115 protein-coding genes (1 of these 115 cut by a window edge) are annotated in these 110,398 nt (G+C 69.3%); 45 read left to right on the forward strand and 70 right to left on the reverse strand.

The window, feature by feature from the left end; genetic code table 11:
* Positions 1-28: 28 nt before the first annotated feature.
* Positions 29-975, forward strand: a protein-coding gene (locus tag BWR60_RS02440) for an IS630 family transposase (protein ID WP_088149418.1) whose coding sequence is annotated in 2 segments (ribosomal slippage) — positions 29-368 and positions 368-975 — 948 coding nt in all. Because the reading frame shifts where the segments join, the coding sequence is not laid out codon by codon here.
* A gap of 23 nt (positions 976-998) precedes the next feature.
* Here BWR60_RS02440 and bmt read toward each other — a convergent pair.
* Positions 999-2,015 (reverse strand): betaine--homocysteine S-methyltransferase, encoded by a 1,017-nt coding sequence (gene bmt / locus BWR60_RS02445; protein WP_088149419.1) that lies wholly within the window; start codon positions 2,013-2,015, stop codon positions 999-1,001.
* Between the two features lie 207 nt (positions 2,016-2,222).
* Here bmt and mbfA point away from each other — a divergent pair, with 207 nt between their 5' ends.
* The gene (gene mbfA / locus BWR60_RS02450; RefSeq protein WP_088149420.1) at positions 2,223-3,179 is read left to right on the forward strand and encodes an iron exporter MbfA; all 957 of its coding nucleotides are present in this window, start codon (positions 2,223-2,225) and stop codon (positions 3,177-3,179) included.
* A gap of 21 nt (positions 3,180-3,200) precedes the next feature.
* Here the strand turns inward: mbfA and BWR60_RS02455 are convergent, their stop codons facing one another.
* A complete protein-coding gene (locus tag BWR60_RS02455) occupies positions 3,201-3,932 on the reverse strand; it encodes a hypothetical protein (protein WP_144445504.1) in 732 nt (243 codons plus the stop codon).
* Between the two features lie 101 nt (positions 3,933-4,033).
* The gene (locus BWR60_RS02460) at positions 4,034-5,563 is read right to left on the reverse strand and encodes a trimethylamine methyltransferase family protein (protein ID WP_088149422.1); all 1,530 of its coding nucleotides are present in this window, start codon (positions 5,561-5,563) and stop codon (positions 4,034-4,036) included.
* Between the two features lie 189 nt (positions 5,564-5,752).
* Between BWR60_RS02460 and BWR60_RS02465 the strand changes: the two genes are divergently transcribed.
* The 3 genes from BWR60_RS02465 (at position 5,753) to BWR60_RS02475 (ending at position 8,984) form a co-directional block, all read left to right on the forward strand.
* The gene (locus tag BWR60_RS02465) at positions 5,753-6,880 is read left to right on the forward strand and encodes a 2OG-Fe(II) oxygenase (RefSeq protein ID WP_088149423.1); all 1,128 of its coding nucleotides are present in this window, start codon (positions 5,753-5,755) and stop codon (positions 6,878-6,880) included.
* 148 nt (positions 6,881-7,028) lie between these two features.
* Entirely contained in the window at positions 7,029-8,312 is a 1,284-nt protein-coding gene (locus tag BWR60_RS02470; protein WP_230982927.1) for an aminotransferase class I/II-fold pyridoxal phosphate-dependent enzyme, read from the forward strand.
* Between the two features lie 87 nt (positions 8,313-8,399).
* Positions 8,400-8,984, forward strand: a complete 585-nt coding sequence (locus BWR60_RS02475) for a hypothetical protein (RefSeq protein WP_088149425.1) — start codon at positions 8,400-8,402, stop codon at positions 8,982-8,984.
* Positions 8,985-8,993: 9 nt separating this feature from the next.
* On the opposite strand, the gene BWR60_RS02480 is transcribed toward BWR60_RS02475, so the two are convergent.
* Positions 8,994-9,875, reverse strand: coding sequence for a LysR family transcriptional regulator (locus BWR60_RS02480; protein ID WP_218823310.1), 882 nt, complete (start codon positions 9,873-9,875; stop codon positions 8,994-8,996).
* Positions 9,876-9,994: 119 nt separating this feature from the next.
* Between BWR60_RS02480 and BWR60_RS02485 the strand changes: the two genes are divergently transcribed.
* On the forward strand, positions 9,995-10,885 hold the full coding sequence (locus tag BWR60_RS02485) for an EamA family transporter (protein WP_429913000.1): 891 nt from the start codon (positions 9,995-9,997) through the stop codon (positions 10,883-10,885).
* A gap of 13 nt (positions 10,886-10,898) precedes the next feature.
* Here the strand turns inward: BWR60_RS02485 and BWR60_RS02490 are convergent, their stop codons facing one another.
* A complete protein-coding gene (locus BWR60_RS02490; RefSeq protein WP_088149428.1) occupies positions 10,899-11,570 on the reverse strand; it encodes a carbonic anhydrase in 672 nt (223 codons plus the stop codon).
* Positions 11,571-11,741: 171 nt separating this feature from the next.
* Here BWR60_RS02490 and BWR60_RS02495 point away from each other — a divergent pair, with 171 nt between their 5' ends.
* From BWR60_RS02495 to BWR60_RS02505, 3 genes are all read left to right on the forward strand, one after another.
* Positions 11,742-12,776 carry an ABC transporter ATP-binding protein gene (locus BWR60_RS02495; RefSeq protein ID WP_088149429.1) on the forward strand — a complete coding sequence of 345 codons (1,035 nt, stop codon included), beginning with the start codon at positions 11,742-11,744 and terminating at the stop codon, positions 12,774-12,776.
* 118 nt (positions 12,777-12,894) lie between these two features.
* Positions 12,895-13,917 (forward strand): extracellular solute-binding protein, encoded by a 1,023-nt coding sequence (locus BWR60_RS02500; protein ID WP_088149430.1) that lies wholly within the window; start codon positions 12,895-12,897, stop codon positions 13,915-13,917.
* Between the two features lie 46 nt (positions 13,918-13,963).
* Complete coding sequence (locus BWR60_RS02505) at positions 13,964-15,640, forward strand: ABC transporter permease (protein ID WP_088149431.1); 1,677 nt, start codon at positions 13,964-13,966, stop codon at positions 15,638-15,640.
* A 21-nt stretch (positions 15,641-15,661) separates the two neighbouring features.
* Here the strand turns inward: BWR60_RS02505 and BWR60_RS02510 are convergent, their stop codons facing one another.
* Genes BWR60_RS02510 through BWR60_RS02525 form a run of 4 tightly spaced genes read right to left on the reverse strand, consistent with a single transcriptional unit; the run spans position 15,662 to position 19,381 of the window.
* The gene (locus tag BWR60_RS02510; protein WP_088149432.1) at positions 15,662-16,060 is read right to left on the reverse strand and encodes a type II toxin-antitoxin system VapC family toxin; all 399 of its coding nucleotides are present in this window, start codon (positions 16,058-16,060) and stop codon (positions 15,662-15,664) included.
* Positions 16,060-16,299 (reverse strand): type II toxin-antitoxin system VapB family antitoxin, encoded by a 240-nt coding sequence (locus tag BWR60_RS02515; RefSeq protein ID WP_088149433.1) that lies wholly within the window; start codon positions 16,297-16,299, stop codon positions 16,060-16,062. The genes BWR60_RS02510 and BWR60_RS02515 overlap by 1 nt, the downstream gene beginning before the upstream one ends.
* Before the next feature lie 52 nt (positions 16,300-16,351).
* Entirely contained in the window at positions 16,352-18,418 is a 2,067-nt protein-coding gene (locus tag BWR60_RS02520) for an ASKHA domain-containing protein (protein WP_218823311.1), read from the reverse strand.
* Between the two features lie 51 nt (positions 18,419-18,469).
* Entirely contained in the window at positions 18,470-19,381 is a 912-nt protein-coding gene (locus BWR60_RS02525) for a methyltetrahydrofolate cobalamin methyltransferase (protein WP_088149434.1), read from the reverse strand.
* Between the two features lie 169 nt (positions 19,382-19,550).
* Between BWR60_RS02525 and BWR60_RS02530 the strand changes: the two genes are divergently transcribed.
* Both BWR60_RS02530 and BWR60_RS02535 read left to right on the forward strand, forming a co-directional pair.
* Positions 19,551-19,799: a type II toxin-antitoxin system ParD family antitoxin gene (locus tag BWR60_RS02530; RefSeq protein WP_088149435.1), complete on the forward strand. Its 249-nt coding sequence runs from the start codon at positions 19,551-19,553 to the stop codon at positions 19,797-19,799.
* Positions 19,796-20,095, forward strand: coding sequence for a type II toxin-antitoxin system RelE/ParE family toxin (locus tag BWR60_RS02535; RefSeq protein ID WP_088149436.1), 300 nt, complete (start codon positions 19,796-19,798; stop codon positions 20,093-20,095). The genes BWR60_RS02530 and BWR60_RS02535 overlap by 4 nt, the downstream gene beginning before the upstream one ends.
* A gap of 22 nt (positions 20,096-20,117) precedes the next feature.
* On the opposite strand, the gene BWR60_RS02540 is transcribed toward BWR60_RS02535, so the two are convergent.
* From BWR60_RS02540 to BWR60_RS02555, 4 genes are all read right to left on the reverse strand, one after another.
* Positions 20,118-21,038, reverse strand: coding sequence for a CobW family GTP-binding protein (locus BWR60_RS02540; RefSeq protein WP_218823312.1), 921 nt, complete (start codon positions 21,036-21,038; stop codon positions 20,118-20,120).
* Positions 21,039-21,075: 37 nt separating this feature from the next.
* A complete protein-coding gene (locus tag BWR60_RS02545; RefSeq protein WP_088149438.1) occupies positions 21,076-21,381 on the reverse strand; it encodes a hypothetical protein in 306 nt (101 codons plus the stop codon).
* Positions 21,382-21,395: 14 nt separating this feature from the next.
* Positions 21,396-22,301 (reverse strand): polysaccharide deacetylase family protein, encoded by a 906-nt coding sequence (locus tag BWR60_RS02550; protein WP_088149439.1) that lies wholly within the window; start codon positions 22,299-22,301, stop codon positions 21,396-21,398.
* 70 nt (positions 22,302-22,371) lie between these two features.
* Positions 22,372-22,674, reverse strand: a complete 303-nt coding sequence (locus BWR60_RS02555; RefSeq protein WP_088149440.1) for a virulence factor — start codon at positions 22,672-22,674, stop codon at positions 22,372-22,374.
* Positions 22,675-22,786: 112 nt separating this feature from the next.
* Between BWR60_RS02555 and BWR60_RS36175 the strand changes: the two genes are divergently transcribed.
* Positions 22,787-23,038 carry a hypothetical protein gene (locus tag BWR60_RS36175; RefSeq protein WP_144445505.1) on the forward strand — a complete coding sequence of 84 codons (252 nt, stop codon included), beginning with the start codon at positions 22,787-22,789 and terminating at the stop codon, positions 23,036-23,038.
* Positions 23,039-23,086: 48 nt separating this feature from the next.
* Positions 23,087-23,620, forward strand: coding sequence for a DUF2199 domain-containing protein (locus BWR60_RS02565; protein ID WP_088149442.1), 534 nt, complete (start codon positions 23,087-23,089; stop codon positions 23,618-23,620).
* A gap of 27 nt (positions 23,621-23,647) precedes the next feature.
* Here BWR60_RS02565 and BWR60_RS02570 read toward each other — a convergent pair whose 3' ends face one another.
* On the reverse strand, positions 23,648-24,184 hold the full coding sequence (locus tag BWR60_RS02570) for a DUF1638 domain-containing protein (RefSeq protein WP_218823313.1): 537 nt from the start codon (positions 24,182-24,184) through the stop codon (positions 23,648-23,650).
* A gap of 92 nt (positions 24,185-24,276) precedes the next feature.
* A complete protein-coding gene (locus BWR60_RS02575) occupies positions 24,277-24,981 on the reverse strand; it encodes a corrinoid protein (protein ID WP_088149443.1) in 705 nt (234 codons plus the stop codon).
* A gap of 196 nt (positions 24,982-25,177) precedes the next feature.
* Between BWR60_RS02575 and BWR60_RS02580 the strand changes: the two genes are divergently transcribed.
* The 3 genes from BWR60_RS02580 to BWR60_RS02590 are packed head-to-tail and all read left to right on the forward strand — an operon-like array spanning position 25,178 to position 26,577.
* Positions 25,178-25,669 carry a hypothetical protein gene (locus tag BWR60_RS02580; protein WP_088149444.1) on the forward strand — a complete coding sequence of 164 codons (492 nt, stop codon included), beginning with the start codon at positions 25,178-25,180 and terminating at the stop codon, positions 25,667-25,669.
* A gap of 8 nt (positions 25,670-25,677) precedes the next feature.
* Positions 25,678-25,920 carry a hypothetical protein gene (locus tag BWR60_RS02585; RefSeq protein ID WP_088149445.1) on the forward strand — a complete coding sequence of 81 codons (243 nt, stop codon included), beginning with the start codon at positions 25,678-25,680 and terminating at the stop codon, positions 25,918-25,920.
* Positions 25,921-26,577 (forward strand): DsbA family oxidoreductase, encoded by a 657-nt coding sequence (locus BWR60_RS02590; RefSeq protein WP_088149446.1) that lies wholly within the window; start codon positions 25,921-25,923, stop codon positions 26,575-26,577.
* A gap of 4 nt (positions 26,578-26,581) precedes the next feature.
* Here BWR60_RS02590 and BWR60_RS02595 read toward each other — a convergent pair whose 3' ends face one another.
* From BWR60_RS02595 to BWR60_RS02610, 4 genes are read right to left on the reverse strand one after another with little or no spacing between them, the layout of a single operon-like run.
* Entirely contained in the window at positions 26,582-26,950 is a 369-nt protein-coding gene (locus BWR60_RS02595) for a type II toxin-antitoxin system RelE/ParE family toxin (RefSeq protein ID WP_088149447.1), read from the reverse strand.
* 6 nt (positions 26,951-26,956) lie between these two features.
* On the reverse strand, positions 26,957-27,247 hold the full coding sequence (locus BWR60_RS02600) for a type II toxin-antitoxin system ParD family antitoxin (RefSeq protein ID WP_088149448.1): 291 nt from the start codon (positions 27,245-27,247) through the stop codon (positions 26,957-26,959).
* 57 nt (positions 27,248-27,304) lie between these two features.
* Entirely contained in the window at positions 27,305-30,793 is a 3,489-nt protein-coding gene (mfd, locus tag BWR60_RS02605; RefSeq protein ID WP_088149449.1) for a transcription-repair coupling factor, read from the reverse strand.
* Positions 30,790-31,077, reverse strand: coding sequence for a succinate dehydrogenase assembly factor 2 (locus BWR60_RS02610; protein WP_088149450.1), 288 nt, complete (start codon positions 31,075-31,077; stop codon positions 30,790-30,792). Before BWR60_RS02610 ends, mfd begins: the two co-directional genes overlap by 4 nt.
* Before the next feature lie 45 nt (positions 31,078-31,122).
* Between BWR60_RS02610 and recG the strand changes: the two genes are divergently transcribed.
* A complete protein-coding gene (gene recG, locus BWR60_RS02615) occupies positions 31,123-33,204 on the forward strand; it encodes an ATP-dependent DNA helicase RecG (RefSeq protein WP_088149451.1) in 2,082 nt (693 codons plus the stop codon).
* Between the two features lie 134 nt (positions 33,205-33,338).
* Entirely contained in the window at positions 33,339-34,751 is a 1,413-nt protein-coding gene (locus BWR60_RS02620; protein ID WP_088149452.1) for an Nramp family divalent metal transporter, read from the forward strand.
* A gap of 38 nt (positions 34,752-34,789) precedes the next feature.
* On the opposite strand, the gene BWR60_RS02625 is transcribed toward BWR60_RS02620, so the two are convergent.
* Positions 34,790-35,938: a porin gene (locus BWR60_RS02625; protein ID WP_179221601.1), complete on the reverse strand. Its 1,149-nt coding sequence runs from the start codon at positions 35,936-35,938 to the stop codon at positions 34,790-34,792.
* A gap of 205 nt (positions 35,939-36,143) precedes the next feature.
* Between BWR60_RS02625 and BWR60_RS02630 the strand changes: the two genes are divergently transcribed.
* Positions 36,144-37,586, forward strand: a complete 1,443-nt coding sequence (locus BWR60_RS02630) for a DEAD/DEAH box helicase family protein (protein WP_088149454.1) — start codon at positions 36,144-36,146, stop codon at positions 37,584-37,586.
* 12 nt (positions 37,587-37,598) lie between these two features.
* Positions 37,599-37,982 (forward strand): ankyrin repeat domain-containing protein, encoded by a 384-nt coding sequence (locus BWR60_RS02635; protein ID WP_088149455.1) that lies wholly within the window; start codon positions 37,599-37,601, stop codon positions 37,980-37,982.
* Positions 37,983-37,986: 4 nt separating this feature from the next.
* On the opposite strand, the gene BWR60_RS02640 is transcribed toward BWR60_RS02635, so the two are convergent.
* The 3 genes from BWR60_RS02640 to BWR60_RS02650 are packed head-to-tail and all read right to left on the reverse strand — an operon-like array spanning position 37,987 to position 41,788.
* A complete protein-coding gene (locus BWR60_RS02640) occupies positions 37,987-39,159 on the reverse strand; it encodes an MFS transporter (protein WP_088149456.1) in 1,173 nt (390 codons plus the stop codon).
* 26 nt (positions 39,160-39,185) lie between these two features.
* Positions 39,186-39,554 carry a GFA family protein gene (locus tag BWR60_RS02645; RefSeq protein WP_088149457.1) on the reverse strand — a complete coding sequence of 123 codons (369 nt, stop codon included), beginning with the start codon at positions 39,552-39,554 and terminating at the stop codon, positions 39,186-39,188.
* A 59-nt stretch (positions 39,555-39,613) separates the two neighbouring features.
* Positions 39,614-41,788 (reverse strand): FUSC family protein, encoded by a 2,175-nt coding sequence (locus tag BWR60_RS02650; protein ID WP_144445506.1) that lies wholly within the window; start codon positions 41,786-41,788, stop codon positions 39,614-39,616.
* A 286-nt stretch (positions 41,789-42,074) separates the two neighbouring features.
* On the opposite strand from BWR60_RS02650, the gene BWR60_RS02655 reads away from it, so the two are divergent.
* The 6 genes from BWR60_RS02655 (at position 42,075) to BWR60_RS02680 (ending at position 47,917) form a co-directional block, all read left to right on the forward strand.
* Entirely contained in the window at positions 42,075-42,902 is an 828-nt protein-coding gene (locus BWR60_RS02655) for a metallophosphoesterase family protein (RefSeq protein ID WP_088149459.1), read from the forward strand.
* Positions 42,899-44,053, forward strand: a complete 1,155-nt coding sequence (locus BWR60_RS02660) for an ABC transporter ATP-binding protein (protein ID WP_088149460.1) — start codon at positions 42,899-42,901, stop codon at positions 44,051-44,053. The genes BWR60_RS02655 and BWR60_RS02660 overlap by 4 nt, the downstream gene beginning before the upstream one ends.
* On the forward strand, positions 44,046-44,972 hold the full coding sequence (locus BWR60_RS02665) for a carbohydrate ABC transporter permease (RefSeq protein WP_088149461.1): 927 nt from the start codon (positions 44,046-44,048) through the stop codon (positions 44,970-44,972). Before BWR60_RS02660 ends, BWR60_RS02665 begins: the two co-directional genes overlap by 8 nt.
* Positions 44,969-45,799: a carbohydrate ABC transporter permease gene (locus BWR60_RS02670; protein ID WP_088149462.1), complete on the forward strand. Its 831-nt coding sequence runs from the start codon at positions 44,969-44,971 to the stop codon at positions 45,797-45,799. Before BWR60_RS02665 ends, BWR60_RS02670 begins: the two co-directional genes overlap by 4 nt.
* 34 nt (positions 45,800-45,833) lie before the next feature.
* Positions 45,834-47,111, forward strand: a complete 1,278-nt coding sequence (locus BWR60_RS02675; RefSeq protein ID WP_088149463.1) for an ABC transporter substrate-binding protein — start codon at positions 45,834-45,836, stop codon at positions 47,109-47,111.
* A gap of 65 nt (positions 47,112-47,176) precedes the next feature.
* Positions 47,177-47,917, forward strand: a complete 741-nt coding sequence (locus BWR60_RS02680; RefSeq protein WP_088149464.1) for a GNAT family N-acetyltransferase — start codon at positions 47,177-47,179, stop codon at positions 47,915-47,917.
* A gap of 122 nt (positions 47,918-48,039) precedes the next feature.
* Here BWR60_RS02680 and BWR60_RS02685 read toward each other — a convergent pair whose 3' ends face one another.
* The gene (locus BWR60_RS02685; RefSeq protein WP_088149465.1) at positions 48,040-48,510 is read right to left on the reverse strand and encodes an SRPBCC family protein; all 471 of its coding nucleotides are present in this window, start codon (positions 48,508-48,510) and stop codon (positions 48,040-48,042) included.
* Positions 48,511-48,595: 85 nt separating this feature from the next.
* Positions 48,596-49,090, reverse strand: a complete 495-nt coding sequence (locus BWR60_RS02690; RefSeq protein ID WP_088149466.1) for a winged helix-turn-helix transcriptional regulator — start codon at positions 49,088-49,090, stop codon at positions 48,596-48,598.
* Between the two features lie 104 nt (positions 49,091-49,194).
* Between BWR60_RS02690 and BWR60_RS02695 the strand changes: the two genes are divergently transcribed.
* The gene (locus BWR60_RS02695) at positions 49,195-49,770 is read left to right on the forward strand and encodes a dihydrofolate reductase family protein (RefSeq protein WP_179221602.1); all 576 of its coding nucleotides are present in this window, start codon (positions 49,195-49,197) and stop codon (positions 49,768-49,770) included.
* A gap of 6 nt (positions 49,771-49,776) precedes the next feature.
* On the opposite strand, the gene BWR60_RS02700 is transcribed toward BWR60_RS02695, so the two are convergent.
* The gene (locus BWR60_RS02700; RefSeq protein ID WP_088149468.1) at positions 49,777-50,718 is read right to left on the reverse strand and encodes a quinone oxidoreductase family protein; all 942 of its coding nucleotides are present in this window, start codon (positions 50,716-50,718) and stop codon (positions 49,777-49,779) included.
* 98 nt (positions 50,719-50,816) lie between these two features.
* On the opposite strand from BWR60_RS02700, the gene BWR60_RS02705 reads away from it, so the two are divergent.
* Positions 50,817-51,212 carry a winged helix-turn-helix transcriptional regulator gene (locus BWR60_RS02705; protein ID WP_088149469.1) on the forward strand — a complete coding sequence of 132 codons (396 nt, stop codon included), beginning with the start codon at positions 50,817-50,819 and terminating at the stop codon, positions 51,210-51,212.
* Here the strand turns inward: BWR60_RS02705 and BWR60_RS02710 are convergent.
* Positions 51,209-51,706 (reverse strand): Lrp/AsnC family transcriptional regulator, encoded by a 498-nt coding sequence (locus tag BWR60_RS02710; RefSeq protein WP_230982928.1) that lies wholly within the window; start codon positions 51,704-51,706, stop codon positions 51,209-51,211. The genes BWR60_RS02705 and BWR60_RS02710 overlap by 4 nt on opposite strands.
* 46 nt (positions 51,707-51,752) lie before the next feature.
* Between BWR60_RS02710 and BWR60_RS02715 the strand changes: the two genes are divergently transcribed.
* The 8 genes from BWR60_RS02715 to BWR60_RS02750 all read left to right on the forward strand — a co-directional run bounded on the left by BWR60_RS02715 (position 51,753) and on the right by BWR60_RS02750 (position 58,474).
* On the forward strand, positions 51,753-52,946 hold the full coding sequence (locus tag BWR60_RS02715; protein ID WP_088149470.1) for an MFS transporter: 1,194 nt from the start codon (positions 51,753-51,755) through the stop codon (positions 52,944-52,946).
* 106 nt (positions 52,947-53,052) lie between these two features.
* Positions 53,053-54,084: a type III polyketide synthase gene (locus BWR60_RS02720; RefSeq protein ID WP_088149471.1), complete on the forward strand. Its 1,032-nt coding sequence runs from the start codon at positions 53,053-53,055 to the stop codon at positions 54,082-54,084.
* Positions 54,084-54,581 (forward strand): isoprenylcysteine carboxyl methyltransferase family protein, encoded by a 498-nt coding sequence (locus BWR60_RS02725; protein WP_088149472.1) that lies wholly within the window; start codon positions 54,084-54,086, stop codon positions 54,579-54,581. Before BWR60_RS02720 ends, BWR60_RS02725 begins: the two co-directional genes overlap by 1 nt.
* Before the next feature lie 95 nt (positions 54,582-54,676).
* On the forward strand, positions 54,677-55,825 hold the full coding sequence (locus tag BWR60_RS02730) for an acyltransferase family protein (RefSeq protein WP_179221603.1): 1,149 nt from the start codon (positions 54,677-54,679) through the stop codon (positions 55,823-55,825).
* A 72-nt stretch (positions 55,826-55,897) separates the two neighbouring features.
* Positions 55,898-56,599 carry a Crp/Fnr family transcriptional regulator gene (locus BWR60_RS02735; protein ID WP_088149474.1) on the forward strand — a complete coding sequence of 234 codons (702 nt, stop codon included), beginning with the start codon at positions 55,898-55,900 and terminating at the stop codon, positions 56,597-56,599.
* Positions 56,586-57,215, forward strand: coding sequence for an NUDIX domain-containing protein (locus tag BWR60_RS02740; protein WP_230982929.1), 630 nt, complete (start codon positions 56,586-56,588; stop codon positions 57,213-57,215). The genes BWR60_RS02735 and BWR60_RS02740 overlap by 14 nt, the downstream gene beginning before the upstream one ends.
* Entirely contained in the window at positions 57,212-57,535 is a 324-nt protein-coding gene (locus BWR60_RS02745; RefSeq protein WP_088149476.1) for a low molecular weight protein tyrosine phosphatase family protein, read from the forward strand. The genes BWR60_RS02740 and BWR60_RS02745 overlap by 4 nt, the downstream gene beginning before the upstream one ends.
* A 99-nt stretch (positions 57,536-57,634) precedes the next feature.
* Complete coding sequence (locus BWR60_RS02750; RefSeq protein WP_088149477.1) at positions 57,635-58,474, forward strand: cycloisomerase; 840 nt, start codon at positions 57,635-57,637, stop codon at positions 58,472-58,474.
* Between the two features lie 12 nt (positions 58,475-58,486).
* Here BWR60_RS02750 and BWR60_RS02755 read toward each other — a convergent pair whose 3' ends face one another.
* The 4 genes from BWR60_RS02755 to BWR60_RS02770 form a co-directional block, all read right to left on the reverse strand.
* A complete protein-coding gene (locus BWR60_RS02755) occupies positions 58,487-59,494 on the reverse strand; it encodes a GlxA family transcriptional regulator (RefSeq protein WP_088149478.1) in 1,008 nt (335 codons plus the stop codon).
* 81 nt (positions 59,495-59,575) lie between these two features.
* Positions 59,576-59,785 (reverse strand): hypothetical protein, encoded by a 210-nt coding sequence (locus BWR60_RS02760; RefSeq protein WP_088149479.1) that lies wholly within the window; start codon positions 59,783-59,785, stop codon positions 59,576-59,578.
* A gap of 117 nt (positions 59,786-59,902) precedes the next feature.
* Positions 59,903-60,598 carry a pirin family protein gene (locus BWR60_RS02765; protein ID WP_088149480.1) on the reverse strand — a complete coding sequence of 232 codons (696 nt, stop codon included), beginning with the start codon at positions 60,596-60,598 and terminating at the stop codon, positions 59,903-59,905.
* A 66-nt stretch (positions 60,599-60,664) separates the two neighbouring features.
* Positions 60,665-61,615, reverse strand: a complete 951-nt coding sequence (locus BWR60_RS02770; protein ID WP_088149481.1) for a LysR family transcriptional regulator — start codon at positions 61,613-61,615, stop codon at positions 60,665-60,667.
* A gap of 121 nt (positions 61,616-61,736) precedes the next feature.
* Between BWR60_RS02770 and BWR60_RS02775 the strand changes: the two genes are divergently transcribed.
* A complete protein-coding gene (locus BWR60_RS02775) occupies positions 61,737-62,594 on the forward strand; it encodes a pirin family protein (protein ID WP_088149592.1) in 858 nt (285 codons plus the stop codon).
* 154 nt (positions 62,595-62,748) lie between these two features.
* A complete protein-coding gene (locus BWR60_RS02780) occupies positions 62,749-63,921 on the forward strand; it encodes an acyltransferase family protein (protein WP_088149482.1) in 1,173 nt (390 codons plus the stop codon).
* Between the two features lie 130 nt (positions 63,922-64,051).
* Here BWR60_RS02780 and BWR60_RS02785 read toward each other — a convergent pair whose 3' ends face one another.
* Together BWR60_RS02785 and BWR60_RS02790 are read right to left on the reverse strand one after the other, a co-directional pair.
* The gene (locus BWR60_RS02785) at positions 64,052-64,312 is read right to left on the reverse strand and encodes a hypothetical protein (RefSeq protein WP_088149483.1); all 261 of its coding nucleotides are present in this window, start codon (positions 64,310-64,312) and stop codon (positions 64,052-64,054) included.
* Complete coding sequence (locus BWR60_RS02790) at positions 64,309-64,986, reverse strand: structural protein P5 (protein WP_088149484.1); 678 nt, start codon at positions 64,984-64,986, stop codon at positions 64,309-64,311. The genes BWR60_RS02785 and BWR60_RS02790 overlap by 4 nt, the downstream gene beginning before the upstream one ends.
* A 97-nt stretch (positions 64,987-65,083) precedes the next feature.
* On the opposite strand from BWR60_RS02790, the gene BWR60_RS02795 reads away from it, so the two are divergent.
* The 4 genes from BWR60_RS02795 to BWR60_RS02810 all read left to right on the forward strand — a co-directional run bounded on the left by BWR60_RS02795 (position 65,084) and on the right by BWR60_RS02810 (position 68,719).
* Positions 65,084-65,305 carry a hypothetical protein gene (locus tag BWR60_RS02795; RefSeq protein ID WP_088149485.1) on the forward strand — a complete coding sequence of 74 codons (222 nt, stop codon included), beginning with the start codon at positions 65,084-65,086 and terminating at the stop codon, positions 65,303-65,305.
* A gap of 140 nt (positions 65,306-65,445) precedes the next feature.
* Positions 65,446-66,264 (forward strand): class I SAM-dependent methyltransferase, encoded by an 819-nt coding sequence (locus BWR60_RS02800; protein ID WP_179221604.1) that lies wholly within the window; start codon positions 65,446-65,448, stop codon positions 66,262-66,264.
* Entirely contained in the window at positions 66,265-67,404 is a 1,140-nt protein-coding gene (locus BWR60_RS02805; RefSeq protein WP_088149487.1) for an acyltransferase family protein, read from the forward strand.
* 13 nt (positions 67,405-67,417) lie between these two features.
* A complete protein-coding gene (locus tag BWR60_RS02810; RefSeq protein ID WP_088149488.1) occupies positions 67,418-68,719 on the forward strand; it encodes a hypothetical protein in 1,302 nt (433 codons plus the stop codon).
* Between the two features lie 16 nt (positions 68,720-68,735).
* On the opposite strand, the gene BWR60_RS38605 is transcribed toward BWR60_RS02810, so the two are convergent.
* From BWR60_RS38605 to BWR60_RS02840, 7 genes are all read right to left on the reverse strand, one after another.
* Entirely contained in the window at positions 68,736-69,110 is a 375-nt protein-coding gene (locus tag BWR60_RS38605; RefSeq protein WP_275542363.1) for an acyltransferase, read from the reverse strand.
* A gap of 277 nt (positions 69,111-69,387) precedes the next feature.
* On the reverse strand, positions 69,388-72,129 hold the full coding sequence (locus BWR60_RS02820) for an SGNH/GDSL hydrolase family protein (RefSeq protein WP_088149489.1): 2,742 nt from the start codon (positions 72,127-72,129) through the stop codon (positions 69,388-69,390).
* A gap of 50 nt (positions 72,130-72,179) precedes the next feature.
* The gene (locus BWR60_RS02825) at positions 72,180-75,434 is read right to left on the reverse strand and encodes a phage tail protein (RefSeq protein ID WP_179221605.1); all 3,255 of its coding nucleotides are present in this window, start codon (positions 75,432-75,434) and stop codon (positions 72,180-72,182) included.
* Positions 75,434-75,850, reverse strand: a complete 417-nt coding sequence (locus BWR60_RS36835; RefSeq protein ID WP_429913001.1) for a DUF6950 family protein — start codon at positions 75,848-75,850, stop codon at positions 75,434-75,436. The genes BWR60_RS02825 and BWR60_RS36835 overlap by 1 nt, the downstream gene beginning before the upstream one ends.
* Complete coding sequence (locus BWR60_RS02830; RefSeq protein ID WP_088149491.1) at positions 75,835-76,440, reverse strand: hypothetical protein; 606 nt, start codon at positions 76,438-76,440, stop codon at positions 75,835-75,837. Before BWR60_RS02830 ends, BWR60_RS36835 begins: the two co-directional genes overlap by 16 nt.
* Positions 76,440-77,120, reverse strand: coding sequence for a hypothetical protein (locus BWR60_RS02835; RefSeq protein WP_088149492.1), 681 nt, complete (start codon positions 77,118-77,120; stop codon positions 76,440-76,442). The genes BWR60_RS02830 and BWR60_RS02835 overlap by 1 nt, the downstream gene beginning before the upstream one ends.
* Positions 77,117-79,084, reverse strand: a complete 1,968-nt coding sequence (locus BWR60_RS02840; protein ID WP_088149493.1) for a hypothetical protein — start codon at positions 79,082-79,084, stop codon at positions 77,117-77,119. Before BWR60_RS02840 ends, BWR60_RS02835 begins: the two co-directional genes overlap by 4 nt.
* A gap of 80 nt (positions 79,085-79,164) precedes the next feature.
* On the opposite strand from BWR60_RS02840, the gene BWR60_RS02845 reads away from it, so the two are divergent.
* The gene (locus tag BWR60_RS02845; protein ID WP_144445507.1) at positions 79,165-79,518 is read left to right on the forward strand and encodes a hypothetical protein; all 354 of its coding nucleotides are present in this window, start codon (positions 79,165-79,167) and stop codon (positions 79,516-79,518) included.
* Positions 79,519-79,611: 93 nt separating this feature from the next.
* Here the strand turns inward: BWR60_RS02845 and BWR60_RS36840 are convergent, their stop codons facing one another.
* The 22 genes from BWR60_RS36840 to BWR60_RS02950 form a co-directional block, all read right to left on the reverse strand.
* Entirely contained in the window at positions 79,612-79,758 is a 147-nt protein-coding gene (locus BWR60_RS36840) for a hypothetical protein (protein ID WP_179221607.1), read from the reverse strand.
* The gene (locus BWR60_RS02850) at positions 79,755-80,225 is read right to left on the reverse strand and encodes a gene transfer agent family protein (protein WP_088149495.1); all 471 of its coding nucleotides are present in this window, start codon (positions 80,223-80,225) and stop codon (positions 79,755-79,757) included. Before BWR60_RS02850 ends, BWR60_RS36840 begins: the two co-directional genes overlap by 4 nt.
* Positions 80,225-80,674 carry a phage tail tube protein gene (locus tag BWR60_RS02855; RefSeq protein ID WP_088149496.1) on the reverse strand — a complete coding sequence of 150 codons (450 nt, stop codon included), beginning with the start codon at positions 80,672-80,674 and terminating at the stop codon, positions 80,225-80,227. The genes BWR60_RS02850 and BWR60_RS02855 overlap by 1 nt, the downstream gene beginning before the upstream one ends.
* An 81-nt stretch (positions 80,675-80,755) precedes the next feature.
* On the reverse strand, positions 80,756-81,169 hold the full coding sequence (locus BWR60_RS02860) for a DUF3168 domain-containing protein (RefSeq protein WP_088149497.1): 414 nt from the start codon (positions 81,167-81,169) through the stop codon (positions 80,756-80,758).
* 193 nt (positions 81,170-81,362) lie between these two features.
* Positions 81,363-81,770 (reverse strand): HK97-gp10 family putative phage morphogenesis protein, encoded by a 408-nt coding sequence (locus BWR60_RS02865; protein ID WP_088149498.1) that lies wholly within the window; start codon positions 81,768-81,770, stop codon positions 81,363-81,365.
* A complete protein-coding gene (locus tag BWR60_RS02870) occupies positions 81,770-82,120 on the reverse strand; it encodes a hypothetical protein (RefSeq protein WP_088149499.1) in 351 nt (116 codons plus the stop codon). The genes BWR60_RS02865 and BWR60_RS02870 overlap by 1 nt, the downstream gene beginning before the upstream one ends.
* A 2-nt stretch (positions 82,121-82,122) precedes the next feature.
* A complete protein-coding gene (locus BWR60_RS02875; protein WP_088149500.1) occupies positions 82,123-82,491 on the reverse strand; it encodes a DUF4054 domain-containing protein in 369 nt (122 codons plus the stop codon).
* Positions 82,491-82,709 (reverse strand): hypothetical protein, encoded by a 219-nt coding sequence (locus BWR60_RS02880; protein ID WP_088149501.1) that lies wholly within the window; start codon positions 82,707-82,709, stop codon positions 82,491-82,493. Before BWR60_RS02880 ends, BWR60_RS02875 begins: the two co-directional genes overlap by 1 nt.
* 16 nt (positions 82,710-82,725) lie before the next feature.
* Positions 82,726-83,679 (reverse strand): DUF2184 domain-containing protein, encoded by a 954-nt coding sequence (locus BWR60_RS02885; protein ID WP_088149502.1) that lies wholly within the window; start codon positions 83,677-83,679, stop codon positions 82,726-82,728.
* A 34-nt stretch (positions 83,680-83,713) separates the two neighbouring features.
* Positions 83,714-84,187 carry a structural cement protein Gp24 gene (locus BWR60_RS02890; protein WP_088149503.1) on the reverse strand — a complete coding sequence of 158 codons (474 nt, stop codon included), beginning with the start codon at positions 84,185-84,187 and terminating at the stop codon, positions 83,714-83,716.
* A gap of 35 nt (positions 84,188-84,222) precedes the next feature.
* Entirely contained in the window at positions 84,223-85,236 is a 1,014-nt protein-coding gene (locus BWR60_RS02895; RefSeq protein ID WP_088149504.1) for a DUF2213 domain-containing protein, read from the reverse strand.
* Positions 85,237-85,435: 199 nt separating this feature from the next.
* Positions 85,436-87,502: a hypothetical protein gene (locus BWR60_RS02900; protein ID WP_088149505.1), complete on the reverse strand. Its 2,067-nt coding sequence runs from the start codon at positions 87,500-87,502 to the stop codon at positions 85,436-85,438.
* Between the two features lie 69 nt (positions 87,503-87,571).
* Positions 87,572-88,822, reverse strand: coding sequence for a DUF1073 domain-containing protein (locus tag BWR60_RS02905; protein WP_088149506.1), 1,251 nt, complete (start codon positions 88,820-88,822; stop codon positions 87,572-87,574).
* A 42-nt stretch (positions 88,823-88,864) separates the two neighbouring features.
* Entirely contained in the window at positions 88,865-90,436 is a 1,572-nt protein-coding gene (locus tag BWR60_RS02910; RefSeq protein WP_088149507.1) for a PBSX family phage terminase large subunit, read from the reverse strand.
* A 214-nt stretch (positions 90,437-90,650) separates the two neighbouring features.
* Positions 90,651-91,760 (reverse strand): DSD1 family PLP-dependent enzyme, encoded by a 1,110-nt coding sequence (locus BWR60_RS02915; protein WP_088149508.1) that lies wholly within the window; start codon positions 91,758-91,760, stop codon positions 90,651-90,653.
* 25 nt (positions 91,761-91,785) lie between these two features.
* The gene (locus tag BWR60_RS02920) at positions 91,786-93,408 is read right to left on the reverse strand and encodes a GMC family oxidoreductase (RefSeq protein ID WP_088149509.1); all 1,623 of its coding nucleotides are present in this window, start codon (positions 93,406-93,408) and stop codon (positions 91,786-91,788) included.
* Positions 93,405-93,932, reverse strand: a complete 528-nt coding sequence (locus BWR60_RS02925) for a hypothetical protein (protein ID WP_088149510.1) — start codon at positions 93,930-93,932, stop codon at positions 93,405-93,407. Before BWR60_RS02925 ends, BWR60_RS02920 begins: the two co-directional genes overlap by 4 nt.
* Positions 93,929-95,383, reverse strand: coding sequence for an aldehyde dehydrogenase family protein (locus BWR60_RS02930; RefSeq protein WP_218823315.1), 1,455 nt, complete (start codon positions 95,381-95,383; stop codon positions 93,929-93,931). The genes BWR60_RS02925 and BWR60_RS02930 overlap by 4 nt, the downstream gene beginning before the upstream one ends.
* Positions 95,383-96,531: an amidohydrolase/deacetylase family metallohydrolase gene (locus BWR60_RS02935; protein ID WP_088149511.1), complete on the reverse strand. Its 1,149-nt coding sequence runs from the start codon at positions 96,529-96,531 to the stop codon at positions 95,383-95,385. Before BWR60_RS02935 ends, BWR60_RS02930 begins: the two co-directional genes overlap by 1 nt.
* A gap of 26 nt (positions 96,532-96,557) precedes the next feature.
* Positions 96,558-97,574 carry an ABC transporter ATP-binding protein gene (locus BWR60_RS02940; protein WP_088149512.1) on the reverse strand — a complete coding sequence of 339 codons (1,017 nt, stop codon included), beginning with the start codon at positions 97,572-97,574 and terminating at the stop codon, positions 96,558-96,560.
* A gap of 14 nt (positions 97,575-97,588) precedes the next feature.
* A complete protein-coding gene (locus BWR60_RS02945) occupies positions 97,589-99,493 on the reverse strand; it encodes an ABC transporter permease subunit (protein ID WP_218823316.1) in 1,905 nt (634 codons plus the stop codon).
* A 79-nt stretch (positions 99,494-99,572) separates the two neighbouring features.
* A complete protein-coding gene (locus BWR60_RS02950) occupies positions 99,573-100,886 on the reverse strand; it encodes an ABC transporter substrate-binding protein (RefSeq protein WP_088149514.1) in 1,314 nt (437 codons plus the stop codon).
* A 314-nt stretch (positions 100,887-101,200) separates the two neighbouring features.
* Between BWR60_RS02950 and BWR60_RS02955 the strand changes: the two genes are divergently transcribed.
* The gene (locus BWR60_RS02955; protein WP_218823317.1) at positions 101,201-102,382 is read left to right on the forward strand and encodes an ROK family transcriptional regulator; all 1,182 of its coding nucleotides are present in this window, start codon (positions 101,201-101,203) and stop codon (positions 102,380-102,382) included.
* A 64-nt stretch (positions 102,383-102,446) separates the two neighbouring features.
* Here the strand turns inward: BWR60_RS02955 and fdxA are convergent, their stop codons facing one another.
* The 7 genes from fdxA to BWR60_RS02990 are packed head-to-tail and all read right to left on the reverse strand — an operon-like array spanning position 102,447 to position 108,915.
* A complete protein-coding gene (gene fdxA / locus BWR60_RS02960) occupies positions 102,447-102,791 on the reverse strand; it encodes a ferredoxin (RefSeq protein WP_088149516.1) in 345 nt (114 codons plus the stop codon).
* A gap of 9 nt (positions 102,792-102,800) precedes the next feature.
* The gene (locus BWR60_RS02965) at positions 102,801-103,577 is read right to left on the reverse strand and encodes an enoyl-CoA hydratase-related protein (protein WP_088149517.1); all 777 of its coding nucleotides are present in this window, start codon (positions 103,575-103,577) and stop codon (positions 102,801-102,803) included.
* A complete protein-coding gene (locus BWR60_RS02970; RefSeq protein WP_088149518.1) occupies positions 103,574-104,761 on the reverse strand; it encodes a CaiB/BaiF CoA transferase family protein in 1,188 nt (395 codons plus the stop codon). Before BWR60_RS02970 ends, BWR60_RS02965 begins: the two co-directional genes overlap by 4 nt.
* 18 nt (positions 104,762-104,779) lie before the next feature.
* Positions 104,780-106,135, reverse strand: coding sequence for an FAD-dependent oxidoreductase (locus BWR60_RS02975; protein ID WP_088149519.1), 1,356 nt, complete (start codon positions 106,133-106,135; stop codon positions 104,780-104,782).
* Between the two features lie 48 nt (positions 106,136-106,183).
* Entirely contained in the window at positions 106,184-107,041 is an 858-nt protein-coding gene (locus tag BWR60_RS02980; protein ID WP_218823318.1) for an ABC transporter permease, read from the reverse strand.
* Positions 107,041-107,865 (reverse strand): ABC transporter ATP-binding protein, encoded by an 825-nt coding sequence (locus BWR60_RS02985; protein WP_088149520.1) that lies wholly within the window; start codon positions 107,863-107,865, stop codon positions 107,041-107,043. The genes BWR60_RS02980 and BWR60_RS02985 overlap by 1 nt, the downstream gene beginning before the upstream one ends.
* 12 nt (positions 107,866-107,877) lie before the next feature.
* A complete protein-coding gene (locus BWR60_RS02990) occupies positions 107,878-108,915 on the reverse strand; it encodes an ABC transporter substrate-binding protein (RefSeq protein ID WP_218823319.1) in 1,038 nt (345 codons plus the stop codon).
* A 217-nt stretch (positions 108,916-109,132) separates the two neighbouring features.
* Between BWR60_RS02990 and BWR60_RS02995 the strand changes: the two genes are divergently transcribed.
* Positions 109,133-110,062, forward strand: a complete 930-nt coding sequence (locus tag BWR60_RS02995; protein ID WP_088149521.1) for a LysR family transcriptional regulator — start codon at positions 109,133-109,135, stop codon at positions 110,060-110,062.
* A gap of 27 nt (positions 110,063-110,089) precedes the next feature.
* On the opposite strand, the gene BWR60_RS03000 is transcribed toward BWR60_RS02995, so the two are convergent.
* Positions 110,090-110,398: the 3' end of an alpha-D-ribose 1-methylphosphonate 5-triphosphate diphosphatase gene (locus tag BWR60_RS03000; RefSeq protein WP_218823320.1), read on the reverse strand. The gene runs 903 nt beyond the window's last position; 309 of the gene's 1,212 nt are visible here — the last part of the coding sequence; its start codon lies beyond the right edge, outside the window; the stop codon is at positions 110,090-110,092.

The raw sequence follows: 110,398 nt of genomic DNA on the forward strand, positions 1-110,398 counted from the left end.
CATGCTGGCTGGGAGGAGGCCAGCCTGGATGGGTAAACCGTGCTCGATGGATCTCCGTGAGCGAGTGGTGCGGGCGGTGGAGCAGGAGGGGATGTCGCGGCGTCAGGCGGCGGCGCGGTTTGGCATCGCTCCCAGCGTGGCCATCAAGTGGCTGGAGCGGTATCGCCGGACCGGCAGTGTGGCGCCGTCCCAGATCGGCGGTTACAAGCCGAAGAGGCTCTCCGGGGCCTGGCGGGACTGGCTGATCGAGCGCTGCCGGGAGAAGGACTTCACCCTGCGCGGGCTGGTGGCGGAGCTGGCCGAGCGGGGACTGAAGGTCGACTATCGCTCGGTGTGGGAGTTCGTGCACGCCGAGAAGCTGAGTTACAAAAAAAGACGCTGATCGCCAGCGAGCAGGACCGCCCCGACGTCGCCCGGCGGCGGGCGCAGTGGCAGGCGCGTCAGACCCGGATCGATCCGTCCCGCTTGGTGTTCATCGACGAGACATGGGCCAAGACCAACATGGCGCCGCTGCGGGGCTGGGCGCCGTGCGGCCAGCGGCTCAAGGCCAAGGTGCCGCACCGCCGCTGGAAGACCATGACCTTCCTGGCGGCGCTGCGGCAGGACCGCGTCGATGCTCCCTGGCTCCTCGATGGGCCGATCAACGGCGAGCGCTTCCGCCTCTATGTCGAGCAGGTGCTCGTGCCCACTCTCCGGCCGGGTGACGTCGTCATCCTGGACAATCTCGGCTCGCACCGCGGCAAGGCCATCCGCCAAGCCATCCGCGACGCCGGCGCCAAGCTCTTCTTCCTGCCGAAATACTCCCCCGACCTCAACCCGATCGAGATGCTCTTCGCCAAGCTCAAGCACCTCCTGCGCAAGGCCGCTCGACGCAACCCCGACGCTATCTGCGACGCCATCGCCTCCATCCTCGACACTGTCACCCCGCCACAGTGCCGCAACTTCTTCGCCCAGGCCGGTTATGACCTCAGATAAATTCATCCCGCTCTAGGCCGGGATCAGGCCCGGCGGCGCCGGCGGCCCTCGCGCTCGCCGCCGCCTTCGGCCGGGCGGCCGGACTGCGCCTTGATCGGGCCCAGGAGCCGCTCCACCGCCTCGACATCCGGCACCGGACCGCGGGCGGTGCCGTTCACCGCCGCGACCATGGCCCGGATATGCTCCGGCGTCGTGCCGCAGCAGCCGCCGATGATGCGGGCGCCGGCATCGCGCGCCAGCACGGCGTAGTCGGCCATGATCTGCGGCGTGCCGTCATAGACGATGGCGCCCTCGCGGTATTGCGGGATGCCGCAATTGCCCTTGGCGACGATGATGTCGCCCGTCTCCGACGCGCGCACCAGGCCGAGGATGCTGTCCAGCAGTTGGGCCGGGCCGATGCCGCAATTGGCGCCGAAGGCACTGGGCCGGCAGGCGCAGTTGCGGCCATGGGTGATCGCCGCCTCCGGCGTCAGCCCCATCATGGTGCGGCCGTTGGTGTCGAAGGTCATGGTCGAGACGATCGGCAGGCCGGTACGGGACGCGCCCTCGATCGCCGCCTGGACCTCCTCCGCCGCCGAGATGGTCTCGATCCACAGCACGTCGACGCCGCCCTCGGCCAGCGCCTCGGCCTGCTCGGCGAAGGCGGCGACGCCCTCCTCGTAGCTCAGCGCGCCGATCGGCTGGAAGATGTCGCCGGTCGGGCCCATCGAGCCGGCGACGATCACCGGCCGGTCGAATTCCTCGGCCACCGCGCGGGCGATGCGGGCACCGGCGACGTTCAGCTCGCGCACCCGGTTCTGGGCGCTGTGCAGCGCCAGCCGCCGCGCATTGCCGCCGAAGGTGTTGGTCAGGATGATGTCGGAGCCGGCCTCGGCGAAGCCGCGATGCACGGCCTGCACCCGCTCCGGCCGGTCGATGTTCCACAGCTCCGGGCTGTCGCCCGTCTCCAGCCCCTGGGCGAACAGGCCGGTGCCCATGCCGCCATCGGCGAACAGGATCGGCTTGGCGGCGAGCAGGTCATGAAAGCGGGTGGTGGACATGGCCGGACCTTCCTGGAAACCGCGCGGGCACAGGCGACGGTACCGCCGGGCCGATGCGAACTCCATCACAATATAAGGACATCGTTATGAATTTATATCCCGCCTGCGACGCGGGTTCGCCCGGCGTCGCCGCGCTGCGAGTCGTTCGTCATTGCCTTCGGCCCGCCGCCGGGCGGAGAAGCGAAGAACGAGCGAGCGGAGACGGCGATGAAGGACTTTTCCGAACTGAGCGAGCGCGAGCTGCTGGCCCTGGCGATCTCGCTGGAGGAGGAGGATGCGCGGATCTATGGCGATTTTGCCGAGGGGCTGGTCGCCGACTTTCCCGCCTCGGCCGCGGTGTTCCGCGGCATGTCGCGGGAGGAGGACGGACACCGCCACCGGCTGCTGGAGCTCTACAAGGAGCGCTTCGGCGACCATGTCCCGCTGATCAACCGCCACGTCGTCCGCGGCTTCATCCGCCGCCGGCCGGTCTGGCTGTCCCGGCCGCTGGCGCTGGAGACCGTGCGCAAGCAGGCCGAGGCGATGGAGGCGGAGACCCGGCGCTTCTACGAGCGCGCCGCCGGCCGCGCCACCGACGCCTCGATCCGCCAGCTGCTGGGCGACCTGGCGGCGGAGGAGCGGCGGCACGAGCATGTGGCGGGCCAGCTCGAGGCGAAGCACGTGCCCGCCAAGGTGCAGGCGCGCGAGGGCGAGGACGAGCGCCGGCTGTTCGTGCTGCAGATCGTGCAGCCGGGCCTGGCCGGGCTGATGGACGGGTCGGTCTCCACCCTCGCCCCGCTCTTCGCCGCGGCCTTCGCCACCCATGACAGCTTCGACACCTTCCTGGTCGGCCTCGCCGCCTCGGTCGGCGCCGGCATCAGCATGGGCTTCGCCGAGGCGCTGTCCGACGACGGCAGCCTGACCGGCCGCGGCCGGCCCTGGCTGCGCGGCCTGGTCTGCGGCGGCATGACCGCGCTGGGCGGCCTCGGCCACACCCTGCCCTACCTGATCCCGGACTTCCGCGTCGCCACCGGCATCGCCATCGCCGTGGTGGCGGTGGAGCTGGCGGTGATCTCCTGGATCCGCCATCGCTTCATGGACACGCCGCTGCTGTCCTCCGCCTTCCAGGTGGTGGTCGGCGGGGTGCTGGTGTTCCTGACCGGGATCCTGATCGGCAGCGCGTAGACCGCCGCCCGCGTGGAGCGATCAGAACCGGGCCAGCTTGCCGTCGTCGTCGAGCCGGGCCCGGCCGGTGTCGTGCGCCGCGATCAGCTGCAGCTGCGCCTCGGCGACCTTGCGCCGGTAGCTGCGCGCCTCCTCGCTTCCCTTGCCCGGGAAAGCCGGGTCGGCCTGCAGGGCGGTGAAGGTGGCCCGGGCCTCGTCGAAGCGGCCCAGCCGGCGCTCCAGCTCCCCCGCCAGCATGCGGGTGCCGATGGCGTCCTCTCCCTGAGCGGCCTTGCTCGCGGCGAGCTGGCGCAGGGCGTCGAGGGCCTCGCCGGCATGGCGCGGATACAGGTCGCCGCCCGCCTCCCACGTCGCCTCCAGCAGCGCGTCGGCGATGCGGTCCGGCGTGTCGCCCATGAACTCACGCTGCTTCGCCAGGCGGTAATAGGCCGAGTCCGCGGCCAGCCAGCCCCGGTACTGGGCCGAGGCCACGAAGGGACGCAGCTTCGCCAGCTCGGACTCGGTGTAGCTGCCGTCGCGATCGATGATGAAGCCGTTGCCGGGACAGGCCACCAGCGGTGCCGGCGATTCGATCGGCCCGACCAGCTGCCCGTCGAAATAGGAGCCGTAGGAGGTGCCCGAGGTCATCACCGAGACGGTGAAGGGCTTGCCGTCGATCGGGCAGGTGAAGGTGGCCGGTGCGACCGTCAGGGCCCCGGCCGATGCCGGCAGCAGCAGCGATCCCAGTGCCAGCGCGGCCAGTCGCATCCTCATCACGATCCTCCGTCTCGCTCGGCGGATATGAGGGCGCCCGACCATGCGCCTGGCATGGCCGACCGATGGCGGTTTCGGGGCGGTCGCGCCGGCGCCGCGCCTCAGTCGCTCGGCACCCCGCCCTCTTCCTTGCGCTTCGCCACGAAGGCGTCGAGCTCCTCGGCGATGGCGGGGTCGAGCGGCGGCGGCTCGAACTCCGCCAGGATGCGCTTGTACAGCTGGTGCGCCCGCTGGGTCGCGTCCGGCGCCCCGGCCTCCTGCCAGGCCTCGAAGTTGCGCCAGTCGGACAGCAGCGGCGCGTAGAAGGCGGTCTCGTAGCGCGCCAGGGTGTGCTGCGCGCCGAAGAAGTGCCCGCCAGGCCCGACCTCGCGGATGGCGTCGAGGCCGAGCGTGTCGTCATCGACCACCAGCGGCCGCAGGAACTCGGTCATCGTCTGCACCAGCTCGGCATCGATGATCATCTTCTCGAAGCTGGCGCGCAGGCCCCCCTCGAGCCAGCCGAGGCTGTGCATCACCATGTTGGCGTGGCCCTGCACCGCCGCCCACAGCGACACCATGCTCTCATAGGTCGCCTGCACGTCGACCGCGTTCGAGGCGTTGGTGTTGGAGGACCGATAGGGGATGCCGTAGCGCCGCGCCAGCTGGCCGCCGGCCAGCGCCGCCTTGGCGTATTCCGGCGTGCCGAAGGCCGGCGCGCCGGACTTCATGTCGACATTCGAGGTGAAGCCGCCATACATCACCGGTGCGCCGGGCCTGACCAGCTGGATCAGCGCGATGGTCGCCAGCGCCTCGGCATTCTGCTGCGCCAGCGCGCCGGCCAGCGTCGCCGGGGCCATGGCGCCGGACAGGGTGAAGGGCGTGACCGTCACGATCTGCCCGGCCTTCGCCATCTCGACCAGCCCCTCGATCATCGGCCCGTCCAGGCGCAGCGGCGAGGAGGTGTTGACCACGGTGAACAGGCTCGGCTCGCGTTCCAGCTGCTCGCGGCCGATGCCGCGGGCAATGCGGGCGATCTCGATGCCGTCGCGCATCCGCACCCGGCCCAGCGCATAGGCGTGGAACGGCTTGTCCGACAGGGTCACGAAGGCGCGCAGGGCGTCGAGATGCCGGGTCGAGGGATGCAGGTCCACCGGCTCGACCGGATAGCCGCCGAAGATGTGCATCGCGTTCAGCGACTGGCCGAGGCGCAGCAGGTTGCAGTAGTCGCGATAGTTGCCGACCCGCCGCCCGCCCTCGATGTCGGACACATTCGGCGCCGAGCCGACCGAGGCGAAGACGATCGACCGGCCGCCCATTTGGACGTCGCGCTCCGGGTTGCGGGCATGGAAGGTGTAGGTGGACGGCGCCTTCGCCACCGCGTCCAGCACCAGGCCGCGATCGAGGCGGACGCGGCGGCTGCCGGGCGTGGTCCGGGCGCCGGCGCGGCGCAGGATCTCGATCGCCTCGTCATGCAGGAAGTCCATCCCGATCTCTTCCAGGATGGTCAGCGAGGCGTCATGGATGCGCTCGACCTGATCGGGCCGCAGCACCTCGACCGGCGGCATCGGGTTCTCCACCAGCTGCCAGGGAAGCTGGTGGAGGCCGCCCGCGCCATCACGGCGGCGGCGGGGTGTGGTGCGGCTGCGGCTCATCCTGACCTCGTCTCGATCTCGGGCGACTCCCGGCGCTCAACCCTGGCACGGCCGGCGCCACGCCGCGCCGCCCGGATTCGCCATGCAGCGACGTCAGCGCGACATGTGACACAAGGCACGACGGCAGCCATAATCCTGCTGTAATATGCGAGCAGCTCTCAATTGGACCGTATTTCCGTGGAGGATTGAATGTCCCGCCTGCTGGAACCCGGCGATCCCGCGCCGCCTTTCGTGGTCCCGACGCCGCAGCGGCCGGATTTCCGCTTCGACACCGTGGCCGGGCGCTATGTCGTCCTGAGCTTTTTCGGCTCGGCCGGGGACGCGCAGTCCAAGCGGCTGCTGTCGGCGATCGCGGCCGAGGTCGGCCCCTTCAACGACGGCCACGCCACCTTCTTCGGCGTCACCCAGGACCGCAACGACGCCCAGCCGGGGCGGCTGCCGACCCGCGTTCCGGGGCTGCGCCACTTCTTCGATTTCGACGGCAAGATCAGCCCGTCCTACGGCACCGAGCAGCGCAAGATCAGCTATGTGCTGTCGCCCAACCTGCGCGTGCTGGCCCGCTTCCCGATCGAGGACGGGGTCGAGCATGCCAGGATCCTGACGGAGTTCGTCAGCAGGCTGCCGCCGCTGACCCGGCTGGGCACGGCCACGCCCGGCGCGCCGGTGCTGGTGGTGCCGTATCTGTTCGAGCCGGAGTTCTGCCGCGCCCTGATCGACTACTACAAGAAGGTCGGGGGCGAGGAGAGCGGCTTCATGCAGACGCTGCCGGACGGCCGCACCGCCGCCGCGGTCGACCACGCGCACAAGAAGCGCAAGGACGCCACGATCGAGGACGAGCCGCTGCGCCTCGCCATGAAGGCCCGGATCGAGCGCCGCCTGGTGCCCGAGATCAAGAAGGCGTTCCAGTTCAACGCCACCCGGATCGAGCGCTACATCGTCGCCTGCTATGATTCCGGCGAGGGCGGCTATTTCCGCGCCCATCGCGACAACACCACCAAGGGCACGGCGCACCGCCGCTTCGCCGTCACCATCAACCTCAACGCCGACGACTTCGAGGGCGGCGAGCTGCGCTTCCCGGAATACGACCGCCACAGCTACAAGGCGCCGACCGGCGGGGCGGTGGTGTTCTCCTGCTCGCTGCTGCACGAGGCGCTGCCGGTGACCAAGGGCACGCGCTACTGCACCCTGCCCTTCCTGTATGACGAGGAGGGCGCCAAGATCCGCGAGCAGAACCTGTCCTATTTCGCGGATGACAATTTGCGCGGCCAGCTCGAGCGCAACCTGATCGGCGGCAACAAGGAGAAGGCCGCCGGCTGACAGCCAGGCGCATTGCGTGCGGCAGGGCAGAGCCGACGTGGCTGCATGGCTCCGCCCTCGCCCGCCGGCGCTCCGCATCGCTAGCCTTGGCGCATCGTTCCGACACGACCGCGCCCCGGAGACGGCCATGCAGAGCCTCGAGACTATGATGACCGACGACCTCCGCGCCTTCCGGCGGCAGGCGGGAGACCGGCATGCCGCCTTCAAGGCTCGCGGCCTGAAGCTGGACAGCACCCGGGGCAAGCCGTCGCCGGAGCAGCTCGACTTGTCGAACGAGCTGCTGTCCCTGCCCGGCCCGGACGGGTTCCGCTCGGCCGATGGCGGCGACTGCCGCAACTATCTCGGCGATGTCCGCGGCCTGCCGGAGGCGCGGGCGCTGTTCGCCTCGGTGCTGGGCGCCCCGGCGGAGCAGGTGCTGGTCGGCGGCAATTCCAGCCTGACGCTGATGCACGACCTGATCGCCTTCGCCCTGCTGCACGGCGTGCCGGGCGGCGACAGGCCCTGGGCGGCGCAGGCCCCGGTCACCTTCCTGTGCCCGGTTCCCGGCTATGACCGCCACTTCTCCATCTGCGAGGGCTTCGGCATCCGCCTGGTGCCGGTGCCGCTGACCGGGCACGGGCCGGACATGGACGTGGTCGAGCGGCTGGTCGCCGCGGATCCGTCGGTCAAAGGCATCTGGTGCGTGCCGAAATACAGCAACCCGACCGCCGAGACCTATTCGCCCGAGACGGTCGAGCGGCTGGCCACGATGCGCACGGCCGCGCCGGATTTCCGGCTGTTCTGGGACAACGCCTATGCGGTGCACCACCTGACCGACCGGCCGCACCGGCTGGCCAACATCCTGGAGGCCTGCGGCCGGCACGGCCATGGCGACCGGCCCCTCATCTTCGGGTCGACCTCGAAGATCACCTTCGCCGGCGCCGGCCTGTCTCTCTTCGCCGGCTCGACCGCCAACATGGACTGGGCCCGGAAGCATCTCAGCCGCCAGTCGATCGGCCCGGACAAGCTGAACCAGCTGCGCCACGTCCGGCTGCTGCGCGACGAGGCAGGCATCGCCGCGCTGATGGAGCGGCACCGCCGGATCATCATGCCGAAGTTCCAGCGCGTGCAGGCGGTGTTCGCCGAGCATCTCGGCGGCGCCGGCATCGCCCGCTGGACCGAGCCGGAGGGCGGCTACTTCATCAGCCTGGATGTCCGGCGCGGCAGTGCCCGCCGCACCGTGGCCCTGGCGCAGGAGGCTGGGGTGGCGATGGTGGCACCGGGCGCGACCTTCCCCTATGGCCGCGACCCGGATGACCGGAACATCCGCATCGCCCCGACCTTTCCGGCGCTGCCCGAGGTCGGGCTGGCGGCCGAGGGCGTGGCCCTGTCGGTGCTGGTCGCGACCAGCGAGGCGATCCTGGCCGAGCGCGAGGCCGGCGGCGGCCACTGAGGCCGGGGCCGATCGACGGAACACGGCCCGTCATCCGTGGGTTCAGGGTACCGGTTGCCCGGTCCCCTCACCCCGAAGGACGACAGCATGCGCCACCCGTCCCTGCTCCGCGCCGCCGCCATCGCCCTGGCCCTGGCGACCGGCACGGTTGCGGCTCAGGCCGACGACGCCCAGCAGCTCGCGGCCAAGGGGGCCGAACTGCTGAAGGCCGGCCAGCCGGAGGAGGCCTACAAGGCCTTGAACGATGCCGCGATCGAGGCCTGGCTGCAGTCGCCGCTGGGCTTCCGCCGCACCCTGCTGGTGTCCGCGCCGGCGCAGAGCTTCGGCACCTACAGCCCGCGCGAGACCAACGTGTTCGACGGCAACACGCCGCTGCGCTTCTACGCCGAGCCCACCGGCTTCGGCTGGGCCACCGATGGCGAGCTGTACCGCATCGACCTGTCGATCGACTTCTCGCTGCGCTCGGCCGACGGCAAGCCGCTGGGCGAGCAGAAGGACTTCCAGGACTTCAAGATCGAGAGCCGCGAGCGGGTGCGGGAGATGTTCTTCAATCTCACCCTGACCCTGAACGGCGCCCCGGACGGCCAGTATGTCGTGACCTTCACGGTGCACGACCACGCCACCGGCAAGGACGGGTCGTTCGACATGCCCTTCGAGATCAAGCACGGCTGACGGCAGGGATCAGGCCTTCGCGAGGACGTCGACGATGAAATCGACGAAGGCCCGGACCTTCGGCACCAGATACCGCCGGGTCGGATAGACGACGTAGATCAGGGTCTCGACCTTCGACCAGTCGTCCAGCGCAGTCGCGAGGGTTCCGCGGGCGATGTCCTCCGCCACATAGCTGCGGGGCGTGAGGCTGAGGCCGAAGCCGGCGCGCAGCGCGTCCCGCACCGCGAGGCCCGACCCCACCTTGTAGCGGCCGTCGACAGGAACCCGGACGACCTCGCTGCCCCGCCGGAACTCCCAGTCGTCGGCATGGTCGGACAGGGTGAACTGGACGCAGTCGTGACCGCGGAGATCCTCCGGCCGCCGCGGCTTTTCGCGCCGACTGAAATAATCCGGCGAGGCGCAGATGACATGGTCGAGCGTCATCAGCCTGCGCGCCACCAGGCTGGATTCCTCCAGCCTGTCGCTGCCCCGGATGGCGACGTCGTAGCCCTCCTTGACGATGTCGACCCGGCGGTCGTCGAGGTTGAGGTCGAGCGACAGCTCCGGATGCCGCGCCAGGAAGGCCGGGATCATCGGCGACAGGGTCAGCAGCGTCAGCGAGACCGGCGCACTCACGCGCAGCAGGCCGCTCGGCGCGGTCTGCAGGGCCCCGAGCGACCGGTCGGCATCCGCGATGTCGTCGAGGATGCGGCGCACCTGCTGGTAGTAGATCGAGCCGGCCTCGGTCAGGCTCATCCGGCGCGTGGTGCGGTTCAGGAGCCGCGCCCGGACATGCCGCTCGAGCTCGCCGATGTTCTTGCTGACCGCGGCCGGGGACAGCTGCAGGACCTTGCCGGCACTGGCGAAGCTGCCCTGCTCGACCACCGTCCGGAACACACGCAATGCGACCATGTGGTCCATTGTTCACCCCCAGTGGCGAGTGTCGTCACCATAGCGACCATTATCCTGCAGGAGTGAAGGTAATACGTTACGGGCGAGAGGCAGGGGCCTCGGATGCGCGTGAGGCGGCCGTGACGATCTCGATTGCCCAGAAGGATGCGGCGGCGCCCGCCGGCCAGACGGCGGCGATCCTGACGACCGCGATCGCCCCGGCCATCTGGGGCACCACCTACTACGTCACCACCGAATTCCTGCCGCAGGGGTATCCGCTGACGGTGGCGATGCTGCGCGCCCTGCCGGCCGGGCTGCTGCTCCTGGCCTTCGTCCGCGCCCTGCCGACCGGCATCTGGTGGGGCCGAGCCTTCATCCTCGGTGCCCTGAACTTCTCGATCTTCTGGGCACTGCTGTTCGTCTCAGCCTATCGCCTGCCGGGCGGGGTCGCGGCGACGCTCGGCGCGGTCCAGCCCCTGATCGTGATCGCGCTGGCCCGCCTGGTGCTGGGCCGGCCGGTGCGGCCGCTCGCCGTCCTGGCCGGCATCGGCGGCATGGCCGGCATCGCGCTGGTCGTGCTGAGGCCCGAGGCGGCGCTCGACCCCGTCGGCATCGCCGCCGGCCTGGCCGGCATCGTCTCGCTGGCCTGCGGCACCGTCCTGTCGCGGCATTGGCAGCCGCCGGTGTCCTCCCTGACCTTCGCCGCCTGGCAGCTCACGGCCGGCGGCCTGCTCCTGCTTCCGGCCGCATTGCTGCTCGAACCGGCCCTGCCGGTCCCGACCGCGACCAACCTGATCGGTTTCGCCTGGATCAGCGTGATCGGCGCCGCCGTCACCTATATCTTCTGGTTCCGGGGATTGGCACGGATCGAGCCGAGCGCCATCGCGTCGCTCGGGCTGCTCAGCCCCCTGGTCGCGACCACGGTGGGCTGGCTGCTCCTGAACCAGAGCCTGACGCCGCTGCAGTTCGGCGGCTTCTTCCTGGCGATCATCAGCCTCTGGCTGAGCCAGCGGGCCGCCATGACCCGCTAGGCCGCCCGCCGGATCAGGGGCAGCGGATCGCGGACAGGCCGCCGTGCCCCTCCTCCGCCACCGGCTCGAACGCCCCGGTCTCCGGGTTGCGCACCAGAAGCCGGCCGGTGGCGACACCGAAATAGGCGCCATGCAGTTGCAGCTTGCCGCGCCCGACCAGGATCGAGACGCAGGGGAAGGTCATCAGATTGCGCAGGCTGAGCTCGACCGAGGCGAATTCGAGCCGGCGCAGGTAGAGGTCGCCGTCCTCCGCCTTGCGGGGGCCGAGGCCCTCCGCCGCCGGGGCGATCTGCGACATCCAGCGGCCGATGAAGTCGCCGGGCGACAGCGGCTCCTGCTCATCGGCGAAGGCACGGATGCCGCCGCAATGGGCATGGCCCAGCACCACGATGTGCTTCACCCGCAGCGCCTGCACCCCAAACTCCAGCGCGGCGCTGGTGCCGTGTTGGGTCTCCCGGTCGGGCTCATAGGGCGGCACCAGGTTGGCGACGTTGCGCACCACCAGCAGCTCGCCCGGCGCGGCGTCGAAGATGACCTCGGGCGACACCCGGGAGTCGACACAGCCGATGACCATGATCTCGGGCTTCTGCCCGGCCTCGGCCAGCATCTCGTAGCGGTTGCGCTCCGCAGCGAACCGGCCGCTGAGAAAGGCGCGATATCCGTCGGTAAGCCGTTCGGGAAACATGGCTGCTCTCACATCCACCTCGCCGCGACAAGGAATGCGGCAGAAGCGTGGCAATAGCAAACGGCGCCGCCCGCGCCAATACGGGCGTGCCGGCGGGATCGCGGTTGGATCGGTGGCGGCTCTGCTCTAAGCAGGCGGAGTCGCTGTCGAAGGCCGGGATCGGGGGACGGAATGCTGACGCTGGAGCGCATCTGCCGGAGCTTCGGCACCGTCCGCGCGCTGGACGACGTGTCGCTGTCGATCGGGCACGGCGAGATCGTGTGCCTGGTCGGCCGGTCCGGCTGCGGCAAGTCCTCGCTGCTGCGGATCATCGCCGGGGTCGACGCGCCGGACAGCGGCCGGATCCTGCTGGACGGCGCGGAGCTGGCCGGGCCGGGCGGCTTCGTCGAGCCGGAGGACCGCAACATCGGCTTCATGTTCCAGGACTACGCGCTGTTCCCGCATCTGACGGTCGAGGAGAACGTGGCCTTCGGCCTGAAGCGGCTGCCACGGGACCAGGCCCGCGCCCGGGCGGCGGAGGTGATCGACCGCATCGGCATCACGACGCTGGCCGGCCGACATCCGCACACCCTGTCGGGCGGCGAGCAGCAGCGCGTGGCGCTCGCGCGCGCCCTGGCGCCGAAGCCGGTGATCCTGCTGATGGACGAGCCGTTCTCCAATCTCGACCGCGGCCTGCGCGAGCAGGTGCGGGAGGAGACCATCGCGACGCTGCGCGGCCTCGGGACCACGGCGATCATGGTCACGCACGACCCGGAGGAGGCCCTGTCGGCCGGCGACCGGGTGGTGCTGATGCAGAAGGGCCGGATCGTCCAGGCCGGGACCGGCTATGAGATCTACGACCACCCCGCCTCGCTCTACGCCGCCGAGTTCCTGTGCCCCCTGAACCGGATCGCCGGCACCGTCCGCGCCGGCCGGGTGGAGACGCCGCTGGGCGCCTTCCCGGCCCCGCCCGGCCTGCCGGAGGGCGTCGCCGCCCTGGCCTGCATCCGGCCGCAGGCCCTGTCGCTGGTCCGGCCGGGCGAAGGCCTGCCGGGCGTCATCATGGCCTGCTCCCTGCTCGGCGAGATCGAGCAGCTGACGATCCGGGCGGAGGGCATCCCCGGCCCGCTGCGCCTGCGCACGACCGGCCGGATCCAGGCGAAGCCGGGCGAAACGGTGGCGGTGGCGACCGATCCGGCCGGCGTCCTGGTGTTCCCCGCGGACTGAGGCGGAATGCCACTGCCGAGCGAAGCGGCTTGACGGCGCGGATTCATCTATGATGGAGCAAATGCGTCTCGATTGCAGCCGATCGGCCGCAACGGGTCACAGAAGGGGGTTTCGCATCATGAAGGACGTCTCCGGGTTCAAGCTGGCGCTTCTGGCCGGCGCCGCCGTGATCGGCACCGCCGGCACCGCCGCGGCCGACATCAACATCTACACGACGCGGGAGCCGGGGCTGATCCAGCCACTGCTCGACGCCTACACCGCCAAGAGCGGCGTCAAGGTCAACACCGTCTTCCTGAAGGACGGGCTGGCCGAGCGCGTCGCCGCCGAGGGGCAGAGCTCGCCCGCCGACCTGCTGATGGCGGTCGACGCCGGCAACCTGGCCGATCTGGTGGACAAGGGCGTGACCCAGGCCATCGAGTCCAGCGTCCTCACCGCCGCGGTGCCGGCGCAGCTGCGCGACCCGAACAACCATTGGGTCTCACTGTCGATGCGGGCCCGGGTGCTGTACGCGCACAAGGACCTGGACCTGACCGCCTTCACCTATGAGGACCTGTCCGACCCGAAATGGAAGGGCAAGGTCTGCATCCGGTCCGGCCAGCACCCGTACAACACGGCGCTGTTCGCGGATTACCTCGCGCATTACGGCGCCGAGAAGACGGAGGCCTGGCTGACCGGCGTGAAGGCCAACCTGGCCCGCAAGGCCGGCGGCGGCGACCGCGACGTGGCCAAGGACATCCTCGGCGGCATCTGCGACATCGGCATCGCCAATTCCTACTATGTCGGGCTGATGCGCTCCGGCAAGGGCGGCGAGGAGCAGGTCGCCTGGGGCAATGCGATCAAGGTGCTGCTGCCGACCTTCGAGAATGGCGGCACCCAGGTGAATGTCAGCGGCGCGGCGCTGGCCAAGCATTCGCCGAACAAGGCCGAGGCGGTGAAGCTGCTGGAATACCTCGTCTCCGACGAGGCCCAGAAGATCTACGCCGAGGCCAATTTCGAGTACCCGGTGAAGGCCGGCGCACAGGCCGACCCGATCATCGCCTCCTTCGGCGCGCTGAAGGTCGATTCCGTGCCGCTGACCGAGATCGTCAAGCACCGCAAGCAGGCCAGCGAGCTGGCCGAGAAGGTCGGTTTCGACGGCTGATGAAGGATCCGGGCGCGGCGAGATCCGCGCCCGGCCTCCGACGAGAATGACGCAAGCCGTCCTGCAGCATGCCCCTGCCCTGACTGTCGCCCGGCGCGCGCCGGGACGGCGCTGGCTGTCCGCCGCCGCGATCATCGGCGGGCTGGTGGCCCTGCCGGTCCTGGCCCTGGCCTGGGAGGCGCTGCAGGGCTCCACGGGTCTGTGGCCGCATCTCCTCGCCTATGTGCTGCCGCCGGCCCTGGGCCAGACGGCGCTGCTGCTGCTCGGCGTCGGCCTCATGGTCACGGCGCTCGGCACCTCCACCGCCTGGCTGGTCACGGCGTACGACTTCCCCGGCCGGCGCCAGCTGGAATGGGCGCTGCTGCTGCCGCTGGCGGTGCCGACCTACATCATCGCCTACGCCTATCTCGACATCCTGCACCCGCTCGGCGTGGTGCAGGGCGCGATCCGGGGCCTGCTGGGCTATTCCGGCCCGCGCGAGTTCCGGCTGCCCGACCTCCGGTCGATGACCGGCTGCATCGTGCTGCTGGGCTTCGTGCTGTACCCCTATGTCTACATCACCACCCGGGCGATGTTCCTGACCCAGGCGGCCAACCTGGTCGAGGTGTCGCGCACGCTCGGCACCCGGCGCGGCCAGGTGTTCCGGCGGGTGGCGCTGCCGCTGGCGCGGCCGGCCATCGCCGTCGGCGTCAGCCTGGCCCTGATGGAGACGCTGAACGACATCGGCGCGTCGGAGTTCCTGGGGGTCCGGTCGCTGACCATCTCGGTCTACACCACCTGGGTGACGCGCTCGGACCTGCCCGGCGCGGCGCAGATCGCGCTGGCCATGCTGGTCCTGGTGGTCGCGCTGGTGGCGATGGAGCGCTGGGCCCGCCGCCGGCAGCGCTACTGGACCGCGGCGCAGCGATCGCGCGCCTTCACGCCGCACCGCCTCGCCCCCCTGCCCGGCCTCGCAGCGCTGGCTCTCGGCCTGGTTCCGGTCCTGATCGGCTTCGCCGCCCCGGCGCTGTACCTCGCGGTCGAGGCCTGGAAACGGTTCCGCTTCAACGGGATCTCCGACCGGCTGCTGTCCGAGGCGGTCAACACGGTGGCCCTGGCGGCGATCGCCACGGCCGCCGTGCTGCTGTGCGGCGTGGTCGTCGCCTACACCGCGCGGTCGCGGCCGGGTCGGGTCGCGGCGGCGCTGCAGCGCCTGTCGACCCTCGGCTACGCCATGCCGGGCACGGTGATCGCCATCGGCATCCTGGTGCCGGTCGCCGCCCTCGACCAGGCGATCGACCGGGCGGCGGGCGCCTGGCTCGGTGTCTCCACCGGGCTGCTGCTGATCGGGTCGGGGGCAGCCCTGGTCTACGCCTATGCCGCCCGATTCCTGGCGATCTCCACCGGCGCGGTCGAGGCCGGCTTCAGCCGCATCCCGCACTCCTTCGACCAGGCGTCGCGCAGCCTGGGGCAGACCGTGACCGGCACCTTCCGGCACGTCCACCTGCCGCTGTCCAAGGCGGCGCTGGCCGCCGCCGGGCTGCTGGTCTTCGTCGACTGCATGAAGGAGCTGCCGGCGACCCTGCTGCTGCGCCCGCTCAATGTCGAGACGCTGGCCACGCATCTCTACGGCGAGGCGGCGCGCGGCACCTATGAGGAGGCGGCGATCGCCGCCCTCGTCATCGTCCTGGTCGGCATCCTGCCGGTGGTGCTGCTGGCCCGGGTCGGACGACCAGATTCGTAGCGCGATGCCGATGCGCCGCCGTCAGGCCGTCTCGATATCGGTCTGCCGGAAGTCATCGCCCTTGCAGAGGACCGGTACATGGCGGGCCTTGGCGCAGGCATAGGCGAAGCAATCGCCCAGGTTCAACTGGGCGGGATGGCCGCGGCCCTTGCCATAGCGATCGAAGGCCTTGAGGGCCAGGCCGGCATCGCCATCGGAAATGGCGACGACGCCGATGCCGGCCATTCCCAGAAATGCCCGAACCTCCTCCTGCACCTCCTCGACCCCGACCTGCCGCTTGCGGCAGATCCCGAGAACGGCTTCGAAGATCGCGATCGGCGATGTGATGGGCTCGGCCCCGGCTTCCAGCCGGTCAGCCAGCCCATCGGCGTCGCTTTCCCGCGTCAGAATGGCGACAATGGCCGAGGCGTCGACGAACATCAGGCGTCACCGCTGAGATCGTCATAGAACGCTTTATCGGCCTCGAACCCGGTGGCCGGCCTGGCGGCAATACGATCCTGGATCGGACGCAGCCTTTCGCGCAGCGGCGTGATCTTCTCGGCGCGGCGAAGCTCATTTTCGACCGCGAGCCGAACGGCTTCGGTCAGCCCGATCTTCTTGCGCGCGGCAAGCTCACGAACGAGCCGGTCGGTGTGTTCGTCCCGTATGCTGAGCGGCATGGCAGCCTCCGTATATACATCAAGATAGTCTGTATTGATGTATATACAAGGATCAACCTCGCCGCCGCCGGCGCCGCCCGCCCTCGCCGTCCCCGCCCTCGCTCGTCTTCGGCGCCGGAAGCTCGACCACCGCCGCCAGGTTCGGGAAGGCGGCGGTCTTGTGCGGCAGGGCCATCGCCTCGACGAAATGCTGCTGAAACATCGGCTCGACCGCCGTCTCGATCTTTTCGACCCGGCGCACCACCTGCTCGATCTCGGCGCGGGCCGAGCGGCTGACCAGCGCGATGCGGGCGCCGGTGCCCGCGGCGTTGCCGCCGGCCACCACCTTGGTCAGGTCGCAATCCGGGATCAGCCCCAGCACCATGGCGTATTTGACGTCGATATGGCTGCCGAAGGCGCCGGCCAGGGTGATGCGGTCGACATGGTCGACGCCCAGCTTGTCCATCAGCAGGCGGACGCCGGCATAAAGCGCGGCCTTGGCCAGCTGGATGGCGCGGACGTCGTTCTGGGTGACGCGCAGCTCGCGCTCGCCGTCGCGGTGCAGGACATAGCTGAAGGTGCGGCCGTCGGCGACGATGCGGTCGCTGCGCGCCGCCATCGACCCGTCGATCACCCCGTCCTGGGTGATGATGCCGGCCAGGAACATCTCGGCCAGCACCTCGATGATGCCGGAGCCGCAGATGCCGGTGACGCCGGTGCGCCGGACCTTCTGGGCGAAGCCCTCCTCATCCGACCACAGCTCGCTGCCGATGATTCGGAAGCGCGGCTCCAGCGTGTCGCGGTCGATCCGCACCCGCTCGATCGCCCCCGGCGCGGCGCGCTGGCCGGAGGAGATCTGCGCCCCCTCGAAGGCCGGGCCGGTGGGGCTGGAGCAGGCGAGCAGCCGGTCCTTGTTGCCGAGCACGATCTCGGCATTGGTGCCGACATCGACGATCAGCCGCAGGTCGTCGGATTTGTGCGGCTCCTCCGACAGGATCACCGCGGCGGTGTCGGCGCCGACATGGCCGGCGATGCAGGGCAGGACATAGACGCGGGCGTTGGGGTGGACCTTGAGGTCGATCTCGGTGGCCCAGATGTTGATCGCCTGGTCGGTGGCCAGGGCGAAGGGCGCGCCGCCCAGCTCGATCGGGTCGATGCCCAGCACCAGGTGATGCATGATCGGGTTGCCGACCAGCGTCACCTCCAGCACGTCCTCGATCTCCAGCCCCGCCTGGGCGGTGACATGGGCGGCCAGGTCGTTCAGCGCGCCCCGCACCGCCTCGGTCAGCGCCTTGTCGCCGCCGGGGTTCATCATGATGTAGCTGACCCGGCTCATCAGATCCTCGCCGAACCGGATCTGCGGGTTCATGGCGCCGCCGGAGGCGACGACCTCGCCGGTCTCGATGTCGCAGAGATGGCAGGCGATGGTGGTGGAGCCGACGTCGTAGGCCAGGCCGTAGATCTTGTCGCGGAAGCCCGGCCAGACGGCCAGGAGGCGCTTCACCCGCTGCTCACGCACCGCCACGGTGCAGGTCCAGCTGCCCTCGCGCAGGGCCTTCTGCAGCCGCTGCACCACCCGCAGGTCGCAATCCAGGCCGGTGATGCCCCATTGCTCGGCCAGCGCCTCCTCCAGCCGGCGCAGATCGCCGGAGGGGTCGTGCATGTCGGGTTCGCGCACCTCGACATAGTAGAGCTTGACCGGCGGATCGACCTCGATCACCCGGTGCTCGGCATCCTTGCGGACGACCTGCTTGTGCACCTGGCTCTCGGGCGGCACGTCGACGACGAGGTCGCCCTGGATCAAGGTCTGGCAGGACAGGCGCCGCCCCGGCTTCAGCCCACGCTTCTCGGCATAGCGCAGCTCCGCCGCCCCGGTCTCCGACGCATGGCCGGCACGGGATTCGATGCCGTGCTTGGCGAACTGGCCGTCACCGATCTCGACCTGGCAGCGGCCGCAGATCGACCGCCCGCCGCAGACGCTGTCGACATCGACACCGAGCGACCGCGCGGCCTGCAGCAGCGACGTGCCCAACGGGAAGCGGCCGCGCCGGCCGGACGGGGTGAAGACGACCAGCGCCGTCTGCGTCGCCTGGCCTGACGCCCCTGGGCCGGGCGGCTGCCCGGGATCGATCATGTTCATCGTCAACCCGTCATCCTCGCAGCGCCCCGGCCGAGGCACCGTATCGTCATGTTACTGCGCTCGGCGCCGGCGCCCTTCGCGACCACCGCGCGCGCCCGCGGCCTCGGCGCCTTCGGCGGCCGGCTCGCGGTACTGCCGGATCCAGCGGGCGCAATGCGGGTCGTGGCCCATCATGGTGTCGGCGCCCAGCACCGCCTGCAGGCTCTCCGCATGCAGCGGGTTGGTGATCGCCGAGGTCATGCCCGCGCCGATCGCCATGGTCAGGAAGGCGGCGTTCAGCCCATGCCGGTTCGGCATGCCGAAGCTGACATTGGAGGCGCCGCAGGTGGTGTTGACCTTCAGCTCCTCGCGCAGCCGGCGGACCAAGGTGAAGACCTGGCGCCCGGCGGTGTTGATGGCGCCGATCGGCATCACCAGCGGGTCGACCACGATGTCGGCATAGGAGATGCCGTGGTCGCGCGCCCGCTCGACGATCTTCTTGGCGACGGCGAAGCGGACGTCGGGGTCCTCGGAGATGCCGGTCTCGTCGTTGGAGATGGCGACGACTGCGGCGCCGTACTTCTTCACCAGCGGCAGCACCGTCTCCAGGCGCTCATCCTCGCCGGTGACCGAATTGACCAGGGCCTTGCCCTTGTAGACCGACAGCCCGGCCTCCAGCGCCGCGACGATCGAGCTGTCGATCGACAGCGGCACGTCGGTGATCGACTGCACCAGCTGGACGCATTCGGCCAGGATGCGCGGCTCGTCCGCCAGCGGGATGCCGGCATTGACATCCAGCATCTGGGCCCCGGCCGCGACCTGGGCCAGCGCGTCGGACTGCACCCGGCTGTAGTCGCCGTTCTTCATCTCCTCGGCCAGGATCTTGCGGCCGGTCGGGTTGATGCGTTCGCCGATGATGACGAAGGGCCGCTCGAACCCGATGGCGATCTCCTTGGTCGCCGAGCTGATCACCGTGTCCGTCATGCCCTGCCTTCGGATGCTGGAGTTTCCTGGGAGAAAGGCTAGGCGCATCGCCCGCGGCCGGATCGTCTTCCAGCGTCATCGCCTGCCGCAAGCGCGTCAGGGCCCCATGCGACAAACTTTGTCAAAGCCTGGTCCACGCGCTATCCTCCCCATGATCGGGAGAGACGGCATGCACATCTCGCTGACACCCAGGCTCGAGGAACTGGTCCGGGAGAAGGTCGAATCCGGCCTCTACAACAATGCCAGCGAAGTGGTCCGCGAGGCGCTTCGCCTGATGCAGGAGCATGACGAGATCCGTCGCCTGAAGCTGGAACGGCTGCGCGAAGAACTGGCGAAGGGCGAGGCGGATTTGGTCGCCGGCCGGGTCACGGTGCTGGACGGCGACGACGCGCTGGACGATTTCTTCGCCCGCCTGTGAGGCGGCTGGTCGTCACTGCGGCCGCCGCAGCCGATCTCCAAGCGATCGGACGTTTCGCGGCCGAAACCTGGGGCCTGGACCAGAAAACCCGGTATCTCGCGCAGATCCGTGAGCGCTTTCGCCAGATCAGGGCCACGCCGGGCCTGGGTCGACCGCGGGACGACATCCACTCCGGCTTTCGCAGCCTTGCCGCCGGACGACATGTCATCTTCTATCGGGAAGCAGTGGATCTGGTCGAAATCGTCCGTATCCTGCACGACCGCATGGACCTTCACGGGCGACTGGCCGATCCGTGATCCCGCGCCGGCGCGCGGCGCCCTACCCCCTTCCGTCCGCAAAACGGTCGAGCGATCGCCGCAGATCCTCGACGCGATAGCCGCGGCCGATGACGACAACGGCGTTGTCCTCACGATCCGGCTGCTCGGGCAGGATCTCGGGCGATTGGACGACCCGACGCACGCTCTGCAGCAGCAGCCGGCCGGCCGGCGTCCGCACCACGCCCTTCACCCGCAGCACGTCGTCGCCCCGCGCATGCAGCAGCGCCGAAAGCCAGACGGTGAAGACGGTCCAGTCGACCGCCCCGGCGATAGCCAGCCGTGTCGGGAAGACGGCCGGCGGCTCCGCCCCGTCCTCGAGCGCGGGAAGGCGTTCCGGCTCGACATCCTCGGCCGCCGGGAGCACGAGGGGCACTCCCTGAACCGCGCCGCTCAGTTCGGCACCGGGATTGAGATGCCGCAGCGTCGCGAGCAGCCGGGCCAGCGCCGCCTCCCCGGCCGCGTCGGCCTTGGTGACGACGAGGCGGTCGGCCGTTTCGATCTGACGACGGCCGAGCCGGTCGGTGCGCAACTGCGCCAGACCGTGCAGCGCATCGACCAGGACGACGATCTCGCTGACGACGATATGATGGACCAGCACCGGATCCGACCGGATGGCCACGACGATCGGGCCGGGATCGGCCAGCCCGCTGGTCTCCAGCACGATGCGCTGCAGACCCGTTTCATAGGACCGGGTCCTGTCGTCACAAATCCGCCGCAGCATCTGCACCATCTCGGCCCGCGCGGTGCAGCAGGCACAGCCGCCGGCCAGCACGGCCAGCGACGAGGCTTGCCCCAGCAGCGCGTCGTCGACTGGCGTCTCGGCCGCCTCGTTGACGATCACGGCGGCATCCCGATAGAGCCCGACATGAAGCTGGTGGCGCAGCCAGGTCGTCTTCCCGGCGCCCAGGAAGCCGCCCAGCACGGTCAGCCGCAGCCGGCCATCCGCCAAGCCGGTTGGTTCAGCGCCCGCCATCCCCGCCGCCGATGAAATGGGGATCGAGCGGATCGACCGGCCGGCCCGCCATGCGCTCGGCCGCGGCCCACAGCTCCTCGAGGTCGCGCACGATCGCCTGGTGGCCGGACAGGGTCGACAGCTGGAGGCCGGGCACCAGCCCGCCATCATGCGCGGTCAGGCCATAGGCCCGCAGCACCGGCTTCAGCACCTCGGCCCGCCGGAAGCGGGCCCGCAGCCGGTCCGGCGCCGTGGCGGCGCCGGCCTCGGTCCAATGGCCGGGCGCCGCCGGGAAGCCGCAGCCGGAGCACATCGGCGCCTCCCCTGTCAGATCACCTCGGGCCGCTTGCCGCCGTCGAAGGGATAGCGCCGGCGGAAATCCTCGGCGATGTCCTCGAAGGTCAGCCAGCGGACGCCGTCATGGCCGTTGATGTGCTCGATCAGCCGCTCCAGCATCAGCAGCACCTGCGGCCGGCCGCTGACGTCGGGATGGATGGTGAAGGCGAAGACGGCATAGTCCATCTCGCGATAGACCCAGTCGAACTGGTCCCGCCACATCTGCTCGATGTCGCGCGGGTTGACGAAGCCGTGGCTGTTCGGCGCCTTCTTCATGAACATCATCGGCGGCAGGTCGTCGACGTACCAGTTGGCGCCGATCTCGACGAGGTCGATCTCCTTGCCATGCGTCATCGGCTTCATCCAGGCCTCCGCCGGCTTGGAGTAGTCGATCAGCGTCCATTCGTCGCCGACCCGGGCGTAGAAGGGCTGGAAGTCGCGATAGCCCTGGCTGTGGTCGTAGCGGAAGCCGTATTTCTGCAGCAGCGCCGCGGTGGCGTTCGACATCTCCCACCAGGGCGCGACATAGCCCCGCGGCGCCTTGCCGGTCAGGGCCTGGATCAGCTCGATGCTCTTGACCAGCACCGCTTCTTCCTGGGCGGGCGTCATCGCGATCGGGTTCTCGTGCAGATAGCCGTGGGCCCCGATCTCATGGCCCTCATCGGCGATCCGCTTCACCTGGTCGGGGAAGGATTCGAGCGAGTGGCCCGGGATGAAGAAGCTGGTCTTCAGGTCGTATTTCCTGAACAGGCGCAGCAGCCGCAGGGTGCCGACCTCGCTGGCGAACACGCCGCGCTGGATGTCCGAGGGCGAGTCGCCGCCGCCATAGGATCCGATCCAGCCCGCCACCGAATCGATATCGGTCCCGAACGCGCAGATAATGTCCTTCTTGGCCATTCTCAGCCTCCAGTGCCGGTTCTCCCCGCCCTCCTGTCCTATCAACCCGTGCGCGGCCCGTCGACCTTCCTCAGCCCGCGATGCCGCCGCTTTCGACCAGCGCCCGCAGCCGGGCGTCGTCGTACTCCGCCTCGATCTTCGCCGCCGCCGCCTCGGCCTCGGCCTGCAGGTCGTCGCCGCACTCGACCGGCTCGGACTTCTTCCATTCCTCGAGATAGCTGTCGGCGTCGCGGGCCTTGCCGCGCATGGCGGCGCGGTCGATCGCGTCCTGGAAGCGCTGAGACAGCAGCACCTTGGCCTGGTCGCGCCGGCCGGCCTTGGCGGTGACCTGGCTGGGGATGTCGCGCCAGGAGACGATGATGAGCTGGGGCATGGAGAGTCCTATGGAACAATCTGGTAGTCTAGGAGACCGGTACCGGAGATCAATTTGACCAGAGTCTCTGGAAACGATCGTCCTGATTCCGACAACCAGGGAACGAGAAGCGATGTGCGGCGACGATCTCGATACGCGGCGGAAACTGGAGCGGCTGAGGGCGGCACTGTCAGTCGGGGAACAGGATCTCGCCGCCGGGCGGATTGTCGTCATCGAGACCGACGAAGAGCTGGCTGCCTTTTTCGATCGTCTGGACCACGGGCAGGCCTTCGATGATCTGGCCGCCCGGCTCCGTGCCCGGACGGCAGGCTGTCGGCACACCCCCGCGGAAGATCTGCTGCACGAGGGCCGGGATGAGCAATGATGGTTGTGGAACGGACGGATTGCGATGCCGAAGCAAGGACGATGAGGAATGACAACCTCGCCTGACTCCTTCATCTGCCCGCATTGCGGTGAAAGTCACGAGGGGCTTCCACGGGATATCAGCTATCAGCTTCCAGACGAGATCTGGGCCATGCCGACCAAGGAACGCGAGGAAAGAGCAAAATTCGATTCCGATCTTTGTAGTTGCGAAGGCCGCTTCTTCATCCGCGGACTTCTGCAGATTCCATTTCGGCATGAGCCGGACTATTTCGGCTGGGGCGCTTGGGTGGAGGTGGAGCGATTGGTCTTCCAACGCTACCTGGAGGTCTATGATAAGGATGCGGCGGACGAACCTGCCCACGCCGGCGCGTTGGCCAACCAGCTTCCTTCATACGGCCGAGTGATCGGAACACCGGTCGAGATCCAGTTCGGCACCAGCCGCCAGCGGCCGACCATCCGATGCCTCTCAACGGCGAATTCCGAGTTGGCGATCGAGCAGCGGCAGGGCATCGACTCGGCCCGCCACCATGAGATCCTGGAGATCTACGAAGCGGAAAAGGCGGCGCGCCGTAACACGGATTGACGGCGGCGTGGCGGTTCTGCCGAAGGATCAACCCGATGCCGCCACGAACTGCGCGAACTCGCCATAGCCCGTGAAACGGTACTCATAGGCCAGCCCCAGCCGGGCCGCCGCGGCCTTTGCCTGGGCCTGCAGCGCCGGATCCTCGGTCTGGGCCAGATAGACCAGGCGGCGGTAGTTGCCGAAGATCATCGGCAGCAGCTCCGGATGGCGGTCCAGCCCCATGCCCTCGAGGATCAGCGCCTGGAAGTGGCGGACGAGATAGTCGGTCAGAAAGAAGCTGCCCGGCTCCTCCTCCATCAGCCGGTCGAAATCGGCCGTGCCGGCGAAGAAGGCGTAGCAGTGCGGGCCGCCGACACGCTCCGCCCCCTCCTCCGCCGCAACCCGGTCGATGGCGCCGCCGCTGCCGCAATCGGCATAGGCGATGCGGATGCGGCTCCAGCCCATCGCGCGGGCAGTGCGGATGCGCCGGCGCAGCCGGTCGGCGATCTGCTCGGGCCGGTTGTGCAGGATGGCGGGCAGGCAGGTGACGCCGACACGATCCGCGATGCCGTTGGCACGGATCACGGCCAGCGTCTCGCGCGCCAGGGCCCCGCAGGCGATCAGCAGCGTCCGGTCCGGGCCGGGGGCGACCCCGGCGACTCCGAACCGCTCGGGCCTCAGGCCGTCGCGGCCTTCGCCTGGTTGTGCTTGCGCCGCATGAAGTCCTTGGCCGTCTCCACCGCCACCGCCGCGTCGCGGCAATAGGCGTCGGCGCCGATTTCCCGTGCGAATTCCTCATTCAGGGGCGCGCCGCCGACGAGCACGACGTAGTCGTCGCGGATCCCCTGCTCCTTCAACGTGTCGATCACCACCTTCATATAGGGCATCGTCGTCGTCAGCAGCGCCGACATGCCGACGATGTCGGGCTGATGCTCCTCGATCGCCTTCAGGTAGTTCTCGACCGGGTTGTTGATGCCGAGGTCGATGACCTCGAAGCCGGCGCCTTCCATCATCATCGACACTAGGTTCTTGCCGATGTCGTGGATGTCGCCCTTGACCGTGCCGATCACCATCTTGCCGACCTTCGGCGCGCCGGTCTCGGCCAAGAGCGGCCGCAGGATGCCCATGCCGCGCTTCATGGCGTTGGCGGCCAGCAGCACCTCGGGCACGAACAGGATGCCGTCGCGGAAGTCGATGCCGACGATGCGCATGCCCTCGACCAGCGCCTTGGTCAGCACGTCATACGGCGTCCATTTGCGCGCCAGCAGGATGTTGACGCCCTCGACGATCTCGTCGGCGAGGCCGTCATAGAGGTCGTCCCACATCTGCTCGACGAGCTCTTCGTCGTTCAGCGCGTTCAGGTCGATATCGTCATCCGCCATGGGAACCCTCGATCGCCGGCGTCATTCCTGATGAGCCATGGCTCGCATTAACCGGGATGCCGGGTTCCGCCGCTAGCCTGGAACCGACCCCGACTGCGAAGGCGGCGACACGCCGGCGCGGCCCAGCGGCATCGCGACGCTGGACACCCGAGGCCGCCCCCCGGATGATGCGCTTCCTTCCGGCCGCGCGGTGCCCATGGACCTCCAGGACTCCCTCGTCACCTTCCTCCGCCACTTCCCGCGGACGGACGACACCACCCTGATCATCCTCAAGGGCCATCTGCTGATCGAGGAGGAGGTCAACAACCTGCTGCAGGAAATGCTGCCCAACCCAGGGGCGCTGGACGGGCTGCAGATCAACTTCTTCACCAAGACCCAGTTCGCCCGCGCCCTGATCAAGAACGAGACGCTGGACGACCTGCTGGACGCGGCGGAGAAGCTGAATCGCCTGCGCAACCGGCTGGCGCACAATCTGGAGCCGGCCGGGGTCGAGGCCGCGATCCGCGACTTCGTCACCGCTGCCGACGGCCGGATCCTGGGCGGCGAGACCGCGCCGGACCAGCAGCTGAAGCGCCGCATCGCCTATCTCTGCGGCCAGCTGCTGCGCTTCCGCACCGAATACCGGGCCGCGCGGCAGCTCCTGAAAAACCGGGTCGGCGCGACCAAAACGAAGCCGAAGAGGTCCTGAGGACGGCCATGCCGAACTGGCGCAATCGCGGCGGCGGCAAGCGCGACCCGGAGCGGGTCGAGCGGGCCGTGAAGGCGGACCGGCTGCGGCAGGACCGCCGGGCCATGGCCGCCCATGAGGCGCAGGAATCCGAGCGCGCCACCCTGGCGCTCGGGCTGCTGGCCGAGGAGATCGCCGACCGGGACGCCGGTGCGGCCGGGCAGGAAGCCGATCCCATTCCCAAACGCCGCCCGCCGCGGGATACTGGCTGAATGCGGATCGACATCTTCTTCGACGTGGTCTGCCCCTGGTGCTACATCGGCAAGCACCGGTTGCGGCGCGCCCTGGCGATGCGGCCCCTGCCGGGTCTGGAGATCCGCTGGCAGCCCTTCCAGCTGAACCCGGAGATGCCGAAGCAGGGCGTCGACCGGCAGAGCTACATGATCGCCAAATTCGGCGGGCGCGAGCGGATGCGGCAGATCAACGCCGTGGTGGCCGAGGCCGCCGGCAAGGAAGGCCTGCCCCTGAACCAGAGCGTGATCCGCCGCACCCCGAACACGGTCGAGGCGCACCGGCTGATCCGCCATGCCGGCGAGCTGGGCGAGGCCGACCGCATGGTCGACGCGCTGTTCACCGCCTATTTCGTGCATGGCCGGGATGTCGGCAACCGCGAGATCCTGATCGACATCGCCGAAGAGCTGGGCTTCGACCGCCGCCGCATCGCCGGGGTGCTGGCCAGCGAGATCGGCATCGCCGAGATCCAGGCCGCCGACCTGCGGGCCCGGCAGCTCGGCATCCAGGCGGTGCCCTGCTTCGTCTTCGACGGCCGCTACGCCGTGTCCGGCGCGCAGGAGCCCAGCGCCTTCCTGCCGCTGCTCGACCTCGCCCGCGAGCACGCCGTCTCCGCCCCGCTGTCGGAGCGGGCGTAGCCAATCACCACGAAGCCGGGTCTTCCGCAGAGGCGTGCCGATCGAGATCCATCGCATCATGCAGGATGCGACCCACGACGATCAGATCGGCTTCGACCTTGAAAAGAATGAAGTGTCTGGGAAATCGAACGACCCCGCGCTTCGAGCGGGCGCGTTCGCGGCTGTGCCGAAGATGATAGATCCGAACCCGATCGCCGATCTCGGGGCGAGGCCTGGCGCCCCTGCAATCCGGATCGGCAGCGATTTCGGCCAAGGCCGCCGCAATCAGCGTCTGGTACCGCAAACGAGCCGTTTCGCCGAACTGAAGCTCCGTGTGAGCCAGAATTTCGCCAAGCTCGCGTTCTGCCGTCAGCGAAAGACGATAGCGGCGCAAAGAAGCTTACCCGGCGCTGCGCAACGTCGCGCTAGCCCGGCGACCCACCTCCGCGACGAAATCCTCAAGCTCATCGACAGAGACATCTCGATACCGGCCTGCTTCGACATCAGCAAAGCCGACTTCGGCGGCCTCCCGCAGCCGCTGAAGCCGAAGCGCATTCTCCCGGTCTCTCTGCTCCAGAAGACGCAGCCCCTCTCGAACCACTTCGCTGGCGTTCTGATAGGCGCCGGAGGTCACCCGTCCCTCCACGAACTCATCAAGATGGTCGGTCAGGTTGATGTTTCGCGTCGGCATGCCAGCACTCCTCTTCTGATAGAGGATAGACGATACTGGCAATAATTGCCAATTGACCTACCTGGTCGCCAGATCGGCCAGGCGCTGCACCAGCTTGCGGGCGCCGCCGACGCGGTCCTGCGGCGTCTCCCAGCCGCGGGCATAGACCAGCTTCTGGTCCGGCCGCACCTTGATCGCCCCGGCCATCTTCTGGATGAAGCCGATCAGCTTGTCCGGCCGCGCGAACTGGTTGTCGCGGAAGCCGATCACCGCGCCCTTCGGCCCGGCGTCCAGCCGCTCGACCCCGGCGGTGCGGCACAGCCGCTTGATCGCCACCAGCTCCAGCAGGTTCTCGACCTCCTCCGGCAGCGCGCCGAAGCGGTCGATCAGTTCGGCGGCGAAGCCGTCCAGCTCGGCCTGGCCTTCCAGCGCCGAGATCCGGCGATAGAGGTCGAGGCGGATCTGCAGGTCCGCGACATAGGTCTCCGGGATCAGCACCGGCACGCCCAGGTTGATCTGCGGCGTCCAGCTCTCGGCCGCCTCCTCCCCGCTGCCGACGCCGGCGCGGGCAGCCTGCACCGCCTCCTCCAGCATCTGCTGGTACAGCTCGGCCCCGACCTCGCGGATATGGCCCGACTGCTCCTCGCCCAGCAGGTTGCCGGCGCCGCGGATGTCCATGTCGTGGCTGGCCAAGGTGAAGCCGGCGCCCAGCGTGTCCAGCGTCTCGATCACATGCAGCCGCTGCTGCGCCGTCTTGCTCAGCGCCTTGCGCGGCGCATAGGTCAGATAGGCGTAGCCACGCAGCTTCGACCGGCCGATGCGGCCGCGCAGCTGGTACAGCTGGGCCAGGCCGAACAGGTCGGCGCGGTGGATCACCATGGTGTTGGCCGACGGCACGTCGAGGCCGGATTCGACGATCGCGGTGGCCAGCAGCACGTCGAACTGCCCGTCATAGAAGGCGCTCATCACCTCCTCGAGCTGGGTCGCCGGCATCTGGCCGTGGGCGACGGCGATCTTCACCTCCGGCACCAGCTCCTGCAGGGTCTGGTGCGCCTCGGCCAGGTCCTCGATCCGTGGGCAGACATAGTAGGTCTGGCCGCCACGGAAATGCTCGCGCATCACCGCCTCGCGGATGATCACCGGGTCGAAGGGCAGCACGAAGGTGCGCACCGCCAGCCGGTCGATCGGCGGGGTGGTGATCAGCGACAGCTCGCGCACGCCGGACAGCGACATCTGCAGCGTGCGCGGGATCGGCGTCGCGGTCAGCGTCAGCACATGCACGTCCTCGCGCAGCGCCTTCAGCTTCTCCTTCTGCTTCACGCCGAAATGCTGCTCCTCGTCGACGATGACGAGGCCGAGATTCTTGAACGAGACCTGCTTCGACAGGATGGCGTGGGTGCCGACGACGATGTCCATGGTGCCGGCCGCCAGCTCGTCCCGCACCAGCTTGGCCTCCTTCGGCGTGACCATGCGCGACAGCTGGGCGACGCGCAGCGGCAGGCCCTTGAACCGCTCGGAGAAGGTGCGGAAATGCTGGCGGGCCAGGAGCGTGGTCGGCACCACCACCGCCACCTGCACGCCGTTGGCGGCGGCGGCGAAGGCGGCACGCAGCGCCACCTCGGTCTTGCCGAAGCCGACATCGCCACAGACCAGCCGATCCATCGGCCGGCCGGCCTGAAGGTCGTCCAGCACCTCGTCGATGGCGCGCTGCTGGTCCTCGGTCTCGGCATAGGGGAAGCGGGCCGCGAACTCCTCGTACAGCCCCTCGGGCGGCGGCAGCGACGCGGTGGTGCGGAGCGCGCGGGCGGCGGCGATCCGCATCAGCTCCTCCGCCATGTCCTTCAGCCGCTTCTTGACGCGCGCCTTCCGCGCCTGCCAGCCGGCGCCGCCCAGCTTGTCCAGCTGCACGGCCATGTCGCCGGAGCCGTAGCGGGACAGCACCTCGATGTTCTCGACCGGCACGAACAGCTTGTCGCCGCCCTCATAGACGATGCGCAGGCAGTCATGCGCCGCGCCGCCGACGGTCAGCGTCTCCAGCCCCTCATAGCGGCCGATGCCATGGTCCTGGTGGACGACGATGTCGCCCGCCGCCAAGGCCGAGACCTCGGCGATGAACTGCTCGGATTTGCGGCGCTTCTTCTGCGGCCGGGTCAGCCGGTCGCCGAGGATGTCCTGCTCGGTGACGACGGCGAGATCCGGCGCCGAGAACCCGTGTTCCAGCGGCAGCACCACCATGACGGCGCTGGCCGGGTTGGCCTTCTCCACCCCCGCCCAGGTCTCGGCCACGGCAAAATCGGCCCTGCCCTGCTCCGACAGCATCGACCGCAGCCGGTCGCGGGCACCCGGGGTATAGCCGGCGATCAGCACGCGCTTGCCGGCGGCCTTCAGCTCGCCGATGTGGTTGCGCACCGCGGCGTAGAGATTGACCTCGGGATTGGCGCGGGCCTCGGCGAAGTCGTGGCCGCGGCGGCCGCCGGCATCGGCGCCGCCCTCCGGCGGGGCGAAGGGCGAGAAATCCGCCACCGGCCGGTCGGCCAGGCAGGCCTCCCACTCCGCCGCGTCGAGATACAGCCGCTCGGGCGGGATCGGGCGGTAGGGCGGCGTCTTCGCCTTCTTCTGCGCCGCCTGGTGAGTCAGCCGCGCCTCGTAGAAATCGGCGATCTGGGCCAGGCGCTGGTCGCGCGCCTGCTCCAGCTGGTAGTCGAGGGTGACCGACGCCTCGGGCAGGTAGTCGAAGACCGTGTCGAGATGGTCGTGGAACAGCGGCAGCCAATGCTCCATCCCGGCCTGCTTGCGGCCGGCCGACACTGCCTCGTATAGCGGGTCGTCGTCGTTGATGGCGCCGAACAGCTCGCGGTAGCCGCTGCGGAAGCGGGCGATCGAGGCCGGGTCGAGGAACACCTCGCCCATCGGCTTCAGCGTGATCCGGTCGACCTCGCCGGTCGTGCGCTGCGACATCGGGTCGAAGCGGCGGATCTTCTCCAGCTCATCGCCGAACAGGTCGAGCCGCAGCGGCTCCTCCGTCCCCGGCGGGAACAGGTCGACGATGCCGCCGCGGATGGCGAACTCGCCCGGCTCGCGCACGGTCTGGGCGCGGACATAGCCATTGCGGGCCAGGAAGCCCTGCAACCCGTCGAGGTCCACCCGCTGCCCGGGCGCGATCGACAGGCTGGCCTCGGCGAAGGCCTCGCGCGGCGGCACCCGCTGCATCGCGGCGCCGATGGTGGTCAACACGACGAAGGGTCGGCCGGGCTCGCGCGCGACCAGCAGGCGGGTCAGCGCGTCGACGCGCTCCGCCACCGTCTCCGGATTCGGCGAGACGCGGTCATAGGGCAGGCAGTCCCAGGGCGGCAGCACCACGACCGGCAGGTCGGGCGCGAAGAAGGCCAGCGCGCCTTCCAGGGCCGGCAGCCGCGCATCGTCGCTGGCGATGTGCAGCAGGCCCTTGTCGCCGGCCTTGCGCGCCAGCTCGGCGACCAGCCGCGCATCCTGGCCCTGGGGCACGCCGCCGATGGTGCGGTGGCGTGCCGAGGCCCGCGCGGTGGCGGGTTCGGCCAGCACGCTCATCCGCGACCCCGCGTCCGGGCGTAGTCGATCAGCAGCCGCATGACGTCGCTGTCGCAGTCGGCCGGGACCGGCACGCGCTCGGTCACCCAGTCCCACAGGTCGGGGTCGTTGTTCTCCAGCAGCTCGCCGTAGCGGGCCAGCTGAGCCGCATCGAGTCGGTCCAGCGTTGCATCGGCGAAGCCGCCGAGCAGCAGGTCGGCTTCACGGGTGCCGCGATGCCAGCTGCGGAAGCGCAGGCGGCGGCGCAACGGCGCGACGGCGTCGCTATCGGTTGGCTCGGTCATTGGCTTAAGGTGCGTGTCCACGTACGCCCCATATAGACCCGAGCCTTGCGTCCGCAAATCCTCTTCCCGCTCTTTGCTGCCATCGAATCGCTGCACGGCATCGGCCCGAAGACCGCCCGGCTGGTCGAAAGGCTGGCCGGGCCGAAGGCGCTGGACCTGCTGTGGCACCTGCCGAGCGGCGTGGTCGACCGGCGCAAGCTGGTCAACCTGCGCGACGCCCGGCCCGGCGGCATCGTCACCCTGACGCTGCAGATCGACGGCCATATCCGCGGCTCCTCCGCCCGCGCGCCGCACCGGGTCCGCGCCTCCGACCCGACCGGCACGATCGACCTGGTCTTCTTCCACGCCCGGCCCGACTGGCTGCAGACCACCTTCCCGATCGGCCAGACCCGGATCGTGTCCGGCCGGATCGAGCAGTTCCAGGGCGGGCTGCAGATGCCGCATCCGGACCGGGTCGGCACGCTGGAGGAGCGCGAGGAGATCGCCATCGTCGAGCCGATCTATCCGCTGACCGCGGGCCTGCAGCCGCGCACCCTGGCCAAGGTGATCGCCGATGCCGTCGCCCGTGCCCCGGAGCTGCCGGAATGGCAGGACGCCGCCTGGCTGCAGCGCCGCGGCTGGGCGGGCTGGCAGGAGTCGCTGCGCCGGGCCCATGCGCCCGAGGACGGGGCCGACCTGCTGCCCGACGCGCCGGCGCGGCAGCGCCTGGCCTATGACGAGTTGCTGGCCAACCAGCTGGCGCTGGCGCTGTTCCGCCGCTCCACGCGCCAGCGCCCCGGCCGGCCGACCACCGGCGACGGGTCGCTGCGGCAGCAGGTCGAAGCCGCCCTGCCCTTCGCCCTGACCAACGCACAGCGCCTGGCCCTGGCCGAGATCTATGCCGACATGGCGGCGCCGAACCGGATGCTGCGGCTGCTGCAGGGCGATGTCGGCAGCGGCAAGACCGTGGTGGCCCTGCTGGCCATGCTGGCGGCGGTGGAGGATGGCCGCCAGGCGGCGCTGCTGGCCCCGACCGAGATCCTGGCCCGGCAGCACCGCGAGACGCTGGCGGCCCTGCTGCAGCCGGTCGGGCTGGAGCCCGGGCTGCTGACCGGTCGCGACAAGGGCAAGGCGCGCAAGGAAACGCTGGCCGGCCTGGCCGACGGGTCGATCCGCATCGCCGTCGGCACCCATGCGCTGTTCCAGGAAAGCGTCGAGTTCGCCGACCTGGCGGTGGCCGTGATCGACGAGCAGCATCGCTTCGGCGTGCACCAGCGGCTGCAGCTGTCGGCCAAGGGCGAAGGCGTCGACGTGCTGGTGATGACCGCGACGCCGATCCCGCGGACGCTGCAGCTGACCGCCTATGGCGACATGGAGGTGTCGAAGCTGACCGAGAAGCCGCCGGGGCGCACCCCGGTCGACACCCGCGCCGTCTCGGCCGAGCGGATCGACGAGGTCGTGGCCGGGATCGGCCGCCATCTCGCCGGCGGCGGCAAGGCCTATTGGGTGTGCCCGCTGGTCGAGGAATCCGAGACCAGCGACCTGGCCGCCGCGACCGACCGCTTCGACGACCTGCGCCGCATGTTCGGCGAGAAGGTCGGGCTGGTGCACGGCAAGATGAAGCCGGCGGAGAAGGACGCGGTGATGGCCGGCTTCGCCGAGGGCGGCATTGACCTCTTGATCGCCACCACGGTGATCGAGGTCGGCGTCAACGTGCCGTCGGCGACGGTGATGGTGATCGAGCATGCCGAGCGCTTCGGCCTGGCCCAGCTGCACCAGCTGCGCGGCCGGGTCGGGCGCGGCGACGCCGCGTCGCGCTGCATCCTGCTGTACTCGCCGCCCCTTTCGGAGACGGCGCGGCAGCGCCTGGCGACGATCCGCGAGACCGAGGACGGGTTCCGCATCGCCGAGGAGGATCTGCGCCTGCGCGGCGCCGGCGAGGTGCTGGGCACGCGGCAGAGCGGCCTGCCGGAGTTCCGCGTCGCCGACATCGACTCCCAGGGCGACCTGCTGGCCGTGGCCAAGGACGATGTCGCCCTGATCCTGAACAAGGATCCGGAGCTGGAGGGGCCGCGCGGCCAGGCGCTGCGCACCCTGCTGTACCTGTTCGAGCACGACAGCAGCGCGAAATACCTGCGAGCAGGATAGCCGTCCCAGAGTCTCGTGCGGTTTGGGCTCGTCGTCCGCGCCGAAATGTCGGACGATACCCTTCGCAACCGGACGCATCCGCAAGCCCGACGACGATCGGGCGAGGTGCGCCGAGCCGAGAAGGGGAAACCGCCATGACCGATATCGCCCAGGGGCGAACCGCAGACATCGACGATCCCTATCACCTCACGCCCGAAGGCGTGCGGGAGCCGCCCACGGGCTGGGCCGGCAGCCTGAGGCATCTCGGGCCCGGGCTGATCCTGTCGGCCTCGATCGTCGGGTCCGGCGAGCTGATCGCCACCACCACGCTCGGCGCCCAGGTCGGCTTCGCCCTGCTGTGGATGGTGATCTTCTCGACCTTCGTGAAGGTGGCCGTGCAGGTCGAGCTGGCGCGCTGGACCATCTCCACCGGCCAGCCGGCCCTGACCGGCTACAACAAGGTGCCGCCGGCCGTCGGGCGCCTCGGCTGGGTGAACCTGCTCTGGGCGGTCATGGCGCTGTCGAAGATCCTGCAGGTCGGCGGCGTGATGGGCGGCACAGCCCTGGCCTTCTCGATCCTGCTGCCGCTGGGCGGCGACCCGCTCGGCACCACGTCGCTGGGGATCTGGACCGCGCTGCTGGCCTGCGTCTCGATCGCCCTGCTCTATTCCAACAACTACAACCTGATCGAGCGTGGCGCCGTGCTGCTGGTCGTGGTGTTCTCCTTCGTCACGGTGGTGATCGCGCTGGGCTTGCCCTTCACCCCATACCCCTATGCCGCCGGCGACCTGGCGGCCGGGCTGGCCCTCACCATCCCGGCGGGGGCCGTGGGCGCGGCCATCGCCATGTTCGGCATCACCGGCGTCGGCGCCGACGAGCTGACCTTCTACACCTATTGGTGCGTCGAGAAGGGCTATGCCCGGTCGGTCGGCCCGAATGACGGCAGCGAGGCCTGGAAGCGCCGTGCGCGGGGCTGGATCAGCGTGATGTACAAGGACGCCTTCCTGTCCTGGTGCATCTACACCTTCTCGACCATCGCCTTCTACATCATGGGCGCCGCGGTGCTGAACCGGCAGGGGCTGGTGCCGGCCGGCAACGAGATGATCACCACCGTCTCCCGCATGTACACCGACACGCTGGGCGAATGGGCGGGGGTGCTGTTCCTGATCGGCGCGATCGCGGTGCTGGGCTCGACCCTGTGGGCCTCGATCCCGAGCTGGGCGCGGATGTATGTCAACCTGCTCGCCGTCATCGGCGCGGTGGACTGGCACGACACCCGGCAGCGGACCCGCTGGATCCGCATCTTTACCGTGGCGCTGCCGATCGTCTGGGGTCTGGCCTACATGACCGTGCAGTCGCCGGTGCTGATGATCCAGATCGGCGGCGTCGCGACCGGCATCTTCCTGCTGGCCGCGGTGGTGGCGGTCTGGTACCTGCGACGGTCCGAGACCGATCCCGACCTCTATGGCGGGACGGCGTTCAACGCCCTGCTGGTGGTCAGCAGCATCGCCATCGTGCTGCTGGGCCTCTACACCGGCGCCAACGTGCTGGGGATCAAGCTGGCCTGAGGACGGCCGGGGCGCGGCGAACCGCGCCCCGGTCCGGATCAGAAGTTCAGGATGGTGCCGACGCTGAGCGAAGAGGTCTCGAAGTCCGAGCCCTGGCGGAACTCGTCCTTCTCGTAGCGGAGCTCGCTGAACACATCGAGGCCCGGCGCCAGGTTGTAGACCAGCGACCAGATCACGTTGTGGCTGGCCTTGAGGTCCTGGCCATCGGTGAAGGTCGAGTTCAGGTTGCTGTTCCGCTCCGCCGCCGTATAGGCGTAGCCGACCGAGGCCAGCCACGGACCGGTGGTGTAGGACACGTCGCCGACGATCGAGTCGACCGCCTTGTCCGCCCGGAACGTGCTGGAGAAATGGGTCCAGCTGGCGCTGGCCCAGATGCCGTTGGCGAGGCCGATCTGGCCGGCCAGGTAATAGGCCTCGAGGTCGTGGTTGGTGCCGACGCCGTTGCCGTTATAGGCCATGCCGGAGAACCGGACCTGGGTGCCGTCGAAGGTCTGGCGGTAGTCGATGCCGCCGCCGATGACGTTCTCGTAGATGGTGCTGGTGTCGTTGATCAGGTCGTTGCGGCCGCCATTGCCGGCATGGCCGTTGCCGCCGACGACCGGCGTGAAGTCGACGCCGACCGAGAAGCCGGCAAGGCTCGGCGAGGTGTACTTGACCTTGGTGTCCTTCGAGTTCAGCCCGCCGAACTGCTGATAGGGCGCCACGGCAAAGAACGCGTCGCTGCCGCCGATCCAGGTGCCCGGGCTGCGGAATGCGTCGGCCCAGTCGCTGTCGATGCCGAAATTCGTGCCCAGCGTCTGGTGCGCATAGACCAGGAAGTCCTCGGCGATATAGGGCGCATCGCCGAAGGTGAACGTACCGAAGCCGCCCTTCACATAGACATAGGTGCGGTCGACGGTGACGTTGTTCTTCCGGTCGACATTGTTGAAGCGGATGCGGCCGCCGTATTCCAGGCCCGAATCGGTGACGTTCTTGACGTCGAACTGCAGCCGCGCGCCGCTCTCGAAATCATAGTCGCGGTCGATGTCCTGGCTGCGATTGTCGTTGAACAGGACGCCGGCCAGGAAGCCGATGCGGCCCGAGAGCTTGAGCTGCAGGCCCGAGGTCACGTTCGCGTCCGCCGCATGGGCGGCGCCCGTCGCCAGGGCAGCCGCCAGCGCGGCCCCGCAGAGTAAGCGCTTCTTCATAGGAACCTCTGATCGCAAGCGATCGTTTCGGGAATTCGCGGGGAACTTGCCGCCGGCAACACCCAAAACCAAGTGAAAACAAGGCAGTAACAAATAAGTCATATTATTTAGTGCAAATCTGCAACAGCCCGGGCCAGCGGCATCCGGGATCGCTCGCGATCCCGACAACCTTGCGCGATACCGGCGATCAGCCCAGGAAGGGGTGATGGAACGCTTCGACCCGCTCGGCGACGGCCCTGACTTCATTCCACGGCCGCACCAGGTCGCGGCGCGCGACGCCATTCTCGCCGCCCGGTCGGCGGGACGCCCCGGCTTCCTGCTGGGTGACCTGACGGGTCTGGGCAAGACCCTGTCCGCCTGGCTGGCCATCGCCGCGATGCCCGAGGACGAGGTGCTGGTGATCTGCCCGAAGGGCGCCGTGCCGCAATGGCGCCGGACCATCGCCCGGTCCGGCACCGCGGCGAAGCGGGTGACGCTGATCAATTTCGAGAAGACCAAGTCACTGCTGGCGCCGCCGCCGGTCAGCACCAAGCGGTCGACCCGCGCGAAGAACAATGAGCTGGCGAAGCACGGCACGCCGAAGCGGACCTGGCCGCTCGTGGTGATCGACGAGGCCCACCGCATCCGCAACCCGAACTCGCAGCAGGGGCTGGTCTGCCGGCAGATGGCCGCGGCCGCCGCCTTCACCATCTATATGAGCGCCACGGCCGGCCAGGCGCCGCACGAGCTGTCCTATCTCGGCCGGCTGCTGGCCGAGGCGGCCGGCGGCACCGGCGACCTCGACGGGTTCCGCGCCCTGATGAAGCGGCTGCGCATCGGCCGCCCCAAGGGCCGCTGGAAGAACTGGAGCTGGGAGCCGAACCCGGAGGACCGCCGGGTGATGGCCAACCTCCTCTACAAGGGTTCCGGGGCGATCGGCCTGCGCCGCCGGCCCGAGGACATCGCCGGCTGGCCCGAGGTGCAGCGCGAGCTGGCGCCGACCGCGCTGGACGCCCCATCCCGCCGGCTCTACGAGGCCACCTGGCGCGAGTTCCGGCGCGAGCTGGGCCTGGCGGGCGGCAGCACCCGCCGCGCCACCGGCTGGGCCGCCGACCTGCGCTTCCGCCAGAAGGCCAGCCTGCTGCGCATCGCCGGCACCGCCGATTTCTGCGAGGACCTGCTGACGAACAGGCAGCAGGTGGCGGTCTCCGTCGCCTTTCTCGAGACCAGCGCCATGCTGGCCGAGACGCTGCGCGGCCGCGGCTGGCCGGTCGGCGAGATCAACGGCACGCAGACCGGCGACACCAACGAGGCGGTCCGCATCGCCTTCCAGACCGGGCAGCTGGACGCGGTGCTGTTCACGGTGACGGAATCGATCTCGCTGCATCGCGGCGAGCTGCCGGGCGGCGAGCGCGACCGGTCGCTGGTGGTGCACGACATGCGCCACAGCGCCATCCAGCTGCAGCAGATCGAGGGGCGCTGCCATCGCGACGGGGAGCGCGCGGTGATCTATTACACCTATGCCGAGGGCACGGTGGAGGAGACGGTGGCCGCCACGGTGATCGCCCGCATGGCGTCGATGGAGGGCATGGCCGGCGACGACACCGCCATGCTCGACGCCATCGCCGCCGTGGTCGAGACCGCGGCCCTGCAGCGCGATGCCGCCTGAAACGAGACGACGATGAACGCAGACGACGTGCTGAGACGCTACAAGGACGAGGATCTGCCGGCGTTTTCCGGCATCGACCTCTCCGATGTGAACCAGGTCGGGGTCTTCGGCGAGATGCCGATCCACGTCGCTGCGAGCCGCGGCCGGACCGACGAGATCGCGGCGCTGCTGGAGGACGGCGCCGATGTGAACGCGTCGGGCGAGCTCGGCAACACGCCGCTGCACGAGGCCGTGATGCAGAACCGGTTCGAGGCCACGAAGCTGCTGCTGGAGCGCGGCGCCGACCCGAACCGGACGAACGAGTTCGGAGGGTCGCCGCTGGATGCCGCCCGGGCCCGCCAGCATGGGCGCCTGGTCCGGCTGCTGGAAGGCGGCAGCCCAGCCCGGCGCCGGTGAGGCGTCACGGCAGGGTCGGCTTCACCGAGGAGGCGCGCGGGCGGAGCTGCACCGCGATGGCCAGCGCCGACAGCAGCAGCCCGACGGCGCAGACGCCGGGCCATTGCCACAGGCTCCAGGCCAGGTTCCCCAGGGTCGAGCCCACCGCCCCGCCGATGAAGCGGGACACCATGTAGACGGTGTTCAGCCGGCTCATCGCATCCGCCTTCAGGCCGACATTACGGGTCATGTTCGACACATGGCCGGACTGGACGGCGACATCCAGCAGGATGAACCCCGCGATCAGCCCCCAGATCGACCCGCCGATGACCGCCAGCAGACCATATGTGACCAGCACCGCGATGCTGCTGAGCAGCACGGTCCGCTGCGGGCTGCCCTTGTCCGCCAGCCGGCCGACCGCGGGCACCACCACCATCGCCACCAGGCCGATGACGCCGAACAGGCCGGCGACGTCGCTGCCGTAATGCGCCGGCATGGCGTCGAGATGGAAGGCCAGCGTGGTCCAGCAGGCGGTGAACGCGCCGAACTGCAGCGCGCCGATCATCGATGTCTCGCGCAGCACCGGCTGCTCGCGGACCAGCCGGCCGAGCGAGGCCATCAGCGTGCCGTAGCGGCCATCGAAGGACGGCTGGTCCTTCGGCAGCAGGATGGATAGCACCAGCAGCAGCACGATCATCACCCCGGCGGCGATCCAGAACATCGCGCGCCAGCCCCAATGGGCGCCGACGAAGCCGGCGACGGTGCGCGACAGCAGGATGCCGCACAGCAACGCCCCCAGGACGGTGCCGACGGCACGGCCGCGTTCCTGCGGCGGCGCCAGATGCGCGGCGAAAGGCACGGTCACCTGCGGCACCACGCTGGTGAAGCCGACGGCGAAGCAGGCGATGATCAGCCAGGGCAGGCTTGGCGCCAGCGCGGTGGCGGCCAGCGCGCCGGCCGAGGCCAGCAGCAGCGCGCCGATCAACAGCCGCCGGTCGATCATGTCGCCGAGCGGCACGAACAGCAGCATGCCGAGGGCATAGCCGGCCTGGGTCACGATCGCGGCGCTGCCGGCCTCGCGCTGGGTCGCCTGGAAGGTCTCGGCGAAATCCACCAGCAGCGGCTGGTTGTAGTAGTTGTTGGCCACCACCACGCCGCAGGCGACTGCCAGGATCCAGATGGTGGACCGACCCGTCATGGTGCGTCTGCCCCGTGCCGCCGCCGCTACCAGAGATTCTTGCCGTCGATCATCTGGACCGGCACCGCGTCGAGGTCGAAATCGTCGAGCAGCCGGGCGTTGATGCTGACCTTGGGGTTGCTGAAATCCGGCCGGCCGGTGCTGAAGTCCGGCGTCTCGGTATAGGTGCCGCAGCCGCAGATGGCGCAGTGGTGATGATGGATGGTGTAGCTGCCCCACTGATAGGTCGACACCCGGTCCCGCGCGGTCAGCAGCCTGAAGTCGGCGGCCGGGTAATAGCCCCACAGCGCACCGCGCTTGGAACAGAAGGAGCAGGTACAGCGCGTCACGGTTTCCGGCGCCGCCGGCACCTCGAACCGCGTCGCGCCGCAATGGCAGCTTCCCTTGACCGTCATGGCGCTCCCCCTTGCTTGCCCGTGAGTCTTCGCCGCCAGTGTGGCCGAGTCCGGGTGGGCTATGCCACCACCGGCCGCACCTGCGGCGATGGAGCCGCCGTACTCGCATCGATCACCCCGGCCAGGGCCTCGATGGCGTCGACCATCCGGTCGGTGGCCTCCAGCAGGGCCATGATCACCGGCCGGTCCGCCTCCGGCTGGGCTGCCGGGTCGACCAGCTCGGCCAGGGCCCGGTGCCGCGCCGGCAGGTCGGACGGGATCGCCGACGCCCGGTGCTCGCGCAAGGCTGCGGCCAGCTCGCCCAGCGCGGCGGTGAGGGTGTGGACCAACGCCCCGATCGCGGCATGCTTGGCCAGGGCCGCGGCGCCATGGTCGTGCAGCGCGCTTTCCAGCGCCATGCCGGCGCGCAGGATGCGGTTGGCGTTGGCGAAGATCGCCTCGGCCCGCGCCGGCTGGCCGGGATCCGCCGGCTCGACCCGCAACCGCTCGACAGAGGCCTGGGCGTTGACCCGGGCGGCGCGGGCTGCCGTGCGGGCCTCGGCCTGCACTTTCGCGTCGGTGCCGAGCAGCGCCGCCAGATAGGCGGCGTAGGCATCGAGCATGGCGCCGATCACCGGCCGCTCCCGCCCCCGCTCCCAGGTCGGCCACAGCAGATAGGCGGCCAGCGCCAGCAGGCTGCCCAGCACGGTGGCGAGGCCGCGGTCCAGCAGCGTGTGGCCGGCCGGCTGCCCGGCCAGGCCCAGCAGCAGCACCACCACGGCGGTCAGCAGCGACACCGCCAGGCCGTAATGCACCGGCACCAGGTAGCGGAAGCCGAAATAGAGCGGTGCGAGCAGCAGCGCCTGGGCCAGCGGATGGTCGGCCACCAGATAGACGACGGCGGTGGCTACCAAGAGGCCGGCCAGGGTGCCGAACATGCGCAGCAGGCCGAAGCTGACGGTGCCGCCGAAATCCGGCTTCAGCACGATCACCACGGTCATCGCGATCCAGTAGAACTGCGGCAGGCCGATGGCGCGGCCCAGCGCCTCCGCCGCGACCACGCAGACGGTCAGGCGCAGCGCGTGGCGGAAGGCGGCGGAGGACAGCGACAGGTTGGCGCGCAGCGTCGCCAGCGGCGCGCCGGGCCGCAGCGCCGCCGGCTGCAGCGCATCGCGCTCGGTGGCCCGAAGGTCGCCGCGGGCGCCGGCCTCGGCCGAGTTGCGGATCGCCGCGCGCAGCGCGCCGGCCAGGCCGATCGCCCGCGCCTCGGCCAGGTGCAGGCGGGAGCGCAGCAGCGGGTCCTGTGCCGCGTGGCGGGCCTCGCGCAGGCCGGCCAGAGCGGCCTCGAAGCCCTTGAGCGCCGCCCCGCCCTCCATCGGCCGGCCCTGACGCAGCGCCATGCCGAGGCCGCGCAGCACCACCGCCGCCTGGCGCATCACCGCCGGCAGCGCCGAGTCACCGACCTGCCCGCGCAGGTCGGACAGGGCCAGCAGCTCCAGCCGGACGCGTTCGGCCAGGCCCAGCAGGATCCGGAACGCCTCCACCCCGCGGATCCGGGCGGCACCGCTGCGGGCCAGCAGCAGCTGCGCATCGCCCAGGGAATCCGCCAGCGGCATGAACTCCGTATCCTCCGGCATCGCCCGCGCGATCTCCGACAGCATGCGGTAGACCGAGGCCAGCGCGTCGCGCTCCGGCTGGTAGATCCGCAGCGGCCAGGCGGCGACGGAGAACAGCGTCGCCAGCAGGCCGCCGGCGAAGAACAGGCCGGAAGCTGCCCAGGGGTCGAAGCCGTGGCCGGCCGTGCCCGCCGTCACCACCAGCACGATCAGGATGGCGGTGCCACCCTGCATCGCCACCGGGCCCAGCGCCACCAGCATGGCCAGCAGGAAGGCCGAGACGGCGAGCACCGGCAGGAAGGGCAGCCAGTGAGTGCCGAGCGAGAAGCCGGCCAGGGCCGCCAACCCGGTGCCCAGCGAGATCAGCAGCATGCGGCGCAGGCGCAGCGCATGCGGCCCCGGCGCGTCCGACGTGACGACATTGAGCGCGCCGCCGGCCACCGCGAGGCCGACATCGGTCTGGCCGAACAGCACGCCGAGGATCACCGGCAGCGCCACGGCCAGCGCGTTGCGCAGCGCCACCGGCCACGGGATGGTCGCGCGGTTCCACTGCACCAGCGCCATCAGGAGCGCGGACCGCCGCCGCGGCGCCTCCGCCGTCACCGCCATGCCGCGCGCCCCGCCCGAACGATCATCCACTCGCCTTCTTCGAGTCGCTCCCGGGGCATGATGCCCGCCGATGCTTCACGGCGTCGACCGTCGATCCCGTCCCGGCGGACATCGATTCTTCATCTGCCCGCAACAGATCCGTCATCCCCGCTCCCTATCATCCGCGCGCCGCGAGACGCAGCGGAACCGGATACCGGCCGCGGCACCGAAGCTCGCTTTTTTCGACACGTCCGATTGCCGCCGCTCGTCGGCCCGCCGATGCGCGGGTGATTTGCCATGACGTGCGAGGCGATCGGCAGCAGCAAAGGAGCCGACCGTGCGGGTGGTCCAGATCACCGATACCCATCTCAGTCCCGGCAAAAGCCATTTTGCGCCGAACTGGGCGCCGCTGGCGGAGTGGCTGCAGGCCGCCCGGCCGGACCTGGTGGTCCACACCGGCGACCTCAGCGTCGACGGCGCGGATGTCGAGGCCGATCTGGAGCATTGCGCCGGGCTGCTGCGCGCCCTGCCCTTCCCGGTGCTGTCGGTGCCCGGGAACCACGATGTCGGCGACCTGCCCGGCACCCGCCAGCCGGCCAATGCGGAGCGGCTGGAGCGCTGGCGCCGTATCATCGGGCCGGATCGCTGGGTGCATGACCAGCCGGGCTGGCGCCTGGTCGGGCTGAACAGCCAGGTCATCGGCGGCGGCGACGCGGAAGAGGCGGCGCAATTCGCCTGGCTTGAGGGCGTGCTGGAGGCCTGCGAGGGCCGCGGCGTCATCGTCTTCACCCACAAGCCGATCTTCGTCGACACGCCCGACGAGGGCGACACCGGCTATTGGAGCATCCGCCCGGCGCAGCGCCGCCGCCTGCTGGAGCTGTTCGAGCGGCACGGCGTGGCCCTGGTCGCCAGCGGCCATCTGCACCGCGCCTGGACCGGCGCCCATCTCGGCACCCGCTACATCTGGGGCCCGTCCTCCGGCTTCGTCGTCGGGCCGATGGAGCGCGACATGCCGGGCGACCGCATCCTCGGCGCCGTGATCCACACGCTGGACGAGACGGTGTCGAGCGAGATCGTCGCGCTGCCGGAGCTGCGGCCCTTCGTGATCGACGATGTGATCCACGAGGTCTATCCGCGCCACCAGCCGGCCGAGGCCACCTCGTGACCGGGCTGGCGCTGCGCCGCGTCAGCAAGGCCTTCGGCGGCAACCGCATCCTGCAGGACGTGACCATCGAGGCCGCGCCGGGCGAGTTCATCGCCCTGGTCGGCCCGTCCGGCTGCGGCAAGACCACTCTGCTGCGCATCGCCGCCGGGCTGGAGCATGCCGACACCGGAACAGTGCAGCTGGGCGACCGCGACATCACCGCGCTGCGGCCCGCGGCCCGCGACATCGCCATGGTGTTCCAGTCCTACGCCCTGTATCCGCATCTGACCGCCGGCCAGAACATCGCCGTGCCGCTGGCGATGCGGCGGCTATCGACGGCCCAGCGCCTGCCCTTCATCGGCAACCTGATGCCCGGCCAGCGCGCCCTGCGCGCGGAGATCCAGACCTCGGTGCGCGAAACCACGGCCAGCCTGAGGATCGACCATCTGCTGGACCGCAAGCCCGGCCAGATGTCCGGCGGCCAGCGCCAGCGCGTGGCCCTGGCCCGCGCCCTTGTGCGCCGGCCCGCCGCCTTCCTGATGGACGAGCCGCTGTCGAACCTGGATGCGAACCTCCGGGTCCACACGCGTGGCGAGATCGTCGAGCTGCACCGCCGCGCCGGCGTCACCACCCTCTACGTCACCCATGACCAGTCGGAGGCGCTGAGCATGGCCGACCGGGTGGCGGTGATGATGGGCGGAAGGCTGCTGCAGCTGGACACGCCGTCCCGGGTCTATGCCGACCCGGCCCATGTCGAGGTGGCGCAGTTCATCGGCAGCCCGCGCATCAACCTGCTGCAAGCGGTGCTGGACGAGGCGCGCGCCGCCCGCATCGGCGGCCGGATCCTGGTCGACGGGGTCGAGGCCGCGCCCGGCACCGCGGTGACGCTGGGCGTACGGCCGGAGGCGCTGCGGTTCCTGATGCCGGGCCAGCCCGGCCTGGCGGCAACCGTGCGCCGGCTGGAGTTCCTGGGCTCCGAGCTGCTGGTCTTCCTGACCCTGGCCGATGGGGCAGAGCTGGTCGCCAAGACCGCCCCGGCCCTGGCGGCCGAGCTGGCGCCGGGCGCCGCGGTGACGCTGGCGGTGGACGCGGCCGATGTCCTGGTCTTCGGCCCCGAGGGCGGCCGGCTGCCGGTGGCGCCGGCGACGCTGCGGATCGCCGCCCATGGTTGATCTCGCCCTCGACGACGGCACCGCCCGCCGGGCTGCCCGGGCCGCGGCACGGGCGGAGGGCCTGGCCGCCTGGCGCCTGTCCGCCCCGGCGGTGCTGCTGCTGGCTCTGCTGATCCTGGCCCCGACCCTGGCGGTGCTGGGCTTCAGCCTGACCGACTACGAGCTGGGCTATGACGGCATCAAATTCATCGGCCTCGACAACTACGCCGAGCTGCTGGGCGACCGCACCTTCCTGATCTCGCTGAAGAACACCGCGGTCTACACCGCCATCGTCACCCCGGCCTCGGTGGTGCTGGGCCTGGGCGTCGCGCTGCTGATCGAGGCGGAGACGCGCGGCCGGGCGCTGTTCCGCACCATCTACTTCCTGCCCGTCGCCTCGCTGCTGGTGGCCATGGCGACGGTCTGGCAGTACCTGCTGCACCCCAGCATCGGCCCGGTGAACGAGATGCTGCGCCTGCTCGGCCTCCCCGGCCCGAACTGGCTGGGCGACAGCAAGACCGTGCTGCTGAGCCTGGCGCTGATCGGCGTGTGGCAGTCGGTCGGCTTCAACATGGTGCTGTTCCTGGCCGGGCTGACCGCGATCCCGCGCGAGCTGTACGCCGCCGCCGAGGTCGACGGCGCCGCCAGCGCCTGGGAGCGGTTCCGGCTGGTCACCTGGCCGATGCTGGGGCCGACGACGCTGTTCGTGATCACCATCAGCGTGGTCAATGCGGTGAAGGTGTTCGAGACCGTCGGCACCCTGACCCAGGGCGGCCCGAACAAGGCGTCGGAAGTCCTGCTCTGGACCATCTACCAGGAGGGCTTCGTCTATCTCCGGGTCGGCTACGCCTCGGCGATGACGGTGGTGTTCCTGGCCGTGCTGGTGGTGCTGATGCTGCTGCAGTACCGCGTCCTCGACCGCCGGGTGCACTACGCATGACCGCCTGGTCCCCACTCCGGTTCGTCCGCCTGGCGCTGCTGTCGCTCGGCGCCCTGGCCTTCGTCGCGCCCTATCTGTGGATGCTGTCGGTCGCGCTGAAGCCGCAGGACGAGATCTTCTCCTCCTCCCTGTCGCTGCTGCCGCAGCGCTGGGCGCTGGTCGAGAACGTCACCAAGGCGCTGACCCGGGTGCCGATGGGGCAGATCCTGCTGAACGGCGTCATCGTCTGCGGCCTGATCCTGGTGCTGCAGGTTCTGGTCGCCGTGCCCTGCGCCTATGCCATGGCCAAGCTGCGCTTCCGTGGCTCCCGGGCCATGGTCACGATGATCATGCTGGGCCTCTTGGTGCCGATCCACGCCATCGCCCTGCCGATCTATGTGGCGCTGTCGGCCACCGGCACGCTGAACACCTATGTCGCGCTGGTGGCGCCCTTCACCATCTCGGTGTTCGGCATCTTCCTGTTCCTGCAGTTCTTCCGGGCGATGCCGGACGACCTGATCGCCGCGGCGCGGCTGGACGGGATGTCGGAGCTGGGGATCGTCTGGCGGGTGATCGTGCCGAACGCCTGGCCGGCGATCACCGCCTTCGCGATCTTCTCGGTCGTCGCCCATTGGAACGACCTGTTCTGGCCACTGATCGTGGTCAGCGACACGAAGATGGCGACGCCGCCGCTGGGCCTGCTGTTCTTCCGCGCCGCCGAGGCGGGGGACGACTACGGCGCGCTGATGGCGGCGACGGTGATCGTCACCCTGCCGCTGGTCGCCGCCTTCCTGGCCGCCCAGCGCCGCTTCATCGAAGGCATCACCCTGACCGGGCTGAAGGGCTGACCCGGTCGCGTTTCTTCCTACAGAGGGGCAATCCGTGAAACTGATCCGATCCGCGCTGGCGGGCCTGGCCCTGGCGGCGAGCCTGGCCGGCGCCGCGAGCAACACGGCCTTGGCCGAGACCACCCTGACCGTCCATTACCCGATGCCGGGCTTCTTCAAGGACGTGATGGACACGATCTCGCAGAAGTTCATGTCCGAGCATCCGGACATCAAGATCGTGTTCGCCAGCCCCTCGCCGACCTATGAGGACGGGCTGCAGCTGATCCTGCGCCAGGCCGGCACGGCGGAGATGCCGGACATCACCTTCATCGGCCTGAACCGCCTGCGGGTGGTGGCGGAGCGCGGCATCTCGGTCGACCTCAAGCCCTTCGTCGACAAGGACGGCCATATGGCCGAGCAGGGCTTCAGCGACCACATCCTGGGCCTGGCCCAGTTCGGCGGGCAGCAGGCCGGGCTGGCCTTCGCCACCTCGAACCCGATCATGTATCTGAACGCCGACCTGGTGCGGAAGGCCGGCGGCAACCCGGACACCCCGCCCAAGACCTGGGACGAGGTGCTGGCGCTGGGCGCCAAGATCAAGGCGCTGGGCGACGGCGTCGACGGTATCGACTTCCGCTGGCAGGGCGACGACTGGATGTTCAGCGCCCTGCTGTTCGGCGCCGGCGGCGACATGCTGTCGGCCGATGAGAAGAAGGTCGCCTTCGACGGCCAGGAAGGCCTGGCCGCCTTCACCCTGGTCCAGCGCATGGTGAAGGAGGGCGGCATGCCGGTCTTCACCAAATCGGCGGGCGAGCAGGCCTTCGTCGCCGGCAAGGTCGGGCTGGAGTTCCAGACCACCGGCGCTCTGCGCAACACCATCAAGAATGTCGGCGACAAGTTCGAGATGCGGACCGCGCCGATCCCGCTGCTGGATCCGGCCAAGGGCCAGCTGCCGACCGGCGGCAACGCCGCGGTGATGCTGACCCGCGACCCCGCCAAACAGCAGGCGGCGTGGGAGTTCATCAAATTCGCCGCCGGCCCCTACGGCGCCTCGATGGTGGTGCCGGGCACCGGCTACGTCCCGAACAACGAGCTGGCGGCCAAGTCGCCCGAGTATCTCGGCGACTTCTACGCCAAGAACCCGCTGTTCCGCGCCGGGCTGGAGCAGATGCCGAAGATGCGTCCCTGGTACGCCTTCCCCGGCAGCAACGGCGTGAAGGTGACCCAGACCATCGTCGACAACCTGTCGCGGGTGGTGGAGCAGAGCGCGACGCCGGAGGAGGCCCTGGCCGATGCCGCCGACGAGGTGCAGAAGCTGCTGCCGCGGCGCTGAATCGTCGCTACATAGAGAGAGGGCCGGACAGCCGTCCGGCCCTTTCCGTTTCCGGGATCTGCGCCATGTCCGCCGACGATATCGCCTGGAGAGTCGAGGAAGCCTGCCAGAACGCCTGGCCGTCGCCGCGGCAGGTGCTGCTGGGCGGCTGGCTGCTGCGCGCCTCTGGCGGCACCACGCGACGCACCAACTCGGTGAACCCGCTGCGCGGCGGCCCGCGGGATCCCAGCGGTGTCATCGCCGCGGCGGAGGGGATCTATCGCGGCCTCGGCCAGCCCTCCCGCTTCCGGGTGCCGTCGATCGCCGGAGGCATGGACGGGCCGCTGGAGCGGGCGGGCTACGCCGCCGAGGGCGAGACCACCACGCTGCTGGCCGACCTCGCCGACCATCGGCCGCGGGACTGCGCCCATATCGTGCTGTCGGGCCGACCGGACGAGGACTGGCTCGCCTTGCGGTCGACTGCGGCCGACCCGATCTTCAACGCGATGGTCGACAGCATCGTCCTGCCCAAGGCCTTCGCCGCCTGCCGCATTAACGGCCAGGTGGTGGCGAAGGCCTATGGCGTCGTCCACGACCGGCTGCTGGTGCTGGAATCCGTCGAGACCCACCCCGAGCATCGCCAGCGCGGCTACGGGGCTCTGACCGTCGGCCATCTGATGGATTGGGCCCTGACCCAGGGCGCCGGCGGCGCCTGCCTGCAGGTGGTGGCCGACAATGCGCCGGCCCAGGCGCTCTATGCCTCGCTCGGCTTCCGGACCGAGCTGTACCGCTACCACTACCGCAGCAAGGCCACGGCCGCCGGCTGACCTGCGAGACCCGTCATTGCGAGGAGGCGAAGCCGATGAATCCATCCAGGGGCCGGTTCGCAATGGCCCCTGGATAGCTTCGCTGCGCTCGCAATGACGTCCTTTATTGAGGCTCGCCTTCGTCAGATCTTCGCGGCCAGCTCCGCCAGCTGATCGGCGCAGATGCCCCAGCCTTCGTGGAAGCCCATCTTCTCATGCGCTTCGCGGTCGGCGACGGTCCAGTGCACCGCGCGGGCGGTGTAGCGGGTCTTCCCGCCCTCGTCCTCGAAGGTGATGATGCCGGTGAAGAACGGCTTCTCCGACGGCTCCCAGGCCTTGGTGTAGGCGTCGGTGAAGACCAGGCGCTCGTTCTTCACCACTTCGAGATAGACGCCGCGGTTCGGGAACTCGGTGCCGTCCGGGCCGCGCATCACGATCAGGTTGGAGCCGCCCGGCCGCAGATCGACCTCGATCACCGGGGTGGTCCAGGGCCGCGGCGTGAACCACTGCTTCATCAGCTCGGGCTCGGTCCAGGCGCGGAACAGCTTCTCGCGCGGCGCGTCAATCAGGCGGCTCAGGACGAGCTCGCGGTCGGAGGCAGGGGTGGCGGTCACGGGGGATCTCCTGGTTCGGCGTAAAGCGTTCGATGCCCCAAGGACGGCCCCCTGACCAGGGTTCCGACACGCCCCCTCAAAAAAATCAGCCGACAGCGCGAACCGCCAGGAAGGCCTCGCGCAGCCTTTCGGCCACGGTGGGCCCGCTGCGCCGGCGCGGCTGGCCGAGATGGGCGCTGCGCAGATCGTCCATGAACTCGTCCCACAGCGCCGGCCCGCCTTCCTCCAGCAGCTGGGCGCGGATCGCCAGGTCGGGGGTGACCGGCATGTGCCGGCGGCCCCAGGCGCCCATATGAGCCAGCAGCGGCACCAGCTGGATCGACTTCTCGGTCAGGCTGTAGATCGCCTTCTGCTTGTGGCTCTCGTCGTCGGTACGCGTCAGGAACCCACCCTCGGTCAGCCGCTTCAGCCGGTCGGCCAGGATGTTGGAGGCGATGCCCTCCTCCGACCGTGTCAACAGCTCGCGGAAATGCCGCCGGTCGCCGAACATGATGTCGCGGATCACCAGCAGGCTCCAGCGGTCGCCCAGGGCTTCGAGGGTCAGATTGATCGGACAGCCGGATCGCGGTTCACTGCTCATGCGGGGTCGCTCCTTTTCCGCTTGCAATATGCAAGCGGAAAATCTAAGAAGCAACTAGTTGCTATATGCAATCAGATAAACAGCAAACCAGGAGGACAACACCCATGCGCAAGGCCATCCTGTCGATGTTCATCAGCCTGGACGGCTACATCACCGGGCCGAAGGGGGAGTTCGTGCCGCCGCAATGGTCCGACGACCTGGCGACGCACTGGTCCGGCTACTCCCTGGAACGGGCCGGCCACCTGCTCTACGGCCGGGTCAATTTCCTGTTCAACAAGGGGTTCTGGGAGCCGGCCGAGACCGATCCGAACAGCCCGGCCGCCGGCGTTCCCTGGGCCGCGGTGATGAACCGGCTGCCCAAGACCGTCTTCTCGACCACGCTGGCCGGCGATCCCGGCTGGAACGGCACGGTGGTGCGCGATGACCTGGAAGGCGCCGTCGCACGGCTGAAGGCGGAGGGCGACGGCGACCTGTACATGTTCGGCGGCGCCGGCATCGCCCAGAGCTTCGTCGCCCGCGACCTGTTCGACGAGTACCGGCTGATGGTGACGCCGACCCTGTTCGGCGACGGCCAGCGGCTGTTCGCGCCGGGCTTCGACCGCATCGACCTGAAGTTGATCGAAAACCGGACGCTCGACACCGGTGCCGTGATCCTGCACTACCGGCGCGAGCACGGCTGAGCCCGTCTAGGGGATGAGCACGACTTTGCCCAAGCTCCGGCGCTCCTCCAGCACCCGGTGCGCCTCGGCGGCCTGGTCCAGGCGGTAGCGACCGCCTACGGTCACCGTCAGCGTGCCGGCCGCGGCCAAGGCGAACAGTTCCGCCAGATCGGCCCGCAGCCCTTCGCGAGTCAACAGCGGCAGCAGGGCGAAGCCCTTCAGCGACTGGTTGCGGAACAGCATCCCCTCCAGCTCCGCGGCCGTGAGCTCGAACCGGCCGAGCGCGGCGAACACCAGCTCGCCGGCCGGCGCCAGGGCGTCGAGACAGGCCTTGGTCACGGCGCCGCCGACGGTGTCGTGGACGATGTCAGCGCCCCGCCCGCCGGTGGCATCGCGGACCAGCGCGGCCCAGCTGGGCTCGCGATAGTCGATGCCAAGGTCGGCCCCGAGGCTGCGGGCCGCCTCCAGCTTCTCCGGCCCTCCCGCGAGGGCGATCACCCGCTCGGCGCCGGCCCGCCGGGCCAGTTGGAGCAGCATCGACCCGACGCCACCGGCCGCCGCCGTGACCAGCACCGTCCGGCCGCGCGGCGGGCTACGCTGCACCAGATGCAGCGCCGTCAAGCCCGGCACCAGCAGCGCCACGGCCTGCTCGAAGGACAGGCCGTCGGGCACCGGCACGACCGACGCGGCATCGACGGCGACATGTTCGGCGTAGCCACCGGTGGGGCGTCCGATCGCGAACAACGGCACCGCGACCCGCGCGCCGAGCAGTGCCACCTCGACGCCGGGCACCATCGGCAGCTCGGGTGTCACGGCGTAGAGGTTCCGGCGCATCAGCGTCTCGAAATAGTTCACCCCCGCGGCCCGCACCCGGACCAGCACCTCGCCGGGGCCGGGCTGCGGGGCCGGCCGCTCGACCGTCTCGAGCACCTCGGGCCCGCCGAAGCGGCTGAACTGGACGGTTTTCATGGCCTCACCCGGCGTTGGACAGCGTGAGGCGCCTTTTGCCAGTATGCCGCTTGGTGGCTCTACACACCCTTTCGTTCGATACTGACCAGAAGGTGACCATGGCCGAGACGATCAAGCGGCTGCCAATGCTGCCGGTGGAGCGCGCCTTCAAGGTGGTCGGCGGCCGCTGGAAGGCGGTGATCCTCTACCACCTGTTCGAGGGCCCGCGGCGGCTGTCGCAGCTCAAGCGGTCGCTGCCCGAGATCAGCCAGAAGGTGCTGATCCAGCAGCTGCGCGAGATGGAGGAGCACGGCCTGGTGCACCGCGAGATCTTCCGCCAGGTGCCGCCGCGGGTGGATTATTCGGCCACGCCGCTCGGGCTGAGCCTGGAGCCGGTGCTGCGCGCGCTGTGCGATTGGGGCCAGCGCCACGCCGCCGCGCTGGACGAGCTGGACCGCCTGGCGGAATGCCGCCTGCGCCCTGCGCAACCCGTGGCCGCGTTGCCCGCAGCCTAGTCCGCCGGCAGCGCCCCGCGCTCCAGATGCGAGCTGAGCACGATGTAGCTGCGCGTGCCCTGGACGCCGGGGATGTCGTATATCACCCGCAGCAGGTCCTCCAGCCCCTGGGCATCCTGGGTCCGCACCTTCAGCATGACGCAGGTGTCGCCGGTGACGGTGTGGATCTCCTCCACATCCGGCAGCTGCGCCAGGTCGAGCATCTCCGGCGACTTGCCCCAGCCGGTGGTGTTGACATGGATGAAGGCCAGGATCGCCTTGCCGAGCTTGCGCCCGTCCAGCGCCGCGACCGTGGCCTTGATCACACCGTCGCGCTTCAGCCGCTTCACCCGCTCATGCACCGCCGGCGGCGACAGGTTCAGGGCCCGGCCCAGCTCGGCATAGCTCAGCGTCGCATCGGCCGCGAGCAGCCCTAACAGCTTTCGGTCGACCGCGTCGACGGAGGGGGCCTCGGCGGGCCGGCGCCGAACCGCTTTCGTATTTTCGATGACCACGAGAATCGCCCTTCATGACCGAACCTGGTTCGGCGATTATTGTCTCATGCCCGAACACCATCAAGATCAGAGCGCCGTATCGCTGCAGACCGTGATCCTGACCGCCGGCATCGCCGTGGTCGGCTCGAACTCGCTGGTGCTGAGCCCGATCCTGGGCGACGTCGCCGCGGCGATGGCGGCCACGCCGGTCGCCGTGTCGCGCGCCATCGCCGCCTATGGCGGGGCCACCGCGCTGTCGGCCTTCCTGCTGGCACCGCAGATCGACCGCATCGGCCCGCGCCGCGCCCTGCTCGGCGGCATGGTCGGGCTGGCGGCGGCGACGCTGCTCTCCGCCTTCGCCATGCACTGGCTGATGCTGGCGGCGGCCCAGGCGCTGGCCGGGCTGGGCGCCGGGGTGATCCTGCCCTCGATCTACACCCTCGCCACCACCATCGCACCGCCGGGCCGGGAATCCCGTGTGCTGGGCCGGGTGCTGACCGGCTGGTCAATCTCCATGGTCGCCGGCGTACCGGTTGCCGCCCTGGTGGCGGAGACGCTGGGCTGGCGCGCCGTCTTCCTGGTGCTGGCCGGCCTGGCCGCGCTGGCGCTGTTCGGCATTGCCCGGCTGCCGGCGCCGCTATCGCACGATCGGCGTGCGAGGCCGGGGCTCAGGGCGCTGGTCGCCCCCCTCGCCTATCCCGGCGTGCCTGCGCTGCTGGCGATCTGCCTTGCCTTCATGGCGTCCTTCTACGGCGTCTATGCCTTCATCGGCGACCATGTGCGGGCCGGGCTCGGGCTCAGCGCCGGCCAGGCCGGGCTGATCGTGCTGACCTACGGCATCGGCTTCGGCGCCGCCAGCCTGGGCGACGGGCTGGTCGACCGCATCGGGCCGCGCCGGCTGTTCCCGCTGGCGCTGCTGGCGGTGGCCGCGATCTACGCGCTGATGCTGCCGGCGACGCACAGCTTCGTGGCGATCGCCGCGCTCACCGGGCTGTGGGGCTTCGCCAACCATTTCGGGCTGAACATCCTGGTGCTGCTGCTGTCCCGGGCCAAGCCCGAGGCGCGCGGCGCGGTGCTGGGGCTGAACAGCGCCGTCACCTATCTCGGCACCCTCACCGGCACCGGCCTGGCGGGGATCGGCTATGCCGCCGCCGGCTTCCCGCCCCTGGCCATCGGAGCGGCCGCCGCTTGCCTTGTCGCCGCCCTGGTCGCCGCGACGGCGCTGCGGCCGCGGCCCATCGCCGGCCCTGCGGCATCCTGACCCTGCCCGCCGGCTGCAACACGACTGACACATTGACCGAACAGCCTGGGAAGGCCGGACATGCAGTCTGGCGCTGAGCGGGGCCGCATCCCCGCGGAGGTAGAGCATGCCCAGGCTTGCGGGGCTGGCGACAGCCGTCCCCGACCATGTGATCACCCAGGCCGAGGCACGCGAGGGCGCCCGGCGCGTCTTTGCCGCCCGGCCGGCGCTGTTCGAACGCATGGCCCCGATCTACGAGACGGCCGGGATCGACACCCGCCGCTCCGCCGTGCCGCTGGACTGGTACTTCGCCCCGCATGACTGGCACGATCGCAGCACCGTGTTCCTGGACACGGCGCTGGACCTGCTGGAGGACGCGGCCCGGCGCTGCCTGGACGAGGCCGGCATCGGCGCCGGCCAGGTCGACGCCATCGTCACCATCTGCTCGACCGGCATCGCCACGCCCGGTCTCGATGCGCGGCTGATGGAGCGGCTGCCGTTCCGGCCCGACACGGTGCGGCTACCGGTCTTCGGCCTCGGCTGCGCCGGCGGCGTGCTGGGCCTGGCCCGCGCCGCCGCCCTGTCGCGCGCCCTGAACGGCACCGTGCTGCTGCTGGTGGTGGAGTTGTGCGGCCCGACCTTCCGCCGCAGCGACCTGACCAAGAGCAATGTCGTCGCCACCGCCCTGTTCGGTGACGGCGCCGCCGCAGTGCTGATCCGGCCGGAGGACGGGGTTCCGGCCCTGGGTCCGACCGGCGAGCATCGCTGGCCCGGCACGCTGGACGTGATGGGCTGGTCGGTCGAGACGGACGGGCTGGGCGTCATCTTCTCCCGCGACATCCCCACGTTGGTGCGCAACGACATGCGGCCGGCGGCGGAGGGCTTCCTGGCCCGGCACGGGCTCGGCCTCGCCGACCTGTCCGGCTTCGTGTTCCATCCCGGCGGCACCAAGGTGGTCGAGGCGCTGCGCGATGCCTTCGACCTGCCGGACGCGGCGATGACGGCCGAGCGGGCGGTGCTGCGCCGCTACGGCAACATGTCGGCGGTGACGGTGCTGTTCGTGCTCGCCGAGAAGCGTCGGCAGATGGCCGGGCGCTGGCTGCTGAGCGCGCTGGGCCCCGGTTTCTGCGCGGGCTTCACCGTGCTGGATTGCGGCTGATGCTGGGCTGGGCGCAATGGGTGGCCCTGCTGGTGGCGGCACAGCGCCTGGCTGAGCTGGCCTATGCCCGCCGCAACGAAAGCCGGCTGCGCGCCCGCGGCGCGGTCGAGAGCGGCGCCCGGCACTATCCGCTGTTCATCCTGCTGCACGGCACCTGGCTGCTGGCGGTGCTCCTGCTGATCCCGGCCGATCAGGCCCCGTCCTGGCCGCTGCTGGCGCTGTTCGTGCTGCTGCAGGCGGCACGGGTGTGGGTGGTGGCGACGCTGGGGCCGTACTGGACCACGCGGGTGCTGAGCCTGCCCGGCGCGCCGCTGGTGCGCCGCGGCCCCTATCGCTGGATACGGCACCCGAACTACGCGGTCGTGGCGGCGGAGATCGCGGTGCTGCCGCTGGCCTTCGACGCCTGGACGATCGCGATCGTGTTCTCGCTCGCCAACGCCCTGCTGCTGCGCCACCGCATCGGCATCGAGGAAGGCGCCCTGGCCCGACGAAGCTGAGAGACCTCTGAGGCGGGACGACGCAGGCCGGGGAACGATCCGCCGCCCCGATGGTTCGGTCCATCAGGCGTCGTCGACAACAGCATTCCGGAGCCATGGCCGAGGCATCCCTCCGCAGCCGGCAGCAATACTTCCCCGCCCTCACCGCGCTGCGCGGCATCGCCGCGCTCTGCGTCGTGGTGTTCCACTATTCGGTCGGGTCCTTCCCGAACCTGCACCTGACCGACACGACCTTCTTCGTCGGCAAGAGCTATCTGTTCGTCGACCTGTTCTTCGCGCTCAGCGGCTTCATCCTGATGCATGTCTATGGGCGCAGCTTCGCCGACGGTCCCTCCGCGACGACGGTAGGCCCGTTCCTGCGCGCCCGCCTGGCGCGGCTGTACCCGCTGCATCTCGCGATCCTCGGCGGGTTCGTGTTGCTCGAGCTGCTGAAGCTGGCGATCGACGGCCCCGGCCTCGGCGCCTTCGGCGGCACTCACACCCTCCCCACCCTGCCGGGCAGCCTGCTGCTGCTGAACGCCACCGGGATCTACGACACCCTGACCTGGAACGGCCCGTCCTGGTCGATCAGCGCCGAATGGCTTGTCGGCCTCGCCTTCCCGCTGCTGGTGCCGATCGTCGCCCGCCTGCGCCCGGCCGGGCTTCTCCTGCTCTACGTCGCGACCCTGGCCGGCTTCGCCCTGCTCTCCGCCGGGCCGCGGCTCGACCTCGACCTGACCAGCGACTGGGGCGTGCCGCGCTGCTTCCTGGGTTTCACCGGCGGCATGGTCCTCTACCGCGTCTGGCGGGACGGCGCGCCGGGCTGGATGGCGACCGATGCGGCGGCCCTGGCCACCGCCGCCGGTATCGTCCTGGCGATGCACCTCAACACGCGCGGCGTCTTCATCGTGCCGCTGTTCGGCCTGCTGATCCTGTGCCTGGCGCAGAACACGGCGCGGGTGGGCCGGGCGATGGCGACGCGGCCGATGATCTTCCTCGGCGAGATCTCCTACGCCGTCTATCTCGCGCAGATCCTGGTGCTCGACAGCGTGCATCTGGGCTGGCGCCTGGCAACCGGGCACGAGTTCGAGGAGGCCGGCTTCTCCGCCCTGCAGTCCCTGGGGATCATCGCCCTGATGGTGGCGGCGCTGCTGCCGATCTCCGTCCTGCTGCATCGCGCGGTCGAGGTGCCCGCCCGCGGCTGGCTGCGCCGGGCCGGCCTGCCACGCCCGCTGCGGCCGGCGATCGTCCAGCGTCCGGGCTGAAGACCGCAGATCGGTCTGGCGGGCACAGCCCGCCGGCCCTATTCTGGGTCGCCTCAAGAATGAGACGAATCTGTGCCTGCCAACGACGCCCGCCCCCTCGACGGGATCGATCTCCTCGCGGTCGCCCCGGCCGCCCTGCGCGCCGAGCTGCAGAAGCAATGCCGCTGGCAGCGCTTCGCGCCGCATGAGCAGATCATCGATCGCAACGATGATCCCGACCATGTCTACTTCCTGGTCGAGGGCAAGGTCCGGGTGGTGATCTATTCCGCCTCCGGCCGCGAGATCACCTTCGACGACCTGTCGGCCGGCGCCAGCTTCGGCGAGCTGTCGGCGCTGGATCGGGCGCCGCGCTCGGCCAATGTCATGGCGCTGACCGAGGCCACGGTCGGCGCCCTGCCCACCGCCATCTTCCGCAGCGCCGTGACCGAGAATCCGGCCATGGCGCTAGCCTTGATGGTGCATCTGGTCGGCGTGGTCCGCCGCGCCAATGAGCGGATCATGGAGCTGAGCACGGTCGGGGCCAACAACCGGGTGCATGCCGAACTGCTGCGCCTGGCGACGCATGGCGCGCAGCCGGACGGCAGCGCGGCGATCCGGCCGATCCCGGTTCATTCCGATATCGCCAGCCGGGTCAGCACCACGCGCGAGACCGTCGCGCGGGTGCTGAGCGACCTCGCCAAGTCCGGCATCGTCGTCCGCGCCGCCGACCACCTGCAGGTCGCCGATCTGAGCCGGCTGGAGCGGCTGGTGGAGGATGTTCGTGGCGAGTGGTGACGGCGCGTCCCGTGATGACGGCCCGAACCGCTGGACCACGCTGAAGATCAAGCCGGTCTACGAGAATCCCTGGATCAAGGTCGACGAGCACGACGTGCTGACCCCGGCGGGCACGCCCGGGATCTACGGCGTGGTCACCTACAAGAACCTCGCGATCGGGGTGGTGCCGATCGACGACCAGGGCCGGGTCACCCTGGTCGGGCAGTACCGCTATGCCCCCGGCGTCTACAGCTGGGAGATCCCGGAGGGCGGCGGCGACCCGACGCTGCCGCCGGTCGTGTCGGCCCAGCGCGAGCTGCGCGAGGAGACCGGGCTGGAGGCCGCGCATTGGCACGACCTCCTGACCATGCATCTGTCGAACAGCGTCTCGACCGAGATCGCCCATCTGTTCGTGGCATGGGGCCTGACCCAGGGCGAGGCCGAGCCGGAGGAGACCGAGGATCTGGCACTGCGCACCGTGCCGCTGGCCAAGGCCTTCGCCATGGCCGCGGACGGCCGGATCACCGATTCGCTGACCGTCGGCGCGCTGCTGCGGCTGCAGGTGATGCTGCTGAGCGGCACCCTGCCCCCTGACTTGGCCGAAATCCTGCGGCGGGCGGACGCGCCGGCCCGGTGAAGCGCGTCCTGTTCGTCTGCGGCCGCAACCTGCGGCGCAGCCCGACGGCGGAGGCGATCTTCGCCGATGCCCCGGGCGCCGAGACCGCATCGGCCGGGCTGAACCCGGATGCCGAGGAGCCGTTGACCGTCGAGCTGGTCGAATGGGCCGACCTGATCTTCGTCATGGAGACGGCGCAGCGCGCCAAGCTGTCTGCCCGCTTTCGCGGCTCGCTGAAGCGGGCCCGGGTGATCTGCCTCGACATCCCCGACCGCTTCGAATTCATGGATCCGGAACTGGTGCGGCTGCTGCGCGCCAAGGTCACGCCCTTGCTGCGGTGAGCCGGCGACGTCGGCAACCGAAGCATCAAGGAAGCGTCATCGTCCTGTCACGCCCCGGGCCCTAGGGTCGGCGCCCTCGGAAGACACAAGAGACGATCGATGATCCGCATCACCACTGTTCCGGCCCTGCTTCTCGCCGCCGGCCTGCTTTCGGCTCCCGCGTGGGCGGAAGACCCGAAACCGTATCCGGTCGAGGCGGTCGCCTCCTTTCCGGCGCAGCAGGCGCGGCAGGCCGTGGCGGTGGATGCCGACTCCTTCTATGCGATCGACAGCCGGGCGATCGCCCGCTACGACAAGGCAACCGGCGCCAAAGTCTCCGCCTGGGCCGAGGCCAAGGACGGGCCGATCATCCATCTGGACAGCGGCGTCGTGGTCGACGGCAAGCTCTACACCGCGCATTCCAACTACCCGGAATGGCCGATGACCAGCTCGGTCGAGATCTGGGACGCGGCGACGCTGAAGCATGTCGGCACCCACAGCTTCGGCATCGACCGCGGGTCTCTGACCTGGGTCGACTATCACGACGGCAGCTGGTGGGGCGGCTTCGCCAACTACAACCGGGTGTTCGACCGCAGCCCGCTGGCCTATGGCAACAAGTACAACACCCAGATCGTCCGCTTCGATGCCGACTGGCGCGTGGCCGAGGCCTGGGTGCTGCCGCCGGAGCTGCTGGAGAAGTTCGGCGATATGAGCAATTCCGGCGGTTCCTGGGGACCGGACGGGCGTCTCTGGATCACCGGCCATGACGAGCCCGAAGTCTATGCCCTGGCGCTGCCGGAGGCGGGCTCGGTGCTGCGCTGGGTCGGCACCGCGCCGCTGGACATCGCCGGCCAGGGCGTCGCCTGGGACCGGACGCAGCAGGCCGTGATCTGGGGTGTGGTCCGCGACAAGCAGAAGGGCGAGAACCGCGTCACCGCCGCGCGGGTGCGGCTGCCATAGACTCCCGATCCGTTACCATGCCCGGCGCTGGCCCATCACCTGGGTCGGCGCCACCGGCCGCGGCGCCCGCTCGCCCCGCGGCGAGTGGTTGAACAGGGCGCGGTAACATTTGGCGAAATGCGAGGCAGAGGCGAAACCGCAGGCCACCGCCACCTCCAGGATCGGCATCGAGGTCTGCGCCAGCAGGATCTGGGCGTGCTTCAGCCGCGCCTCGAGATAGTATTGCGACGGCGTGCAGTTCAGGTAGATGCGGAACAGCCGCTCGAGCTGCCGGGTCGACAGCCCGGCGGCCCGGGCCAGCGCCGCCCGCGGCAGCGGCTCGGCCAGGTTGGCCTCGATCTCGGCGATCGCGGCCAGCAGCTTCGGATGGCTGACGCCGAGACGCTCGCGCAGCTCCATCCGCTGCGGCGCGTGGCCCTGGCGCGGCCGGGCGTGCAGGAACTGCTCCGCCACCTGATTGGCGAGGTCGATGCCGTGAGCCTGGGCGATCAGGTAGTGGGTCATGTCGAGCGACGCCGTGCCACCGGCCGAGGTGAAGCGGTCGCGGTCGATCTCGAACAGCCGCCCGGTGACGTCGAGCCGCGGGAAGGTCTCGGTGAAGGCGCTGAGATTCTCCCAGTGGATGGTGCAGCGGTAACCGTCAAGCAGCCCGGCCCAGGCCAGGTGATAGGTGCCGGTCGAGACCGCACCGATGCGCGAGCCGCGGCGGGCCATCCGCCGCAGCCAGGCCAGGATGCGCTCGTCGCGCCCCTCCTGCGGGTCGAGCCCGGCGACGACCACGATCATGGTGAAGGAATCCTCGGGCCCGATCGCGCCCTGCGCCATCAGCACACCGCTGTTGCTGGCGGTGACCGGCTCGCCGTCCACCGAGAGCAGCCGCCAATCATAGAGGGTACGCCGCGCCACCCAGTTGGCGGCGCGGAACGGCTCCAGCACCGCCGACAGCGCCATCATCGAGAAGTTCGGGACCAGGAGGAACGCCACGCGCTGCGGCGGTTCGGTCATCGGATCGTCGGCCATGCCCTGGTCTGCTGCGCTTCCCGCGGTTTCCGGCATCCGGCCACAGCGCCGCGGCCGGCGCAACCCCCCTGCACGGCCGCCTCAGCGCCGGTCCCGGTCGCGCGGACGCCCCCGCAGGATCAGGGCCACGAAGCCGCCGATCAGCAGCAGGGCCGCGATCGCGGCGCCGGCGGCGATCCGCACGGCCTGGCCGCCATCGACCCCGGCCATGTCGCCGGTGATGGCGAAGCTCCAGACACCGATCCCGACGAGGAAGGCGGCGATGGCCGCGATCAGCAAGGCGATACGCATGGAGAGGCCGGGATGCCCTTCGGATGGACGACGGGATCGGCATCCTGCCAGCACCCTCGGCCCCCCGTCGAGTGGCCGCTGCCCGGGCGTGATCATTGCCCGGGCAGCGGCGGCCGGTCAGGCCAGGTCGAACAGCAGGAACTCCGCCTCCGTCTCCGCCGTGATCCGGAGACCCGGCTCGCCCTCGACCGCGGCCCCGTCGCCTTCCCGCATCTCATGCCCATCGAGGGCAACGACCCCGCGGGTCAGTTGGACGAAGGCAGCCCGGCCCGGTGCGATCAGGTGCTCCACCGCCTCGCCGGCGGCGAGGCGTGCGACGAACAGGCGGGCATCCTGGTGGATCCGCAGGACACCGTCGCCGGCCTCCGGCCCCGCGACCAGCCGCAGCCCGCCGGTCGGCCCCTCCCCGACGCTCAGTTGTTCGTAGCCCGGCGCCAGGCCGTTGCGATCCGGATGGATCCAGATCTGCAGCAGGTGCAGCGGCCCGGTCGCCGAAGGGTTCATCTCGGCATGGGTGATGCCGGTGCCGGCGGTCATCCGCTGCAGGTCGCCGGCGCGGATCACCGCGGCGTTGCCGAGGCTGTCACGGTGCTCGACCGCGCCCGACAGCACATAGGTCAGGATCTCCATCTCCGCATGGGGATGCGCCGGGAAGCCGGCGCCCGGGACGACCCGGTCCTCATTCAGCACGCGCAGCGACCGGAAGCCCATGCGGTCCGGGTCGTGGAACCGGCCGAAGGAGAAAGTGTGGCGGGCCTCGATCAGCCCGGTCTCGGTGCGGCCGCGCGCCATGCGATCGTGCAGCGTGATCATCGTGACCTCCGTTCGGTGATGACACGCGGAAGATCGCGATGGCTGGCCCACAGCGAAAGCGGCAGATCAGGAAACCCGGCGTTCGGACGTGGCGAACGGCAGCCCCTGCTCCCACGGCGCGGCCTCACCGCAGCTCTCGGCCAGATGGTCGATCAGCGCCCGCACCCGGCGCGGCAGATGCCGGGTCTGGGGATAGAGCGCGTGGATGACGTCGGCCACCGGCTCGGCATCGAGCGCCACCTGCTGCAGCCGGCCGTCGCGCAGGGCATCGGCGACGATGAAGGTCGGCAGCACGGTGAGGCCGAGCCCGGCGATGGCCGCATCCCGCGCGGCCTCGCCGTTGTTGACGGTGATCCGGTTGCGCATCGCCACGCTGCGCGGCGGCCCGCCGGCGGCGAAGGGCTCGAACTGCCACAGCCAGGTGGACGACACCTCGGCCGCGCCGATCGCCTCGTGCTGCGGCAGCTCGGCCAGGCTCCGCGGCAGCCCCGCCGCGGCGGCGTAGCCGGGGCTGGCGCAGACCACGCGCCGGCTGGCGGCGAGGCGCCGGGCGATCAGCGCCGAATCGCGCGGCCGGGTGATGCGGATGGCGAGGTCGTAGCCCTGCGCCGCCAGGTCGATCATGCGGTCGTCGAGGTCTAGCGTCAGGGCCAGCCGCGAATGGCGGCGGGCGAAGTCGAACAGCACCGGGCCGAGATAGAGCGTGCCGAAGCTCATCGGTGCGGCGACGCGCAGGGTTCCGCGCAGGTCGCCGTCGCCTTCCGCCACCTCCTCCGCCGCCTCGTCGAGCTGGCGCAGGATGCTGCGGCCGCGCTCGTAGAAGGCCAATCCCCGGTCGGTCGGCAGCACCCGCCGGGTGGAGCGCTGCAGCAGGTCCCCGCCCAGCGCGGCCTCCAGATCGCTCACGCGCTTGCTGACCACGGATTTCGACAGGTTCAGCCGCCGTGCCGCCGCGCTGATGCTGCCGCTGTCCACCACCTGCAGGAAGGTGGCGATATCGTCGAGCCGGTATCGCATCGTTCGATCATATCGAACGCCGGCTTCGGGGAAAGGCGTATTCTCCTGACCGGTCGTCGTGCCGATCTTGGGGCAGAGCGAAACCGCGCCGGCAACCCCGGCGCCCGAGATGGAGATGACCATGGCGACCACTGAGGCGACCAGCCTGGCCCGCCCGCGCGGCGTGACCCGCACCCTGCGCGGCCGCCCGGCCAGCGACGGCGCCGGGGTGAAGCTGACCCGCGTGATCGGCCAGCCCGGCCTGCCCGACCTCGACCCCTTCCTGATGCTGGACGAGTTCCGATCCGATGAGGCGGCCGACTACCTGGGCGGCTTTCCGGACCATCCGCATCGCGGCTTCGAGACCGTGACCTACATGCTGGCCGGCCGCATGCGGCACGGCGACAACAAGGGCAATGTCGGCCTGCTCGGCCCCGGCAGCGTGCAGTGGATGACCGCGGGCCGCGGCATCGTTCACTCGGAGATGCCGGAGCAGGAGAACGGGCTGATGTGGGGCTTCCAGCTCTGGGTCAACCTGCCGGCGGCGGAGAAGATGGTGGCGCCGCGCTACCAGGACATCCCGGCCGATGCGGTGCCGGAGGTCGCGGCGGCGCCAGGGGCCCGGATCCGCGTCATCGCCGGCCGCTTCGGAGCCACCGTGGGCGCGGTCGAGGGCGGCACCACCCAGCCGGTCTATCTCGACATCGAGCTCGAGGCCGGCGCAGCGGTCGACGTGCCGCTGCCGGACGGCCACGCCGGCTTCGCCTATGTCTATCAGGGCGCGGCCGAGGTTGGCGGAGAGACGCTGGAGCGCGGCACCCTGGGCGTGCTCGGTGCCGGCGACGGCGTGCGGGCAACGGCCAAGGCCGGCCCGGCGCGCCTGCTGATCGTCGCCGGCAAGCCGCTGCGCGAGCCGGTGGCGAAATACGGCCCCTTCGTGATGAGCACCGAGGCGCAGATCGCCGAGGCGATCGAGGATTTCCGCGCCGGCCGGTTCTGAACGATCGACGGGCGGCGGCTTCTGCCGCCGCTCGTCCCATCGCATGGCAACGGTTCGACCGCACGAGCGGCGCCGACGCGGAGAGCTTGACCGCCATAGGGATCTTATGTTGCCGTACGCATCGATCTTCATTTTATTTCATAAAATCGAATAAATGAAAGACACGGAAGAGATAAAGCCACTGACCAGCGCCCGCGGCATCGCCGCCTTCATTGTCGTCCTGTTTCATCTGCAGGCGACAATCAACGAGCTCTGCAGCCGAGCGGTTCTGCCGACCAGCTTCCAGACCGACCATATCGGGATCATCTCGGACGGCTATATCGCCGTGGATTTCTTTTTCGTTCTCAGCGGCTTCATCATATCCAGAGCGAACCGATATCTGTTCGAAGACAGCCTTCGTCGAAACCACTACGGATATTTTCTGACGAAACGATTGGGCCGGCTGTTCGCGCTCAATGCCGCGACGCTGGTGGTCCTTCTGCCGCTCGAATTCCTCAAATACTTCAGCAGCGCCGGCAACACACCGGCCTTTGCCGACACCAACACCATCGGCGCCTGGTTCGAGAACCTCTTCCTTGTCCAGACCTGGTTCCTGGGCCATGGCCCAAGCTGGAACACCGTCGCCTGGTCGATCAGCGCCGAATGGGCCGCCTATATCCTGTACCCGGCCCTGTTCTTCATCCTTGTCCGCTGTCCCGCCATCGTGCTGGCCCTGGTTGTCGGAGCGGCGGTCGCGGGGCTGGCCTGGCTCGAATCGACCAGCCCGTCGGGGACGTTGAGCCTCACCGACCATGGCGCCGTGCTGCGCTGCCTCTGCGGCTTCGTGCTCGGCATGCTCACCGAGCATGTATCGCATTCGCCGGCGATGCCCCGGGCCGTCCCCTGGCTGAGATCGGGTGTGAGCATCGTTCTCGCGGTCCTCGCCGTGCTGGCCGTCATCGTCTTCGGTGCGGCTGACTGGGTGGCGGTCCCGTTCTTCTGCGTCATCGTCCTCGGCCTTTCGGTGGCCGGCCCCGTCCCGGCTGCGGTGATGTCATGGGGGCCGGTGCACCGCCTGGGGGTCTGGTCCTTCGCGCTCTACATGACCCATTTCATCGTGCTGCGGGTCTACAAGGTCGTGGCGTTCTGGGTGTTCGGGCGCTGGCCGTCGCCCCCGGCTCTGGTAATCGTCAGCCTGTGCGGCGCCCTCGCCCTCTGCATCGCCGTCGCCTGGGCAGCGAATCGATGGATCGAGCGCCCGGGATATCGGGCCGTGCGGCAACTGGCGGAGCGGATCCGTCGCCCCGGCCCGCCCTCCGACCCGAAGCCGGTGGCGACGCCGGCCTGAGGCCTGTCATCGCCAGCCGCAGTGCCGCTGGCCGTAGTCGACGATCGGCAGCAGCCAGTCCACCCAGGCCTGATCGGCGCTTTCGACCCAGCCGGGCGTCATGGGCGGTTCGGCGACAACGAGGCAGACGCTATCGACGCTGCCGGCCCTCGGCGTAGCGGCGCAGCCACTCACGGCGAGCAGCAGGAGAAAGCGACCGCAAAGCCTGGTCGCGACGGATCGTGTCGAGCACATGGGTCAGGGTGTCCTGTGTCTGCCGGGCGGCGACGCTGGCCCGGCCGGCCGCGAAGACGCGCCAGAGCATGAGGGAGACGGCGGCGGCGCCGAGCAGGGCCAGCGCCGCCCAGCGGCCGAGCCTGGAGCCGAGCAGGCCGGCGACGACCGCGATCATCGTTTCCTCAGCACCAGCCAGGCGACCAGCCCGGCGGCGGCAACCGCGCCGATGACGACCAGGACGACGGGCGGCAGGGCCGCGATCTGCTGCACCACCGGCAGCGCGGGGGCCAGCTGCTGCAGCCCGTCCAGCGCGGCGCCGACCACGGCCGTGCCGCCGGCGGCCACCGCCACCGTGGTCTTGGCCCGGTCGGCCGCGCGGCTGACCACCGCCCGGCCCGGCGGCTGCACGCCGGCCCGCAGCAGGCCGTCGTCGATCACCGAATCCGGATACGCATTCCGGCCGTTCTCATGGGTGATCAGGGCCTTCACCAGCGGCGCCAGATGCTGGTAGCCATGCAGGTCGAGCACGGCGTCCGGCCCGAAGCCCGTCAGCGCCGCCACATGCGCGACATAGGCGCCGGTGTCGTTCTCGTGGCCGGGGGCCCAGCGCGAGATGACGCCGCGGATGGTGCGCAGATCGTGCCGGTCCTGATAGGCGATCAGCAGCGCGGCCAGGGCGCGGATGCCCCAGACCGGGGCGGAGAACACCTCGAACCGGCCGCCATTCTGCCGGAACTCGATGGTGCCGCGGTATTCGGCCTCCGACAGGCGCCCTTGCCACGGGTTGGCGGCGTTCCGCTCGATGTTGCCGGGATTGTTGTTCCGCTCACCGCGGGTCGATGCAGCCATTCCGGTCTCCTGAACGTGAAGAGGCCCCGCGCGAGGCGGGGCCCGTCGTGGAAAAGGCGCTGCCACCCGCCGCCGGCGGGCGCTAGGATCTGTGCCGATGCTGATGAAAGAGGGCGATATGAGCGGATGGACGAGGCTCGCCGGCATGGCGCTTCTGGCCGGGCTTTCGGCGTGCGCCGAAATCGGGCACACCCCTCCTCCGCCACAGGCCAGGCAGCCGAGCGTGCTCGACCGTGCCGTCGCCCCGGCGGTGAAGCAGCTCGGCGGGCGGATCGCGCCGCAGGGCGGCATCGAATTCCCGGCCCAGCCGCCCCGTTGAGCGCCGGGCGTCGCCCGGGGACCACACCCCACGCCGGCGAGGCTGGAGACGTGACGGAGCGTCACGCCGCTTGACACCTTCCGGCACCCCGCCAGAGGATCATGCTCCGATATTCAGAATCATTTGTTCGGGAGCAGGCGATGCCATCAGCAACGGATCGGCAATGGCAGCGATGGGGGAAGGAAAACCCCTACTACGGCATCGTCGGGATCGAGACCAAGGAGTTCGAGAGCCGGTGGCGCAGCCGGTTCTTCGAGACCGGCAAGATCCACATGGATCATGTCTTCGAGCAGCTGGCCCGCTACGACGTCGCGCCCCTGCAGTACGGCAAGGCGCTCGATTTCGGCTGCGGCGCCGGGCGCCTGCTGCTCCAGCTCGTCGATCGATTCGATGGTATCGTCGGCGTCGACGTCTCCCCGGATCAGTTGGCGCTCACCAGGCAGAACGTCCCCTCCGACACGCTTCGGGTGTTTTCCTCTCTCGACGAGCTGGCGAGCGAGGCCGGAACCTTCGATTTCGTGAACACCTTCGTCGTGCTGCAGCACATCCGGCCAGAGCAGGGCTACGCCATCATCGACAAGCTTCTGAAGCTCCTCCGGCCTGGCGGCTCGTTCGCGCTCCATTTCACCGTTGGCGACGTACGAGATCGGCGGCGGCGCCTGAACTGGCTCCGCTATCGGCTGCCGCCGCTGCATTGGGGCTATAATCTCTCGCGCCGACGCCCCTGGAATGAGCCGATCATGGAGATGAACAAATACGACCTGGCGACGATCGGCGCGATCATGATGCGGAACGATATCGGCCGCTTCGGCTGCACATTGTTCAACCACACCGACAACACCGGCATGCTCTGCTTCGGCCGACGCGAACCAGGGATCAATGTGCTGCCGCAGAATATGGAAGACAGCAAAGCGGCTTGTCTCGTTGGAGGAGGCACACGTGCCACGAAGCTGCACTGAATGACCCCTGGGAAAGCAACATCCGGCCGCTTGGCCTATGTCGACTCCATGCGCGGCATCGCCGCCTTGCTCGTCGTGCTCATGCACAACGTGCAGCCTGTCGCCACCGGGCCAGTGCGCACACTGATCTATGACATCATCGACCCCGGCAAGGTCGGTGTAGTGATGTTCTTCGCGATCAGTGGCTTCGTCATTCCCTTCAGCTTTCCGACTGGGCCTGCGTCGCTGGAGCGATTCCTCATCTCGAGATTCTTCCGGCTGTATCCGGCCTATTGGCTATCGATGGCCGCTTACCTGATATTACTCTTCATAACCGGCGCTACCCTGCCTTCGCTCGTCAATGTCTCTGCCAACGTGACGATGGCCCAAATGGCGCTTGGACAAGCCAACATTCTCGGCCTTTACTGGACTCTGTTCGTCGAGTTACAGTTTTACCTTATATGTGCCATGGCTTTCGTTAGCGGTCGGCTTCATCGTCCGAAATTTACCTTCGGCGCTAGCGTTGGTATGGTTGTAGCTGCGGCGATCCTCGCCCTGCTGCGCTTTTACCTCGAGCGGAAGGTTCCCGTCGCCGTCCCCTTGTCGTTGAGCATCATGTTCTGGGGAACCTTGTGGCGGGAGACGGTGGTCAACGATTCTCGCGAGCACCGCACCTATGCGCTCATAATGCTCGCCCTCTTTGCTGTCGCGATTCCGACAATTAGTCTATTGGCGTACGATACCGACCTCGGCCTGGAAGAGAACTGGGTGCGATACGCGATCTCTTATATCTTCGGTGTTGCGTTATTTATATTTTTCTCAATAGCAGTTCGTATCACTGGGAAGATTTTCGTCTGGCTTGGAGCCATCAGCTACAGTCTCTATTTGTTCCATTTCCCGGCGAAGCAGACCGTTTATCTGATCCTTGCCGCTGTCGGCATCACACCTCCGGTATGGCTTGGCATTCTGATCTCGATTGCGTTCGCCATTGGGGTAGCGGGGCTCATCTTCGCCTGCCTGGAGCGGCCCGCGATCGAATTGGGGCGCAAGGTCGGTGGGATGGTCGCCGCTCGACGCGAACTGCAGGCGGCTAGGCAACCGTTGGCGATGATTGGGGCTGGCAATCCCTCTGGCGACCAGCGAAGATCCGTCGATTCATAGCGGACTATTGCCGATGGCCATACTCTCCGATTTCAGCCTCATCAACCCGAGGTCGATCACTCCATTGAAGGCGATCGCAGCGGCGTGCCTGGTATGGCTCGCCTTTTATCTGCTCGCGCCGATCAAGCTCTATACCGCCAACTCCGACTATCCCTATCTGCTGCTCGGGCTTTGCTTCGCAGGGTTGCTGCTTGGCCTAATTCTCTTTGAGCCGCGCCACCGTCCCACCGTCGCGGTCGATCGGAACGAGATTCTGCTCACGCTGCAGCGCCTCTACGAGATCACGTTCATTCTGGCCGCTCTCGGCGTCGCCTTGCGACTGGCGGACTGGGTCTTCCTCCGGGGCCTGACGATCGACACCGAGTTCATGCAGAACCGGGAGAAGATCGAATCTGCCGGATCGAATGCTCTGTCGATGCTATCCACCGTGTTGATACCATTCACCTTGACACCGTACATGATGCACGCGGTCGCGAAGCGCAACGGGCTTCGGGTTGGGTCCTCGTGGAAGAGTATCGGCCTTGCAACCCTCTGGCCCCTCCTGACGATCGTGATCGGATCGCGGTCGAGCATGTTCATGAGCCTTGGCATGCTGGTCATGGTACGGCTCATAATATTTCCCCGGACCTCAAAGCTGATACTAACCTTCTGCGCGCTATTGGCGGTTGGCCTCGTCTATGTCGGCGGCTTGCTGTTCATCGCAAGACTCCAAGATATCGGCCTTAAAGTCGAAAACGTCATCAGACTATCAGCATTCACCCATCTCGCCCCCGTCACTCCAGATTACTTCAACATAAGATCTAGCCTATCTGAATGGGGACGCAATACTCTCTTCATTGTCATGACATTTGTTCAATATTATATGCACGGAACACCAGAATTTGCATATCTTGTCGAACACTATGACAAAGACATGCAGTTCGGCACCTACACATTCACGGTTTTCGCCAGACTGGGCTACACTCTTTGGGGCACCCCCTTTGACGCCAATGCAGCCCTGATGTTGACCCCACGGCCAGGGATTTACACTACCCTGTTCGGCCCGTTGTATGTCGATTTCGGGCCGTTTACTCCGGCCTTCTGCGTAGTTCTCGGCGGCTTCATCTCATGGACGCGACGCCAAGTCCTTCTTGGAGAGATCGCCGCTCTTCCTCTGTATATCTGCTTTCTCATGCAGGTCACTGCTGCGATCGTCATCAATGCTTTTCAGAGCGCCTACGGTGTCTTCTACAACCTAGCCTTCCTGGCTTTATGGGTGGCTTTCAGCCTTAATAAGCATCGGGCGCCTGCGAGGCGAGCCCAAGCCCTGATCTAGTTGCACCATCGGGCAATCACTGCACGATCCGGACATGCGGATCGCCACCGATCCGGCCTCGCATCCGTGCCGGCTGCCCGGTCACAATCGAGTTGGGTGGAACATCCTTGCTGACAACCGCGCCGGCACCAATCACCGATCCGGCACCGATCGTCACCCCACCAAGGATAATGGCATCTGCTCCGATCCAGACGCCATCGCCCACCGTGATCGGCTTGTACACATGTGGATATGGAAGCGGCGCTGAGAAGTCGAGGCCTGCCGTCTCAACGTAGACACCCTTGGATAGATGTACGTGGTCGCCCAGCCGGATCTGTGATGCTGCACCGATGGTGCAGCGCGGGCCGATGATCACCCCTTGGCCGAGAACTACCCGCTCCGGGTATTTCACCTCGGCGGACCAATGGCAGAAGCAGTTTGATGCGTGCGGGAAGATCGCTGCCGTACGAGCGGCACTCGCAATCTTGCCCGATAGCCCGCCCAACCGGCCAATTGCCAAAGTGACTGCTCGTGCGGGAGCCGATCGGAAAATTGCTCGTAGAAGGCTCAATATTTATCATCCCCTTCTATGCGCGCACAGTCTTGCGACAGCGGAAAAGAGGAGGATTATGAACATATCTGGCCTAGCAGACGGCATACCATTTTTGACGTTGGCGACGAAAAGTCGGTCACGTCCCATCCACGGTATTGGCTACCCAAGCCGCCACGACCTCGGCGTACTGGTGGATGCCGGCCTGCGACGGATGAAGCATGTCGCCGTTGTCGAGTGTCTGCATGCCGGTGTCCGCATCCGTCGAGACCAAGACCTCGGAACTGGCAAAGGCGGTCACTTGGTTGATGTGCGCCCAGATCGGCAACGCCTTCACCCGAGGATGGTTCAGAGTCCGCTTGAACTTCAGGATCTTACGGATGGCCAGACCGTAGGCATCGTTCCAGCGCGTATCGCCGGCCGCCATCCGCGGTAAGGTCGGCAGGCCGATCGCGATATTGATGCCCGGCACGGCGGCGAGGATCGAGCTTACCATGATGGTGACGCCCTTCTCGATCCAGTCGGCCGCCTCGGTCGGGGTGTAAGAGGCTATGTCGTTGGTACCGAGGCAGATCCAGACATGGGTCGGCGGCGTGATGCCCGTGCCGGCCAAGTAGTATGCAAAATCGAAGATCCTTGAGTTGTAGATCGAGCCGGGTGGGTCGCCGATGGTCGCGAGCCTAGTCCAAGGGTCCAACAGCATCCTCTCGGAATTCGTCGCCGCCAAGTATGTCGCGAAGTTGGTAACCGGCGTCAGGTAGCCGGTGCGGGCTCGGATGTGATCGGTGATGGTCGAGCCGGGCCGCCCCTCATTCACCCCACTGATCGTACCAGACATGGTCGCGGTGTTGCCGCGTGCGGCCAAGATTGCCTGCACGTACTGTGACAGGGTCTGCGACATGATTGAGTCGCCGATGCCCATGACCCGAACGGCGCCGGCGCCGGACGCCGCAGCCTTATGGACGGTGATAGACGCCGAGCGGTAGGAGCGACCGAGCCCTGCCCCGCCAGCGGCATCGCTATACCGGTGCATCCAGATATTAGCACTGGAACCGAGTTCCGCCGGCTCGATCACGAAGGATCCGACCTCCTTCGTCTGCTCGTAAGGTTTGGCAGCGAGATCGTTGATGTTCGGGTTGGGCGAGAATAGGGTTGTCAGTACGCCCTTCCGCTCGGTGCGACGCTCATAGATGTTGTCGATGTGCAGCGACTGTTTCCGACCAATGATCCCCCAGAAGTCATCCCCGTAGAGAAGCGATGGCACAGGGTCCGCGATGATGGCCTGGGCCTCGAGATTGGAAAGCCGAATGCTGTTGGCCGGTGTTGTCGGGAAGTCGCTCAACTCGATCCATTGTGCCCCCTGGCCGAAAGAATCCTGGACGCCGGCTAGGCGAACCTCCGGCACGCCGGGGGCGAGTCCGGTGCCCAGGAGAGCGTAAATATATTCGCCAGCCGCCGGGTTGTTGGTCTGCCAATCCGGCATGACCGAGGCGACGCTGTAGATAGCGGCACGGGCCGACAACGTCTTCTCGAGCACGAGCGGGATGCTCTGAACAATTATCCCGTTCGATTTGTAGAACCGAATCGTCGGCGCCCCGAAGGTGTTGTCGGCCGTTGCCTCCAGCCAGACGCGGGCGAAGAACGGCTTGCCGGCCCGATTGTCGGCGATTTTGTCTCCCACATAGGGCCACGACAGTGAGGAATCAATCGACCGGACGGCACGCGTGAAGCCGGCGGCAATCAGCGCCGCGTCGGCCACGTCGACCATTTCGAGGCGCGACGGTCGGTTGTCCCAGACGAACGGTGCCTGGATCAGACGGTCGCCCTTGCCATGGGCGAAATCACTCTTACCGGCGGCGAGCCCCATCCGGCCGACGTGTGGCCATGGGGAATAGAACTCGTTCCCCCAGCTCCAGCCGAGGACCATGCCGATAGTCGGGTCGACTGTGAGAGGTCCCGCGCCGCTGGCGGTTGCCTTGTACTGGTTCGCCCGGAGGTCCCACCAATAGGTGATGATCGCTGTCGGCGAGGACGCGACACTAAACTCCTCATAGCGGCCGCTCGCCGGCACGGTATGGCTGAAGACCATGCTTTCGTTGCGAGTCGAGGCGTTCGGGATCAGCACTTTGTTGTCGGACCGGGAGTGGATCATCGGTGCGGTCAGCGCAAAGGCGCTAAGGATCGCCGTCGGATTGAGCTCGCGGATTTTGAACGGCGAGCACCAGGATCCAGTGCTGGCCGGGAAGCTGACCAGCGGCACGATCTTATCGACGTTCGTGGTGGGCAGAGTGAAGTCGCCACCGGTGGCGCCGATCACCTTGTATGTGTTGTCGGTCAAGTCGAGGTAGATGAAGCCGCGCAGAGCCTGCGGGATCGCCAGCTTGACCCAGCCCGTCATCTCGGTCGAGTCGGGGCTGATGGTCAGGTTGGCGGCAGCAGCACCAGGCGTATCAACGAAAATGCCACGCGGAATGTAGGCTTGGTTGGTCCCCCCGCCGAGCACATTGAGACGGTCGATGATGATCTCGCCGTTCAGCACCACGACCCGACGCATGATGTTGTGCGTCAGCTCGACAAAGTCCTTCAGCGACTGAATGCGATCTGTCCCAGAGATCCACTGGTTGGTCGAGTCATTCCAGACCCAGACGGTCGGATAGTTGTTCGCCTCGACCGGGTCGGCCCAGAGCAGCGCTGGTGTTCCGTCGGCCTGGGTCAGATCCGCATCCATCGCCGCCTTGTTGGGATACGTCTTCATCCCGTTGGCCGCGGCGATCGCCTGGATGAACCGCAACAGGCGCCGGATGTCCTGCTTGCTCGGCTCCTTCACCGAGCCATCGGCGTTGAAATCGGCCCACACCTCGTCAACGGTCGGAATTGCCATGACCGCATCACTCCATCAGGTTATCCGGTGGTGGTCGCCGCCAGGCGGCGTCAGGACGCGGCACCGATCGCCGCGAGATAGTCGTGCAGCGCGTTCCGCAAGGCCGAGATCTCGGTGGCGCTGAGCCCCGCCCCCCAGCAGGCCACGGCGACCCGGGCGTTGGAGTAGCCGGAGCCGCCACGCAGCACATGGAAGGCCCCGGCCACCGGCGCCGCCGAGGTCCGGCTGATCGCCCCCAGATCGGCCACGTCCTGGTAGGCGTGGTAGCTGGCCGCGCTCTGCCGGCTCCACGCGTAGAAGCCCGTGCCGTCCCCGCCCTGTGCCGGCGCGTCGGCGCCGGCGGCGTTGGCCATGCACCACAGCACGGCAGCCGGGTTCCGGCAGGCGATCAGCGCCTGGCCGCCACCCGCCTCCCGGAACGCGCCCGACACGGTGCCGGATGAGGCCTGATGTACCCATACCGCCAGATGCGCGCTGTTCTGCTGCAGCTGGTTGGTGCCGACGGTCGCGTTGAAGCCTCCGGCCAGGTAGCCCCCGGCCGTGGCCCCGGCCCCGCCGCCCAGCCAGCCGCGATCGGTCGTGAAGCCGGGCGCCGTCGAGCCCGCCGATGTCGCCACCAGCGTGAAACTGCCCGGCGCCCGGACATTCAGGCGTGAAGCCTGCTCATGATGTGCGGCCAGCAGGTGCAGGCAATCCAGCTTGGACCAGAGGCCGGCCGATTTCAGGCTTTCGACCAGGGTCTTGATCAGCGTCTGCCGGGTATAGGCCGGCCTCACGGCCATGGCCGCGATATAGGCCCACGCATCGCCGTCGATCGGATTGACCGTGATGGTCACCGCCCCGGACGCCACGCTTTCGTTGCCGGCGGCGGTCTGCGTCGCCGTCATGGCGTTGGCGCCGGTCCCGAGATCGGTCGACGGCGTGACGGACCAGGCGCCAGTGCCGGTCGCCGTCCCGGTTCCGACCTGCACCGCATTGGCATAGAGCCGGATCGCCGCGCCCGGCACCGCACCGCCGCCCGACACCATCGGCCGCAGCTCATAGGTCGCGGCCGGCCCCGCCGGGTCCGTGATCACCGGCGCGGCCGGGGCCAGCTCCGCCAGCACCCGTCCGGTCGGCTCGCTTTTCACGCCGGACCAGTTCTCGGCGGTGGCGAAGTACCACCAGTCGCCGAGCCCCGGCGTGTCGACCACGCTGCGGGTCGAGTTCGGCCCGCCATACAGCACCCCGACCTGTGTCGCGCCGGGATAGCTGTCGCTGGCGCTGCGCCAGAACCGGAGCGCGGCGTGGTTGGGGCTGTTCGGTGCCGTCGCCGTGACCGTTACCTGTCCCGGGCCCGGCACGCCGGCCTGCGCCGTGAGGCCGAAGGGCATTCCAGGCGCCACAGGATCGGCCGTCGCCGTGAACTGCACCGGGCTGTCCTCACCGTCCGGATCCCTCGGGGCCCAATCGCCCGCCGTCCGGCGCGGCCCGAGGAAACGCGCCTGCGCCTCATAGAGCTGACCGTCGGCCAGCGCGCCGGTCTCCACCCGGCTGGCGTCCTGCTCGGCCGTCAGGATCATCCACGGCGAGGCCGGCTGCGTGACCGGCCTGTACCGCGCCTCGCCGACGAAGACGCTGCGCGGCGGCGGCTTCCACGAGATGATGCCGATCGCCGCATAGTTTTGCCCGTTGATCGCCCGGTGATCGATGGTGACGGCGACATCCTCCGGGAGCGGCATGTCGCCCTCGCCACCGCCGCCGGCCGGGATCGCCGCCGGCTCGGCCTCGTCCTCATCCGCATCCCAGTCCCACCAGCCGTCATAGCTGGTGACCTCCATCTCGACCGACATCGTGGTGCGGTCCAGGCGCATCGACGTGATCTCGAAGATCTGGTCGATCCCGAGTTCGGTGAGCGTCAGCCGCACCCAGCGCTCGCCCCAGGCGTCGAGCAGCGCCAGCGTGCCGCGGATGCGGCCGGACCAGGCCGGGTTCCCGCGTTTCAGGGTGTATCGGGCAACGCGCTGGGCCTGGCTTTCGGACGGCACGAAGCGCAGCTTGATCTGGCTGCTCTCGGTGCCGTTGCGCTCGATCGAGGCCGGGTCGAGCTGGATGCCGGCCTCGACCTCCGACCAGTCCTGGTCCTGGCTAACATAGGTGGCGCGCACCTCGTTGATCCGCTCGATCGCCGCCTTGCCGGCCGAGAAGTCGTATTCGAGGACCTGATCATCGCTGATGGTGACCGAAGCCGCGGGCATGCCGGGCACATCCGGCGAGTCCGGATCCCCGATCTTTCCCGCCCCGACCGTAAGCCCGAGCTTGCCGTCCGGTGCCTGGGTGATCCGGCCGCCGCAGGCGTCGAGCAGGTCGGACAGCACGGTCTTGCGGTCCTCCGTCAGCTCATAGGCGCCCCAGACGCACCAGCGCTTCTCCGGCACAGAGGCATTGCCCCTGCGCGGCACGAGCTGGTCGCAGACCTGCGCCGCGACCTTGAAGCTCTCCAGATCCATCTGGTCCAGCTTGAAGCCGAACCCGACCGGCACGCCGTTCTCGGTGCGGGTCAGGTAGTCCAGGACCACCAGGGCCGCGTTGTCCGACCAGGCATAGCCCGGCTCATCGCCCGCAATCTGGTGGGCCGCCGGCCGCGGATCATAGATCTTGGCGCCTTTCAGCGTCGCTCGATAGGCCGGGGGACCATTCGGGAAGACCTCCTGCTGCTGCTCCGGCTTGAGGTCCGCATATTTGGCGTAGGTCGCGCACAGCCCGCGGCCGCGATGCTTCGGGGGGTCTTCTCCCGGCTTCGGCAGCCAGTGATCCACACCGAATGCGATGGTCTGGTCGGGCGAGCCCAGATGGTTGATGACATAGACGGAACTGTCGGTGCCGGATCGGAACTTGTTGTAGCCACCGCTGGTGACCGCCCCGCCATGGGCGGCATCGACCGTCACGACCTCATCGTTCAGCCAATGCTTCTCGATGCTCGCGACTTCATGGGCGCAATGGCACAGCAGGACCTTCAGGTCGCCGCCATCGCCGACATAGTCGATATAGGCGCCGCCCAGCCGGTAAAGGCCGTAGCAGCGCACGCGCGGGGGCACCGCCTGCTTGACGACCTGGCTGCCGTCCTGGAATTTCGGCCGTGGCGGCTGCGGCGCCAGCAGGGTCTGCGCCAGGGTGCCCACGATCGACAGGCCGACACCGATTGCCGTCCAGGCGACGGTTCCGAGGCCCAGGAAGAGTCCCGTCGCGGCGGCGCCAGCCGCGATCGCGCCGCCGGATGCCGCGGCAGTGCCGACACCGATGGCGATGACGATTGCGGGTCCCATTACGGAAGCCTCCAGGCGGCCATCGCCGAGGGCGCGCGCCACAGGCCGTCGCCGAGCTTGGCCAGCCAGCCGAGCTGGCCGCGGATGGCTGCGGATGGCTCGACATCGCCGGACGGGCTGACGGCCAGGATCACCCCGATGTCGCCGGCGACGGCTTCGGAGGGATCGATCCGGGTCGCACCAATGGACTGCATGCCTGCCGCCAGCATCTCCTCCATCCCTCCGCTTCGACGCAGCAGTCGCTTGAGGCCCAGCACCGTGCGATAGCGCCCGCGCCATACGGCCATCGGGTCCCGCCGGGTCTGCGACATCACCCAGTCCGCCGCCCATGTGCAGCAATCCATCCGGCCGGGCTGGAACGCGCCGGACGCACCGACGCGGCAATGCACGGCGAGATCCGCTAGAACTCCGGCCATGTCACCGTCCGATCCACCATTTTCGGAATGAATTCGAGGGCCTGGTCGCCCGGGAAGCGCCGCTGCTGGTCACGGTCCGTCAGCATCCCGAACGGGGCACGGCTGCGCTGCGAGAAGATCGTCTCGCAGGGCAGCGAGATGGTGCGCAGCGTCGGGCCGGTGGCGGTGAAGCTGGGCTTCTGCATGATCCAGGTGCCCAGCCGGACGAGATTGTCGAGCGGCACCAGGCCGGACCGGGCGGCATCGAAGAAGCCGATCGAGATGATCAGGTTGCGGCCCTCGATCTCGTCGGCATCGGCATCCTTCCCGGCCGCCGCCACGACCTTGGGGTCGACGCCCGACAAGGTCAGGTTCAGCTGCGGTGCCGTGCCGTTGATCGCCTGCTCCAGCCCTTCGATGGATTGCAGAGGGTTGCCCTGCTTGTCCTGGCGATGGCCCATGCCGCGCCAGGTCACGCCGTCGCGGTCGAGCGGGCCGTCGCCTTCCCACACATGCATCGGGCCGCTCTTGAACTCGAAGGTGACGAACAGCGAGCAGACGACATGCTGTCCCCGCGCCTGCTCGCGGATCGTCTGTGTGAACAGCTGCATCACCACATCTCCACGAGGTCGAGCGTCGCTGTGCCCATGCGGGCGAGCTGGAGTTCGAATTCGCCGCTGTCGTCGACCGCCAGGCGCATCGGAACGCGGGCGCGGCACCATTCGACGGGGGCGCCGTCGGGCGCCTCCACGCGCAGCTTCGGCCGGATCTCCAGGCGGGTCGTCTCCTCCGGCAACGGGGCGACGCCGACGACGACATACAGGTAGCCGGCAATGCCGATGAATGAGCCCTCCAGCACCGGCAGCACCGTCGATCCGTTCGCGATCTTGAGGAAGATCGCGCCGGCGGGGGCAGCCTCGGCCATGCCCGGCGGTGCACCGCCCTGCATGAAGCCGGCGCCGTCGTCGTGCCGGGCCTTGTCGCGGTAGGGAATGTCATGGATGGCCGGGGCCAGCCGATTGCCGTTCCGGCAGTCGCACGGCCCGACGCGGACGCCATTGGCCCGGCCCTCGAGGCGCGCCATCAGCGACCGCATGGCCCGGATCTTGGCCGGCGTGTGCAGCGGCACCGTCAGCCGCGCCACCCAGCGGCCGAGCCCCGATCCCACCACCTGCTCGCGGCCGGCGATGGTCTCGCCGCCGGAGCGGGTGCGGGCGTCGATGCGGAACATCTCCGCATTGGCCACCAGGATCGAGGGCCAGTCGTAGATGAGGATCGGATTGTCGGTCATGCGAAGCGGATCCGGTGCTGGCGGTTGATCTCGGGCACCTGGGCCAGGCCTTTCTTGACGGCGGCCGCCGCGATCTCGGCGATGGTCCGGTCGCCATTGGCGCCCGCCAAGCTGATGTTGAAGTTGATCGGCGGACCCGACCCGTTGCCGCCGCCGGCCGCGGCCTTGATCACGTGGTTCGGGATCACCTGGCCGGGCACGGAGGGGGCGAACCATTCCCGCCCGGCCTCGCCGACCTGGTACAGCCGGCCGGGCAGCGCCTGGCCACCACCGGCCAAGCCGCCGCCGAACAAGCCGCCCAGCCAGGACAGGCCCGATCCGATCAGGGTGGCGAGGCCACCGCCGCCGGCAGACGGCTGGTCGATGGGTTTCGGGAACGGGCCGAGAATGCCGGCCCCACCAGAAACGGCGCCGAAGATCTGGTTGAACACGCCCCCCAGCGCGCCCTGGCCGAACAGACCCTTCGCCACCAGATCGAGCAGGCCTAGCCCGATCTTGTCCAAGGCGTCATTGAAATCCTTGGCCCCCTTGATGCCATCCTTGAAGACATCACCGACCGCGCTGATGGCGTCTCCCACCTCCTTCTGCCGCGCCTTCGCGTCCTCGGCCTTGTCCGCCGTCTTCTCGTAGGCCTCTCCCGCCTGGACAATGGCCCGTACCACCACCTCCTGGGCCGCCTTCTCGTCTCCCAGAAGCGCGATCAGCGCCGGCTTCAGAGCCATAGCCTTCGTCTCGGCCTGGAAGTACTTCTCCAGCGGCGTCAGGGTCTGCTCATACAGGCGCCCGGCGTCCTCCAGCATGGCGCCCTGCGCCTTATCGGCATCCGACTGCACCGCTCTGGAGGCACTGCTCCGGCGGACACCGGTTCCGGGACGGGATGGGATTTCGAAGCCGGCAGGGTCCTTGTCGCTCGAATACTGCCTCATGAGCTCTATGAAGGCGCTCTGCAGATCCCGGGTCGCGAAGGTGACCGACTGACCGCCGAACGACAGCCCGGTCTTGGGAAGCATGGACGCCCGCAGGTCCCTGAAGGCGTCGACGGCATTGCGCAGGAACCCGGCCCGGTCGGCGGCATACACCAGCCCGTCGCCGAAGCCATAGGCTGCGTCGGCCGCAGATTTCTGCGCCTTTTCAACCAGTTCGATCGCCAGCTTCAGCGCAGTCGCTTGTTTCTCCAAGGCGTCCACCGAGCCGATATTCTGGTCGATCGCGGTCGTGAAGACCGCCACGTCGTCCTTGCCGGAAATCGCCTGCGCACCAAGCTCGTCCAATCTTTGCCGGATCTCGCGCAGGCGTTCCGCCGAAACCGGCGCCTTGGAGTTGATCTCCTCCATGAGAGCGAAGATCTCACGATCCGTGGCATCGCCGGCTCCTTCGCGGATGCGCGCGCCGATCGAGCCTCCCCGGATGCCGAAGCTGTCGGCAGCGATCTTGTCCTGGAGACGCTGCATCGCCGTGGCGTTTTCTGTTGCCGCGGCTTGCAGATCATCCATCGCCTGCTTGCTCTTCTTGCCGAAGTCATCAAGACCCAGGCCGGAAATCTGCATGTCGTCCAGGACGCCGCGCAGGCTGTTGCCCACCTTGTCGAATGATGCCGCGGCCCGAATTCCCGCCGCTTCCGCGCTCTCGCCGAACAGATCGACATTCGTCAGCAAGGTCTCGAGCACCGTCGCGGCCGCGCCCAGCACGGTCCCCCAGGTCCCGAAGATCGGCAGAAACTCCGCCGCCTCTCCCAGGAACAGCTCCAGCGCGCTCCTTCCCTCGACCAGGCCCTTGACCAGTCCCGGCACGCGGGAAGCAGCTGTCTCCAGCGCCTTGCCGATTCCGTCGGAGCTCTTCTTCGCGGCGTCCTCGGCCGCCGCCATGTTGCGGGTGGTGACGGCGGCGACTTGCACCATCGCCTGGTTGTAGGGGCCGACGACGGCCGTCACCTCGACGACGATCTGGTCTGCGGCTTGTGCCATGGGGACACCTCAGCGAGAATCGGCTCGACATCGAGCGGGGACCATGGGAAGGTCTGACTCTATTTTTGGTGGGGGAATGAATGATAAAATCTATTTTATGTGTCGTGGCGGTTTCGACCGCCGCTGTCCTATGTGCGCCGGCCTTTGCGGCCACCCCGGAGCAGTGCAAGAACCTTGCGGATGCGTACCTTCAGGCGTTGAAGTATCAGGGCAAGGGAATCGCGCAGGCCCAGGAGTTGCTGCGGCAGGAGTTGGTCGTGCTGGCCACCGTTGCCCGCCTGAAGATGCAGTATCCGGAGATCAAGGACGAGGATCTCGACAGCCTCCGGAATCTGGCGAAGGACATGAAGCAAACTGCCGGCGCTCTCACGCCCGAGGGCGACCCTGACATTCATCAGCGCGGTGCCCTTGCGATCCACGAGCTTTGCCCCTGACACTGCCGCGGCGAGGCTCGCGGTGCAGAACAGAAGGGACGCCGGTGCCGGTCTCACCGGCGTCTCTGTCATCTGACGCCGAGGATCGATCCCCTATCCGGTTACCAGGCCGACCTGCCGCGCCCGGGCTAGCATCTCGTCGAAAGCTTCGTCGGAAGGCGGAGCCACGGCCGCGGCGCCGGCCGGATCCACGATCCGGGCATAGGCACGGCCGGCGAGGAGGAACTCGGCCAGGCTCATCCGGCCGACGTCGAGCGGCGAGAGGCCGAGCGCGAAGGCTTGCCCGGTGAAGGCCGCGACGTCGATCCATCCGTCCCGTCGCCCGCCGCGGCCCCGGCTTTTCCCTCCGCCTCCTCCGCCGCCTCGGCGACGCCGAAATAGGCCGCCATCATGACCGCCTGCGCCGTCACCAGGGCGTTCGCCGGATCTCGCGGGTCGGCCAGCGGACGACCATCGATATAGGTGTCGACCAGCTCTCGCGCCCGTATCGCCGGCATCCCGCCGCCGATCAGGCCCAGGCGGATGGTCTCGACGATGTCGCTGATGCGCCAGCGCCGCTCGACCAGTAGGCGCTGGGCGATCTCGCCCAGCCCCGCATTGCACAGCCGCTGCAGCTCCTCGACCTGCTTCAGCTTCAGGGCGAAGAGATAGGTCCCGTCCGCCCATTTCAGCTCGATCTCGGCGGCGATGTTCGGCTGCGCCGTCATCACGCCGCCGCCGTCCAGGCCGGCTTGCCGTTGAGGGTGATGGCGATCTGCACCGTCGCCCGCTGGCCGCGTTGGGCTGTGACCTGATAGTTCGTCAGGATCGCCGGTGCCTGATAGTAGCCGCCGAAATCGGCCGCGGTGACGTCATAGACCCAGCGGACGGTCTTCTCGGTGCCGCCGAAGGCCCAGTCCTCCCAGGTCTTGCGGGCGTTGCGGTCCAGCACGCCCTGGCCGCTCAGCGTCATCTGCAGCGCGGTGATGTCGGTGATCTTCCAGGCCGGATCGTCCGGGTTGTCACAGTCCGGGATGATGCTCTCATTGGTGTCGCTGGCGATGGTCATGCCCAGCTCGGTCAGGCCGCAGGGCGCGGCGAAGACCTCGGTCGGGGCCGCCCCGTTGCCGAGCAGGATCATGACGTCGGAAAAACGGAAGGTCTTGGCCTGGGCCATCGGGATCTCCTCGAACGAGAAAGCCCCGCGCGACGGCGGGACCGGGCGTGCCGCGAACGGCACGGGATGACGGAACGGCGCCTATACCGCCGCGATGCTCTCGAACTCGATCACGCCGTGGGTCACGCCCTGTTCGGCAGGATCGTCGAGCAGACGGGACTGCCGCCATTGCAGCGACACCAGCGAGCCTTCGGGAATTGCGGGATCGGCTTCGTCCAGCGCCGCGACCACCGCGGCCGCCAGCAGCTCTGCCGAGGCGCGGCCGTAGTCCTTGGTGAAGGCGTCGACCTGCAGCCGGACCAGGCTGCCTTGCACCGCGCCCGTGGCCTCCCAGGGCGACGCGATCGCGGTGGTGCAGCGCAGGAAGGGATAGGCCGGCGCGGCCGGGACGTAGTCGTAGATCCGGGTGCCGACCAGGGCCACCACGCCGGGATCGGCCAGCAGCGCCGCGACCACCGCGCGGCGCAGTTGGCCGGACAGGTCACGACCGCTCATGTTCGACCCCAGGCTTGGACACCCGCCGGCCGACGCCAGCGGCCTCTGCGGCCACGGCCGCGGCGGTCGGGACCAGTAGCGTCGCTCCCTCCCTGTAGGCCAGGGTCAGGCGTCGCGATGGCCGGTAATCGAAATCGGCGGTAAAATGGATCCAGGGCATCTAGTCTCTCCATGAGAGCGCGGGCGCCGGGCGTCATTTTTTTGCGAGGCCGCGGCGGACGGCCTGGCGGAGCAGCTCGACCGCCTTGTCCCGCGTCTTGGCGACGGCCGGCCGCAGATAGGGGCGCGCTGCCACTCGCGAAGTGCCGTATTCGAGATCACGGGCATAGGGCGCGGTCGAGATCACATGGACCTCCAACTCTCCGCGGCGCTCGATACCGATGCCGCGATGCAACAGGTCGGTGTCGGCCTTCGGCGACTCCCCCGGCAGAGACGGGATGTGGCCCGGTCCGCTCTTCCAGTCGGCGGTGATGCTGGCCAAGGCCTCTGCCGTGACCAGCCCAGCCGCGGTGACCAGCGCCTGGTCAGCCTCCTCACGGACGGCCGCGCCGGCCCGCTTGAGGCGTGCGAGCTGGCGATCGACACCGGTGACGCGGGCCATCAGGCCGGCATCCCGGTCAGGATCCAGGCGGCGCCGGCCGGGTCGCGCTCGACCGCGCTGATCCGCCAGCGGCCGCCGGCCAGGGTGATCTCGTCATCCGGCGTCGGCTCCGCGGCGACGCCGGCCTGCAGCACGATCAGGCGGGCCGCCCGGTCGGGAATGCCCCAATCGGCCCGCTGCCTGTCGCCGATCTCGTCGCGGTGGCCCTTGACCGGGACATCGGCGAAGACGGGCGGCAGGATCACCCCGCCCCCCGCATCCTTCGCGGCGACATGCAGCATGCCGTCGAGCAGCAACGGCCCAAGGGCGGCGCCGAACGCCGCCCGGAGAGATCCGTCGAGCAGGGACATGGCTAGACCACCGTCACGGCCGGAACGTTGCGCTGCAGCAGTTCGAGGAAGCGGCGGCCATAGCTGGTCGAGCCTAGCGCGCCCGGCTCCGCTTCCGCGGAGTGGGGCCGCTCCAGCTCCAGCGCGCCGCTGCGCATCCGGCTGAAGCCGCCGGCAGCGAACGCCGCGGCCTCTGCGCCGCTGCCCTGCCCGTCCAGGGTCAGGATATGGGCGGCGAGCAGCAGCCGGCCGAGCCGGGCATCGGGCACGCTGGTCCAGTCGGCGCCGGCCAGCAGCGCCGCCTCGTCCAACGCCGTCTGGACCGTCGCGTCGGCAACCGCGGCGAAGCCCGGGAACCGGGTCTTGAGATCGGCGGGGGTGAGCCCGTCCATCATCGGCCTCCCCGCCCCGGCCGCCGGGCCCGTACCGCCTTCTCCTCGCCGGCGGGCGGGTCGGTCACGGCCAGCAGCCCGGCCTCGGCCTGCTGCCGGACGCTCTCCGCCTCGGCCTCGCTGAGGTCGAGCTCGACGGTCTCGCCGGGTTCGACCAGCCGCGCCCGGCCGCGCGCGTAGAGGAAGCGCGGGCCGGGCGAGATGTTGGCGATGCGCATGGCCGCTCTCCTCTGATTAGATGCCGTCGCCGTAGCGGAACGCCTTCGGCCGCCGGATCTCGACCCCGCCGGTTCGGAAGATGCCGGGGACGTCGAACACCAGCGGGCCGGACTGCCACGGCGCCTGGAAGCGATGCGGCATCGGCAGGTGCAGCTTCACCACCTGCGGGTCGCGGCGATAGGCGACCATGCGGGCGGTGTTGCCGGCACCCGCCGTCTCCAGCCCGCGCACGGCCCGGATGGTCAGCGGCGCGCCGGTGATGGCGGTGTAGGTGTTGTTGCGGCGCAGATGCTCGAGGATGGTGACGTCGCTGGTGGCGGTGCGGGCGATGGTGGCGATGGCGTCGAACCGCGCCACCGGCAGCAGCAGCGTGTCCGCCATCTCGACCGTCAGCGACCCGGTGTAGACGCCGGTCAGCAGCGCGTTGATGTCGCGCAGGATCTGGTCCGGCGTCTTGGCCGACCAGGCGGTGGACGCGCCGGTGCCGTCATTGGCGACCAGGCCGGCGGTGACGTTCGGATCGTTGATCAGCCCGGTCCAGCCCTTGGCGGTGCCGCTGGGCGGCACGCCGCGCAGGGCGACGCCGTCCATGAACTCCTCATAGGCGCGCACCGCCGCGGCAGCGCGGTCGGCCGACAGATTCAGGCCCGGCACCAGCATGGCCTGGCCCAATTCCTCTGCGGTATAGCGATATCCCACGGCCGCCATCTCGACCGGGTGCTGATGCTCGCTGCGCTCGACATCCGCCAGCGGCATGTCCTTGCCGAAGTGGTTGAACCAGTCGGCCTGGCCGAGCTTGTCGGTGGAGAAGAAGGTGACGCTCTTGGCCCAGGGATTGGCCGAGGTGTCGACCGGCACCAGGGCCGGGTACTGGATGTCGGGATACTGGATCTCGTAGGCCTGGGCCTCGATGGCGGCGGTCTGGGACACCAGGAAGCCCAGCGCCTGCTGGGCGTCGAATGCGAACATGGAAGGCTCCTTCGAAGGGGCTGGGCGGTGGGGATCAGGCGGAGGGCAGTGCGCCGCCCAGCCGCAGGATGGCGAGGCCGCCATTGGCGGCGCCGGTCATCCAGCGGGCGCCGGCGATGGCGAAATGGGTGGCATCGGCCGGCAGGCTGGACAGGATGCCGGTCGCGGCGTCGAACACGACGTTGTCGCCCGGGGCCACCGCGCCGCCGGTCGCGACCCAGATGTCGCCCTCGGTCAGCACGGCGATGCCGGCACCCTGCGGGTAGGTGTCGCCATCGGACGGGTCGAGCACGACGTCCCGGATCGAGACGCCGACGAAGCCCGTGGCGGCCGCGGCGCCCAGCACCGCGCCCTTGGCGCCGGCGCCCTGGCCGACGGCGAGGCCGAAGCCGATGCCGGAAGCGGTCTCGACGATGCGGGTGTCGGCATCGGCATTGGTCAGGTTGGCGACCATGCCGGCGACCGCCGGGCGGATGGTCTCGCTGTAGCTGTTCTGCGCGACGGCCATGTCCGTCTCTCCTTTTATCAGTGGCAGGCGGCGGTTCAGGCCGCGGTGGAACCGGTGGAGGTCGTGGTCCGCCAGGCCTGGGTCAGGCGGGTGTCGCGCCGGCGCAGCGCCTCGCCCCGGGCATCGCCCGGCACCGGACGGGTGGCCAGGGCCTGGCGCAGCGGGTCGGGCCGTCCGGCCGGGGTGGCGGCAGCCAGCACCCGGAAGGCGCCCTCCACCGCGGCGTCGCTCATCTCGCGGGCGGCGGCGTCGCCGATCCGGGCGGCCACGGCGGCCCGGCGGATTCCGGCCTCGCCGAGGGTGTCGACCGCCAGCGCCTCGCCGCCGATCCGCCGGGCCTCGGCCACCAGGCGGGCCCGGGCGGCCACCGCCTCGTCCAGCCGGGCCGGGGTCAGCTCGGCATCGCGCAGCCGGGCGGTCAGGGCGGCGATCTCGCCATCCTTGGCCTCGAGCGCCGTCCGCAGCGCCGCGACCTCGTCGGCCGGGGTTGCGGCGGGCGCGGCAGGCGGCACAACATTCCAGGCATCGCCGATGCGGCAGGCCGGGCCGGCGCGGGCGGCGTCGACCACGGCCAGGTGGTTGGCGCGGATCCGGCGCTGCACGGCGTCGTAAGGCTCACCCGCCGGCGTGGTGCCGGCGGTCCAGTCGATCTCGGCGGTGTAGCCGACGCTGAGCTGGCGCTTGCCGGCGGTGACGGCGTCGATCGCGGCGCGGTCCATCAGCACCAGCGGCACGCGGACATAGTCGCCGTCCCGCGCCACCTCGCCGCCGACCTGGCCGACGCTGAGCGCCTTCCAGTTGGCGGAGGTCACGGCCTCGGCCGGATGATCGAGGGTCACCGGCCGGTGGGCCATCGACGCCAGCGCGTCGGCGGCGAATACCTCCTCCTCCGGCCGCCAGACCCTGACGGCGGCGAGGTCGGTGCGCCCCATCTCGGCGCCGCTATAGGTCTGGATGCCGGTGCGGGAGATGCGGGCGGCCGCGACCAGATAGCCGTCCTGCGTGGTGCGCCGGTCGCCGACCAGCGTCACCATGTCGGTGATGAGCATGGGATCTCCTTGGATTGGGGGGCGGTGCCGTCGCAAGTCGACCGCCAATAACGAACCGTCATCCCCGTGACAGCGGGGATCTCGTCACGATCGATCTCAAGGAGATCCCGCGTGTGCGGGAATGACGGCAAAGAGGCGAGGTTGGGTTCGCTTTCGACAAGCCCAACCTGCTCATGTGGAAGCCGGCTTCAGGAGCGGATCAGATGACCCGGATATCGGTGACCATCAGGTCGGCACCGGCCCCGAGGAAAAAGGAGAACCTCGCCTTGACGGCGCCCAACGGCGCCGAGGCCACGGCGCGGAACCGCAACCACGAGGTGAAGCCGTTGGTCGCGAGAACGGAGCCGGTCTGCGTGGCCACCGGGGGCGTCCTGATCGGCTGGCCATTCTGATCGAAGTATTTGAACTCGTGGTCGTCCGCGTCGATCCAGCGCGGATAGATGCGGAAATATCCAGAGGCGGCGCCCGTGTATTTCAGCCAAAAATCCACGACGTGATCATATCCGCTTTCGACTGCCAGAGGCGCATCGGTCTGAATCTCCACACCGGTCGTCGTCGCATGGATCCGGATCGCCTCATTCGCGCCCATCGGTAGGTCCGACGTCGCTTTGTAAAAGCCCCCCTGTCCATAGCCGACGCTAGCCCAATGGCCCTTCGACGTAAGATCGTCGGTGATTGGCATCGACCGGCCGGTCGGATCGGCGAGCACGAGTCGGTTCGGGCCTTCCCGCAGGCGGTACGACTGTGCCGTGGAGTTGTCGATGGCGAGATCGGTACAGGTCATTCGACCGCCATGGACGAAATAGGCCGCCTGATCCGTCGAATCGATACGCCACTGGTGGACCGTCGTATCGCGAAACACGATCTCGTAATCCGGCGCCTGGCTGGCATCGACAAGATTGTGCAGGCTTCGATCGACAACCCCGTCGTCCCGACGGATCACCACATCGTCCAACAGCAGCCGCCCGGTGGCGCCCGGCGCTACCTTGAACGGGATGGGATTTGACCATCCCACGGGGAAGACGTTGGGCCAGCCATAGTGGCCATTGCGGCAGGACCGGTAGGTCACATCGCCGGTCAGATAATCCGAGCAGGCACGCTCGACATCGCAGTTCTCGACGACGATACCGCCACCCCAAAGATTGTAGCCGGCCGTGACCGCCCGCTGGATGCTACCGCCGATCAGGCGGACCAATCCGGCCCGGTTCACGAGCGTACGGCCAGCCGCATCGTCCCACCATGAAGCGCTGGCCTGGGTCCTCTGCGCCACGAAGATCGAGTCGTGGAACTGCAGGTACGCGTTCAGGGCGTTGCCGACGAAGGGCACCATCACCCCGACCGGGGAATAGCCGTGGATGTGGAACTCGCTCTGCGGATACCGAGGCTGCGGCGCGTCCCCGTCATGCGCGCCCCAGACGATCCCGGTTTTCATGTTCCGGATTCGGAGACCGTCGATATATCCATATTGGGTCGCATCCCTATTGATATTAATCGGATTATTGTATTTATCCAAAACCTGCTGACCATCTTTGTTGACAAGATAAACATCTTCGCTCTTGCATCGCAGAGCGCATCTATAGTTCAGAGCATAGATGGGTGATGTCTTGTCACCATCGGAGATAACGCCGGCGTTAAAAATTCTGCCCTCGCGCCAGTTGCGCAGGGTCAGCACGGCATCGGCCGCGGTCGCTGCAATTCCGGTCAGGAAGAAGCCGGCCATGTCGATGATCTGGTAGAGCATCGAGGCGGTGACCGACGTCACCCGGTAGGTCCGGGTGAACCGGACCCGGTTGTAGCCCAGCGCGGTCTGCACCGCGTCGGTATCATCGACGGTGCCGTTCTCCCACCAGGAAGGAGTCACGAACACCGCCTCGGTGATCAGGCCGTCCGGTCCCGCACGCCCCCCATCCCCGAACACCACGGTGCCGCCCCAGCCAGCCTCTCGGACGAAGATCCGGATCGGCGGAGCCGTGAACGGCCCGGCAAAGGTCAGTTTCGGATATGAGACGCGTGCCGTATAGGGGACGTCATAGGACACATCGTTCTCATCTTTCAGGGTGATGGTCTTCGGCACATCGGCCGTTCGATCGTCCTTGATCCGAATCTGCCCACCCGGCTCCACGACCACTGGAACCTCAACAGTCAGTTCTCCCGAGCCGGAGACGGAAACGGGGCTGTCGATGACCAGACCAGCGTATCCCGCGAGGTCGTTAACCGCCGTCGCCAAGTCGGCGTAGATCGGGTTCGATGACGTCCTGAGCATCATGAATCGTCTCCATCGGAATTGAAGAGGAATGACCGAAGGCCAAGTGATCGCGACGTATCAGGCCGAGACCTACTCACTCTCCGGCAGGCCCGGATACACGCGGTCCTCGACCAACTGGCCCCGCACCGCGGCGGCCAGCATTTCGGGCGGCACCAGTGCCGTCCGGGCATAGATCTCGGTCGCTTGCGCCTTCTTCAGCCCGATCTCGGCCCGGTCTTCGGCCCCGAGCTGCCATAGTGGCGCCCAGTCGTACCGGATCTCCGGCGGCCGGGTGCCGAGCGCGCTGAGGATCAGCGCCTCGTCCAGCCGCTGCAGCGCCGGGCCCAGCGTCACCCGCTGCTCCGCCGCGATCCGGTCGTAGTAGTTGCGGGTGTCGCCCTCGCCGGTCGCGTTCAGCCCGGCCGGGGCCTGGCCCAGCAGCCGGGTGGCCGGGATGTCGGCGGCGCCTGCGGCGATCTGCAGATATTGCTGCATGATCTCGGGCAGTTGGGCGAAGCTCAGCTGCTTGCGGTCCCACTCCTCCTCCTTGTCGATGACCAGGGCATTCACCAGGCCCTTCATCGTGTTGGCCAGGGTGAACCGGTCGACGAGCTTGCTGGCGTAGTCGGGCTGCGCCAGATGCTGGGTGAGCTGCGGGATGCGGATGACGTCGAGCTTGGCTTCATGGATCAGCGTCGCCACGCCCTGGGCGGCAAGCCCGGCCTGGCGGATCGCATCCATCATCGCCTGCAGCACGCTGTCGCCCCAGCCGTCGCCGGCGGTCCCGTCCGGCAGCTCGGCGCCGGGCAGCCGCACGACCCGGCTGGCATGCAGCCGCACGCCCGCCTGCCCCGCCCCCGACCCGCCGGCCGATGCGACCTGGTACCAGCCGGGCTCGCCGAAGCCGGGCGACAGGACATCGCGGTCGATCTCGCCGGGCGAAATCTCCCAGCGATGCATGACATGCAGGTAGCGCAAGCCCCCGCGGCCGAGCGGCGGCAACGGCTGCGCCGGGTCGCCGTCGCCCGCGCCCAGCACCAGGGCGGCGCCGCCGTAGAGCCGGGCCAGCCGCAGCGCCCGCGCCACCTTGCGCTGGACGCCGAGCCGCGCCTCCTCCGCCTCGATCGCGGCGATCTGCGCCGGATCGGCATGCCAACGCCGCCATTCCCGGGTCATGTCGAAGGGCGGCACGTCGATCACCTTGCGGGCGATCCAGTCGCCGCGATAGGCGGCGTCGAGCTGCCCGCGATCCTGCATGACCTGCAGGAACCGGTCATGCGCGAGCTTGTCCCTGGCGGTGAACAGGCCGGCAAGGACATTGGTCAGCGTGTCCAGAAACAAGGCTGGCCTCCGAGAGCCCCATCGGCTCGGTTGTGATGTTGCTCAGATGCCGGTTCCGACCCAGCTCAGCGAGCCGTCGTAGCTGCCCCGCTGCCGCCCCTCGACCGCATAGCGCAGCGCGTCGATGACATGATTCTCGCGGTCTTCCAGCCGACGCAGCTTCGCCCCGGTGTGCGGGTCGGTGCGGTAGCTGTAGAGCGCCAGCTCGTCGATCAGGTGCCGGCAGCGCGGATGCACCAGGATGTCATGGCTTTTCAGGAATTCGACACCGTCCTCGACGGAGCCGGTGCCCTTGACCGCCGCGCGGATGTTGGGGAAGCCGTGGCGCTGCATGTAGCTGATGGTCTCGGGCCGAGCGCTGTCGGCGGTGATCGGCCAGCGCCGGGCTTCCGGAATGGTGTCGAACAGGGCCGGCGTACGGTCGATCTCGCATCCGACCGCATAGGCTTCGTGGTCGACGAACAGCGTCCGCTCCTCGACAAAACAGCGCACCAGCACGGTCGGGTCGGTGCTGAAGCCCCAGTCGGCGCCGAACAGGAACCGGGTGCCGGCCGGCGGCTCGAACGCCTCCGCCCGCCAGTTCGAGAACACCCGCGTGTCGCTGATGCGGCGATAGCCGCCCAGCCAGATGTGCTGGTGCTTGTCCGGATCGCGCTGCCGGTCCCACTCCATCTCGGCCTTCAGCACCTCCGGGAAATTCGGGTTGTCCGACCAGTTGGCCTCGACTAGGAGGGCGCCAGGCGGCGGCGGGCCGCCGCGGAACAGCACATCCACCGGATCCTCCGCCCGCGTCGGGTTCCAGGAGAACCACAGCTCCGACCCCGGCTTGCGAATGGTCGGGCGCAGCAGCTCGAGACTGCGGGCCGACAGCGCCTGCGCTTCCTCCACCCAGGCGATGTCGTAGCCCTCCAGCGACTTGATGCTCTCCGCCGTGTGATTCTGCATGCCCTGGAAGATGATGCGGCCGTCGCCGGGCCCGAGGATACGCTCCGCCTGGACCCGAAAATGGCCGCCGGCGCCCAACGCCTGGATCTTGTCCTCGATCAGCCGCTTCACCGACTGGTCCAGCGACCGCTGCACCTCGCGGATACACACGGCCCGCACCGGCGCCGTGTCGACGCAGCGCCGCACCAGCAGCTCGGCGAAGACATGCGACTTGCCGGAGCCGCGGCCGCCATGCACACCCTTGTAGCGCGACCGATCGAGCAGCTGCCGGAACTTGAGCGGCAGATCGGGCGAGGGCAGCCCTGCAGTGCCCTTCACGGGCAGGATCTCGGCCTCGGGCGGCAAACTCCGCAGCCGATCGAGGTGCCGCGACAGCTCCTGCACCTCCTCCGGCATGCACAAGCCTTTCGCCAGGACGAACCGGGTCCTCTCCTGCAGCTTCGCCACCGCGGCCGACGATACCGGCTGCCGCCGCAGCCGCCGCTGCTCCTCCTGTCGGAAAGCCTCGATCAGGACCCAGGGCTTCCTCAGCAGCTTCGAGGCGGTGTCCTTGGGCTCGGATCGCGTATATCCCGCCTTCCGGGCCGCATCGGCGCCATTGCCGGACCCGACATAGGCGCTGGCGAAACGGCGCTGATTCCTATTCGGCGTTCTCCGCTGCTGCGCCATGCCGCCCCCACGCCTCCAACCCGGACACCGGAACGAAAGCGCCCGCCGCGGCGGTGCCGGGCGGGCGCAACTGTCTGACTGTATCTGAACTATGCCACGCGACGCGGCATCGTGTCAAGAACAAAAAGCGAACACCCTTATCTCTCGTGCGCAGCCCGCCCGGGCAGATGGCGAAACCCCGAAACCGCGACCGGGAAAGACTTCGGACATCCGCTCAGGCCATGGCGCCGCGGGCCGCGATGGGCCACAGGCATTCGACCCGGCCGGACCGGACCCCGACATACCAGTCGTAGCGGTCGATCGTCGGGTCGCAATGCCCCGGCACCAAGCGCAGCATCTCGCCGAGTCGGGGCCGGTCGGCGCCGGGCTCGATCACCAGCCGGCCATGCTCGTCCGACGGGCCCTCGTAGCGGATGCCGTCGCGGCCCGAGACCAGGGGCATGCCGCTGTCGGTGGGCAGCGCCTTGTGCCCGGCATCGACCACGGCGGCACCGTCGCGCGGCACGCTCATCACCGTCGCCAGCACGGACAGCGCCTGGCGGAAGGGCGGCGGCGGGTCGTTGCGGGCATAATCCGCATCCATGAAGGCGTAGGAGCCGACCTGCAGCTCGGTGAACACGCCGCTCGCCGCCTCCAGCGCGAAGGTGCCGGTGCCGGCGCCGCCGATGATCGGGCAGTCGAGGCCGGCGCGGCGCAGATCCTCCACCGTCCGCTCCGCCGCCTGCGCCGCTTCGGCGATGGCGGCGGCGCGCTCCTCCGGCGATCTCTTGTGCTGGGCGCGGCCGTGATAGGCCTGCAGCCCGCCGAAGGCCAAATGCCGGCTGGCGGCGATGCGCCGGGCCAGGGCCACCGCCTCCTCCCCCGGCGCCACGCCGCAGCGGCCGGTGCCGACATCGATCTCGACCAGCACAGTCAGCCGCGTGCCCGCCGCCTCCGCCGCAGTCTCGATCGCCGCCACGCCATCGGGATGGTCGGCGCAGACGGCGACCTGCGCGATCCGGGTCAGCGCCGCCAGCCGCGCCAGCTTGCGCGGACCGACCACCTCGTTGCTGACCAGGATGTCCAGCACGCCGCCCCAGGCCAGGATCTCGGCCTCCGCCACCTTCTGGGTGCATTGGCCGACCGCGCCGCGCGCCAGCTGCCGATGGGCGATGACCAGCGATTTGTGGGTCTTGGCATGCGGCCGCAGCTTCACCCCGGCCGCCGCGGCCAGCCCGGCCATGTGGTCGAGATTGGCCTCGAAGGCGTCGAGGTCGAGGATCAGGGCCGGGGTGTCGACCTCCTCCTCGCGCATGCCCGGCTCGGCCGGCGGCGGCTGCAGCATCGATCGCACTCCCTGAGGCTTGGGCCTAGGCCGCCATCGGCCGGGTCGCGCCCTTCAGCTCGCGGAAATTGTCGCGGATATGGGTCGCCGCCCGCAAGGCCAGGGCCGAGATCGTCGGCGTCGGGTTGACCACGCCGCCGGTGGCCAGGACGCTGCCATCGACGATGAACAGGTTCGGCACGTCCCAGCTCTGCTGCCATTTGTTCACCACCGAGGTCTCGGGGTCGCTGCCCATGCGGCAGGTGCCGATCATGTGCCAGGCGGGGGTGCGGTAGACGCCGTCCTTGTCGCGATAGTCCTGCAGCTTGACCTCGAAGGCGCCGGCGGCGCTGCCGATGTCGACCAGCCGGTCGAGCATGTAGTTCATCATCCGCCGGTCGTTCTCGCCCGGCGCGTAATGCATGGTCGCGACCGGGATGCCGTCAGCATCGCGCCTCACCGGGTCGAGGGCGACGCGGTTCTCCGGGTTCGGCAGGTCGTCGCCGATGGCATAGACGCCGATGCCGTGGCCGAAATGGCGCTCGAACCACCGATGGTGATCGCGGCCCCAGGGCGCCTTGGTCTCGGTGATCCAGCCGGCGGCGACCTCCGCCGCGGCCGAGGTGCTGGTCAGACAGTTGAAGTTGAAGCCGTTGACGAAGCCGCGGCCGACATCGGTCTCGGCGAATTGCCGGCTGATCAGCGAGGCGACGTAGCCCATATGGCCGTCGATCGGCTCGTCCACCCAGATCTCGGCTCCCACCAGCGTGTGGTGCAGCAGATTGCGGCCGACCTGGTCCGACTGGTTGGCGAGATTGTCCGACGCCAGCAGCAGCCGCGGCGTGCCGACGCCGTTGGCGGCGACGACCACGATCTCGGCCGGCTGGAACTCGGTCCGGCCGGTCTCGCGGTCGATGTAGACGGCGCCGGTGGCGCGGCCGTCCCTGCCCTTCTCGATCCGCAGCACCCGGGCGTGGATGCGCAGCTCGGTCCCGGCGGCCAGCGCCTTGGGCCAGATCGACAGCGAATACTTGCTCATCGACCCGCGCGGGCAGCCATTGCAAATGCCGCAGCCATTGCAGCCCGGCCGGCCGTCATAGTCCTCCGAGATCACACCGGCCTCGGCCGGCCACCAGTGCCAGCCAAGATGGTCGAAGGCCTGGGACAGGCGGCGCGCCGCCTTGGTGAAGGGCAGCGGCCCGGTCGGGCAGGCCTCCCGTGGCGGCATCGCCGGGTCGCCGGCCAGGCCGCTGACGCCGATCATGCGGTCCGCCGCCTCATAGAACGGGGCGACGTCCTCATAGGCGATCGGCCAGTTCGGCTGCAGCCCGTGCTCGTCGCCCTTGCGGAAATCCGACGGCCGGTAGCGCGGCCAGATCGCGCCATAGACATTGGTCGACCCGCCGACACCGTTCCACATCAGCACCTGTGAGCTGTCGGTGACCACCGGGTAGTCGTCCGGATGGCGGCGGCGGTTGATGTCGGCGTTCCACCGGGTGCGGCGCTGCCAGGACCAGTCGGAGCTGTAATGCGGATGGTCGCCGGCCTCGACCCAGGAGCCCTGCTCGAGGCAGACCACGTTGAGCCCGGCCTGGGCCAGCACCACGGCGGCGAGGGATCCGGTGGCGCCGGCGCCGATGATCAGGATGTCGCAGGATGGCTTGGTCATCGCTTCAGGCCCCAGGCTTGCGTGCGGTCGCTGTCGAGATCGAGGGCGGAGATGTCGACCGGGCGCACATCCCCGGTCGGCAGCCAGCGGCCGCGGCCGTGCTTCGGGGCGTCGCGGGCCGGATCGAAGCGCTGCAGCGGATAGCCCTTCACATGCGGCCGCAGCCGGTAGGGATGGCCCTGGGCGTTGATCACCGCGACCACATAGGGGCTCTCGTAATAGGCGTAGTACGCGGCGTCGCGGACCCAGCCGAACAGCTCGGGCTCCGCCGCCTCCAGGGCCTGCACGATGGCGATGCGCCGCTCCTCCGGCTGGTCGGCAAAGGGACCGCCGGCCTGCAGGATCGCCTGGGTGAGCCGCGTGAGGTCGCTCTCGCCCCGCTCCTCGACCAGATGGATCGCCAGCGTCGACTGGACGCCGATGGTGGCTCCGGAGGGCCAGTCGCCCTCGCCCGGCAGCAGCAGGTCGACCAGGTCGGCCAGCAGCCGCGCCGAGACGGCGGAAGAAGGTGTGGTTGTGGTCATTTCCCGGTCCGGGTGATCGAGATCATCTTGAGTTCGGTCATCGCCTCGAGCGTGTGGCGCCCGCCGAGCCGGCCGATGCCGCTTCGGGTGCCGGTGCCGCCGCCGAAGGGCAGGTGCAGCTCCCACCAAGTGCTGCCGGCATTGACGTTGACGATGCCGGCCGGGATCGCCTCGCCGAAGCGCAGCGCCCGGTCCATGTCGGCGGTGAACAGGCCGATGCTAAGGCCGTGCTCGGTGTCCAGCGCCAGGTCCAGCGCCTCCGCATCGTCGTCGAAGGCCAGCACCGGCACCACCGGGCCGAACGTCTCCTCCCGGTTGATCCGCATGTCGCGGGTGACGCCGGTGATCACGGTCGGCTCGAAGAACAGGTCGCTGCCCAGATCCGGCCGCGGCTTGCCGCCGGCCAGCACCGTGGCGCCGCGGGCGACGGCGTCGTCGACATGCTCGCGCACCTTGGCGGCGACCTTCGGGTTGTTCAGCGGCCCCATGGTGGTGCCCTGCTGCAGCGGGTCGCCGAGCTTGTGCCCCCGGGCGATCTCGGCCAGCCGCTGCGCCAGGGGCTCGACAATGCTGCGATGGGCCAACACCCGGCCGGTGGCGGCGCAGACCTGGCCGGCGTTGAAGAAGGCGCCGCTGGCCGCCGCCGCGGCGGCGCGGTCGAGATCGGCGTCTTCGAACACCAGCACCGGCCCGTTGCCGCCGAGCTCCAGCAACATCGGCTTGCCGGCGCCGCGCTCGGCGATGCGCTGGCCGGTGGCCGGGCTGCCGGTGAAGCCGATGCCGTTGGTGCCGGGATGGGCGACGATCTCGTCGCCGACCACCGCCCCCTCCCCGATCACCAGGTTGACCACGCCGGGCGGCAGCCCCGCCTCCTCGATCGCGCGCATCAGCTCGACCGCGGCCATCGAGGTGGTCGGCGCCGGCACCCAGACGATGGCGTTGCCGGTGGCGATGCCGGGGGCGAGGTATTCGACCGGGATGTTGACCGGGAAGTTCCAGGGCGTGATCACGGCATAGACGCCGCGCGGCTGGCGCAGGGTCAGCACCAGCTTGCTCGGGTCCTCCGCCGGCAGGGTCTCGCCGCGCAGCTGCTTGACCAGCTCGGCCGCCAGCCGGAAGCCGTCCGCCGCCTTGCCGACCTCGCCATGCGCTTCCTTGAACGGCTTGCCCTGCTCCAGGCTGAGGGTGCGGGCGATGCGGTCGCGGGCGCCGTCGATCTGGGCGGCGATGGCGAGGCAGGCCTTGGCCCGTTGCCACACCGGCGTCGCGGCCCAGCCGGGCTGCGCCGCCCGTGCTGCGGCGATGGCGCGGCGCGCCGTGTCGCGGCTGCTGCGCGGCAGCCGGCCGATCGGCTCGCCGGTCGCCGGGTTGGTCGCCGGCATCGTCTCCGGCTCGGTTTCCCAGCGCCCGCCGATATGGTTGGCGAAGGTCTCGATATCGTCGCGCTGCATCACTTCGTTCCTTCCGCCGGGTGCCACCAGCGCCCGTTGACCACGACGCCCTCGGCGAAGATCCGCCGCTTGGCGGTGACGACCTCGCCGCGCACATCCTCCAGCGGGAAGGCGCCGTCCTTGAGCGACAGGATGCTGGCGTCGCCGACGCTGCCGGTCTTGAAGGTGCCGAGCTCGGGCCGGTTCAGCGCCTTGGCGGCGTTGACGGTCGAGGCCGCGATCACCTCGTCCAGCGGCATGCCGAGTTCCAGGAACTTCGACAGCGTCGTCACCTGGTCATAGGCCGGGCCGTTGATGCACAGCGCATGGACGTCGGAGGAGATGGTGTCGGGCTTGAAGCCCTGGGCCAGCATCGCCCGCGCGGTCTTCCAGCCGAACGACCCCTTGCCGTGGCCGATGTCGAACAGCACGCCGCGCTGCCGCGCCGCCAGCACCTCGGGCTTGATCGTGCCGTCGCGGCTGACCGGCGAATTCGGGAAGGGCCGGAAGCAGTGGGTCAGCACGTCGCTCGGCCGCAGCCGGTCGACCACCGCCTCGTAGGAGGGCGGCGGCTCGTCGATATGGACCATCAGCGGCAGGCCGGTCTCGTCCGCCACCTGCAGGGCGACGTCGAGCGGGGCGATGCCGGCCGGGCCGCTGGCGATGCGGCCGATCCGCACCTTGATGCCGATGATCACGTCGCGGTTCGCCTCCGCCACCTCGACCGCGTCCCGCGCCGCCATCAGCCGGATGTCGTGGCTTTCCCCGACCATGACGCGCTCGGAGAAGGCGAAGATGCCGGCGAAGGAGACGTGCAGATAGACCAGGATGCGGATCTGGCTGGGGTCGATCACATGCTTGCGGAAGCCCGGGAAGTTGCCGGGGCCGGCGCTGCCGGTGTCGACGCAGGTGGTGACCGCGCTCCGCCGCGCGAAATCCTCGGCGTCGATGCCGAGCGAGGTGCCGCCCCAATAGACATGGGTGTGCAGGTCGATCAGCCCCGGCGTCACGATCAGGCCGGACACGTCACGGACCGTGCCGCCGCCGGGGTCCAGCCCGGCGCCGACCGCCACGACCTTGCCGCCGGCGAAGGCGACATCGGCGACGCGGTCGATGCCCTGCGACGGGTCGATCACCCGTCCGTTCCGGAGCACGAGGTCGAAGGCCATGGGATGCATGCTTCCTCGGAGTGGGATCAGACCCGGGCGCCGCTGGCGCGGTCGAACAGGTGGATGCTGCGGTCGGCGGCGGTCAGGGTCAGGCTGGCGCCGGGGCGGAGGCCGCCGGGGTCGCCGCAGGTGGCCTTGACCATCCGGTCGCCGATCTGGACGTCGAGGAAATGGATAGGGCCCGCGGGCTCGATCAGCGCCAGCTCCCCGGTCAGGGACAGCGCCCCGTCCTCCGGGCCGGCCGACGGCGTCAGATCGTGCGGGCGGATGCCGACGACGCGGCTGTCATCCTGGCCGCCGGAGACGGCGGAGCCGGGCAGGAAGTTCATCTGCGGGCTGCCGATGAAGCCGGCGACGAACTGGTTGGCGGGCTCGCGATACACCGCCATCGGGTCGGCGAATTGCTGCAGCACGCCGTCATGCATCACGGCGATCCGGTCCGACAGGACCATCGCCTCCTCCTGGTCATGGGTGACGAAGATGGTGGTCACCGCCAGTTCCCGCTGCAGCCGCTTGATCTCGGTGCGCATCCGCACCCGCAGGCTGGCGTCGAGGTTGGACAAGGGCTCGTCCATCAGCAGCGCCGCCGGGTTGCGGACGATGGCGCGGCCGACCGCGACGCGCTGGCGCTGGCCGCCGGACAGCTCGGCCGGCGACCGGTCCAAGAGCTCCTCCAGCCCCAGGAGCTCCGCCGCCCAGGCCACCTGGCGCTTGATGTCGTCCGACGAGACCTTCTGCTGGCGCAGCGGGAACGCCATGTTGTCCCGCACCGCCATATGCGGGTAGAGGGCGTAGTCCTGGAACACCAGGGCGATGTTGCGGTCGCGCGGCGCCAGGCCGCTGATGTCGCGGCCGTCGAACAGGATGCTGCCGGTCGAGATCTCCTCCAGCCCGGCGATGCAGTAGAGCAGCGTGCTCTTGCCGCAGCCGGACGGGCCGAGGAAGGAGATGAACTCGCCATCGGCGATGTCGAGGTCGAGCCCCTTCAGCACCCGGTGCTGGGCATAGCTCTTGGAGACGGCGCGGATGTTGATCGAGGTCATCGGGGCCTCCCGGCTCAGCCCTTGACGGCGCCGGAGAGCGCGCCTTGGACGAGGTAGCGTTGGAACAGGAAGGCGACGAGCACCGGCGGCGCGATCGACAGCACGCTGGCGGCGAACATCGGCCCGTATTCGTAGAAGCGCGCCTGGCTGAGGAAGCCCGACAGCACCACCGGGATGGTCTGGGCGTTCGGCGTCGAGGTCAGGATCAGCGCGAACAGGAACTCGTTCCAGCTGACCAGGAAGCAGAAGATCGCGGCGGCGATGATGCCCGGCCGCGCCACCGGCAGCAGGATCTTCCACAGCATCTTCAGCCGCGAGCAGCCGTCGATCAGCGCCGCCCGGTCCAGGCTGGCCGGGATGCCCTCGAAATAGCTCTTCATCATCCAGGCGCTGAGCGGCAGCAGGATGCTGCTGTAGGCGATCACCAGCCCGGTGCGGGTGTCGATCAGCCCCAGCGTGCGGAAGATGACGAAGAAGGGCAGCACCAGGGTCAGCGCGGGCGTCATCCGCGTCAGCAGCAGGCCCCACAGGCTGATCCGGAAGAACCGGGCCTTGCCGTGCCGGGCGAAGGCGTAGCCGGCCAGGGTGCCGAGGGCGACGCTGATCGTGACGACCACCACGCCGACGACGAAGCTGTTCAGCAGCGACAGCGGCACGCGCTTGGCCTGGACGCTGGTCTCGTTGCCGCTGGCCAGCTCCGGCGCCAGCACCGCGGTGAAATTCTGCAGCGTGAAGCCGCTGGGCACCACGGTCGGCGGCGTGCGGATCAGGTCCGAGGCCGGGGTGATGCTCATCAGCACCAGGGCGATCACCGGCAGGGCCGACCACAGGAAGATCAGCAGCGCGGCCAGGGTGAAGCCGATGCGGCCGAGGACGGCCTCGACCCGGCGGGGCAGCCGCAGCCGCGGCCGGTAGGGCGGCAGCGTCACCATGGCGTGGCGCCGGCCGGTGGCGGCGCGGCTGCCCTCACCGACATCGCCTAGCACGGCGGCCGCTCGGCGGCGCTGCCGCGGCCCCAGCACCAGGAAGTACAGGATCGCCAGGACGAAGCTGAGGATGGTGAGGCCGTAGAGGATCGCCGCCCCTTCCCCGAACTTCAGGAACTGGAAGGAGTAGAGATAGCCGAGCCAGGCGAAGACCGTGGTGGCGGCGCCAGGGCCGCCGCGGGTCATGATCCACAGGATGTCGAAGGCCATCAGCGAGTTGATCGTGGCGATGATGGCGATGAACAGCAGGTTGGGCTTCAGCCAGGGCAGCGTGATGGCGAAGAAGCGGGCGACCGGCCCGGCGCCGTCCAGCATCGCCGCCTTGTGCAGGTTGCGCGGCATCGACTGCAGCCCGGCCAGCAGCAGCAGGGCCGTCAGCGGCGCCTGGTTCCAGACCTGGGTCAGGGCGACGAGGTTGAGCGCGCGGAAGCCGTCGCCGAGCCAGGGGGTGACCAGGAAACCGAGGCCGAGATCGGTCAGCAGGCCGTTCAGCGTGCCGTAGTCGCCGGCATAGACGAAGGACCAGAGGACGCCGACCGAGACCGGCGCCATCGCCCAGGGCACCAGCATGACGCTGCGCAGGACGCCGCGGCCGACGAAACGCTCGTTCAGCACCAGCGCCATGCCCATGCCGATCAGCGTGGTGCCGATCACCGAGAAGGCGGCGAAATAGGCGGTCCGCCCCAGCGCCGCCCAGAACTCGGCATTGCCAAGCATGCCGGCATAGTTGTCGAGCCCGACGAAGATCCAGCGCTTGGTGATCGGGTTGGTGCGGTGCAGGCTGAGATACAGGCTGTAGGCCAGCGGCAGGCCGACGACGGCGATCACGATCGCCAGCGTCGGCGCCACAGCACCGTAGGCGAAGCCCGGGATCCGGCCGATGCGGCGGCGCGGGCGGGACATGGCAGTGGCTTGCGGGATGGTGATCGACACCGGTCCGCCCCTCTCGCAAAGGGTCGCGAAAGGCGATCGCGGCTCGGCCGGGCGGCCCCGCGATCGCCGCTCCTGCTGGCTACTGGTACTGCTGCTTCAGCTCGGCCACCTTCTTGCCGAGCGCGTCGACGATCTCGTCGGTCGACATGGCGCCGCGGATGTAGTCCTGCACCCGCTGCATCATGAACAGGTCCCATTCCGGGAACCAGATCTGCTTGGCGATGTCGCGGGAGGTGGCGAGCTCGAGCTGCTTGTTGGTGACGTCGAGGTCGCGCCACTTGCCGAAGCTGGCGACGACCTCAGGGTCGGCCATCACCTCCTTGTAGGCGGAGCCCAGGCCGAAATCGAGCGCCCAGCGCTTGATCACGTGGTACTGGCCGTCCTTGGACTTGCCGCCGAAGAAGCGCAGCAGGTTCCAGGTGCGATCGACGTCGCTCGGCTGCGCCCCCATCATGTAGACGGCGGTCCAGGCGAAGGTCGACTTGGTCTTGCCCGGCATCAGGGCGTTCCTGACCTTGCCCGCGGCCTTGGACAGCTTGGGATCGTTGGCGACCTTCTGGTCGTAGTCGTGCAGCACCATGAAGGTGTGCCGGCCGGTGGCGTAGCTGGGCACACCCTCATTCGGCAGCGTCATGATGTCGGCCGCCACCAGCTGCTCCTTGTACAGGGCCTGATGCGTCTCCAGCACCTTGCGTAGCGCGGCGTCGTCGACGAAGTCGCCGGCGGCGTTGAAGACCGGCGCGCCTTCCGCGTACCAGCAGGAGAAGATGCTCCAGGACAGCTCCGGCCATTTCTGGCCCCAGGCGCTGTTGTAGGGCGCGTCCGACACGCCGTCCTTCTTCAGCTTGCGGCAGGCGTCCAGCAGGGCATCCCAGCTGTCAGGCACCTGCAGGCCGGCCTTCTGCAGATGCTCCTCATTGTAGATGAAGGCGTTATGCCCGGCGTAATAGGGCAGCCCCGCCAGCTTGCCGTCGGGCAGCGACATCGACTTGACGCTGACCGGGAACATGCCGGCCTTCATCTCGTCGACCCCGTCCAGCCCTTCCAGGTCGCGGGTCCACTCCGCCGTGCACCAGCGGGCGATGTGGTCCTCCTCGGCATACAACATGTCGATGCGCTGGCCGCCGGTCAGCTTGGTCTCCACCACCGGGTGGTAGTCGCCGGTCACCAGCTCGTAATTGACGGCCTCGTCATACAGCTTCTTGAAGGTGTTGACGTTCTCTTCGACGATCTGCGGCTGGAACTGCCAGCCGATGAAGCTCAGCGGCGTGGCCGGCGCGGCGCGGGCCCAGCGGCTGCCGAGCCCCGTGGCGGCGGCCCCTGCCCCCAGGGCGGCGCCCTGCAGCACGCGCCTGCGGGACAGCAGATAACGACCCAGCAGATCCTTATCCATTCGCCTCTCCTGTGATTCTGGGCTTGCTTCCAACCGACGGGAACGACCGCCGGGACGGGCTCGCTTCATTAGTATGTTTGTTCTAGCTCCAAACAAACTTGCCGTCAACACGGAGGACGTGTCACAGAGCATGAATCCGGGAGGATGGCGCCGGGTGGTCCACGCCCGCGCCGCTGCCGATACAATGTCACGGGGCCGGGCCCTGCCCCGCCCTTCAGGAAGTGCAGGCCATGTCGATTGGAAAGATGTCAGGCCGGGCGATGGACGGCGGTGCCGGCGAGGGGGCCCCTCTGCCCGGCTCGTCCGCGGAGGCGATGAAGCCGCGGCCCCCGTCCCTGCTGTCGCCGGCCAGGATGGGCGACCTCAACCGCAGCCGGCTGCTGCAGTCGCTGTTCGACCTCGGGCCGACCAGCCGCGCCGACCTGGCCCGCCACATCGGCGTCAACCGCGCCACCATCACCGGCATCGTCCAGCCGCTGATCGATGACGGCATCCTGGTGGAGGGCGAGCCGGCCTCGTCCGGCGGCACCGGCGGCAAGCCGGCCCGGCCGCTGCAGTTCTCACGCGATGCGCCGCAGATCGGGGCGGTCGACCTGCGGCACGGTTCGGTGCGCACCGCGCTGGTGTCCTGGACCGGTGAGATCACGGCCGTCGAGCGCGAGGCGTTCCCGACAGAAGGCGGCGATCCCCGGGCCGCGGTGGCGGCCGTCCTCGCCAGCCTGTCGCGCACCCTGTCGGCCGCCCGGCAGCCGCCGCTCGGCATCGGCGTCGGGGCCACCGGCATGATCGACACGGAGCGCGGAGTCATCGTCAAGGTCAACCTGGCGCCGGTGCTGTCCGGCCTCGGCCTCGGTGCGGTGCTGGAGGGGGAGACGGGCCTGCCGGTCTATCTCGACCACCATCCGCGGGCGCTGCTGCTGGCCGACCGCTGGTTCGGCATCGGCCGCAGCCTGCGCACCTTCGCGGTGCTGTACCTGTCCGACGTCATCGGCGGGGCGCTGCAGCTGGACGGGCACCTGCAGAGCGGCCCGGCCGGCGCGGGCGGCGAGCTGGGCCACACCTTCGTCCAGCTCGACGGCGAGGTCTGCGCCTGCGGCCGCCGCGGCTGCTGGGAGACGGTGGCGACCATCGGCTGGCTGCGGCGCCAGGCGCGGGCCGCCGGGCTGCCCGGGGATATGACCCCGGCCCTGCTGGCCGGACAGGCCGAGGCGGGGTCGGACGCGGCCGCGCGGCTCTTGGACCTCTATGCCCGCAACATCGCTGTCGGCATCGCCAACCTGCAGCAGACGCTGGCGCCGAACCATTTCGTGCTGCATGGCGACGTGGTCGAGGCCGGGGAGCGGCTGCGGGCGGCGATCGAGGCCCATGTCGGCCTGCTGGTGCCGCCGCGCCCCGGCAGCGAGCCCCGCGTGCTGCTGACCGACCAGAGGGGCCGCGCCACACTGCGCGGGGCGGCGGGCATCGTGCTGTCTCGCCGGCTGCAGTTCCAACTCTGACAGCTGCGGCCGGCCAGATCCGACCTCACACCGGCGCAGCCTGGCGGCCCGGAGCCAAAACGCCCTACGGCTGCCGGTCGGCAGCGGCCGCACGGCGGCCCGCGATCTCCGGATGATCCAGCGCGCTGACATGCCGTGCATCGGCACCGCCCGGCGCGCCCCAGCCGGTCACGGCGGGGCCGAAGAAGTCCTGGTTCGCGGCCCGGAACGCAGCCTCCGCCGCCGGCAACTCGTCATCGGCATAGATCGCCTGCACCGGGCAGACCGACAGGCAGATGCCGCAATCGATGCATTCCTCCGGGTGGATGTACATCATCCGCCCGCCCTCATAGATGCTGTCGACCGGGCACACCTTCTGGCAGGCGCCGTCCTTCACGTCGATGCAGGCGGAGGCGATGATGTGGGTCATGGCGCCCCCTCACCGCCCCTGCCAGCGCGGCGGGCGCTTTTCCTGGAAGGCGCGAACGCCCTCCTCCTGGTCCGCCGACCTCAGCGCCTCGACCAGGGCCGGCAGGCGCAGCGACTGGGCCTGTGCTGCGGTCAGGCCGGCCCCCGCCCGCACCATCTGCTTGATCGCCCGCACCGACAGCGGCGCGCAGGCCAGGATGTCGGCGACCCAGCGGTCGACCGCCGCATCCAGCCCCTCCGGCGCAGCCACCTCGTTGACCAGCCCCAGCCGCAGTGCCTCCTCCGCGCCGATGCGGCGACCGGTCAGCAGCAGGCCCATGGCCTGGACGTGGCTCAGCCGGCGCGGCAGCAGGGCGATGCCGCCATCCAGCGCCAGCCGGCCGACCCGCGGCTCCGGCAGGCCGAAGCTGGCGGATGCCGAGGCCACGACGATGTCGCAGCCCAGCACCATCTCCATGCCGCCGCCCAGGGCATGGCCGTTGACCCGGGCGATCACCGGGATGTCCAGCGTCTCGCGCAAAGCGATGCCGCCGAAGCCGCCGGGCCGCGGCGCCGCCCAGTACTCCAGCCCGCTGACGCCCGACCCGTCCTTCATGTCGGCGCCGGTGCAGAAGGCGCGGTCGCCGGCGCCGGTCAGGACCACGGCGCGGATGGCGCGATCCTTCTCGATCGCCTCCCAGATCCGGATCAGCTCCGCCTCGGTCGCCCGGTCGACCGCATTCATCCGGTCCGGCCGGTCGAGGGTGACGCGGGCGATCTCGCCCTCGACCGTGAAGCGCACCGTCATGACAGCACCCCCGCCTCGCGCAGCGCCCGGATCCGCGAGGCCGGGAAGCCGGCTTCGGCCAGCACCGCGTCGCCGTCGGCGCCCAGCGCCGGCGGGGCGTGGCGGATGCGGAAGGCCGACGGATCCATGGTCAGCGGCGACCCGATCAGCGCCAGCGGGTCGCCCGGCTCATGCGACACGACGCTGCCATTGGCCTTGGTCTGCTCGTGCACCAGCGCGTCGGACAGCTTGAGGACGGGGGCGCAGAGCAGATCCTGCTCGTCCAGCCGGGCCAGCCAATGCTCCGTGGTGTTGCCGGCGAAGCGCTCGCGGAACAGCGCCTGCAGCTCGGCCTTGTGCCTGACCTGGCCGGCGAAGTCGGCGGTGCGCGGGTCGGCCGACAGATCGGGCAGGCCCAGTGCTGTGCAGATGTCGCGCAGCGGATTGGCCTTGAAGGCGCCGACCAGGACGACGGCGCCGTCGGTGGTTGGAAATGCGCCGGTCAGCGGATAGGCGCCCCAGCTGAAGTCGCGGCCACGCTGCAGCCACATCGCCGCTTCCTGCATCTGCATGGCGAGCATGGATTCGAACAGCGACACCGAGACCTGCTGGCCGCGGCCGGTCTTCTCCCGCTGCAGCAGCGCCAGCAGGATCGCCTGCACCAGATGCATGCCGGCGGAATAGTCGCACAGCGAGGTGGCGTAGATGGTCAGCGGCTCGTCGTCGTTGCATTTGCGCATCATCACGCCGGACAGGGCCTGGGCCAGGATGTCCTGCCCGCCCTTGTAGGCCAGCGGCCCGGCCTGGCCGAAGCCGGAGCCGAAGGCGCAGATGATGCGCGGGTTGATCTCCGCCAGCCGGGCATAGCCGAAACCCATCCGCTCCATCACCCCGGCGCGGAAATTGTTCACGACGATGTCGGCGCCCCGGATCAGCTCGTAGACGACCTGCTTGCCCTCGTCCTGGCGCAGGTCCAGGGCGATCGACCGCTTGTTGCGGTTGAGGCTGCGGAACACCGGGTTGTTCGGCCCGTCCGGATCGTCCGGGATCGAGCTGCGCGACAGGTCGCCGGCACCCGGCCGCTCGATCTTGATGACGTCGGCGCCGTAATCGGCCAGCACCTGGGTGGCGCTGGGGCCGAGCATGACCTGGGAGAAGTCGATCACCCGGATGCCGGACAGCGGCTGCACTCCGTCGCTTTGCATTCTGCTCGTGCCCCTTCCCTATTCCGCGGCTTCCGCCACCTGCGCATTGGCCGCCGGCCGGTCGCCCGGATCGGCCCCCTGGGCCCGCAGCGTAGCCTGCAGCCGGGCGACGTCCACCCGGTCGACGGTAACGCCGGCCTGCAGCGCCAGCGCCGCCGCCACGCCCGCGGCCTCGCCCATCGCCATGCAGGGCGGGATCTCGCGCGAGATGCGCTGGGCGGCCGAGGTGGCGGAGTAGTGCCGGCCGGCGACCAGCAGCTGCGACACGTCGCGCGGCAGCAGCGACCGGTAGGGGGTGTAGTAGTCGCGGCCGCGGGCGACGCTGTCGGCGAAGTGGCGGCGCTGGGTCACATCCTCCTTCGACACGACATGGACGCCGTCCAGCAGGCGGGACTGGCGCACGCCGACCTGCGGCGCCACGTCGACGATGAAGGCGTTCTCGAAGCCGGGCATCTTCTCGCGGGCATAGGCGACCAGAGCGGCGATGCGGTCGCGGCCCTGGAAGTCGGCCCGGGTCAGGTCGTCGACCTTCAGCCCGTCGAAGCCGGCCATGTGCGGGCAGTTGCACCAGACCACGCCGGCCAGCGGCGTCTTCAGCCACCACTTGTCCCACGACCCGCCCATGATCCGCTTGGCCTCGCGGTCCAGCGCGGCGAAGGCCTCCGGCTCCTCATATTCGAAGCGCTCGGCCGCCGCGGTGTCGACGCCGCCGAGGCGGAACACGGTGGTGACGATGAAGGCGCCCTGGATGAAGGGCGCGCCGGCCGAGGCGGCGACGTCGAGATCGCCGGTGGCGTCGACCACCGCCGCCCCCATGATCGCCTGGCGGCCTTCCTTGCTGTCGCAGATCACGCCGGTGAGCCGCCCATCCTCGACGATGGCGCGGGAGAACCAGCTGTGCAGGCGCAGGTTGACCCCGGCCTCGCGCACCAGATCGTTGGCCACGCGCTTGTAGCCGTCGGGGTCGAAGGCGGCGGCGTAGCAGATCGGCTGCGGCTTGATGTGGGAGTGGAAGTCGAACACGCCCCAGCGCGACCATTTCCGCCACATCGCCGGGTCGGACCGGCGGTCGGCCTCCGGCGGCGCGACGCACAGGCCGATCCGCTCCATCCGGTCGATCATCTCGCCGCACAGGCCGCGGACGCTGATCTCGTCGCCGTTGGACATGTCGTCCAGCACCAGGACCATGCCGCCCGAGGCCAGGCCGCCGAGATAGGCGTAGCGTTCGAGCAGGATCACCGACAGGCCGTTGCGGGCGGCGGCCACGGCGGCGGAGATGCCGGCCGGCCCGCCGCCGACGACGACGAGGTCGGCGCGCGCCGCGACCGGGATCCGGCCTTCGGGTTCGACAATGGTGTCAGGCATCGTGGCCATGCTGATGGCTCCGCATTGAAGAGATCGGGGGTCGGGTCGCGCGCGGGGTCAGGCGGCGCGGACGTTCCATTTCAGGAAGCGATGCTCGGCCCAGCAGATCACGCCGAAGAAGCTGGCCGAGAACACCGAGCCGACGACGATGGTGGCGTAGAGCAGCGGCGAGTCGAAGTTGTAGGTGGCCTGGATGATCAGCGCGCCGATGCCCTTGGTGGCGCCGATCCATTCGCCGACGATGGCGCCGATCACGGCGGTCGATGCCGCGATCTTCAGGGCCGAGAACAGATAGGGCAGCGCGTTCTTCAGCCGCAGCTTGACGAACACCTCGCGCGGCGAGGCCGACAGGATGCGCATCAGCTCCAATTGCTGCGGGCTGACGTCGCGCAGGCCGCGGGTCATGTTGACCAGGGTCGGGAAGAAGCAGATCAGCGCCGCGATGGCGATCTTCGGCTCCATGCCGTTGCCCAGCAGCAGCACCAGGATCGGCGCCTTGGCCACCACCGGGATGGTGTTGATCATCACCGCCACCGGGAAGAACGCCTCCTCCAGCGTCCGCTTCCAGACGAAGGCGACCGCGATCAGGATCGCCGCGGCATTGCCCAGCAGGAAGCCCAGCAGCGCCTCGATCGCGGTCGGCACCAGGTTCGACAGCAGCATGCCGGATTTGGCGACCAGCACCTTGGCCACCGCGCTGGGCGCCGGGGCGATGAAGGGCTTGATGCCCAGCAGCGGCACCGCGATCTCCCACAGCACCAGGATCGCGGCCACGGCCAGCACCGGCAGCAGCCGGCGGCGCCAGGCCAGGAAGCGCTGGGTGCCGGCGAAGGCGGCCTGGGCCTCGGCATCCTCGGCGAAGGCGCCGGACATGGCCAAGGTGGCGGTGGCAGTGTCGGTGGCGGGCGCGACCATCAGCAGGCCTCCAGCACGCGCCGCAGCCGGGCGGCGAGGTCGACGAATTCCCGGGTCTCGCGCACCGGGATGCGGCGCGGCGACGGCAGATCGACCGGCACCAGCTCGCGTACCCGGCCCGGCCGGGCGGCCAGCAGCAGCACCTCCTGCCCCAGGAACGCCGCCTCGTAGATCGAATGGGTGACGAAGAGGATGGTCGTGCCCGTCTCCTCCCACACCCGCAGCAGCTCCTCGTTCAGCCGGTCGCGGGTGATCTCGTCGAGCGCGCCGAACGGCTCGTCCATCAGCAGCAGCTTGGGGTCGTTGGCCAGCGCCCGGGCGATCGAGACGCGCTGGCGCATGCCGCCCGACAGCTCATGCGGAAAGGCGTTCTCCCAGCCGCCGAGGCCGACCAGTTGCAAGAGCTCACGCGGGCTGCGCTGGCCCGGGCGGGCCCGGCCGCCGCCGACCTCGAGCGGCAGCTCGACATTCTGCAGCGCCGTGCGCCAGGGCAGGAGCGCCGCATCCTGGAACACGAAGCCGATGTCGCGCCGCTCCCGCGCCGCCGAGGCGCTGCCGCCGAGCACGCGTACCGCGCCGCGTGTCGGCGGGATCAGGTCGGCCACCACCCGCAGCAGGGTGGACTTGCCGCAGCCGGACGGGCCCAGCAGGGTGACGAAGCCGCCGGGCCGCACCGACAGGTCGATGCCGTCCAGCGCGGTCACCGTGCCGCGCTCGGTGGTGAAGCGGACCGTCACCCGGTCCAGGCGGATGGCGGGCTCCGCGGCCGGTTCGGCGGCGGGCGGCTCGGCGCGGACCGCGCGGTCCAGGGCGATGGCGGGCATGGGCGCCTCCCCTCAGCCGATCTTCGGGCGGTTGTCGCGGGTGGCGTCCAGCACCGCGGTGCTGATCACCGCGTCGATCGGCGGCGTGCCGGCGGAGAACTGGTCGAGCCCGGCATAGAGGTCGATCTGCTCCTGCCACACCGCGGGGTCGAAGCAGCCCCAGCCATCCTGCTTCGTCTTCTCGGTGAAGACGTAGTCGAGCAGGGTCTTGCAGGCCGCCATCTCGTCCTCGCGCACCGCGTCCGGATATTCCTGCAGGAACAGGTCGACCGCCTGCTCCGGGTTCTGGCGGGCGTATTGCCAGCCGCGGCCGGCGGCGCGCAGGAAGCCGGCCAAGAGGTCGCCCTGGCCCTCGATCGTCTCGGCGGTGGCGTAATAGGGCATGGCGTAGAGCCGCACGCCCTGGTCCCACAACCGCATGGTGATCATGTCGGGGCCCAGCACCTTGAGCGCGGTGCGGTTGGTCTCCCACCCCGTGATGCAGTCGACCTGGCCGGTCAGCAGCGGCGACATGTCGGCGCCGATCACCACGACCTCGACATCGCCCTCGGCGATGTTGTGCTTGCGCAGCAGGGCCGACAGCAGGATCCGGCCGGTGGCCTGCACCCCGACCTTCTTGCCCACCATGTCCTGCGGCGCGCGCACCGGCGCGGCCGGCAGCGAGAAGAAGCTGTAGGGGTGCTGCTGCGCCCCGACGGCGAAGCATTTCACCGGTATGCCCTGCGATGCCGCCAGCAGCAGCGAGGGGCTGGAGGAGACCTGGCCGATCTCGAAGCGGCCGGAGGCGACGATGGCGACGCCATCGATGCTGGGCCCGCCCGGCTGGATCGCGAAATCGATCTTCTCCTCCTCGAAATAGCCGAGGCGCTTGGCCACGATCTCGCCGAGCTGGTTGTCATTCGCCAGCCAGCCGAGCTGCATGTTGACGGTGCGGGTGCCGGTCGCGGCCCGCGCCAGGCCGGGGATCACCGTGGGACAGGCCAGCCCGCCGGCCAGCGCCAAGCCGGCCTTCAGCATGTGTCGCCGGCTGGCGGAGAGCGTCGTCGCCATGAAGCCATCTCCTTCTTCGGGGTCGCGTTGGACCCGGAGCTTCCCTGCCGATGCGGCTCTTGGCGGTGTCGCTCGTCGTGGCTTCCTGGGGCGACGCGTCCGCGCTCGGATCGAGAACTTTAGGAGTGCTTCGGCGCGCTTCGGAAGAATAGAATTTCGCGCGAGGTGATGCCTTTTCGGCATCACCCGGGGACGGGTTTTCGGGGGGACGACCGGCATGCATGCGGTGGTGCTGCGCTATCTCGACCATGTCGCGCGGCTGGGGTCGATCCGGCGGGCGGCGGAGGCGCTGAACGTCGCCTCCTCCGCCGTCAACCGGCAGATCCTGAAGCTGGAGGCGGAGATGGGCGCGGCGCTGTTCGAGCGGCGCGGCAACGGCGTGCGCCTGACCCCGGCCGGCGAGCACCTGCTGCGCCATGCCCGGCACACGCTGGCGGAGTGGCAGCGCACCTGCAGCGACATCGCGGCATTGTCCGGCGACCTGCATGGCGAGGTGCGGATCGTGGCGATCCCGTCGCTGCTGGTGCGGGTGGTGCCGCGGGCGATCGAGGCGGTGGCGGCGCAGCACCCGCACGTCACCTTCCGCGTCATCGACGCCGATCCGGCCGAGCATGTCGAGGAGATGCGGGCCGGCCGGCCCGACGTGGCGCTGCTGTTCATCGACCGGCGCCAGCGCAGCTATGAGCTGGCGGCCCGGCTGCGCACCGCGCTGGGCGCGATCATGCGGCCGGACCACCCGCTGGCCTCGCTGAGCGGCGTCACCCTGACGCAATGCGCCGACTACCCGGTGGTGATGCTGAACGATCCCTGGCTGCTGGATGCGGTGTCGGAGAGCGAGTTCATCCACAGCGGCGCCCAGTTCAGCGCCCGCATCCTGTCGAACTCGCTGACCGTGATGAAGGCGGCGATGCGCTCCGGCCTCGGCATCGGCTTCTTCACCCCGACGGGATTCGTCGACGAGATCCGCACCGGCGAGCTGGTCTGCGTACCGCTGATGGAGCCCGGGCTGGCGGGCAGCGAGATCGGGCTGTTCGTGCACCGCGACCGATCGGCGGCCCCGCACATCAAGGTGCTCGCGACCGAGCTGGGCCGGCAGTTGCAGAGCCTGGCGCAGGATATCGCGGCGACCGGGCGGCTGGGGGCATGAGGAGTTCCGCCGCCGGCGGTCCCCGCGTCAGCCCTCCGTCGCGACGAAGGCGCGGCGGCCTTCCACCAGCGTGGCGACGACGTCGGGCTGCGGCGTCCCGCCCGCCCCGGGGTCGACCAGCAGCAGGTCGGCGCGGCGGCCGACCTCGATCCGTCCGCGATCGGCGAGCCCCAGCGCCTCGGCCGGGTTGGCGGCGACGAGGTCCCAGGCGCGCTCCAGCGGCAGCGTCCCCTCCCCCGCCAGGCGGAAGGCCGCGTGCAGCGGGGCCGGGTAGTAGTAGTCCGAGGTCAGGATGCTGCACAGGTCCGCGCCCACCAGCTCGGCCGCGGCGGGGTT

It is taken from the genome of Inquilinus limosus, from assembly GCF_002195995.1.
GTDB lineage: Bacteria > Pseudomonadota > Alphaproteobacteria > DSM-16000 > Inquilinaceae > Inquilinus > Inquilinus limosus_C.

Bases quoted from the DNA above. Each gene is read 5' to 3' on its own strand.
- BWR60_RS02520 (WP_218823311.1), bottom strand. From the start codon at position 18,418: ATGAACATGATCGATCCCGGGCAGCCGCCCGGCCCAGGGGCGTCAGGC.
- BWR60_RS02995 (WP_088149521.1), top strand. From the start codon at position 109,133: ATGCATGCGGTGGTGCTGCGCTATCTCGACCATGTCGCGCGGCTGGGG.
- BWR60_RS02810 (WP_088149488.1), top strand. From the start codon at position 67,418: ATGGCCATACTCTCCGATTTCAGCCTCATCAACCCGAGGTCGATCACT.
- BWR60_RS02585 (WP_088149445.1), top strand. From the start codon at position 25,678: ATGCCGAACTGGCGCAATCGCGGCGGCGGCAAGCGCGACCCGGAGCGG.
- BWR60_RS02720 (WP_088149471.1), top strand. From the start codon at position 53,053: ATGCCCAGGCTTGCGGGGCTGGCGACAGCCGTCCCCGACCATGTGATC.
- BWR60_RS02750 (WP_088149477.1), top strand. From the start codon at position 57,635: ATGATCCGCATCACCACTGTTCCGGCCCTGCTTCTCGCCGCCGGCCTG.
- BWR60_RS02870 (WP_088149499.1), bottom strand. From the start codon at position 82,120: ATGTCCCTGCTCGACGGATCTCTCCGGGCGGCGTTCGGCGCCGCCCTT.
- BWR60_RS02820 (WP_088149489.1), bottom strand. From the start codon at position 72,129: ATGGCAATTCCGACCGTTGACGAGGTGTGGGCCGATTTCAACGCCGAT.
- BWR60_RS02865 (WP_088149498.1), bottom strand. From the start codon at position 81,770: ATGGCCCGCGTCACCGGTGTCGATCGCCAGCTCGCACGCCTCAAGCGG.
- BWR60_RS02805 (WP_088149487.1), top strand. From the start codon at position 66,265: ATGACCCCTGGGAAAGCAACATCCGGCCGCTTGGCCTATGTCGACTCC.
- BWR60_RS02670 (WP_088149462.1), top strand. From the start codon at position 44,969: ATGACCGCCTGGTCCCCACTCCGGTTCGTCCGCCTGGCGCTGCTGTCG.
- BWR60_RS02460 (WP_088149422.1), bottom strand. From the start codon at position 5,563: ATGAGCCGCAGCCGCACCACACCCCGCCGCCGCCGTGATGGCGCGGGC.
- BWR60_RS02700 (WP_088149468.1), bottom strand. From the start codon at position 50,718: ATGAAAACCGTCCAGTTCAGCCGCTTCGGCGGGCCCGAGGTGCTCGAG.
- BWR60_RS02525 (WP_088149434.1), bottom strand. From the start codon at position 19,381: ATGACGGACACGGTGATCAGCTCGGCGACCAAGGAGATCGCCATCGGG.
- BWR60_RS02950 (WP_088149514.1), bottom strand. From the start codon at position 100,886: ATGGATAAGGATCTGCTGGGTCGTTATCTGCTGTCCCGCAGGCGCGTG.
- BWR60_RS02785 (WP_088149483.1), bottom strand. From the start codon at position 64,312: ATGATCGCGGTCGTCGCCGGCCTGCTCGGCTCCAGGCTCGGCCGCTGG.
- BWR60_RS02780 (WP_088149482.1), top strand. From the start codon at position 62,749: ATGAAAGACACGGAAGAGATAAAGCCACTGACCAGCGCCCGCGGCATC.
- BWR60_RS02890 (WP_088149503.1), bottom strand. From the start codon at position 84,187: ATGGCCGTCGCGCAGAACAGCTACAGCGAGACCATCCGCCCGGCGGTC.
- BWR60_RS02845 (WP_144445507.1), top strand. From the start codon at position 79,165: ATGATAAAATCTATTTTATGTGTCGTGGCGGTTTCGACCGCCGCTGTC.
- BWR60_RS36835 (WP_429913001.1), bottom strand. From the start codon at position 75,850: ATGGCCGGAGTTCTAGCGGATCTCGCCGTGCATTGCCGCGTCGGTGCG.
- BWR60_RS02975 (WP_088149519.1), bottom strand. From the start codon at position 106,135: ATGGCCACGATGCCTGACACCATTGTCGAACCCGAAGGCCGGATCCCG.
- BWR60_RS02505 (WP_088149431.1), top strand. From the start codon at position 13,964: ATGACGCAAGCCGTCCTGCAGCATGCCCCTGCCCTGACTGTCGCCCGG.
- BWR60_RS02495 (WP_088149429.1), top strand. From the start codon at position 11,742: ATGCTGACGCTGGAGCGCATCTGCCGGAGCTTCGGCACCGTCCGCGCG.
- BWR60_RS02985 (WP_088149520.1), bottom strand. From the start codon at position 107,865: ATGCCCGCCATCGCCCTGGACCGCGCGGTCCGCGCCGAGCCGCCCGCC.
- BWR60_RS02635 (WP_088149455.1), top strand. From the start codon at position 37,599: ATGAACGCAGACGACGTGCTGAGACGCTACAAGGACGAGGATCTGCCG.
- BWR60_RS02875 (WP_088149500.1), bottom strand. From the start codon at position 82,491: ATGGACGGGCTCACCCCCGCCGATCTCAAGACCCGGTTCCCGGGCTTC.
- BWR60_RS02500 (WP_088149430.1), top strand. From the start codon at position 12,895: ATGAAGGACGTCTCCGGGTTCAAGCTGGCGCTTCTGGCCGGCGCCGCC.
- BWR60_RS02990 (WP_218823319.1), bottom strand. From the start codon at position 108,915: ATGGCGACGACGCTCTCCGCCAGCCGGCGACACATGCTGAAGGCCGGC.
- BWR60_RS02830 (WP_088149491.1), bottom strand. From the start codon at position 76,440: ATGCAGCTGTTCACACAGACGATCCGCGAGCAGGCGCGGGGACAGCAT.
- BWR60_RS02545 (WP_088149438.1), bottom strand. From the start codon at position 21,381: ATGTGCTCCGGCTGCGGCTTCCCGGCGGCGCCCGGCCATTGGACCGAG.
- BWR60_RS02965 (WP_088149517.1), bottom strand. From the start codon at position 103,577: ATGACGGTGCGCTTCACGGTCGAGGGCGAGATCGCCCGCGTCACCCTC.
- mfd (WP_088149449.1), bottom strand. From the start codon at position 30,793: ATGAGCGTGCTGGCCGAACCCGCCACCGCGCGGGCCTCGGCACGCCAC.
- BWR60_RS02915 (WP_088149508.1), bottom strand. From the start codon at position 91,760: ATGCTGCAGCCGCCGCCGGCCGAGCCGGGCATGCGCGAGGAGGAGGTC.
- mbfA (WP_088149420.1), top strand. From the start codon at position 2,223: ATGAAGGACTTTTCCGAACTGAGCGAGCGCGAGCTGCTGGCCCTGGCG.
- BWR60_RS36840 (WP_179221607.1), bottom strand. From the start codon at position 79,758: ATGAGCCTGGCCGAGTTCCTCCTCGCCGGCCGTGCCTATGCCCGGATC.
- BWR60_RS02855 (WP_088149496.1), bottom strand. From the start codon at position 80,674: ATGGCCCAGGCCAAGACCTTCCGTTTTTCCGACGTCATGATCCTGCTC.
- BWR60_RS02760 (WP_088149479.1), bottom strand. From the start codon at position 59,785: ATGCGTATCGCCTTGCTGATCGCGGCCATCGCCGCCTTCCTCGTCGGG.
- BWR60_RS02755 (WP_088149478.1), bottom strand. From the start codon at position 59,494: ATGGCCGACGATCCGATGACCGAACCGCCGCAGCGCGTGGCGTTCCTC.
- BWR60_RS02580 (WP_088149444.1), top strand. From the start codon at position 25,178: ATGGACCTCCAGGACTCCCTCGTCACCTTCCTCCGCCACTTCCCGCGG.
- BWR60_RS02680 (WP_088149464.1), top strand. From the start codon at position 47,177: ATGTCCGCCGACGATATCGCCTGGAGAGTCGAGGAAGCCTGCCAGAAC.
- BWR60_RS02970 (WP_088149518.1), bottom strand. From the start codon at position 104,761: ATGCAAAGCGACGGAGTGCAGCCGCTGTCCGGCATCCGGGTGATCGAC.
- BWR60_RS02665 (WP_088149461.1), top strand. From the start codon at position 44,046: ATGGTTGATCTCGCCCTCGACGACGGCACCGCCCGCCGGGCTGCCCGG.
- BWR60_RS02770 (WP_088149481.1), bottom strand. From the start codon at position 61,615: ATGCGATACCGGCTCGACGATATCGCCACCTTCCTGCAGGTGGTGGAC.
- BWR60_RS02590 (WP_088149446.1), top strand. From the start codon at position 25,921: ATGCGGATCGACATCTTCTTCGACGTGGTCTGCCCCTGGTGCTACATC.
- BWR60_RS02610 (WP_088149450.1), bottom strand. From the start codon at position 31,077: ATGACCGAGCCAACCGATAGCGACGCCGTCGCGCCGTTGCGCCGCCGC.
- BWR60_RS02940 (WP_088149512.1), bottom strand. From the start codon at position 97,574: ATGACCTCGATCAACATCCGCGCCGTCTCCAAGAGCTATGCCCAGCAC.
- BWR60_RS02825 (WP_179221605.1), bottom strand. From the start codon at position 75,434: ATGGGACCCGCAATCGTCATCGCCATCGGTGTCGGCACTGCCGCGGCA.
- BWR60_RS02600 (WP_088149448.1), bottom strand. From the start codon at position 27,247: ATGCCGACGCGAAACATCAACCTGACCGACCATCTTGATGAGTTCGTG.
- BWR60_RS02900 (WP_088149505.1), bottom strand. From the start codon at position 87,502: ATGATGCTCAGGACGTCATCGAACCCGATCTACGCCGACTTGGCGACG.
- bmt (WP_088149419.1), bottom strand. From the start codon at position 2,015: ATGTCCACCACCCGCTTTCATGACCTGCTCGCCGCCAAGCCGATCCTG.
- BWR60_RS02800 (WP_179221604.1), top strand. From the start codon at position 65,446: ATGCCATCAGCAACGGATCGGCAATGGCAGCGATGGGGGAAGGAAAAC.
- BWR60_RS36175 (WP_144445505.1), top strand. From the start codon at position 22,787: ATGTGCGGCGACGATCTCGATACGCGGCGGAAACTGGAGCGGCTGAGG.
- BWR60_RS02620 (WP_088149452.1), top strand. From the start codon at position 33,339: ATGACCGATATCGCCCAGGGGCGAACCGCAGACATCGACGATCCCTAT.
- fdxA (WP_088149516.1), bottom strand. From the start codon at position 102,791: ATGACCCACATCATCGCCTCCGCCTGCATCGACGTGAAGGACGGCGCC.
- BWR60_RS02480 (WP_218823310.1), bottom strand. From the start codon at position 9,875: ATGGTCGCATTGCGTGTGTTCCGGACGGTGGTCGAGCAGGGCAGCTTC.
- BWR60_RS02565 (WP_088149442.1), top strand. From the start codon at position 23,087: ATGACAACCTCGCCTGACTCCTTCATCTGCCCGCATTGCGGTGAAAGT.
- BWR60_RS02515 (WP_088149433.1), bottom strand. From the start codon at position 16,299: ATGCCGCTCAGCATACGGGACGAACACACCGACCGGCTCGTTCGTGAG.
- BWR60_RS02690 (WP_088149466.1), bottom strand. From the start codon at position 49,090: ATGAGCAGTGAACCGCGATCCGGCTGTCCGATCAATCTGACCCTCGAA.
- BWR60_RS02455 (WP_144445504.1), bottom strand. From the start codon at position 3,932: ATGAGGATGCGACTGGCCGCGCTGGCACTGGGATCGCTGCTGCTGCCG.
- BWR60_RS02575 (WP_088149443.1), bottom strand. From the start codon at position 24,981: ATGGCGGATGACGATATCGACCTGAACGCGCTGAACGACGAAGAGCTC.
- BWR60_RS02790 (WP_088149484.1), bottom strand. From the start codon at position 64,986: ATGGCTGCATCGACCCGCGGTGAGCGGAACAACAATCCCGGCAACATC.
- BWR60_RS02555 (WP_088149440.1), bottom strand. From the start codon at position 22,674: ATGCCCCAGCTCATCATCGTCTCCTGGCGCGACATCCCCAGCCAGGTC.
- BWR60_RS02625 (WP_179221601.1), bottom strand. From the start codon at position 35,938: ATGAAGAAGCGCTTACTCTGCGGGGCCGCGCTGGCGGCTGCCCTGGCG.
- BWR60_RS02880 (WP_088149501.1), bottom strand. From the start codon at position 82,709: ATGCGCATCGCCAACATCTCGCCCGGCCCGCGCTTCCTCTACGCGCGC.
- BWR60_RS02925 (WP_088149510.1), bottom strand. From the start codon at position 93,932: ATGACCACAACCACACCTTCTTCCGCCGTCTCGGCGCGGCTGCTGGCC.
- BWR60_RS02715 (WP_088149470.1), top strand. From the start codon at position 51,753: ATGCCCGAACACCATCAAGATCAGAGCGCCGTATCGCTGCAGACCGTG.
- BWR60_RS02930 (WP_218823315.1), bottom strand. From the start codon at position 95,383: ATGCAGCGCGACGATATCGAGACCTTCGCCAACCATATCGGCGGGCGC.
- BWR60_RS02935 (WP_088149511.1), bottom strand. From the start codon at position 96,531: ATGGCCTTCGACCTCGTGCTCCGGAACGGACGGGTGATCGACCCGTCG.
- BWR60_RS02765 (WP_088149480.1), bottom strand. From the start codon at position 60,598: ATGATCACGCTGCACGATCGCATGGCGCGCGGCCGCACCGAGACCGGG.
- BWR60_RS02860 (WP_088149497.1), bottom strand. From the start codon at position 81,169: ATGAGCGGTCGTGACCTGTCCGGCCAACTGCGCCGCGCGGTGGTCGCG.
- BWR60_RS02645 (WP_088149457.1), bottom strand. From the start codon at position 39,554: ATGACGGTCAAGGGAAGCTGCCATTGCGGCGCGACGCGGTTCGAGGTG.
- BWR60_RS02510 (WP_088149432.1), bottom strand. From the start codon at position 16,060: ATGTTCGTCGACGCCTCGGCCATTGTCGCCATTCTGACGCGGGAAAGC.
- BWR60_RS02955 (WP_218823317.1), top strand. From the start codon at position 101,201: ATGAAGCCGCGGCCCCCGTCCCTGCTGTCGCCGGCCAGGATGGGCGAC.
- BWR60_RS02775 (WP_088149592.1), top strand. From the start codon at position 61,737: ATGGCGACCACTGAGGCGACCAGCCTGGCCCGCCCGCGCGGCGTGACC.
- BWR60_RS02835 (WP_088149492.1), bottom strand. From the start codon at position 77,120: ATGACCGACAATCCGATCCTCATCTACGACTGGCCCTCGATCCTGGTG.
- BWR60_RS02895 (WP_088149504.1), bottom strand. From the start codon at position 85,236: ATGCTCATCACCGACATGGTGACGCTGGTCGGCGACCGGCGCACCACG.
- BWR60_RS02695 (WP_179221602.1), top strand. From the start codon at position 49,195: ATGCGCAAGGCCATCCTGTCGATGTTCATCAGCCTGGACGGCTACATC.
- BWR60_RS02795 (WP_088149485.1), top strand. From the start codon at position 65,084: ATGCTGATGAAAGAGGGCGATATGAGCGGATGGACGAGGCTCGCCGGC.
- BWR60_RS02470 (WP_230982927.1), top strand. From the start codon at position 7,029: ATGACCGACGACCTCCGCGCCTTCCGGCGGCAGGCGGGAGACCGGCAT.
- BWR60_RS02840 (WP_088149493.1), bottom strand. From the start codon at position 79,084: ATGGCACAAGCCGCAGACCAGATCGTCGTCGAGGTGACGGCCGTCGTC.
- BWR60_RS02475 (WP_088149425.1), top strand. From the start codon at position 8,400: ATGCGCCACCCGTCCCTGCTCCGCGCCGCCGCCATCGCCCTGGCCCTG.
- BWR60_RS02465 (WP_088149423.1), top strand. From the start codon at position 5,753: ATGTCCCGCCTGCTGGAACCCGGCGATCCCGCGCCGCCTTTCGTGGTC.
- BWR60_RS02725 (WP_088149472.1), top strand. From the start codon at position 54,084: ATGCTGGGCTGGGCGCAATGGGTGGCCCTGCTGGTGGCGGCACAGCGC.
- BWR60_RS02630 (WP_088149454.1), top strand. From the start codon at position 36,144: ATGGAACGCTTCGACCCGCTCGGCGACGGCCCTGACTTCATTCCACGG.
- BWR60_RS02850 (WP_088149495.1), bottom strand. From the start codon at position 80,225: ATGACGGCGCAGCCGAACATCGCCGCCGAGATCGAGCTGAAATGGGCG.
- BWR60_RS02885 (WP_088149502.1), bottom strand. From the start codon at position 83,679: ATGTTCGCATTCGACGCCCAGCAGGCGCTGGGCTTCCTGGTGTCCCAG.
- BWR60_RS02530 (WP_088149435.1), top strand. From the start codon at position 19,551: ATGCACATCTCGCTGACACCCAGGCTCGAGGAACTGGTCCGGGAGAAG.
- BWR60_RS02730 (WP_179221603.1), top strand. From the start codon at position 54,677: ATGGCCGAGGCATCCCTCCGCAGCCGGCAGCAATACTTCCCCGCCCTC.
- BWR60_RS02920 (WP_088149509.1), bottom strand. From the start codon at position 93,408: ATGACCAAGCCATCCTGCGACATCCTGATCATCGGCGCCGGCGCCACC.
- BWR60_RS02910 (WP_088149507.1), bottom strand. From the start codon at position 90,436: ATGGCGCAGCAGCGGAGAACGCCGAATAGGAATCAGCGCCGTTTCGCC.
- BWR60_RS02550 (WP_088149439.1), bottom strand. From the start codon at position 22,301: ATGGCCAAGAAGGACATTATCTGCGCGTTCGGGACCGATATCGATTCG.
- BWR60_RS02980 (WP_218823318.1), bottom strand. From the start codon at position 107,041: ATGGTCGCGCCCGCCACCGACACTGCCACCGCCACCTTGGCCATGTCC.
- BWR60_RS02705 (WP_088149469.1), top strand. From the start codon at position 50,817: ATGGCCGAGACGATCAAGCGGCTGCCAATGCTGCCGGTGGAGCGCGCC.
- BWR60_RS02640 (WP_088149456.1), bottom strand. From the start codon at position 39,159: ATGACGGGTCGGTCCACCATCTGGATCCTGGCAGTCGCCTGCGGCGTG.
- BWR60_RS02490 (WP_088149428.1), bottom strand. From the start codon at position 11,570: ATGTTTCCCGAACGGCTTACCGACGGATATCGCGCCTTTCTCAGCGGC.